This window comes from Streptomyces sp. NPDC051136, assembly GCF_044455745.1.
Lineage (GTDB): Bacteria > Actinomycetota > Actinomycetes > Streptomycetales > Streptomycetaceae > Streptomyces.
Genome location: NZ_JBITFE010000001.1, coordinates 1 through 115,343 on the forward strand (window position 1 = coordinate 1; position 115,343 = coordinate 115,343).

The window sequence follows — 115,343 nt, forward strand, 5'->3', positions numbered from 1 at the left end:
GCGGGGCGGTTGCTGGGTGAGCGGGTGGCGGGTATGTCGCCGGTGGAGCGGGTGCGGGTGCTGACGGATGTGGTGCAGGGTGTGGTCGCGGCGATTCTCGGTCATGAGGATGCGCGGGAGGTGGAGGCCGACCGTGCTTTCCAGGAGCTGGGGTTCGATTCCCTCAACGCGGTGGAGCTGCGTAACCGGCTGAACGCGTTGAGCGGGCTGCGGCTGGCCAACACCGTCGTGTTCGACTATCCCTCGGTCACGGCACTGGCCGGCCACCTCGACGGACAACTCACCGACCAGCACACCCCCACCCCCCACACCCTGCTCACCACACTGGGAGGGCTGGAGGAGCGCATCCGGGACGTCGGCGACGACGACGTGCTGCGACGGCAGATCACCGAACAGCTCCAGCGGCTCTTGGAGCTGACCGGCGCCGGTCCGGACGACGACGACGCCGACGCCACCGACGACCTCGACTCCGCCAGTGACGAGGAGCTCTTCGCGCTGATCGACGGAGCCGAGTAACCGGTACGGCGGCAGTCGGCCGGCCCGGAAGGACGGACCGGCCGACTGCCGCTGAACGCCCGCCGGGTGCGAGGACCCCGCGGAAAGAAGCAACACCACGACAGGAAGAGAGCACGGACCGATGGGCACTGGCCACTGGATACGACGGATGGGGGCGACGGGCCCCGGGGACGTCCGGCTGGTGTGCTTCCCGCACGCGGGCGGCGCCGTCACCTCCTTCGCCGGACTCGCACGGGCGCTGGCCCCGGACATCGAGGTGCTGGGGGTGCAGTATCCGGGCCGTCAGGACCGTCACCGGGAGCAGCCGGTCGAGGAGATCGGCCGGATGGCCGAGGCCGTCGGCGAGGAGCTGGGCGCTCTGCTCTCGGACGGGCGTCCCTGCGCGTTCCTCGGCCACAGCATGGGCGCGCTCGTGGCCTTCGAGGCGGCACAGTCGCTGCGCGGGGCTCGGTCGTCGAAAGACCTCACGCACCTGTTCGCCTCCGGACGTGCCGCCCCGTCGGCGGGACCGCGCCCCGGTGATCTGCTCAGCCGGGACGACGAACTGCTCACCGAGCTGCACCGGCTGGGAGGTGTCGGCGAGGAGATCCTGAACGACCCCGAGATGATCTCGATGATCATGCCGGTGGTACGGGCCGACTACCGGGCCCTGGCGAGTTACCGCATGACCCCGGGCGCCTCGTTGGACTGCCCGGTCACGGTGCTGACCGGAGAGGCGGACCCGATCGTGTCACCGCGAGAGGCGGCACGATGGGAGGAACTCACCTCGGCCGGCTCGCGGCTGCACGTCTTCCCGGGCGGCCACTTCTACCTCCAGGACCAGGTGCCGCGGGTCGCGGCGGTGGTGCGGGAGGCGCTGCTCGCCCGCTGACCCGTCGGCGACGGACCGGGGGAGCGCCGCGGTCGCGGGGCGGAGTCTCACCGCGCCGGGGGCTCGTACGTCAGATTGTGCATGGTGCAGAGCTCGTACAGGTCGTCCTCGAATACCGGTTCGAGGTCGGTGTAGGCGAAGTCGAGCTGGTGGAGGATCTCCATGCAGAGCAGGCCGTAGAGCTTGATCCAGCTCGACAGGAACAGGTGCAGGGCCTCGGGTGGGAGACTGCTGTTGGTGCGGGCCGAGTAGTCGGTCATCTGGCGCTGGATGGACGGTGACAGGTCCGTGAAGGCCGGCACCGGATAGGGGGCCTGCTTCCACACCGCCGCGAGCTGGTCGAGGAAGACGCTCTCGAACTGCTGCCCCGCCCGCTGCCGCGGCGACTCCTCGTCCGCCTTGGCCGCCGACATCACGGGACTCGCGAACATCCAGCTGAATTCGCTGGGGTGGTCGAGGGCCCAGGCGCGCATCGCACGGCAGGTCACCAGCAGCCTCCGGCCGGGATACTCGGGCGGACAGGTGTCGCGCGCCGCCAGCATCGTCGAGGTGAGCTCCTGATAAAAGTCGGTGATGATCGCTTCGACCAAGGCGTCATGACTGACGTAATAGCGGTACACGGCGGGGCCGCTCATGCCCATCTCCCGGGCCACGGCATTGATCGTCACTCCGGTCGGGCCGTGCTTGCGCAGCAACTGGCGGGCCGTGGAGCGGATTTCAAGAAGTGTGGCCTGCCGGCGCCGCTTCACCCAGGAGCTGGACGTTTGCTGGGCCATTGCTTCTTCCTCGCAGTCGTAGCCGTTGACACGGTAGCTGGGCTATGATTTGTTATAGCCCGTAAGTTAAGTCAGTGGTAAGAATATTACTGAGTAGAACTTCTACTGTCCATAGTCGAGCCCCGGGGTTGACGATGCTGAAGAGCTTTGAGGACTGGCGGTTCGCGGCGACGGCTCTGGTGCTCGTCGCGGGCGGCGTCTGGGGCGTCTCCCGCGCGCTCTCCGTGAGGGACGCGCAGATCGCCCGGCTCATCGACGTGCTGGAGGCGGCGGTGAGCGGTGACGCCGTGAGCCAGGAGGTCCTGCGCGAGGCGCGGCAGCGCTGACCCGGCCCCGTCGCGGCGGCCCCCCGAAAGCAGGCGCGCAGCCGTCCCACCCCCGTGCGGCTGCGCGCCCCGTCATCCGCTCCACGCCTGGCCGTCCGGGTCAGTCGGCCGGCCCCGGCTCGTCCGGCGTACCGGGGCGGGTGTCACGTGCGGTGTCCCCGCGGTACAGGGCCGGAGGGTCGAGGGACAGGGCCGTGACGAGCGACATGCCGCGACCCCAGTCGGGCCGCCTCCGGAAGAGTTCCGGCCGGGCCGTCGTGACGAACAGGACCGGGCCGCTGACCGCGCCCGCGCACACGTTGTCCACGTAGTCCAGCAGCGACTCGTCGGTCAGGTGCAGGTCGTCGATGGCGATCACGAGCGGGCGCGGCTCCGCCGGCCCGCCGGACGGCACCCCCGGGTCGAGCAGGTCCGCCAGCCTGGCCATGGGCGCCTCCGTCCCGTGCGGATCGGACGGGGGCTCCTGCCCGCCCGGGAGGGACCGAGGAGCACCCCAGCCCTGTCCCGGTGGCTGGTGGGGCGGGGAGTACGAGAGGAAGCGGGGCGGGATCGCCTGGTTCAGGAGGCGCCGCTCGAACTCCTGGAGCAGTCGGCTCTTTCCGGTGTCCGGGCCGCCGAAGAGGGTGACGACATGGGGCGTGCCGTGATGGCGCACCCGGTGCCACAGGGCTTCCAGGACGTCGAGTTCGACCTCCCGGTCGGCGAGCCCGAGCTGAGCCCCCGGAAAGCGGGTGCGTTCCTCGGTGGCCTTCCACGCGTGCGTGCCGTCGCCCGCCCGGTCGTAGCGGACGGCGGAAGCGGTCATCCGGTGCGTCGTCCCGCAGGCGAGTATCTCGCCGGCCCCGGCGTGCTGAAGCAGGAACTGGCTCTCGTCGAGCGGTTCCCCGTCCACCGTCCATCCGGTCGTGGTGTGTCCCCTCCCGTCGTACCGCAAGCGGGCATCTCCACTGGCCACCGCGGCGTGCAGGGCCGGCCCGCCCCGGCCCCGGGCGGGCCGGGGGAACGGGGCGGGCGAGTGCTTCGCGTGGAGTTCGTCCCTGATCGCCATGGCGGCCCGCACCGCCGACCACGCGTGGTTGCCGCCCGAGTCGCGGGCGTCGAAGACCGCGAGGTGAGTGGAGCCGAGCGAGCCGATGACCACTCCGTCGAACGCGGTGACGAGGCTGCGGACGCGGTCGGCCGGGCCGTCGCGCAGGTGGTCGGTCCCGTCCGGCGCCGAGTCGTCCGGTGTCGGTCCGAAGTCCAGCCTCAGGAGAAGCACGCTCACCACCCGCCGCTCCCCGGCCGGTTGCAGCGGTGAGACGGCCGCGGGAGCCGGGAGAGCCGGAGGCGACGGCTGCGGGGGAGGCACGGCGCCCGCGGACGCCGGTGCGTCGCTCGGCCGTTCCACCGGGACGAGGGGACCTGCCCCCGGTCCGTCAGGCTCGGCAGGGTCCCCGTCCGCCGCCGTGGCTCCGTCCGTGCGGGCGGCTTCGGCGCTCCCGGTGGACGCCGCCGGGCCGGCGGGGGACAGCTCGCTGTCGTGGTTCAGTATGGCCTGCTGGAGGGCCTGCAGTTCACGCCCCGGCTCCAGGCCCAGGTTGTCGATCAGCGCGGCCCGCAGACGGCTGTACACGTCCAAGGCGTCCGCCTGGCGACCGCAGCGGTAGAGCGCCAGCATGAGTTGGCCGCACATGCGTTCCCGCAGCGGCTCCGACTCGACCGCCGGTTCCAGTACACCGAGCGTCGACTGGTGCCGTCCGCAGAGCAGTTCGGCCTCGGCGTAGTCCTCGACGGCGTCGAGCCGCGTGTTCTCCGCGGCGGCGAGCTGGGGCCAGCGGTACCCCGCCTCCGCGAGGTCGGCGAGAGCCTGGCCCCGCCACAGGTCCAACGCGTCCCGCAGGGCCCGCGACGCCTTGTCCGGCGAGCCCGACCGCAGGGCCAGCCTCCCCTCGTCGACCAGCCGGTGGAACACATGGAGGTCGACCTGCGCGGGCTCGACCCGGATCATGTATCCGGGCGCCTTGGTCACCAGTGTGTCGCACAGGTGACCGGCCTGATGGGTGGTGAAAGCGCGACGCAGCCCCCAGACGGAATTCTGCAGTATCTTGCGCGCCGTCGTCGGGGCGTCGCCTTCCGTCCACAACGCATGGAGAAGTTCGGACGTGGTCACCACGCGGTTCGCGTTGAGGAGCAAGTAGGCCAACGTGGCTCTCTGCTTGGTCCCGCCCAGAGGCACGGGCCGGCCGTCCTTGACGACTTCGAGGGGACCGAGCATACGAAACCACATCAGGACTCCCCGCTTGCCTGAGATCGGTACGGACTCAGCTGTGTGAAGGAGGACGCGCACGGCGGCGCGATGATTGGTGGGGGGACGACAAGCCTAATGGCCTCCCGGGCCGCGGACGGGGCCCGCAGACCGCGCGATGAGCGGCCAATGGGCGCCCGGTGTGCCGCCGGTCCCGATTTCCTCCTGGGCGTGAGGACAATGGGCCGGGACGCATGCGTGACGTGTGCCGCGGGACTTCACGGCGCCCCGCGGCACGGCGTTTCACTCGTCCAGGATCCTGGCCACCAGCGCGGCGGCGCGGGCACGCGGCATGCCCGCGGCACACAGCAGCGTGACCGTGGTGGCGCGGCCCGCCTCCTCGGGGCGCACATGCCCGTTGTTGGTGGCCTCCATCACCGAGAACAGCACTCCCTCCAGGACGTAGCGCAACCCCTCCGCCGGCAGCGGAGAGGAGAACTCCCCTTCTTCCAGGGCGCGTTGAATGAGCTGTGTGCCGGCCCCGTGGACAGCGCCGAGACGGTCGCGGATGCCCTCCATCGTGAGGCTCTGCTGGGCGAGGGAGAGCAGCAGGCGGTAACGGTCGACGACCTCCCAGACGGCGAGGAGGGAGCGGGCCAGCGCCTCGGCCGGATCGGTCACCCCCTCGCGGCCCGCGGTGTGGGCCTGCTCCACCGCCTCGATGGCGCCGCCGATGATCGCGGCGATCAGCGCGTCACGGTTGGGGAAGTGCCCGTACACCGTGCGCCGCGACAAGCCGGCCGCGAGGGCGATCTGGTTCATGGAGGCGTCCGGGCTGCGGAGCAGCTCGGCGAGGGCGACGTCGAGGATGTGTCGGCGGTTGGCCTCGGCTCTGAGGCTCGACGCGTGTGGGTGCATGGCTCCTAGTTTTACAGGTGTGTGCAAGTGCGGCTACATTCACACATGTGCGCAACTTGCCGTTGTGCCGTCCTGTGCCTGCCGACCGGCAGCCGCAGGCCGAACTCAGAACGGAGGGGACCCATGCCGTTAATCGTCAACGAGCCGGTCGACCGGACCGGCCGGCCGTACGCCCGACGCTGGTGGGCGCTGCTGGTGCTCTGCCTGAGCCTGATGATCTCGGTCATGGCGAACACCGCCCTGACGGTCGCGGCACCCGACATGACCCGCGATCTCGATCTGTCCAGCTCCGACCTCCAGTGGGTCATCGACGCGTACACCGTTCCCTACGCCGCGCTGATGCTGCTGCTCGGCGCCATCGGGGACAAGTACGGCCGTCGCGGTTCGCTGGCGCTCGGGCTGCTCGTCATGGCCGCGGGCGGTGTGGCCGGCGCCTTCGCCGACACGTCCCTCCAGGTCATCGCCGTCCGCGCGGTCATGGGCTTCGGCGCCGCCATGATCATGCCCGCGACGCTCTCCCTGCTCGCCGCGACGTTCCCGCGCGAGGAGCGGGCCAAGGCCATCACCATCTGGGCGGCCACCTCCGGGCTCTCCATCGCCGCAGGACCGCTGATCGCCGGTGTGCTCCTCAAGAACAACGGCTGGGAGTCCACCTTCCTGATCAACGTCCCGGTGTGCGCCGTGGCGATCCTGGCCGCCTACGTCCTGGTGCCCCCGTCCAAGGCCGGCGACCGCGGCCGGATCGACTACGGCGGCGGTGCGCTCTCGGTGGTCTGGTCCGGCGCCCTGATCTACATGATCATCGACGGCCCGCACTTCGGCTGGGGCGCCTCTGCGTTCACCGCCGCGGGCATCGCCGCGGCCGGCCTGCTGCTGTTCGTCCGGTGGGAGCTGCGTCACCCGCGCCCGATCCTCGACGTGCGCAAGTTCGCCCAGCGCGCCTTCGCCGGGGCGAACCTGGCCATCGCTGCGTTCTTCCTCGCCGTTTTCGGCGTCTTCTACTTCCTCACGCTGCACTTCCAGTTCGTCCTCGACTACGACCCGCTGGAGACCGGCATCCGCATGCTGCCGCTGGCCCTCGGTGTGTTCCTGGGCGCCGCGACCACCGGTGTGCTGACGCCGCGCCTCGGCGCACGGGTCATGGTGACGGTGGGCATGGCGGGCGGTACGACGGCCCTGGCACTGCTCATCGGCGTGGACGCGGGCTCCACCTACGGGGACTTCGTGGCGCCGCTCGCCCTGCTCGGCGTCTCCCTGGGCCTTGCCGTGTCCCCGTGCACGGACACGATCATGGGCGCCTTCCCCGAGTCGGAACTCGGCGTGGGCGGTGCCGTCAACGACACCTCGCTCGAACTCGGCGGATCGCTCGGCATCGCCGTACTCGGTTCGGCGCTCGCCTCCTCGTACGCGGCGAACCTCAGCGACGCGACCGAGGGCAGCAAGGTGCCGCCGGAGGCGCTGGAGGCCGCGAAGGACTCGGTCGCCGCGGGCAACGCCGTGGCGCAGTCCTTCGAGGAGAGGGCGCGGCAGCTGACCGAGCAGGCCGCACAGGCCGGGGCCGGCCAGGACGCCGCCCGGTTGAAGCAGCAGGCGGCGGAACTGGCGCAGGGCTCGGACCGGATGGCGGACGCGGTCGGCTCCGCCTTCTCCGACGCGGTGTCCGCGACCAGCATGCTCGGCGCGATCGTGCTCGGCGCGGCGGCCCTCGTCGTCGCCGTACTGATGCCCCGGAAATCCGCCGCGCCGCAAGCGCCCGTCGCGGTGGACGCACAGCCCGCGACGCCGCCGGCTCCGGTGCCGACGAAGGCCGGCCGGTGAGCCGGCCGTGCGGCCGGTGCGGGCGTCGGCGTCGCTGACCGTCAGGTCGGCCCCGCGCCCGCGCCGATGAGCACCACGGCCGGCGGGCGGAGCGGAAAGCGCGTCCCGCCCGCGACGGCCAGGAAGCGCGTCCCGCCCGCGACGGCCGGGAGGCGTGTCCCGCCCGCGACGACGGCCCGGAGCGAGTTCGCGTCCGGGTCGCCGTCGCGGGCGGGGCCGTTCACCGGTGACGTGCCGTCGGCAGCCGCGGCCGGTACCGGATTCCGAAGTTCACGGGATCGCGTGCAGAGCGCCGCGGTGGAAGACGATCGACGTGGGCGCGGCCGTCGCCGCCGTCCCCAGGCCGACCACCCGCGCCAGCGCGAAGTGGTGGTCCCCCAGCTTGCGTATCTCCTCGACCCGGCAGTCCAGCCAGGCGGCGACGCCGGGCAGCACGGGATTGCCCGACGGAGACGTCCGGAGCGCCAGCCCGGCGAACTTGTCCCCGCCGCTGGTCGCGAACCGGGCGCACAGCTCCTGCTGGCCGCCCGACAGCACGTTGACGGTGAAGGTGGCCGCGTGCATCATCTGCGGCCAGCTCGACGACTTCTCGTCGACGAAGATGCCGATCAGGGGCGGCTCCAGGGACACCGACACGAACGACCCCACGGTGAGACCGGCAGGCCTGCCCCCTGTCGTCGCCGTGACCACGGTGACCGCCGTCGGCACCTCGCGCAGCACACCGCGGAGCGTTTCCGGACTGACCGGCACCTCCGCGTCGGCGTGGTCGCGGGCGGGCGAAGTCGTGCCCATGCTGTCCTCCCGGTCGAGTGGTCCTGCGCCAGAGCCTGGCATCCGGGCCTGGAGAGCCGGTCATCGTCAAATGGAGCGGGGCGCACCGGTGCCGGCGGCGGGCGCCGTGCGCACTCCCGGGGCTTCAGTCATCCTCCAGGGCCGCCCGCCAGGCTCGGCCGGGTACAGCCAGTGTCGGCAGGTCAGGAGGGAGCGTCATGACGGCACAGCCGCAGAACGGTCGGTCTCGGGTCGCGTTGGTCACGGGGGCCACGCGGGGCATCGGCCGCGCGGTGGCCGAGACCCTGGGCAGGTCCGGCATCGAGGTCTTCATCACCGCACGCAGCGCCGAGGACGTGGCGGCGACGGTGAAGGAGCTGACGGAGGCGGGCATCACGGCGGACGGCGTCGCCGCCGACGTACGCGACGGCGCCGACGTCACCCGGTCCGTCGCGGCGGCCGTCGACCGCTTCGGGCCCATCGACATCCTGGTCAACAACGCGGGCCGCAGCGGAGGCGGGGTGACCGCCCAGATCTCCGACGAGCTGTGGAACGACGTCGTCGAGACCAACCTGAACAGCGTCTTCCGCGTCACCCGCGAGGTGCTCAACGCGGGGGGCATGGGCGCCAAGCCGGTGGGGCGGATCATCAACATCGCCTCCACGGGCGGCAAGCAGGGCGTGATGCTGGGAGCGCCGTACAGCGCCTCCAAGCACGCGGTCGTCGGCTTCACCAAGTCGCTCGGGCTGGAACTGGCGAAGACCGGGATCACCGTCAACGCCGTCTGCCCCGGTTATGTGGAGACCCCCATGGCCAGGAGGGTGCGCGAAGGGTACGCGGGCCACTGGGAGGTCGCCGAGGAAGAGGTGCTCAAGCGGTTCGAGGCCAAGATCCCGCTGGGCCGCTACACCGCCCCGGAGGAGGTGGCCGCCCTGGTCGCCTACCTGGTCGCCCCCGCCGCCGCCGCGGTCACCGCCCAGGCCATCAACGTCTGCGGCGGTCTCGGCAGCTACTGATGCGCACGACCCTCGGTCCAGGTGTCCGCACCGAGGACCGCGTTCCGCCCAGACCGACCGAAGGAGAGCCGGACCCATCATGGCAGTGACGCATCACGCTCGGCACACGATCACCGTCGAGGCCCCCGCGCGGACGGTGTACCGAATCATCGCGGACGCCGCCGACTGGCCGCGCGTCTTCCCCCCGTCGGTGCACGTCGAGCAGACGCCGCTCGGCGACGGCGAGGAGACCCTGCGGATCTGGGCCACGGCCAACGACGAGGTGAAGCACTGGCAGTCCCGCCGCCGGCTCGACCCGGAGGGACTCACGGTCGGCTTCCGGCAGGAGCGGACGACGGCACCCGCGACGTCGATGGGCGGACGGTGGCAGATACGCCCGCTGTCCGAGAGCCGCTGCGAGGTCGTCCTCCACCACGACTTCACGGCGCAGGACGACGCCCCCGAGCACGTGGAGTGGATCAACCGGGCACTGGACCGCAACAGCGAGGCCGAACTGAGCCGGACGAAGGCCACCGCGGAATCCGCCGGGGAACTGGGGGAACTGCTGTGCACGTTCGAGGACCGGGTGCGCATCGAGGCGCCCGCTGCCGACGTGCACGCGTTCCTGTGGCGCGGTGAGCAGTGGCAGGACCGGCTCCCGCACGTGGCCCGGGTGAAGCTGACGGAGCCGGACGACGGCATCCAGATCCTCGAGATGGACACCGTCGCCAAGGACGGCTCGCGGCACACCACCGAGTCGGTGCGGGTGAGCCTCGGCCCCTCCCGCATCGTCTACAAGCAGCTGCGGGTGCCCCCGCTGCTGACCGCGCACGTCGGGGCGTGGCTGCTGGAAGAGACGGAGGGAGCGACGACGGCCGTGGCGCGCCACACCGTCGTGATCGACCCCTCCAAGGTCACCCTGCTGGGACCGGAGACCACGGTGGCCGACGCCCGGGCCTTCGTACGGGACGCGCTGGGCACCAACAGCCTCACGACGCTGCGGCACGCCAAGGAGTTCACCGAGCGGAGCACCGTCCGCTGACGAGACGCCCCCGGCCGGCGATCGTGTCACGCCCTAGGCGTGGCAGGCGACGGGGCGGCCGCCGTTGAATTGCGCCATCTCCGCGAAGACCGGGGCCGAACGGATCTCGGCGTTCCCGGGCGGGGACGACTCCTCGGCGTAGGCGCGGTGCAGGTTGGCCACCAGACGCTCGGGGTCACGGAGTCCGGCGTACGGGCCCAGGTCCGCGTCCCGGGCGGCCCGCAGGGGGGACACCCCGGCGGCCAGGCCGGCCCGGGCGATGCCGCGCACCCACAGCAGGTAGTCCCGCGTGGCGTCGAGCACCTCGGGGCCCGAGACCGGACCGTGTCCCCCCACGACGATCGCGGGATCCAGGGAGCGCAGGCGCGAGACCGCCTCCAGGGTGCCGCTCAGCGAGCCCATCAGGACGAAGGGCGTGCACCCGGGCAGCAGCACGTCCCCCGCGAACAGGACGCGCTGCTCGGGGAGCCAGACCACGATGTCGCTGGTGGTGTGTGCGGGGCCGACGTGGATCAACTCGGCGGTGAGGCCGCCGACATGGAGGGTGGCCCGGTCCCGGAACGTCAGGGTCGGCAGGACGAGGCGGATGTCGCCCCACTCCGTGTCCGGCCAGACCTCCCGCATCGCCAGCCCGCGCCGCTCCATCTCGGCCCGGGTCACCGCGTGGGACACCACGGCGGCGTGCGGGGCGACCACCGAGTTGCCGAAGTGGTGGTCTCCGTGATGGTGGGTGGTGACGACCGTGCCCACCTCCAGCGGCGTACGGGAGGCGATGGCGGCGCGCAGGGCGCGGGCCCGCCGTTCGGTGGCGGCGGTGTCCACCACGGCCACCGCGCCGTCCGAGATCAGCACGCCGGCGTTGTTCAGGCACCAGCCCCCGTCCGGCTGGATGTAGGCGTGGACACCCGGTGCGAGGTCCTCCAGGCGGGCGGGGGCCGACGCGGGCGGAGTGTCGGGGCGGGGCGTTGCCGACGGCTGGGTCATCGGAGGAGTTCCTTCCCGGGCTCGGGTGGGTCGGTGGCGCGTGCGGTCCTCACGATCTGCCGTCCCACTGGAGCGGCGCAGGTGGGCGGATGGCCGCGGGCAGGAGGCCCGGCGGAGGCGCGGGTCCGCCGTGTGGAACAACTTGCACCGGACATCACTGCGGGACATACTGTTCCGTAGTTGTGGGGCAAGTTGTTCCGTACCTGGTCGACGAGCCGTCCCGCACATCCCCCTTCCCATCGCTCACCGGCAGGAGATTCTGGTGTCCGAACGATCCCTGGGGCAGGCTCACGCGTCCCCGCCCGCTTCCCCGCAGGCCGGCGCCGCAGCGAAATCCGGTTCCCGCAAGGGGCTGGCCCTGGCCGCCATCGCGGTCGCCCAGCTCATGGTCGTGCTCGACGTCTCGATCGTGAACGTGGCGCTGCCGTCCATCCAGGGAGCCCTCGACTTCTCCGCGACCGACCTGGAGTGGGTGGTCAACGCCTACGCACTCGCCTTCGGCGGACTGCTGCTGCTCGGCGGGCGGATCGCGGACCTGTACGGTCAGCGCCGCACCCTGCTCATCGGCATCGCACTGCTGACGGTGGCCTCGCTGCTCGGCGGCCTGGCGACCAACCAGGGCTGGCTGATCGCCGCCCGGGCCGTGCAGGGCGTGGCCGGAGCCCTGGTCGCCCCCGCCGCGCTGGCGCTGATCGCCAGTACGTTCTCCGAGGGCGGCGAACGCAACAGGGCCATGGGAATCTACGCGGCCATGGGCGGTGCGGGCGGCGCGCTCGGCAACGTCCTGGGCGGCGTCTTCACCGACGCCCTGAGCTGGCGCTGGGTGCTGTTCGTCAACGTCCCCATCGGCGTCCTGCTGCTGCTGGCCGCGGTCAAGGCGTTCCCCGCCGAGCGGGCCACCCGTGCGGGGCGGCGCCTGGACCTGCCCGGTGCCGTCACCTCGACGGCCGGCATGTCCCTGCTGGTGTACGGGCTGATCCACGCGGCCACCGACGACTGGGGCAGCTCGGGCACGGTCCTGCCGCTCGCCGTCGGCGCCGCACTGCTCGCCCTCTTCGTCGTCATCGAGTTCCGCAGCGGCTCCCCGCTCATGCCGCCGAGCATCTTCCGCAACCGCAACCGCACCGGCGCGTACGCGATCATGCTGGCACTCGGCGCCGGGATGATCGTCCTCTTCTACTTCCTCACCCTTTTCATGCAGATCGTGCTCGGCTTCAGCCCGCTCAGGACCGGCTTCGCCTTCCTGCCGTTCGCCGTGGGTGCGGCCGTCTTCGCGACGATCAGCAGCCAGGTGGTGGGGCGGGTGGGCCCGCGGATCCTGCTCGCCACCGGGACCCTGCTGGCGGCCGTGGCCTTCTTCTGGTTCTCGCGGCTCAGCGAGGACGGCGGCTACAGCAGCGACCTGCTCGGCCCGCTGATCCTCTCCGGGTGCAGCGTGGGCCTGTGCTTCGTGCCGCTCACCCTCGCGGCCGTGGCAGGCGTGCGCAAGGCGCAGGCCGGCGTCTCCTCCGCCCTGCTCAACGCCGGACAGCAGGTCGGCGCCGCCCTGGGGCTCGCGGCCCTCGGGACGGTCGCGATCAGCGCCACCAAGGACCGGCTCACCGAGCTGATGGGCGCGGCCGCCGCCGACTCGGCGGAGGGATACGGGCCGGCGGACGCGGCGCACATGCCGCCGGAGGTCCGCAAGGCGGTCTTCGACTCGCTCGCGCACGGGTACGGGACGGCGTTCCTGGCGACCGGCTTCGTCCTGCTCGGTGCGTTCGCCCTCGCCGTCCTGGTGATCCGGGTCTCCGCCAAGGACGCGGAGAACGCCGAGATGGCCGTCGTGGTCTGAGCCCGGACCGTCACCGGGCCCCGGCCCGGCCCCGCACCGACCCCCGATCCGCAGGAGACCGCAGTGAACGCTCGAGCGCAGACCGGCAGCGCACCCCCCGTCGACCTGACGATGATGTACGCGATCCACCGCGCCTTCCGGCGGGATCTGCGGCTGCTGGAGGCGGCGCAGTACGACGACCCCGCCGCCTTCCGGCAGGCCTGGCGGCTCTTCAGGACCTACCTGTCGATCCATCACCTCGCCGAGGACCATTCCCTGTGGCCCGTCCTGCGCACCAGACTGGCCGGGCGGGAGGAGGCACTGGGCATGCTCCAGGCCATGGAGTCCGAACACGCCCAGCTCGACACGGCCGTGGAGAAGGTCGACGCGGTGCTCGGACAGGACGACCGTGCACGGGAGCTGCCGGAACTCATGGCGGGCGTCGCCGCCTGCCTGACCGACCACCTCGACCACGAGGAGGCCCAGGCGCTGCCGCTGCTGGAGAGCGAGCTGACCGGGGCCGAGTGGCAGGCGTTCGTGACGGAGCAGCGCAACCAGGTCGGCATCAAGGGCGCGTCGACCTTCTTCCCGTGGCTGCTCGACGGGGCGTCGGAGGGAGAACGGCGCGACGTGCTGGGCCGGGTGCCGGCGCCGCTGCGCCTGGTGTACCGGGCGGTGTGGCGGCCCAAGTACGAGCGCAGCTCGCCCTGGAGGGGCAAGGCCGCCTCCTGACGCGGTCCGCCCTGCCCGCACTCCGGTGCCGGACGTCGGAATCCCCCGCCGCGTCCGGCACCGGTCAGCCCGTCCCGCCCGGCTCAGAACAGCAGCACGGCCTTGCCGTTGACCTGTCGTTCGCCGACGCCGCGCAGGGCGGGCCCCGGGTCCGTCCAGTCGCCGACGAGCGCGACCTGCGGGTCCAGGGCACCCTTGGCGACGAGCCGCAGCAGCACGCCGAGATCGTTCCCGACGGGTCTGCGCGGCATCTCGTCGAACAGGTGGATGTACCGGAGCCGGACACCCGGCCGGGCGTGTCCCCAGTCGAAGGGCAGGGAGAGGTCGGAGCGGGTCGTGTTGCCGTAGCAGACGACGGTGCCGCCCCGCTCGACCAGTTGGTACGCGCTCCGGAACACCTCGCCGCCGACACTGTCCACGAGGACGTGCACCGGCCCGGTCGCGGCGGGACCCGCGTCGTAGGTGGTCGCCTCGGCGGCGCCCAGCGCGGTCAGCCCCTCAAGCCGCTCCGGCGAACCGGCCCAGGCGACGACCTCGGCCCCGGCGGCCCGGGCGAGCTGGACCGCGATCCGGCCGACCCCGCCGCTGGCGCCCGTGACCAGGACCCGTCGGCCCAGGAGGGACCGCGCGTGCCGCAGGGCGTACAACGCGGTGAGGCCGGCCACGGGGACGGCCGCCGCGTCGGCCCACTCGACGCTGTCCGGAAGCGTGGCGAGCCGGGTGGTCGACAGGGCGACCCGCTCGCCCCAGCCGTCGCGTTCGGCCACGCCGGCCACCCGGCTGCCGACGGGCGGTCCGCTGCCGTCGGCAGCCGGGCGGACCACGGTGCCGGCCACGTCGAAGCCGAGCCGGGAGCCCGGCGGCAGCATGCCGAGCAGTGACAGGTCGCCGCGGTTCACGGAGACCGCCCTGACCTCGATCACGGCCTGGTCGGGGCGGGGTTCGGGCTCCGGGACCGTCACCGGTCCCAGCTGGGTACCGCCGTCCGCGGGAGTGGTGAGTGCTCGCACCTGTCAGTCGCCTCCGTGGCTGTCGTCGCGAGGGAATACCGGGAAGAACGCGAGGGGACCCCGGAAAGAAGAGGCGCCGGTCACCAGCGCACGCCGCCGTCGACCGGCAGCACCGCGCCGTTCACGTAGCTGCTCTCCGGGGAAGCGAGGAACACGGCGGCGCGGGAGACCTCGCTCCCCGTGCCCGGCCGTCCCGTGGCCAGGGTGCCCCTCAGCCGCGGCCAGACCTTCTCGTTGTCCATCAGCGCGCGACCCTGCCCCTCCTCGGTGAAACCGGGAGCCAGGCAGTTGACCGTGATCCCGCTGGGCGCCAGCTCCAGCGCGCAGACCTCCGTGAACCGCTCCACGGCCGCCTTGGCGGCGCAGTACGCCGACGCGCCGGGCATGGCACGCCGCCCGAGCAGCGAGGACACGGTGATGACCCGGCCCGACCCGGCCTCCCGGAGGAACGGCACCGCGGCCCTGACCGTGTGGAACACCCCCGTCAGGTTGGTGTCGACCACGGCGTCCCAGTCGTCGTCGGACAGCACCGACACCGGACCGGGCCTGCTCACTCCCGCGTTGGCGACCACGATATGCGGACCGCCGTACCGCTCGTGGGTCGTGCGCATCAGGTCGGCCATCGACTGGGGCACCGTGACGTCGGCCTTGACGTGCACGACCCGGCCGCCCTTGTCCTGCGGGTCCGGCGGTACGTCCCTGGCCGCGGCGACCACCACGGCGCCCTCGTCGGCCAGTGCCCGTGCGACAGCCCTGCCCAGGCCGCGCGTGCCGCCGGTGACCACGGCGGTTCTGCCCTGCAACTGCATCGCTCCTCCTGAGGTTCCGGCCGGGGAGAGGAGTCCGCGGCGGGTTCCGGGACCTCGATGCTGCTTCGCCGGGATGGCGGGGCGAGGGAGACCGGCTGGAGACGCGGGGCCCGCGGGCCGGGACACCCCTCCAGCACCCCTGGACCCCGGTGCCAGGAGCCGCGGCGATACTCGGGCTCCCGCCCGGAGCGGACATCGCGGTCCGGGCCCCTGCCGACCGCTGAAGGAGTCAGCCGTGCCCGTTCCCGTGCAGCGCGACCACGAACAGACCCGCCTGGCGCTGGCCCACTGGCTCACGGACCGCACACCCCGCGCCGACGAGGTGAGGGTCGGCCCGGTCCGGGTGCCCGGCGCCGCCGGATTCTCCGGCGAGATCCTGCTGTGCGACGCCGAGTGGACCGAGGACGGAACCCGGCGCAGCGAACCGCTGGCCGTGCGGGTGGCTCCCACCGGGCACCGCCTCCACCCCGACGACCGCTGGACGGAGCAGGTCGGGCTGCTGGAGGCCCTCAACCGGACGGACGTTCCCGTGGCGCCCCTGCTGGGGCACGAGCCGGGCTCCTCCGTACTCGGGGCGCCGTTCCTGGTGATGCGCAGGATCCAGGGCCAGGTGCCCGCCGACTTCCCCTCGTACCACCGGGAGGGCTGGCTGGCGGAGCTGGCGCCGCGAAGCCGGCGCGCCGTCTGGTTCGGCGGTGTGGAGATGCTCGCCGCGATCCACCGGCTCGACCCGGACGCGCTCGGCCTCGGCTTCCTCGACCGGCCGGAGTACGGCACCGGTCACCTCACGCAGCAGCTGACCGAGTACACGAGGCTTCTGCCGTACTACGGCGCGGACGGCAACGAGGCCGCGACGGCGGCGCTGGCCTGGCTGCGGGAGAACCGGCCCGGGGAACCCGGCCGGCCCCGCCTGCTGTGGGGCGACGCCCGGCTCGGCAACATCGTCTACGACGGGGAGACACCCGCCGCCGTACTGGACTGGGAGATGGCCGCCCTGGGCCGGCCCGAGTCGGACCTGGCCTGGTTCCTGCACCTGGACCGGCACCTGAGCGAGGGCATCGGCGCGGCACGGCTCACCGGCCTCCCCGACCGCGCCGAGACGGTGCGCCACTACGAGCGGCTCACCGGCCACGTCGTGCGGGACCTGGCGTACTACGAGGTCTTCGCCGCGTTCCGGTTCTGCGTGCTCACCGCGCGGGTGACCCGGCTGCTGGAGGAGAGCGGCATCATGCCGCCCGGGACCGACTTCCCGCTGCACCGCAACGCCACGCGTCTGCTGGCCCGTGTCCTCCGGGAGACGGCCGCCCGGCAGGGCGGCGCGGCGGTGCCCCGCTGACGAAGCAAGGCACCCGGCAGTCTCCGCGACCGCCGGGTGCCGGGTGCCGGGTGCCGGGTGCCGGAGTGCGGCGGCTACGCGGCGGCCAAGCTCCGGTTGACCGCCGTCAGGAGGTCCCGCGGTGTCTCGACACCGTCGAGGACGTCGTCGCCCAGCTCGACACCGTAGTCACGGGATATGCGGGCGACGGTCTCCAGCAGTGCGAGGGAGTCGTAGCCGAGGTCCGCGAAGGCGGAGTCGAGGATGTCGCCGTCGAGGTCGACCGACTCGTCCTCGCCCGCGGACGACCGCATGATGCCGGTGAGGTCCTCCACGGTCAGTTCGGGCACGGTCGCGTGGGCGTCGCTCATGAGTTGTCCTTTCGGCGTGGATGTGGGGCTGGGAGAGGGACAGGAGGGAAGCGGAGACGCCGTGCCGGTCCTCAGGCGTCCCGTCGTACGACGGCGGCGGCGTTGAACCCGCCGCGTCCGCGGGCCACGACCAGCGCGCGGCGCAGGTCCGCTTCGCGCGGCTCCCGGGTGACGAGGTCGATCGGATGCCCGGGGCCGGGGCGCGAGACGTTCACGGTGGGCGGGATCGCCCCGTCCCGCAGGGCGAGCAGCGCGGTCACCAGGTCCAGCGACGCCCCGCCCGCGCAGAGCCGGCCCGTCATGCTCTTGGGCGCCGTCACCGGGACGCCGCCCGGTCCGAACACCTCACCGAGCGCACGGGACTCCGCCCGGTCCAGCTCGGGCACACCGGCGGCGTCCGCGAACACCACGTCCACGTCGCCCGGTGCCGTACGGGCGTCGTCCAGCGCCCGCCGGATCGCGCGCACCAGGCCCGCACCGGCTTGGCCGGACGCCTGCGGGGCGGCGTCGAACGTCGCCGCGTAGCCCGCGAGTTCACCGTAGGAACGGGCACCGCGCCGCCGTGCGCTCGCCATGTCCTCCAGGACCAGGAACGCACCGCCCTCGCCCGGAACCTGTCCCGAGGCGTCCTCGGCGAAGGGCAGGAACGCACGGTCCGGCCGGCTGCCGCCGCTCATCGCACCGGAGCTGAGATGCCCGGCGAGGCCGAGCGGGCACAGGGCGCCGTCGACGCCGCCGGAGAGCATCGCGGTGGTTCCCTTGCGGATCTGCCGCCGGGCGTTCCCGAGGGCGTCCAGACCGCCCGCCGCGTCGGTGACCACGGTGTTGCTGGAGCCGCGCAGGCCGTGCCGGATGGAGATCTGCCCGGTGTTCACGGCGTAGAACCAGGCGAAGGACTGGTAGGCGCTGACGAACCGCCCGCCCTTGCTCCACAGGTTCTGCAGCTCCCGCTGCCCGAACTCGAACCCGCCCATGGACGAGGCCGTGGCCACCCCCATGCCGTACGGGGCGAGCCGGTCCGGATCGAGCGCGCTGTCGCGCAGCGCCTCGTCGGCCGCGTACAGGGAGAGCCGGGTGGCGTGGTCCGTCTGCGGGAGGAGGCGGCTCGGGATGTGCTTCGCGGGCTCGAAGTCCCGCACCTCTCCGGCCAGTCGGAGCGGATACCCGCTCGCGTCGTAGCGGGTGGTCGGGGCGATGCCGCTGCGTCCGGCCAGCGTCGCCGCCCAGTACGCCTCGGTGCCGGTCCCGTTGGGCGCGGCCACCCCGACACCGGTGACCACGGCGCGCACCTCGCCGTCGGCGGTCATGCCGCCGCCCGCTCGGGACGGGCCAGCACGACGGCCGTCTGGAAGCCTCCGAAGCCGCTGCCGACGCTCAGCACGGTGTCGACCCGCGCCTCCCTGGCCCGCAGCGGTACGTAGTCGAGGTCGCAGGCCGGGTCGGGTTCGTGGAGGTTGGCGGTCGGCGGGACGAGCCCGTCGCGCATGGCGAGCACGCACGCGACCAGTTCCAGTGCGCCGATCGCGCCCAGCGAGTGCCCGATCATCGACTTCACCGAACTGACCGGGACGTCGTAGGCGTGCCGCCCCAGTGCCGTCTTGAAGGCGGCCGTCTCGTGCCGGTCGTTCTGCTTGGTGCTCGACCCGTGGGCGTTGACGTAGTCGATCGACTCGGGTGCCAGGCGGGCCTCGGCGAGGGCGTGCGAGATGGCGTCGGCCATCTCCGTGCCGTCGGTCCGCAGCCCGGTCATGTGGTAGGCGTTGCAGCGCGTGCCGATGCCGGCGACCTCGGCGTGGATCCGGGCGCCGCGCCGCCTGGCGTGCTCCAGCTCCTCCAGCACCAGCACGGCGGCCCCCTCGCCCAGGACGAGCCCGTTGCGCGTGGCGTCGAAGGGGCGCGAGGCGTGCTCCGGATCGTCGTTGCGCGGAGTGGTCGCCTTGATGGCGTCGAAGCAGGCCACGGTGATCGGTGAGATCGGGGCGTCGGTGCCCCCGCTGATCACCACGTCGGCGCTGCCTTCGCGGATCAGGTCCGCGGCCTGGCCGATCGCGTCGAGCCCCGAGGTGCAGCCGTCCGAGACGAGCGCCACCGGGCCCTGCGCGCCCACGAGACGGGCCAGTTCCACCGCGATGGAACTCGGCACGAAGTGGTCGTAGAGGTGCGGCACGGCGTAGCGGTGGTCCACCAGCCAGTCGGCCCCCTCGTTGCTGAGGACGGTGTACTCCCGCTCCATGCTCGTCGTGCAGCCGACGGCGTTGCCGAGGGACACCCCGACGGTGGCGGGGTCGTCCGCGGGCAGGTCCAGGCCGCTGTCGGCGACCGCCTCGCGGGCGGCGGCCACGGCGAACTGGGTGGCCCGGTCCATGCGCCGGACCTCCTGCCGGCCCAGTCCGGCGGCGAAGGGGTCGAAGTCGCATTCGGCGGCGACCCGGGACCGGTAGGGCGCGGGATCGAAGGAGGAGATCGTCCGCGTGGCCGTGCGGCCGTTCGAGATCAGCTCCCAGTACTCCTTGGCGCCCGGCTTCCCGGGGGCCACTGCACCGATCCCGGTAATGACGATGCGACGTTCCATGACATCCTCACTCACAGTCGGCGGGGTCCGGTGACCGGCCCCGGCCTGTCACGCTCGCAGCCCTGCCTGGTGGCGGGATGGTGGACCTCTGGTTGCGTGCTGGGCCCGCTCAGGGGGTGCTCGCCGGTGCCGCGAGCGGCAGCGGGTCGTGCGCCAGACACCCGTCGGCCAGCAGCCGTTCCACCGCCGTACGCAGCACGGCCAGGTCCGAGGCGTCGCCCCGGGCCCGTACCGGCAGCAGCGCCCGGGCGGCGGAGCGGCCGGCGCCGACCGCCGCGTGCCGCCTGGCCAGCGCGGTGAGCCCCTGCCCGGGGCCGGCCTCCAGCAGCAGCAGCTCGCCCGTGCCCAGCAGCGCGTCGAGGGCGGGGCCGAACAGCACCGGGGTGGCCGGCTGCGCGGCCCAGAACTCCGGGTTTCTCGCCGTGCCGGGACTCAGCCGCCCTGCCGTGTACGCCGAGTGCAGCGGGAGCCGCGGAGCCCGCAGCGGCAGCCGGGACAGCGCGGGCAGCGCCGCCCGCGCGGCCGGGCCGAGGGCCGGGCTGTGGAACGGGCTGAGGGCGCGGGTCCTGCGACAGGTGAACCCCGCCGCGCGCAGCCTCGCCTCCGACGCGGCCAGGGGCGCCTCGGAACCGGCCAGGATCACCTGGCGCGGTGCGTTGACGGCGCCGACGACCACGTCGTCGTGCAGGTACGGCGCCATGTCGGCGGCGGCCGCGTGCACGGCGAGCATGCCGCCGGCCGGAGCCGACTCGATGTGCGCCACCCGCTCGGCCATCACCCCGGCCGCCTCCTCCAGGGTGAAGACACCGGCCAGGGCGGCCGCCGCCACCTCGCCGACGCTGTGGCCGAGCAGGGCCGCGGGCCGCACCCCCCAGTCGAGCACCATCCGGCCCAGCGCCCAGTCGACCGCGAACAGCAGAGGCTGGGCGCGGCGTACCCCGTCCAGGTCCACGGCAGGGGAGCCGGACAGCCAGTCGGCGCGCAGCGCGGCGCCCTCGGCGCCCCACACGTCGAACACCTCGTCCAGGAGGCGGCGGAACGGCGGGTGGGCGCGGTACAACCCCACGGCCATCAGGTGCTGTTGAGCCCCCTGCCCGGGGAACAGCAGGGCGACACCGCGGGGTGCCGGAGCGGGGGACGAACTGGTGGGACGCACGAGTGTCTCCTCGGGGCCGGGGCCGAACGGCGGGAGCCGCACTCTGGCACCACGCCCTGGAGGATCGGTCTCGGCCCGGCCCGGCCCGGACTCTCCAGCGGGCCCCCATCTGCCTTCCAGCCCTCGTCCCCACACTCGGAAGCACGGCCGACGGAACGTGACCCGTCCCCCTCGGCCGGCGCGCGCCCACCGCACACGGCCGCCGGACCACGGTCACCCACCGTCGTCCGGCGGCCGTTGGGCTTGACGGGTCGGGTGTGTCCGAAGTGTTCAACAGTCCGGGACGAAAGACGCAGGGAGGCCCCTCGGTGGAGAGGCAGCAGCACCGCGCCGACGTGGTGATCGTGGGCAGCGGCTATGGAGGTTCGATCGCCGCCCTCAGGCTGGCGGAGGCGGGGGTCGACGCCGTTGTGCTGGAACGGGGGCGCCGCTGGCCCGTCGACGACGCGGGCGACACCTTCGCGACACAGACCGAGCCGGACGGACGTGCCGCCTGGCTCAGCGAGACGTCACCGCTCACGGACGCGAAGCTCGACGTCTACACGGGCGTCCTGGAGTTCGTCGAGGGCAGCGGCATGAACGTCCTCGCCGGCACCGGCGTGGGCGGGGCGTCCCTGGCCACCAACGGCACGATGTGCGAGCCCTCGGCCGAACTGTTCCGGCGGACCCTGGGCGACGTCCTGGACCACCGGGAGATGCGCGAGCGGTGGTATCCGCAGGCGCGTGAACTGATCGGCTGCACACCGATCCCGGACGACGTCTACGGGTCCGAGTTCTACCGGTCGGCCCGGTCGTTCGCCGACCAGCTCGACAAGGCCGGGATCCCGTGGGACAAGGTCGACCTCGCCGTGGACTGGGACGTGGTCCGCGAGGAGATGGCCGGCACCCGGGTGCGGTCCCAGATCGACGGCCTGAACGTCTTCGGTGTCAACAGCGGCGCCCAGCGCAGCCTCGACCGTACGGTGCTGGCCCGTGCCGAGGCGTCCGGGCACATCGACGTGCGGCCGCTCAGCGTGGTGACCGCGGTGCGCCCGGCCGACGACGATGCGACCGGCTACCACGTCGACTACGAGTCGATCGACGAGCGGGGCGAGGTGCTGTCCCGTCACCGGATCACCACCAAGCGGCTGGTGCTGTCCGCCGGCACCCTGGGCACCAACCGGCTGCTGCTGCGCGCCAGGGAGAGCGGCGTACTGCCCGCCCTGCACGGCGCGCTGGGCACGCGGGTCGGCAACAGCGAGGTCATCACGGCCCGTACCGGCATGGCGGAGAACAACCCCCGGCAGGGCGGCCCCGCGGCGATCTTCGCGCGGGACTGGCAGGACAACCCGCTCGGACCGGTGTCCCTGCTCAACTTCCCCTGGCCGGACGCCCCGGAGGGCGAGGGCTGGACCACCACCATCGGGGCCGTGCCGGCACCCGCGCTGGGCGTCTTCCGCTACGCCCCGGACAAGGACGACGTCGTCCTGCACTGGCCCGCCGAGGACCCGGCCCTGGCCCGCGCGCAGTCGGCCATCGCCCACACCCTGGACCGGCTCAACGACGCGAACCCGGGCAGCCGCACCGCGTTCAGCCGCATCGGCACCACCGGCGGCAACGTCGTCGGCGGCGTGCCGCTCGGCACCGTGACCGACGACGCCGGCCGGGTCGAGGGCTACCGGGGCCTCTACGTGGTGGACGGTTCGCTGCTGCCCGGCACCGGTGTCCCGCCGGCGCTGACCGTGGCCGCCGTCGCGGCCCGCGTGACGTCGCTGCTGGTCCGCGACCTCACCGGCGCCCGCTGACCGCTCCGGCACGTCGTCAGCGCTCCGGAGCCGACGAAGGCGGCGCCTCCCGGTGCACCGGGAGGCGCCGCCTTCGTGCGGTTGCCGCGGTCCGCTCAGCCGGCGGTGGCCGACGGGGTGCGGAAGTGCGGGGCGACCTGCTCGGCGAAGAGCCGCATGCTGCGGACGGACTCCTCGTGGCTGGGATTGCCGGAGATCACCTGAAGGCTGACGGTGATGTCCCCGAACCACTCGCGGATCGTCCGGAGCCGTTCGGTGACCTCCTGCGGGGTGCCGACCAGCACCTTGTTGTCGGCCAGCGAACGGTCGAAGTCGGCCCGGGCGATGTTCTCCACGACCTTCTCGTAGCCCGCGTACACCTCGCTGCGCCGCTCTCCCCAGGCGGCCACCGCGTCCCGCATGACCGCGTTGCTGCGCCGGGAGTACTCCTTGCCCTTGGCCCTGGCCTCGTCGGGGTCCTCGCTGAGGTAGGCGTGGTAACTCATGTGGATCTCGCCCTCCCCGGCATGGCCCGCCTCCGCCCACGCCTTGCGGTACAGGCCGATCATGTCCTGCACGACCTCGCGCTTGTTGATCGAGGGGACCATCATCAGGCCGTGGCCGTCCCGGCCGGCCTGTTCGCAGGAGGACGGCGTCTTCGCCGTCGCCACCAGGATCGGCGGGTGCGGGCGCTGGTAGGGCCGCGGCAGCAGGGTGACCGGGCCGAAGGAGTGGAAGGTGCCGTCCCAGACGACGTCCTCCTCGCTCCACAGCTTCCGGCAGGCTCGGATGCCCTCGTCGAAACGTGCCCGGCTCTCGTCCATGTCGATGCCGAAGGCGTCGAACTCGTCGGGCAGGAAGGCGCGTCCGAAACCGACCTGGAGCCGGCCGCGGGAGATGTTGTCGAGCATGGCCAGCTTGCCGGCCAGCTTCAGCGGGTGCGTGAAGGCGGGGATGACGGCACCCGTCACCAGCTTGACGCGGCTGGTGCGGGCCGCGGCGGCGGTGAGGAACGTGACCGGGTCCGGGCTGTAGCCGCCGTACTTGAAGAAGTAGTGCTCCACCGTCTTGACGTGGTCGAACCCGAGATCCTCGGCGAGGGCGACCAGGTTCAGGCTCTCCTCGAAGTAGTCCGCCGCGTCCTTGTCCTCCGGTCCCACGGTGGGGAAGAAGTTGATGCCGAATTCCATGCTGGCTCCCTTGTGCTGGCAGTCGTGAGGACGGTCAGAAGACGACGCTCGCGCCGCCGTCCACGGGCAGGACCAGGCCGGTGGCGAAGGAGGCCTCGGGGCGGGCCAGGGCCACCATCCACCAGGCCACCTCTTCGGGCCGTCCCACCCGCCCGAGCGGCACCCGCTCGCGCTGCCGCGCGCGCAGCCGGGCGATCCCCTCGGCGTCGAGCCCGGCGTGCTCCGCGATCGGTGTGTCGACCGGACCGGGGGCGATGCCCGCGACCCGGACCCCCCTGGCGGCGAGTTCCAGGGCCCAGGTGCGGGTGAGGAAGTCGAGGGCGGCCTTGGTGGCGCCGTAGACCGAGTGGCCGGGCCAGCCGCGCTGGTTGCCGGCCGTGGTGACGTTGATGACGAGACCCTTGGCGGACTCCAGCGCGGGCAGTGCCTCCTGGGTGAGGAACAGCGGGGCGAGCAGGTTGGTGGCCACCTGGTCACGGGCGTTGGCCGGGTCGACCCGGCCCAGGGGGGCGGACCTCATCGTGACGGCGTTGTTGACCAGGACGTCGATGCCGCCGAGTGCGTCCCGCGCCGCCGTCACCACGGCACTCGCCGCCCCGGGGTCCGAGAGGTCGGCGCTGAAGGACCGGATGCGCTCGTGGCCGCGGGCCGTCTCGGCGAGCACGCCGGCCCTGCGGCCGACCACCAGGACGCGGGCGCCCTCGGCGGCGAAGGCGTGCGCGGCCGCCCGGCCGATTCCCGTACCACCGCCGGTGATCACCACGGCCCGGTCCCGGAGCGGGCCCTGCGCTGGCTGAGTCATGGCTGCACTTCCTCGCTCGAATGCGCGAGGCCGTGCCGGGGGCACGCACCTGGACGGCCTCGCGAAGGGTCAGTACTCGTAGCGCTCGCCGTCGGCGCCCACCGGGGACCACCACAGGTTGCCCTGGGTGACACCGTCGGCGAACAGGGCACTGCGGCCCTCGACGATCCGCCCGTCCTCCCAGCGCAGCATGTGCACGCCCTCGACCTGAAGCCGCTCGTACGGGGAGGTCGCGCCCTCCTTGGCGTGCTCGCGGTAGCCGTCGAGGCGGTAGACGTCGATCGACACACCGGCCTCCTGGTCGACAAGGACGTCGAGCGTCTCGGAGGAGATGCGGCCACCGGTGGCGGCCATCAGCTTGCCCATCTTCTCCAGGTAGTCGTCCAGACCGACAAACCAGCCGGAGTACTGGTGGTTGCCCGGCATCTGGAAGCGCACGTCCTGCGACCAGTACTGGAGGATCTGCTCCCGGTCCCCGGTCACCAGTGACGCGTACGCCGCGGCCACGCGTTCGCGTGTCAGCTCGGTCATGCTCACAACCTTCTTTCCTTCGCTCGACGTCGGCCCGCTCAGGTGCCGTCGTGGGTGATGAGGCGGTGCCTGACCCGCCACTGGCCGTCCTGGAGCACCAGGACGTCCTCGCCGGTGGTGCTGAGGTAGGTGGCGGCCCGACCGCCGCGCGGGGTTTCGAAGACCATCGCGTAGTAGCGGGTCAGCACGGTCCCGGCGTCCTGCCGCTGCGCGGCGACCATGCCGAACCAGTGCCGCCGCTGTACGTCGAGCTGGGCCAGCCGGTCCATTCCGGCGCGCATCCGCTCGGCGATGACGGCGCGGCCCGACCAGGGCTCGGGCTTCACGTTCTGCTCGAAGACGCCGTCCTCGGTGAAGCCGTCGGCCCACTCCTCGGCCGCCCGCTCGTCGAGGAGCTGCATCTGATGGGCGTAGAACTGGGTGATGCGGGAGTACGTCTCCGCGTCGACCGGGCTGGTGATCTTGAGGGGTCCGGACACCGGATCAGGCCTCCCCGACGCCGGACTCGACCAGGTCGGACAGGTGCGGCTCGCCCTTGATCACGGTGCCCAGGGCCTTGAGCCGGCTGCGGAACTCCGGCTCCTTCAGGGCCTGTTCGAACGAGGCCTGGTCCTCCCACTCCGCCACGTTGAAGTACACGGAGGGGTCGCTCTGCGAGCGGACGAGCTGGTAGCGGACGAGACCGGGGCGGGTGCGCATGAACTCGGCGACATGGGCGTAGACGCGTTCCAGGTCCTCGGCCGCTCCGGTGAGCGTCAGCTTGTTGACGAAGACGACCACGGCGACTCCTGTGTCTCGAAGGGTGACGGCGGCGCTCGCGCGGACCGCCCCCGCCACCTTCGGCGCCCCCGCTGATGACCTGTTGGGGCGGCGCTGGAGGAGCGCGTCGCCCACCGGGACCCCATCGGTGCTCCAACGGCCGTCCGCAGACTGGGCGCCCGGCCCGCCGGCCCGGTGCGACGGCGGCGGGACGACCCGAGCCGAGCCAAGCGACCCAAGCGACCCAAGCGACCCGAGGAGTGGCCGTGTCGGACGAGCACGTACCCGTACTCATCGTGGGCGGCGGCCTCGCCGGCCTCACCACCGCGCTGTTCCTGGGGCTCCACGGCGTCGGGTCGCTGGTGGTGGAGAAGCACCCCGGCACCTCGGTCGTCATGAAGGCGCGCGGGCAGTACCCCCACACCATGGAGGCGCTGCGCATCGGCGGCGTCGCCGACCGGATCGCGGCCGCCGGACCGGACGCCGGCACCGGCGAGTTCTACATGGTGGTGGCCGACAGCCTGGCGGGGCCCGTCCTCACGCGGATCATGACCGAGGGCGAGATGGCGATGCGCCACGTCTCCCCCGAGGACTGGGCGATGGCGGGCCAGGAGCGCACCGAGGTGATCCTGGCCGACCGGGCCGCGGAGCTCGGCGCCGAACTCGGCTTCGACACCGAGCTGGTCTCGCTCACCCAGTCGGCGGACGCGGTCACGGCCGTACTGAGGGACGTGCACACCGCCGCCGAGCGGACGGTGACCGCCGACTACGCGGTGGGCGCCGACGGTGCGCACAGCCGCGTGCGGCAGGAGATGGGCATCGGCATGCACGGCCGCGGCAACCTCGGCGAGATCTTCCGGGTCTTCTTCGACGCCGACCTGAGGGAGCCGCTGCGTGAGCTGCCCGGCGTCGCGGACGGCCGCAAGTTCGCGCTCTTCTGGCTCCAGCAGCCCGTGCCCGGGGTCTTCTACACCACCGACGTGCCCGGCCGTTACGGCTACGTGCTCGGCATGTCCGAGGACCCGCCGGACTTCGCCGCCTTCACCGAGGAGCGGTGCGCGGAACTGGTCCGCACCGGCCTCGGCCTGCCCGGTCTGCCGCTGGAGGTCGTCGAGACGGGACGTACCGACATCGTCAGCGAGATCGCCGACCGGTTCAGCAGCGGCCGCGTCCACCTGGTGGGCGACGCGGCCAGGCTGGTGCCCGCGCCGGGCGGTCTCGGCGGCAACACCGCGATCACCGACGGCTTCTACCTGGCGTGGAAACTCGCGATGGTCGTCAAGGGCGAGGCCGGCGGCGGCCTGCTCGACAGCCACGACGCGGAGCGCCGTCCGGTCTCGGAGATGATCGGGGAGCAGCAGCTGCGCAACACCGTGGAGCGCTTGGCGTCCTACCTCGACGACGGAGCGCTCGCGGCGCCGCTCCCGCCCGTCGTCCAGGCCTTCGGCTACCGGTGCGCGAACGGCGCGGTGGTCCGCGAGCCCGGCGACGCCGGGGAACTGCTGGAGGACCCGGCCGCCCCGACCGGCCGCCCCGGATCACGGGCGCCCTACGTGCGGCTGCCCGCCGGCTCGCCGGCCGCGTCCACCACCGCCCTGTTCGGCCGCTCCTTCGTCCTGCTCACCGGGGACGGCACGGGCGGCGCCTGGACGGACGCCGCCGCCGCGACGGCCCGTCGGCTCGGCATCACCCTGCCGGTGCACCGGCTCACCGGTCCCGAGTGGGAGAAGAGCTACGGCGTGAGCGCGGCGGGCGCCGTACTGGTGCGGCCCGACCGTTTCGTCGCCTGGCGCTCCACCGGTCCGGCCGCGGACACCGACGCCGCGCGGCAGGCCCTGGAGCGTGCCCTGCGCACCGTCCTGGACCGCCCGGAGCCCGCCCCCTGAGGAAGGGCGGCCCCACGGCCCTCGGCCCCCACCCACCCCCGACCCTGCAAGGACGAACGAGGAGACGACGATGATTCTGGTGACCGGAGCCACGGGCAACGTGGGCGGAAAGGTCCTGTCGCTGCTGCGCGCGGGCGGGCACAAGGTGCGGGCGCTCACCCGGGACCCGGGGCGGGCGGGGTTCGCCACGGGTACGGACCTGGAGGTGGTCGCCGCCGACCTGGGGCGCCCGGAGACGCTGGCGCCCGCGCTGGACGGCGTGCAGAAGGTCTTCCTGATGTCGCTCGGCGCGAACAAGGCGACCCATGACGCCCACCTGGTGGCCGCGGCGCGTGAGGCGGGAGTCGAGCACATCGTGCAGCTCTCCACCCTCGGTGTGGAGGTGGCCGGGGATCCGAAGACCAATCCGCTCGGCCACTGGCACCGGATCGCGGAGGAGGCGCTGCGGGACTCCGGGGTGCCCTGGACGATCCTGCGGCCCAACGGATTCATGAGCATGAACCTCGGCTGGGCCGCGTCGGTCAAGGCCGAGGGAGTCGCCCGCGGCCCGCTCGCGGACGTGCCCGAGGCGATCGTCGACCCGCGGGACATCGCGGAGGTGGCGGTGCGGGCACTCACCGAGGAGGGCCACGAGGGCCGGGTCTACGAACTGACCGGGCCGCAGGCGCTGACCGGCCGTGAGCAGCTCGCCGTGATCGGTTCGCTGCTCGGACGGGACCTGCGCTTCGAGACCGTCCCGCTCGCCGCACACCGGGAGATGATGCTGCGCCACTTCTCCGAGGAGACCGTGAACGGGGTGATCACGACGTTGCGGGAGGCGATCGAGCACGGCAGCGAACTGCACGGGCGGCTGTCGCCCGACGTACGTGAGGTCCTCGGCCGCGAGCCGCGCTCCTTCGCCGTGTGGGTCCACGACCACCTGGACTTCTACCGCGCGTGAGGGCGCCGCCGCGCCCGGGCGGACCGGCCCGCCCGGGCGGCGAGGAGGAAGAACTGGCACACTCTGTACCGGACAGCGGATCGAGGAACCACCGGGAGTAGTCATGTCCACGCCTGCCGACGCCGCAGGACGCAGCCAGCGGGCGCCGGAGCGCGGCATGGATCCGCGGGCGGCCCGCAGCCGGGCCGCCGCACTCGCGGCGGCCCAGGAACTGCTGGTGGAGCAGGGGTGGGCCGCGGTCACCCACGTCGCCGTCGCCGCCCGCAGCGGCGTGGGCCGCACCACCCTGTACCGTCACTGGCCGGACTCCCCGTCCCTTATCTACGAGGCCATCGCCGAGCGCATCGCGAGCGCCCGCCCGGTGCGGACCGGCATGCTCCGTGACGACCTGATCGCTCAACTCAACGGCCTGCGCGCCCTGCTGCACGACCCGGTGGGGGAGCGCGGAATGCGGGTGGTCATCGAGCGCGCCGGCGTGGACCCGGCGTTCGCCGAGCTGAAGGAGGCGCTGTACCAGGCGGGCTCGGGCGGTTTCCGCGCGATCGTCGAGCAGGCCAAGGAGAGCGGTGAACTCCCCGGCGGCCTGGACACGGAGCTGGCCATCGACCAGCTCGCGGGCCCGCTGATGTTCCACCGGCTCCTCGCGGAACGCACCTTCGGCACGGAGTACGTGCACTCCGTCGTCGACGCCTTCCTCGTGGCCAACGCGGCGTCCCGGCCCGGACCCGTGCGGCGGGCCGGGCGGGGCTGAGACGCCCCCGTGCCGGGGGCCGGGCGCCTCCGGCCAGCGTCGCCGCGGCGTCGGGCGACGCTCAGTGCCGTACGAGCCGCTCCGGACGCCTCGCGGGAGCTCCGGCGGCCACCAGGTCGCCGGCCGCGGACGTGGGCCGTCCGGCCGGCGCGCCGGGTTCGGCGGTGAGTACCGAGTCGGTGCACGCCGGGACGTCGAGGGCCGGGTCGCCCGCCAGGATCGCCTGGTGCAGGCGGCGCACCCGCGCCGAGGGATCGAGGCCCAGCTCCTCGCGCAGCACGGTGCTCAGCTGCCGCAGCACCTCCAGCGCCTGGGTGCGGCGGCCGGTGCGGTGCAGCGCGAGCATGAACTGGGCGTGCAGGCCCTCGTGCATCGGGTACTTGGCCGTGAGCCGGCTCAGCTCACCCAGCAGTTCCTGGTGCCGCCCGAGCCGGAGGTCCGCGGTGATGCGCTGCTCCCGCACGCTCGTGCGCTCCTCCTCCAGGCCCACGAGAAGGGCCCGCAGGACGGGACCGCGCTGTACGTCGGAGAGCGCCGCCCCCTGCCACAGCCGCAGGGCCTCGGAAAGACAGGCCGACGCCCGCACGTCGTCGTGGTGGAGTGCCGAACGGCCTTCGCGCACCAGGGACCAGAAACGGTTGGTGTCGAGTTCGTCGCTGCCTACGGCCAGCAGATAGCCGCCGTCACGGGTTTCCAGGATCAGGCGGGCCGCCTGGAGACTGCCGATCCGCGGCACCCGCCGCAGGCTGCGCCGGAGCTGGAGGATGTACGACTGGAGGGTGGAGAGCGCGCTGTTGGGAGGGGAGTCGTCCCACAGTTCCTCGATGCACGTGCCGGTGGACACGACCTGGTTCGCGTTGAGGAGCAGCAGGGTGAGCAGCTGTCGCTGCTTCGGGGCCGTCGGCGTGTAGGACTTCCCGCCCTCGCTCATGCGCAGGGGTCCCAGTACGGAGAATTCCACGTCGTCTCGCACACCTTCCGGAATAGTGACAGGATTCGAGTTGCCCGCGCTCGGCGGGGTGGTCAGTACCCCCTGATTTGTGCGGCGGGAAATCGCCGAATTGGAACGAAGATTAATCGGGTGTGCACATCTTTCGCCCACCGGCGGTCAACGCCCGCCGGACCTCTCGGTCGCTACCGGCCTTGACCTGCGAGGTCCCGCTCCGGGTAAGTGGGGAACTCCGCGGTAACGATCCGCTCTCCGGCCCGACGGGCGCAGGAGTTACCGGCGCATGACTCGGCCCCGATTAGGGTCTGCGTGAACGTGGCCCTGCTGAAATTCGGTGCGTTCGTCCTCGTGAGGATACTGGCGATGCGGGAAAACAAGCGGTTGGATTCCGATGGCTGACGAGAAAGAACTGCGTGGGTACCTCAGGCGCGCGGTCGCGGACGCGCGCGATGCCCGGCGGCGGCTGCGTGAGGTGGAGGAACGGGCGAGCGAGCCGATCGCGGTCGTCGGGATGGCGTGCCGGTTCCCCGGCGGGGTGAGCAGCCCGCGGGAGTTGTGGGAGCTGGTGCACCGCGGCGCCGACGCGGTCTCCCCGTTCCCCGTCGACCGGGGGTGGGACGAGGACGTCTACGACCCCGATCCGGATCGCGCGGGCAAGTCCTATGTGCGCGAGGGCGGTTTCCTGCGGGACGTCGCCGGATTCGAGCCGGAGTTCTTCGGGATGTCGCCCCGCGAGGCGCTGGCGGCGGATCCGCAGCAGCGGCTGCTGCTGGAGACCGCGTGGGAGGCGATGGAGGACGCCGGCCTGGTGCCGGCCACGTTGCGCGGCAGCCGCACCGGGGTCTTCGCCGGGCTGATGTACCAGGGGTTCGCCGCCGGCATCCTCGACGACATCCCCGTCGACGTCCAGGGCTACGTCGCGGGAGGTGCCTCCAGCAGCATCGCCGTCGGCAGGGTGTCGTACACCTTCGGCTTCGAGGGCCCCGCGGTGGCCGTGGACACGGCCTGTTCGTCGTCGCTGGTGGGGATCCACCTGGCGGCGACGGCCCTGCGCCGGGGGGAGTGCGACCTCGCACTGGCCGGCGGCGTGACGGTGATGGCCACGCCGACCTCGTTCGTGGAGTTCTCCCGGCAGGGGGCGCTGTCCCCGGCGGGACGGTGCAAGTCGTTCGCGGCGGACGCCGACGGCACGGTGTGGGGGGAGGGTGCGGGTCTGGTGCTGCTGGAGCGGTTGTCGGACGCGCGGCGTCTGGGGCACCGGGTGCTGGCGGTGGTGCGGGGTTCGGCGGTGAACCAGGACGGTGCGTCGAACGGTCTGACGGCTCCGAACGGTCCTTCGCAGGAGCGGGTGATCCGGGAGGCGTTGGGCAGTGCGGGGTTGTCGTACGCGGATGTGGACGCGGTGGAGGCGCACGGGACGGGGACGCGGCTGGGCGACCCGATCGAGGCGCAGGCGCTGCTGGCGACGTACGGGCAGCAGCGCCGGGAGGGGCGTCCGCTGTACCTGGGTTCGCTGAAGTCGAACATCGGACACAGCCAGGCCGCCGCCGGAGTGGGCGGTGTGATCAAGATGGTCGAGGCGATGCGGCGCGGGGTGCTGCCGAAGACGCTGCACGTGGACACCCCGTCACCGCGCGTCGACTGGGACTCGGGCGCGGTGGAACTGCTCACCGAGGCCAGGCCCTGGCCGCAGACGGGGGCGCCGCGCCGGGCCGCCGTCTCCTCCTTCGGCATCGGTGGGACGAACGCACACGTGATCGTGGAGGAGGCTTCCGCGGAGCCGGCGGCCGAGCCGGTGGCCGAGCCGGTGAAGTCGGACCCCGCGACCGGACTGCCGGCGGTGCCGTGGGTGGTGTCGGGGCGTTCGGCGGACGGCCTGCGGAGTCAGGCGGCGCGGCTGCTGACGGCCGTGGCGGACGACGCAGGTCCCCACCCCCGGGACGTGGCCTGGACCCTCGTGTCGGAGCGGGCCGTGCTGGACACGGCCGCGGTGGTGGTGGGCGGCACCCGGGCTGAGCTGACGCGCGGTCTGCGGGCCCTGGCATCAGGGGCGCCGGACGCTTCCGTGGTGAGCGGGCCGTCGTCTTCGCGCGGCACACCGCACCTCGCCTTCGTGTTCACGGGGCAGGGGGCGCAGCGGCCGGGAATGGGCCGGGAGCTGTACGAGTCGGTGCCCGAGTTCGCCGCCTTCTTCGACGAGGTGTGCGGGGAGCTGGACGCCCACCTCGCGCAACCGCTGAAGCAGGTGGTGTTCGCCCAGGAGGGCTCGGAGCAGGCCGGGCTGCTGGACCGGACGGAGTACACCCAGCCCGCGTTGTTCGCGCTCGAGGTGGCGCTCTTCCGGCTGCTCGAACGCTTCGGTGTGGTGCCCGAGTTCGTGGCGGGTCACTCGGTGGGCGAGGTGGCCGCGGCCCATGCGGCGGGCGTGCTGTCACTGGCGGACGCGGCCCGGCTGGTGGCGGCGCGGGGCCGGCTGATGGGGGCGGCACGGGAGGGCGGCGCGATGCTCGCCGTCCAGGCCGGCCCGGAGAAGGTCGCGGGCGACCTGGCCGGACTGGAGGACCGGGTGTCCCTGGCGGCGGTCAACGGCCCGGAGAACGTCGTGGTGTCCGGCGACGCCGGCAGCGTCGAGGAACTCGGGGCGCGTTGGCGAGCGGAGGGCAGGAGGGTACGCCGGCTCCGGGTGAGCCACGCCTTCCACTCGCCGCACATGGACGAGGTGCTCGACGAGTTCGAACAGGTCGTCATGGGCCTGTCGCTCCGGGCACCGCGGATCACGCTGGTGTCGACGGTGACGGGCGAGGCGCTGTCCGCGGAGGAGGCGTGCTCGCCGCGCTACTGGGTGCGGCAACTGCGCGAAGCGGTGCGGTTCTACGACGCGGTGCGCGCCCTGGAGCAGGAGGGCGTCGCCCTCTTCGTCGAGCTCGGCCCGGACGCGGTGCTCAGTGCCCTGGTTTCGGCCGGAGCCGAACGGGGTCCCGGTCTGGTGGTACCGGTGCTGCGGGCGAACCGGCCGGAGGGCGAGTCGCTGGCGTCGCTGCTGGGCCTGCTGCACACCCGTGGGCGGCGTGTCGAGTGGCCGCGGGTGCTGCCCGGGGCGCAGCGGGTGGATCTGCCGACGTACGCCTTCCGGCGCACCCGGTACTGGCTGGAGGCGCGCGCCGGGCGCGTGGACGCGGCCGGCCTCGGCCTCACGGGCGCCGGACATCCGCTGCTCGGTGCCTCGCTCCCGGTCGCCGGCCAGGACGAGGTGCTGCTCACGGGGCGCGTCTCCCGCCGTACCCATCCCTGGCTGGCCGACCGCACCGTCCTCGGCGCCGCCGCACTGCCCGCCTCGATGTACGTCGAACTCGCGGTGCGGGCGGGCGACGAGACGGGCTGCACGGTACTGGAGGAACTCACCCTGGCCGCCCCGGTCACGCTGCCCGAGGAGGGGGGACTCCAGATCCAGGTCCGGGTCGGTGCACGCGACCAGGACGGCCGGCGTTCCGTCACCGTCCACGTCCGGCCAGCCCCGGGAGACCTCGGCCACGCCCTCGACGGCTCGTGGCGCGTCGCGGCCCGGGGAGTCCTGCTGGCCGACGGGCCCGCACGAACGCCCGTCCCGGCCGAAGGGCGCACCGGAGCCCCGGCCGGCGAGCGGCACGGCGGTGGGGCGGGCGCGACCGACGTGGGCCTGCCGGACGAACTGCTGTCCGAGGCCCCGCGCTACCGCCTGCACCCCGCGCTGCTGGACGCCGCGCTGGCCGCGTCCCAGGCCCCCCGGGCGGCCGGTGCGGCAGGCATCGCCGTGCCCGCCGTCTGGCGCGACGTACGGCTGCACGCCGTGGGGGCCGGCACCGTCGGAGTACGGACGACCCGCATCGACGACGACACCGTCGGGCTGGACCTCATGGACCCCGAGGGGCGGCCGGTGCTCACGGTCGGTTCGCTCACCTACCGGGTCGTCCCCGAGGACGAGTTGCGCGCGGCCGCCGGACCGCTCGGCGAGGGCCTGTCCGCGATCGAGTGGGTCGCCCACGACACCGCCGCCGAGCCGACGGCCCGCTGGGCTGTGGTCGGCGCCGACGTGCCCGGCGCCACCCGTTTCGAGGACCTCGACGCGGCGGCCCGGGCCGCCGCCTCGGACCGGGAGGCCTTCGACCTGCTGCTCGTGCCGTGGACGTCCACGGGCGACGTGCTCGCGGGAACCCGCCGGGCGCTCTCCTTCGCCCAGGCACTCCAGGCCGCGGACGCGCTCCGCGGCACACCGGTCGTGGTGCTGTCGCGGGGCGCGGTCGCCACGGATCCGGACGACGCGACGCGCCTCGACACGGAAGCCGCGGCCGTACGCGGCCTGCTGCGCAGCGCGGGCGCCGAAGGCGTGGACGGACTCGTACTGGCCGACACCGACACGGACACCCCGCCGCTGGACCTGCTCGCGTCGGCGGCGCGGGCCGGGGAGTCGGAACCGGCGGTGCGCGACGGGCGGGTCCACGTGCCCCGGCTGCGTCCGGTCCCGGCCGGCGATCCGGCCGGGCCGCCGTGGACGACGGACGGCACGGTCCTGGTGACCGGAGGCACCGGGACCCTCGGGGCCGTGCTGGCCCGGCACCTGGTGGCCACGCACGGGGTGCGGCACCTGCTGCTGGTCGGCCGCCATGACGCCGGGACGCCCGGAGCGGACGAACTGGTCACCGAGCTGGAGGAGTTGGGCGCGCGGGTGACGTCCGCCGCGTGCGACGCGGCGGACCCGGAGGCGCTGGCCGGAGTGCTGGCGGCGATACCCGGGGACCGTCCGCTGACGGCGGTGGTGCACGCGGCCGGTGTGCCGGAGGACGGACTGCTGTCCGCGATGACGCCCGGCCAGCTCGACCGGGTCCTGCGCCGGAAGGCCGTCGCCGCCCGCAACCTGCACGAACTCACCCGGCACCTGGACCTCACCGCCTTCGTCGTCTGCTCCTCCCCGGCCGGCACCCTCGGCGGCCCCGGCCGGGCGAACACGGCGGCGGCCGAAGCGTACGCCGAAGCCCTGGTCCGCCACCGCGAGGCGATCGGGCTGCCCGCCACCGCCGTGGCCTGGGCACCGTGGGTACGCGGCGACGCGCACGAGGAACACCCCGACGGCGGCCTCGCGCGGCGGGCCGGTGCCACCCTGCTCAGGCCCCTCACCGCTGACCGGGCGCTCGGTCTCCTGGACCGGGCCGTGGCCCTCGGCAAGGACAAGGGCGGCGCCCGCGCGGTGATCGCGGGTGTCGTGGACCGGGCCGCACTGCGCGGTCACGACGTCGTGCCGGCCGCGTTGCGGGACCTGGCCGAGGGGCCGGCCCGCCGGAGCGCGCGCCCCGCGGCCGGAGCGGGTGACGCCACGCTGACCAACCGGCTCACGGGTCTGGACGGGGCGGAACGCGAGGCACTCGTCCTGGACCTGGTCCGGGCGGAGGCCGCCGGGGTGACGGGCCGGCCCGACCTGCACGCGATCGCCCCGGACCAGGCCTTCCAGGAGGCCGGGTTCGACTCGCTGGCGGCCGTGCAGCTGCGCAACCGCCTCACGGCCGCGACCGGGCTGAACCTGCCGGGCACCCTGGTCTTCGACCACCCGACCCCGCGCGACGTCGCCGGCCACCTGCTGGAACGGCTGGCTCCGACCGGGGCCGACGTGTCCGCGCGTGTCCTGTCCGAACTGGACCGCGTCGACGCCCTGCTGGCGGCGGTCCACGAGGACGAGCGGCACCGGAACATGGTGCGGCGCCGCCTCCAGGCGATGGCGTCCAGGCTCGGCACCCCGGCAGGGGGCACCGACCCCGTGGACGAGCCGGCGCCGACGGCCCGGATCGAGTCCGCGTCGGTGGACGAACTGTTCGCCCTCATCGACACGGAACTCTCCGGCCCGCCGACCGATGACCAGACTTCCTGAAAGGCAGACCGAGTCGATGTCCAACGAAGACAAACTTGTCGACTATCTCAAGCGGGTGACGTCCGACCTCCAGGAGACCCGCAGGCGGCTGGCCGAGCGGGAGGCGGCCGACGAGGAGCCCGTCGCCATCGTGGGCATGGCCTGCCGCTACCCCGGTGACGTCGCCTCGCCTGCCGACCTGTGGAACCTGGTCGCCCAGGAGACCGACGCGGTCACGGAACTGCCCCACGACCGCGGCTGGGACATCGAGAGGATCAAGGAGAAGAGCTACTCGGTCGAGGCCGGCTTCGTGCACACCGCCCCCCTGTTCGACCCGGGGTTCTTCGGCATCTCCCCGCGAGAGGCCGTGGCGATGGACCCGCAGCAGCGGCTGCTGCTGGAGGTCTCCTGGGAGCTGTTCGAGCACGCGCGACTGGACGTCACCACCCTCAAGGGCAGCCGGACCGGTGTCTTCGTGGGCATCGTCGAGGAGAGCTACCTCGGGCTCAACGCCCCCGAGGAGTTCGAGGGCTACCTCATGACCAGCAAGCTCAGCAGCGTGGCCTCGGGCCGGATCTCCTACACGTACGGCTTCGAGGGGCCCGCGGTGTCGCTCGACACGGCGTGTTCCTCGTCCCTCGTCGCGATGCACTCGGCGATCCGGTCGCTGCGGTCCGGCGAGTCCACCCTGGCCGTCGCCGGAGGGGTGACGGTGAGCTGCGACCCCGGCGGCCTCATCGACTTCGCCCGGCAGCGCGGACTCGCCGCCGACGGGCGGTGCAAGTCGTTCGCGGCCGCCGCCGACGGCACCGCCTGGTCGGAGGGTGCGGGTCTGGTGCTGCTGGAGCGGTTGTCGGACGCGCGGCGTCTGGGGCACCGGGTGCTGGCGGTGGTGCGGGGGTCGGCGGTGAACCAGGACGGTGCGTCGAACGGTCTGACGGCTCCGAACGGTCCTTCGCAGGAGCGGGTGATCCGGGAGGCGTTGGGCAGTGCGGGGTTGTCGTACGCGGATGTGGACGCGGTGGAGGCGCACGGGACGGGGACGCGGCTGGGCGACCCGATCGAGGCGCAGGCGCTGCTGGCGACGTACGGGCAGCAGCGCCGGGACGGGCGTCCGCTGTACCTGGGTTCGCTGAAGTCGAACATCGGACACAGCGTCGCCGCCGCCGGAGTCGGCGGTGTGATCAAGATGGTCGAGGCGATGCGGCGCGGAGTGCTGCCGAAGACGCTGCACGTGGACGCGCCCACCCCGGAGGTCGACTGGGACTCGGGCGCGGTGGAACTGCTCACCGAGGCCAGGCCCTGGCCGGAGACGGGGGCGCCGCGCCGGGCCGCCGTCTCGTCCTTCGGCGTGAGCGGGACGAACGCGCACCTGGTGCTGGAGCAGGTTCCCGAGGAGACCGCCGCACAGGCGGAGCCGGACCCCGCGACCGTACCGCCGGCGGTGCCGTGGGTGGTGTCGGGGCGTTCGGCGGACGGCCTGCGGGGCCAGGCGGCGCGGCTGCTGACGGCCGTGGCGGACGACGCAGGGCCGCACCCCCGGGACGTGGCCTGGTCCCTGGTGTCGACCCGCGCGGCCTTCGAGGAGCGCGCGGTCGTCACCGGCGGCTCCCGCGAGGACCTGGTGGCCGGCCTCGGGGCGCTGTCCCGCGGCGAGTCCGCACCGGGAGTCGTGAAGGGCACCGCCTCGGCCGCCGCGGGCCGTGCGGTGTTCGTGCTGCCCGGACAGGGCACGCAGTGGGCGGGCATGGCGGTGGAACTGCTGGACTCGTCGGCGGTGTTCGCCGAACGCATGGGCGCGTGCGGCCGGGAGCTCGCCGGGTTCGTGGACTGGGACCTGGAGGACGTGCTCCGCCGGACCCCGGGCGCGCCGAGGCTGGACCGCGTCGACGTGGTGCAACCGGTGTCCTGGGCGGTCATGGTGTCGCTGGCCGAGCTGTGGCGCTCCCACGGCGTGGAACCGGCCGCGGTGGTCGGCCACTCCCAGGGCGAGATCGCGGCCGCGTGCGTGGCCGGCGCGCTGTCCCTCACGGACGGGGCCCGCGTGGCGGCGCTGCGGTCGCAGGCGATCGCGGCCGGTCTGGCCGGCGGGGGTGGGATGGTGTCCGTGGCCCGGGCTGCGGCGGACGTCGAGGCCCGGCTGGCGCGCTACCCGGGCCGACTGGAGCTCGCCGCCCTGAACGGCCCCGCCTCCGTCGTGGTGGCGGGCGACCCGGACGCGCTGGACGAGTTCCTCGCCGAGTGCGAGGCCGAGGGCGTACGGGCCCGGCGGATCGCGGTGGACTACGCCTCGCACACCCGGCACGTGGAGCGGATCGAGGACGAACTGTCGAGCGTCCTCGCCGGTCTGCGGCCGAGGGCCTGCGACGTGCCGCTCTTCTCGACGACGACCGGGGAGTGGCTGGACACCTCCACGATGGACGCCGGGTACTGGTACCGGAACCTGCGCCGGACGGTGCGCTTCCAGCCCGCCGTCGAGTCGCTGGCCGCAGCGGGCTTCGGGACGTTCATCGAGGTCAGCGCGCATCCCGTGCTGTCCACCAGTATCCAGGAGACGCTGGAGGGCGTCACCCGGCCGCAGGTCCCGGTGGTCGTGGCGGGCACCCTGCGCCGGGACGAGGGCGGCCTCCGCCGGTTCCTGACCTCGCTGGCCGAGGTCTGGGTGCAGGGCGTGGACGTCGACTGGGCCGGCGCCCTCGGCGGCCCGGGCTCCCGCCGGGTGGACCTGCCGACCTACGCCTTCCAGCGCAAGCGGTACTGGCTCGACGAGCAGGCGGTGACGGGGGACGCGGCGACCCTCGGGCTCACCGGCGCCGGGCACGCGCTCCTCGGTGCGGCGGTGCCGGTGGCGGACGGCGACGAGGTCCTGCTCACCGGGCGGATCTCCCGGCTCACCCACCCCTGGATCGCCGGTCACGGCACCCCCGGCTTCGATGTCGTGCCGTCCTCGGTCTTCGTCGAACTCGCCGTCCGGGCGGGCGACGAGACGGGCTGCACCCTGCTGGAGGAACTCACCCTCGCCACCCCGCTGGTGCTGCCCGGGACGGGCGGGCTCCAGATACAGGTACGGGTCGGCGCCCGTGACGACGCCGGCCGCCGCACCGTCACCGTCTCGGCGCGCACCGACGCCCCGGACACGCTCTGGACGGTCCACGCGTCGGGCCTCCTGAGGGACCTCCCCACGGCCGACGGGACGGGCATCCCGGAATGGCCGCCGCCCGGCGCCGAGGAGATCACCCTGGGTGCCGGCTCCACCGGCCCGGCCCCGGCCGGACCGGCGGACAGCACGGCACCCGCGGGCCCCACCTCGGCCTGGCGCCTGGGCGAGAGCCTGTTCGCGGAGGTGTGCCTGCCCGAGCGCCTGCAAGCCGGCTGCCCGTACTTCGGACTGCACCCGGCGCTGCTGGAGATGGCCGCCCGGGTCGTCGAGCTCGCCGACGGGTCCGGCGGCGCCCACTCGCCGATCGCCGACTGGCGGGGGGTGCGTCTGCACGCCACCGGGGCCGCCGCCCTGCGCGTCCGGATCGACCGGGTCGCGGACGGCTACACCCTGCTGGTGGCGGACCGTGCGGGGCACCCGGTGCTCGGCGCCGAGCGGGTCACGCCGCGCGCGGTGACCACGCGGACGCTCGGCACGGCGCTCAAGCACGGCTACGACGCGCTGTTCGAGACGGTCTGGAACCCGCTGGGCGGCAGCCCGGACGACACGGGCACCGCGCGCTGGGGCGTCCTCGGCGACAGCCGGGGCCTCACCGTGCCCGGCGCCCGCCCCTTCGACGACGTACGCGCCGTCGTGAGCGCCGCAGAGCCGGTGGACGCCCTGCTGCTCGACCTCACCGGATCACCGCAGCCGGGGTCCGGGGCGCACGTCCCCGGCGCGGTGCGGGCGGCGGCGCACCAAATGCTGGCGCTGCTTCAGGAATGGCTGGCGCAGGAGGGGCTCGCCGCCCGGCTCGTCGTGGCGACCCGGGGCGCGATGAGCCCGCTGGGGGAGGGGACTACGGACCCGGGGGCCGCCGCGCTGTGGGGGCTGCTGCGCTCGGCGCAGTCGGAGGCACCGGGCCGGATCGCGCTGGTGGACCTCGACGACGACCCGCGTTCCGCGGCCGCGCTGCCGGCCGCCTTCGCGTCGCGGGAGCCGCAGACCGCGATCAGAGAGGGCCGGATCCTCGTCCCGGGGCTGCGCCGGGTCGCTCCGCCGGCCACCGCGCCCGACCCGGGAACGGCGCCCGACCCGGGCACCGACCGCAACCGGTGGCGGCCCGACGGAACGGTCCTGATCACCGGCGGTACCGGCTCCCTGGGTGCCCTGTTCGCCCGTCGGCTCGTCGCCGAGCACGGGGTGGCGCGGCTGCTGCTGGTGAGCCGGCGCGGACCGGACGCGCCCGGGGCGCGGGAGCTGCGCCGGGAACTGACCGCGCTGGGCGCCGAGGTGGACATCGCCGCGTGCGACATCGCCGACCGGCGGGCGCTGGCCGAGCTGCTGGCCGCCGTGCCCGCGGACCGGCCGCTGACCGGGGTCCTGCACACGGCCGGTGTCCTGGACGACGGGCTGCTCCCGGACCAGACGCCCGAGCGGCTCGACACCGTGATGCGTCCCAAGGTCGACGCCGCGTGGCACCTGCACGACCTCACCCGCCACCTCGACCTGACGGCGTTCGTCCTCTTCTCCTCCGTCGCCGGCGTGATCGGCGGCGCCGGACAGTCCAACTACGCGGCGGCCAACGTCTTCCTCGACGCCCTGGCCGAACACCGCGCCGCCGCGGGACTCGCCGCGACCTCCGTGGCCTGGGGCGTGTGGACCCAGGACAGCGGCATGACCGGCCACTTGGACGAGGCGGACCTCAACCGCATCGCCCGAGGCGGTTTCCGGCCCATCGGGCAGGAGCAGGGCCAGGCCATGCTCGACATCGCACTGCGGCTGGGCACACCGGCCCTGGTGGGCATGCCGCTCGACGCGGCGACCCTGCGCGAACGGCCGACACAGGTACCCGCCGTGCTGCGGGGACTGCTGCGCACACCGGTGCGCCGCGCGGCCCAGAACGTCGACAACGGCTTCGACGACCCCCTCGGGCGGCTGACGGTGCTCGAAGAGAAGGAACAACTGCGCCGGGTGCTCGACGTGGTCCTGGCCGAGACCGCCACCGTGCTCGGGCACACGGGCGTCGACGGCATCCGGCCGAAGCAGCGGTTCACGGAGCTGGGCTTCGACTCCCTCACCTCGGTGGAGCTGCGTAACCAGCTGATCGCCACCACCGGCTGCCGGCTCCCGGCCACGGTGGTCTTCGACCGGCCGACACCGGAGGAACTCGCGGCCTTCCTGCGCAACGTCCTGCTGGAGCGGCTGGGGGAGCAGGTCGTCGCCGCGCACGACGAGGTCGACTTCGCGGCCGAGATCGAGCTGCCCGCCGACATCGTCCCCGCGTCGGAGGTGTCATACGAGGTCACGGACCCGCAGGAGGTGCTGCTGACGGGCGCCACCGGCTTTCTCGGCGCCTTCCTGCTCCGCGACCTGATGCGCGCGGGCCACGGCAGGGTGCACTGCCTCGTCCGCGGCGCCGACGAGCAGGCGGCGCGGGAGCGGCTGAGGACGAGCCTGGAGTGGTTCCAGGTGTGGGACGAGATCGACCCCGCGCGCCTGTGCGTGGTCGTGGGCGACCTCGCAGCGCCGCGCCTGGGCCTGGGCGAGGAGGTCTTCGACACCCTGGCCAGGCGCGTGGACGCCGTCTACCACGCCGGTGCCACCGTCAACTGGCTCTATCCCTACGCCGAGTTGAAGGCGGCCAACGTGTCCGGCACCGTCGAGGTGCTGCGACTGGCCGCACGCCACCGCTCGGTGCCCGTCCACTACGTGTCCACGACCGGCGTCTTCGCGGGCGGCGAACCCGGCGGCGCACCCCGCTCCCCCCAGGACCCCACCGCGCCCGTCGAGTCGCAGCCCACCGGTTACGTGCAGAGCAAGTGGGTGGCGGAGCGGATCGCGGGCCTCGCCGTGGAACGAGGGCTGCCCGTCACCGTCCACCGGGCGGACGTCATCTCGGGCGACCGGGTCCGGGGCGCCTGCCAGACCAGCGACTTCGTGTGGCTCAGTCTCAAGGGCCTGGTCCAGGCGGGCGCGGCCCCCGAAGGCCTCGGTGGGAGCGTGCACTTCGTGCCGGTCGACTACGTGAGCGCGGCCGTCGTGGCCCTTTCCCGCAAGAAGGAGGCGGCCGGCCAGACCTTCCACCTCTTCAACCAGAGCGGGGTGACCTTCCGCGGGTGCGTGGAGTACCTGCGGGAGTACGGCTACCCGATCGACGAGGTGGACCAGGCCGCCTGGCGCGCGCGGGTGCGGGCGGACCGCGACAACGCCATGCTGCCGCTCTTCGACGCGTTCGAGGCGATCGCCCTGGCCGGCGGCGACACCGCGGCGGGCATCGACACGGCCTCCACCGAAGCGGCCCTGGTCGGCACCGGCGTCGAGTGCCCGCCGCTCACCGAGGAACTCTTCCGCAAGTACGTCGACTTCTTCGTGCGTGTGGGCCATTTCCCGGCACCCGGGCGGAGTTGAGCCCCGGCGGCGGTCCGGACGGCGCCGGCCGGGCCGCCGCTACGACGCCCGCGGTGGGTCGTACTCCAGATGGTGCATGGCACACAGCTCCCGCAGGTTCTCCTCGAAGACCGGCTCCAGGTCCGAGTAGGCGAAGTCCAGTTGATGGAGGACCTCCATGCACAACAGGCCGTAGAGCCGGATCCAGCCGGTCAGGAACTGGTGCAGCGCCTCGGGCGGGAGCGGACTGTCGACCCGGGCCGCGTACGCGAGGACCTGCCGCTGCAAGGAGGGGTCCAGGTCCTTGAACGGCCGTACCGGGGTGGGGTGGCGCTTCCATATGTCGACGAACTGGTCGAGGAAGACCTTCTCGAACTGCCGCCCGGCGCGCAGCCGCGGCGACTCGGCGTCGGTGTCCGGCACAGCGACGACCGGACTGGCGAACATCCAGCTGAACTCGCCGGGATGCCGGATCGCCCAGTCCCGCATCGAGCGGCAGGTGGCGGTGAGCCGTCTGCCGGGCTGCTCGGGCGGGCAGGCGTCCCGCGCCGCGTGCATCGTCGTCGTCAACTCCTGGTAGAAGTCCGCGATCACTGCTTCGACCAGCGCGTCATGGCTGGGGTAGTAGCGGTACACGGCGGGGCCGCTCATGCCCATCTCGCGGGCGACGGCATTGACCGTGACACCCGTCGGTCCGTGCTCGTGCAGGAGTTGGCGGGCCGTGCTGCGGATCTCCAGCAGGGTGGCTTGCCGCCGCTTCTGCACGCGGCTTGACGTCTGCTGCGGCATCTTCTGTCCTCACTTCCGGTCGTTGACATGATAGGCAAGCTATGATTGGTTAGTGGCAGTAACCTAAGTCACGGCGACAAACATTAATGAGTAATCGACGCATAGTCCACCGTCGCGGTGCGCAAAGGCCGGGTGCAAGAGACTGAGCGGCTGATCGACGCGCCGGGGAGAAGGAGTCCTCATGTCGGACGGAACGGTGAAGCCCGCGCGGCGCCCGTCACTCAATCCCCTCGAACACATCTTCGCCAAGCAGCGGACGGAGGGGGTGATCACCGAGACGGGACTGGTGACCCCGACGATGAAGAGCATCAGGATCGCCGCCGACGGCCTGAAGGGGACGGCCGTTCCACCGGGTCGGCACCTCCGGATCCAGATCAACGACCCCCTGTCGCTGTACGGGATCCTGCGTCCGGGCGAGACCCTGCGCACCTACTCGGTCTGGGACCGGTCGGCCGACGGGCGAGAGGTGGAGATCCGGGCGCATCTCTACGACGGCGAGGGTATCGGACTGCGCTGGGTCCGCGACGTGGCGGCCGGTCAAGAGGTGTCGTTCTGGGGCCCGTTGGGTGACTTCGACCTCCGGACGGATGCTCCGTACCATGTGTTCGTCGGCGAGGAGACCGCGTCCGCCGCGTTCGGTCCCATGATCAGGGCCCTCGGACCCGAGGCGCGGGTGTACGGGGTGCTGGAGAGCGAGTCCCCCGAGGACGAGGTGCCCGTGCCCGGACCGCACGTGCTGAGGCGCGCGCACCGCAAGGGCGCGTCCGCCGTCTCCTCGAAGGCACTGCTCGGCGCGGTGTCGGACCTGGACCTCCCGCAAGAGGCCGGCATGGCGTACGTGGCGGGCGAGGCGCGTACGTGCCAGGCGGTCCGGGACCACCTCGTCCATGTGCGCAAGTGGCCCCGCACGCAGATCAAGGTCAAGCCGTTCTGGACACCCGGGAAGAAGGGGTTGCACCACTGAGCCGGAGGACAGGGTCCGTGGACGGTGCCCGGCCCCTCCTCGACGCGTGGGGGAGCGGCGGTCAGGGGGTGCAGTCGGCGAGACCGGGGAGGGGCCGGTTCGCCGGTGCGGCCGCGGGATCGGCCGGCGTCCGCCAGGGCGCCACCGGCGGATCGACGGACAGGGTGGTGAACTGGGGCGTCCCGCCGCCCCAGCCCGGGCACCGGTCGAAGAGCTGGGGCCGCGCCGCGGCCACGATGAACAACGGCACCTGGGTCATCTCACTGCTCATCCTGCCGACGAAGTCCAGCACGGTGTTGTCCGCGTCGTGCAGGTCGTCGAGGAACATGACCAGCGGGCATTCCCGCGCGACCCTTTCCAGGAGGTTCTCGCCGGACGCCAGTGACCGCGTCAGATCGAACTCCAGCGTCTCGTTCCCGTACGGATCGAAGAGCGGGCTCTTGCGCAGCTGGAACGGCTGAGCCGCACCGGCCGGCCGCGGGACCCGCTGCGGGCCGGAGGGCACCAGGAACCACGTGGCGACCGGCTGCCCCATCGTGCGGCGCTCGAACTCCTTGAGCAGCCTGCTCTTTCCCGTGCCGGGTTCTCCGACGATCGTGACGACGTGTGGTGTCTCGCGGCGCCGGACGCGCTCCAGCATCCCGCGCAGGACGCCGAGTTCGATCTCGCTGTCCATCACACCCGCCGACGGCAGCGGTCGCTCGGTGCCGGCGTGCGCCTGGTTCACCTTCCACGCCTGCGGTGAGTCGCCGACGGAGACGAAGCAGTGTTCCGACGCGGTCAGCTGCCGGGTGTTCCCGCAGACCAGCACCTCCCCCGCCGAGGCCTGGGACAGCAGGGCCTGGCACTCGTCGAGCAGCGCACCGTCCGCCGACCGGACGCCGCCCGCGCTCTCGTAGCGCAGCAGTGCCTCGCCCGTGGACACCGCGGCGTACACCGCCGCCTCCCCGGCGCGCCGGGCGGAGCGGTCGAAGGGCGTGACCGTGGGAGCGGTGTGGAACTCGTTGCGGACGGCCAGGGCCGCGCGCACGGCCCGTTCCGCATGGCGGTCGCCGTCGTGCCCGGGGCCGAACACGGCGAGCTGGGTGGCGCCTATCGAGCTGATCACCGATCCCCCCAGGTCGTCCACCAGGTCCCGGATGCGGCCCGTCAGGCGGTCGTGCAGTTCGTCGGTGCCCGTCGCACGCCTGCTCCCCGCGGGCGACCGCAGCCCGGTCCTGATCAACAGGACACTCACCGGGCGGCGTTGGCTGGCCGAGGCGGTGCGCTGGGCCGGTGCCCGTACCCGGGTCGTGAGCGCGTGCAGGTCGGGGGAGAGGCCCTTGCCGTGCTCCACCGGCTCCTGGACCGAGGGCTCGCGGACCCACGCGGGCTCCGGGGGCGCGGTCGCCCAGGGCTGCCGCGCGGACCGTACGGGCGTCGGTGCCTCCGTGGGCCCCGCACCCGTCCGTACCAGCTTCAGCACCGGTGACGGGACCTCGGGCGGTGACAGTGCGGCGTCCTGGGTCAGGATCGCCTGCTGGAGCGACTTCAGCTCGCGCCGCGGCTCCAGGCCGAGGTCCTCGATCAGGGACGCGCGCACGCGGGTGTAGACGTTCAGCGCGTCCGCCTGCCGGCCGCACCGGTACAGGGCCAGCATCAACTGCCCGCACAGCCGCTCGCGAAGGGGCTGTGCGTCGACCATCGACTCCAGTGCGCCGAGCGCGGACTGGTGCCTTCCGCAGCGCAGTTCGGCCTCGAACCAGTCCTCCATCGCGTCCAGGCGGGCGCTCTCCGCCGCCTCGATCTCCGGCCAGTTGATCCCGCTCTCGACGAGGTCGGACATGGCCGGTCCCTGCCACAGCGACAGCGCGTCGTGCAGGACGGCCGCGGCCTGGGCCGGGGAGCCGGACTCCAGGGCGGTCCGCCCCTCCCGTATCCGGCGGTGGAAGAGGTGCAGGTCGACCTGGTCGCGTTCCACCTGCATGACGTAGCCGGGAGCCTTGGTGAGCAGCAGCCCGCTGCGGCTGTCGGTGCCGCGCGCCGAGAGGGAACCGCGAAGGCCCCACACCGCGTTCTGAAGGATCTTGCGTGCCGTGGTGGGCGGTGTTCCCTCCGGCCACAGGGCGCTGAGGAGTTCCCGGGTCGAGACCACACGGTTGGCGTTCAGGAGCAGGTAGCCGAGTGTGGCGCGCTGTTTCGTCCCGCCCAGGGCGAGGGGCCGATTGCCGTCGAGGACTTCCAATGGTCCGAGAATTCGAAACCACATGACTGCTCCTCAATTGACTGAATCAGGATCAGCAGGTTGGTGTCGGTGGAGAATTCAATTGAGCGTGTCGATCTTCTCCCGGGCGCCACGGCAGGCCGAAGAAGCGCGTTCGGGATGTCAGAGCCGGGCTGGTGCCGGGCGCGGAGAGGGCCGCCCTCGCGAACGGGCGGAGCCGGTGGGGGCTAGAGGGCGGAATTACCGTTTCCGCAGGATGTTCCCCGTAGGCTCCCGGCGCCGTGGAAGCGCGGAGCGGACCGCGGGCAGCCGAATGGCCCTGAGAAGATCCGTGAGCAGGCCTGATCCATCGCGGTGTCCCCCTGTGTGTGTCACCCGCTGACGCCCGAAGGCGCGAGCGGACCCCGTGTGTGACGTTGCCGGCCCCCCGGAGTGGTCGGTCCGGGCGAGCTGGTAGGGCAACCCTAACCACCGTGATGCCCTAAAACAAGTGTTACTGACAATGCTGGTAGGGCCGTTACGCACGCTCCGTACAGGGCTCGCCCGCTTCCTCGTCGAGGTGGAGAAGGAGTACTACGTCATTTCCGTGAGGCGTGGCTGATGCACCTCGACGAGCCGTCCGCGGTGGGCCGCCGGCCGTCGGAACCGGCGGATCTCCGCGCTCCGGACACGCGGACCGCGGCGACGGGCCGGTGCCGCCTGCGGTGCCCGTTCTCATCGTCCTCTCTCCGGTCGCACTCTTCGTGGCAACTGCCCGTTCAAGACGGGCAGTCGATGAGTTCTGGCTGAATACCGAATGATCGGGCCGGGATAGCCTCCGCAGGGTCAGGCCGCGTCCGGCCCAGGGCTCCCGTGTGTACGCGTCGCCCGGGGAGCGGGTGGGACGCGGCGGTCCAGGGCCCGGCCCGGTGCGTACGGAGCGCCGCGGTCCCGTCGTGCCGCCGGAGCCCGCACTTCGTCGTCAACCCCTTAACAACGGGAGCAGTCATGACGTCCACGGATGCCAAGAGCGTCGTCCTCGCCTATCTCAAAGCCATCGACGAGCGGGACGCCGAGGCCATTCAGGCCACCCTCTGGGAGGACGCGGAGTTCCGTGTCCCCGGCACGCACGCGCTGGCCGGGAGCTGGGTCGGCATGGACGAGATACTCAACAAGTTCATGCTGCCGCTGATGGAGCTGTTCTCCACCGAGGTGCCGTACACCATCGAGATCTCGCAGGTCGTGGCCGAGGGCGACACGGTCGTGCTCGACTGCGTGGCGCGAGCCGCGTCCCGTTCCGGCCTGCCCTACGAGGCGAACATCGTCTCGGTGTTCACCGTCCGGGACGGGCGGATCAAGGCCATGCGCGAGTTCTTCGACACCCAGTACTTCGTCCGGACCCTGTTCGGCAGCGACTGAACGGGCCCCGCTCGGGGCGGGGCCACCACCCGGTGACCCCGCCCGCCCGGCCCCGGTGACCGGGGAGGGCTAGGTGTGCGCGCGGGGGCACCCGGCCGTGCCATGATCGGCGCCGTACGCAAGTGCGGCCGCGGGCGGCGGAAGGGTGCGGGACGTGAGGCTGACGATGCTGGGCGGCGGCGGGTTCCGGGTGCCGCTCGTGTACGGGGCGCTCCTCGGGGACCGCGCCGAGGGGCGCGTGACCGACGTCGTCCTGCACGACCTGGACCCGGCCCGGCTGACCGCGGTGACCCGGGTGCTCGCGGAGCAGGCGGCCGGGGTGCCCGACGCGCCGACGGTCACCGCCACGACCGACCTCGACGAGGCGCTGCGCGGCGCCGACTTCGTGTTCTCCGCGATCCGCGTCGGCGGCCTCCAGGGACGCGCCGACGACGAACGGGTGGCGCTCGCCGAGGGCGTCCTCGGCCAGGAGACGGTCGGTGCGGGCGGCATCGCGTACGGACTGCGGACCGTCCCGGTCGCCGTCGACATCGCCCGCCGGGTGGCCCGGCTGGCGCCGGACGCCTGGGTCATCAACTTCACCAACCCGGCGGGACTGGTCACCGAGGCCATGTCCCGGCACCTCGGCGACCGGGTCATCGGCATCTGCGACTCACCGGTGGGCCTCGGTCGGCGGGTGGCCCGGGTGCTGGGCGCCGACCCGGACCGCGCCTTCGTCGACTACGTCGGCCTCAACCACCTCGGCTGGCTGCGCGGCCTGCGCGTCGACGGACGCGACGAGCTGCCCCGGCTGCTCGCCGACCCGGAGCTGCTCGGCTCCTTCGAGGAGGGCCGGCTCTTCGGCCCCGAGTGGCTGCGCTCCCTCGGCGCGATCCCCAACGAGTACCTGCACTACTACTACTTCAACCGGGAGACCGTCCGCGCCTACCGGGAGGCCGACCGCACCCGCGGCGCGTTCCTGCGCGACCAGCAGGACCGCTTCTACGACGCGATGCGCCGACCCGGCACTCCGGCCCTGGCGACCTGGGACCGCACCCGCGCCGAACGCGAGGCCACCTACATGGCCGAGAACCGCGAGACGGCGGGCGCGGGCGAGCGCGAGGCCGAGGACCTGTCCGGCGGCTACGAGAAGGTGGCGCTGGCACTGATGCGCGCCGTCGCCCGTGACGAACGCGCCACCCTCGTCCTCAACGTCCGCAACCGCGGCACGCTGTCCGTCCTCGACCGCGACGCGGTGATCGAGGTCCCCTGCCTGGTCGACGCCAACGGCGCCCACCCGATGGCCGTCGACCCGCTGCCGGACCACGCCACCGGCCTGGTCTGCGCGGTCAAGACCGTGGAGCGCGAGATCCTGACGGCGGCCGGGACCGGCTCCCGCGCGGCCGCGGTGCGGGCCTTCGCCCTGCACCCCCTGGTCGACTCGGTCGGGGTGGCCGAGCGCCTCGTCGACGGCTACCGGGCGGTGCACCCGGGTCTGGCGTACCTCAGCTGAGTCCCGCCGGCGCCGACGACGCCGGTGCCGGTGCAGGGGCCGGTGGCGCTGCCGGGGCGGGTGCCGGTGCGGCCGCCGGGGCCGGCACGACGGGCGGCGCGGACAGGTCGGCGCGCTGGTGCGGCAGGGACACGGGGCGCAGGGGGCGAGGCCCGGACACCACCGCGTAGTCCTGGCCCAGGAACGGCGGCTCCAGCTCGCCCGGGTCGTCGCCGAGGGCCAGCCGGAGCGCCGCCCACGGCACGTTGACGCCGCACAGTGCCAGCTGGTGCAGCCCGCCGGCCGGGCGGGTGTTGACGTCCATCAGGACGGGCCGGTCGCCGTACATCCGGAACTGCACGTTGGACAGGTGGTGCAGTCCGAACTCCTCGGCGATCCGTCGCGCCGGGGCAAGCCACCGCTCGTGCAGGGTGAAGCCGCGACGGCGGCCGTTCTTGGTGCGCCCCACCGCCAGCCGGACCCGGTCGTCGGGGCCCGTGAGGCAGTCCACCGAGACCTCCGGCTGCTCCAGGCGCGGCATCACCAGCCAGTCCACGGGCTCCTCGGCCGCCCGCAGCGCCTCCACGACCAGGGGAAGCGGCACGGACGGGCTCGGGAAGCCGGTCAGGTGCGCAAGTGAGAAGGAGTCCCGGGTGACCATCCGGAAGCCCACACCACCGGCGCCGGACGCCGGTTTGAAGCACGCCCGGTGGCCGCCCGCCTCCAGCTCCTCCACCGCGAGGACGAGCTCGTCGGCCGTACGCACCCGCCAGTACGGCGGCACCGGAACGCCGACCGTCCGGACCGCCTCGTAGGCGACCACCTTGTCCTCGAACAGGGCCACGGCCCGCGCCGACGGCGCGAGCAGCGCCGTCCCGGCCGCCTCGAACTCGGCGCGGTGCGCCACGACGGCCGACTGGTGCAGCCGGGGCACGAACACGTCGATGCCGCGCCGCGCGCACTGGTCCAGCGCGTACTCGACGTACCCGGCCGGGGACAGGCCCTCCGGCTCCAGGTCGGCGGTGTCCGCGGCGGCCAGCACGGGGGAGTCCGGGTCGCCGTGGGTGGCATGGATCTCGACGGCCCGGTCGGCGGGATTTCTGCGCAGCTGATCCATGAAGAAGACGTTCTCCGCGTACGTGCGGTTGAGCCAGACGCGTACGGGAGAAGCCATGCGAGCCGCCTTCCAGGGTTCGCGGGCAGGGCGAAGCGGGCCGTGCCCGGCCAGGGGTGGGGAGGGTCACCGAGCCGCTCTGCGCGAAGAAGGGGGCGTGGCGGTGGTGTTGGGGCGATCATAGGGGTACGCCCGGCCCCGAGCACAACGCGCGTCACACGGATGCGCCGGCCGGCCGCGCGCCGGTCCTCGGGACCCGCCCGGGCGGTGGCACCGGGCCGCCTTGTGACCGGCGTGGTGATGTGATCTCGTGGCGTCGAACGCATGTCTGGGAGGGGGAAGGGATGACGTCGAGGCGCGGTGTTCCGGGGCAGCTGTGGGCCATCAGCGATCTGCACATCGGCTACGAGGAGAACCGGGCCCTGGTCGAGGAGATGCGCCCCGAGTCCGGTGACGACTGGCTCCTGGTGGCCGGGGACGTGGCCGAGACGGTCGCCGACATCCGCTGGGCACTCGCCACGCTGGCGAAGCGCTTCCGCCGGGTCGTCTGGGTCCCGGGCAACCACGAACTGTGGACGCACCCCAAGGACCCGGTCACCCTGCGCGGCGTCGCCCGCTACGAGCACCTCGTCGAGATGTGCCGCGAGCTGGGCGTGACCACTCCCGAGGACCCGTACCCGGTGTGGGAGGGCGCGGGCGGCCCGGCCGTCGTCGCGCCGCTCTTCCTGCTCTACGACTACTCGTTCCTGCCCCAGGGGTGCGCGACCAAGGCCGAGGGGCTGGAGTACGCCCAGGGCACCGGCGTGGTGTGCAGCGACGAGTACCTGCTGCACCCCGACCCGTATCCCAGCCGGGAGGCCTGGTGCCGGGCCCGGGTCGCCGAGACCGAGCGCAGGCTCGCCGGGACACCCGCGGACCTGCCGGTGATCCCCGTCAACCACTATCCGCTGGACCGGCACCCCACCGACGTCCTGTGGTACCCCGAGTTCGCCATGTGGTGCGGCACCTCCCTGACGGCCGACTGGCACCGCAGGTTCCGGGTCGACACCATGGTCTACGGACATCTGCACATTCCCCGCACCACCTGGCACGAGGGGGTCCGCTTCGAGGAGGTGTCGGTGGGCTACCCCCGCGAGTGGCGCAAGCGGCCCGGGCCGCCGGGACGGCTGCGCCGTATCCTGCCGTTCACGTCGGCGTCCCCGTCCCCGTCGCGCCAGGAGGCGACCCGTTGATCGAGGAACTGCTGCCCGACACCGTCGTGTCCGTGGAGGCGTTCGGCCACGACGACGCCGGGCACCTGCCGCTGTACCCGGAGGAGGAGGCGATCGTCGCGCGCGCGGTCGCCAAGCGGCGCCGGGAGTTCACCGTCGTACGGTCCTGCGCCCGCCGGGCCATGGAGAAGCTCGGCGTGCCCCCGCAGGCCGTGCTCACCGGCGAACGCGGCGCCCCGCGCTGGCCGGACGGTCTCACCGGCAGCATGACCCACTGCGACGCCTACTGCGCCGCCGCCCTGGTCCGGCTGACCGACCTGGCCTCGCTCGGCATCGACGCCGAACCCGACGGGCCGCTCCCCGACGGTGTCCTGGAGAGCATCGCCCTGCCCGCCGAGACGGCGCGCCTGCGCGGGCTGGACGAGGCGCGGCCCGGCCTGCACTGGGACCGGCTGCTGTTCAGCGCCAAGGAGTCGGTCTACAAGGCGTGGTTCCCCCTCACCGGGAAGTGGCTGGACTTCTCGGAGGCGGACATCGAGATCTCCGTCGACCCGGCCGACGCCCGCCGGGGCACCCTGCGCGCCGCCCTCCTGGTGGCGGGACCGACCGTGGGCGGCCGGCGCCTGACCCACTTCGCCGGCCAGTGGTCCGCCCGCAACGGTCTGGTCACCACGGCGATCACGGTCCCGCACACCTGACGGCCCACCAAGCCCCCTCCCGTTCAGGCAGGCGGACACCAGTCGCGCAGCAGCCGGAAGAACGCCTCCTCGTTCCCCGTCAGGCCCGCCGCCTCCAGGGCCTGCTCCGCCTCGGCCAGCACGGAGGGCGGGACGACGGGGGGCCGGGGAGGACCGCCGGGGCCCGCCCCGGTGTCGAAACCGGCCCGCACGGTGTGCAGGAGCCGCAAGTAGGCCTGGACGGCCATGCGTTCGTGATCGGTCAGCACGGCGGTGGTCATCGGTCGGCTCTCCCCACAACGACGTCGGCGGTCACGCGCCCCCGCACGGCGGCGGCACCCTCCCAGCTTGCCGCCCGCCACTGACAATCCCCTCCGGCCGCGCCCGCGCCCCGGCCCCCGCGCACCGATCGGGCCCATCGGCGCGGCCCGGCGCGCCACAGGCTCACTACTCGGGCCGCTGCACGCTCTCCAGGAGCATGTCCAGCCACTCGGCGACCTTGTCGCGGTGCTGGTCGGTGGGCAGTTGCGCGGCCCGCCAGGCGATGCCGCGCACGCCGTGGTCCTGCAGCAGCCGCTCCAGCGGGTCGGACTCGGCGGCCGCCGCCTCCCGCTCCCGGTCGGCCAGCTGCTGCAGCAGTTCCTGCTCGGTGCGCTGGAGGGCGCCCGAAAGCGCCTCGGGATCCTCGGCGGTGAGGAATCCGGCGTGCACCCGGAAGAAGCGCTGGATGGCGTCGCAGTGCTCCATGGTGGGGCGCCGGTCGCCGTTGATGAGCGCACCGGCCTGCTGCCGCGACATCCCGGCGCCGTCGGCTATCTCCTGCTGGGTGTACCTGCGGCCGTTCGGTTTCAGCCGGGTGCGGCGCAGCAGGTCCAGCCGCTGCACGAACCTGGTCTGGACATCGGGTTCGCCGGCCGGCCGGCCGCCGAGCAGCGCCCCGACGACGGGCTCGGGTACCCCGGAGGCGGCGCTCAGCCGGCCCACGTCGAAGACCTCGCCGTGCGCCACGCCGAGCCGGTCCGCGAGCGTGCCGACCCGGGCGACCACGGCGGCCAACGTGGTGGTCGGCAGGGCACCCGGACCTTCGAAGCCACCCGTCACCGACAGCTCTCCTACGTCTCTCACGAGCCTCACAGGCTTCTCACAAGCAGTTGCCGTGAACTTCCCGGAGATTAGCCTGCCGCTCGAACCCACATCCAGGTATCGCCACAACTGTGGCCTATTTCAGCCGTCAACAGGCAGGAAATGCCACGATAGTTGACACGCAGCAGGTCAGGGCACCAGGATGCGGGACGCCGCGAGAAGGCCGCATAGGCAAGAGGGGTGACCTCCCGATGGCATTTCAGGCAGGAGGGCAGCGGTCGGTGCCGCGGCCCACCCCCACGACCCCCGAGGCCCAGGCCTATCTCCAGGACTACGCCGCGCTCCTGGAGGCCGTCCCCTTCCCTTCCTTCGTCGTCGACCACCGCTGGGACGTGGTGCTGGCCAACGGCGCCTTCCGGACACTCTTCCAGGGGGCCGGACCGCACCCGACGGCCATGCCCGACGACAACTTCCTCCGGTTCGTCCTCTTCCACCCGGACGCCTCCACCGTCCTCGGCGAGCACGAGTCGAGCTGGTGCCTGCCCATGCTGGCGCACTTCGCCGCGACCCTGGAGCGGTACGGCCACGACCCCGGTCTGCAGGCCGTGCGGCGCGACATCGCCCAGGACCCGATCATGGAGGCCGCCTACCGCCAGGGCCTGCCGCACTGGGTGCGTGCCGTGGGCGCGCGGGCCGTCGAACACGACGGTGCCGTACGGCCGCTGCACCACCCCGACCCGCGCCGGGGCACCACCGAATGCCGCGTCGTCATGGAGTCCTCCGGGACCCTCCAGGAGCTGGAGTGCACCCGGGTGACGCTGGTCCTGCGCGAACCGCGCCGCACCGCGCACCGGTCACCGCGGGCCGGCCGGGCCACCGCCCACCTGAGGGTGGTCCCCACCGCCGAGTGAACGGCGCGTCGCACGCCCACCGACCGGTCACCGGCCGTCCTCGCGATCTCCGGCGAGGCCGGCGATCCCGCGCGGTTCCCCTGCCGGCGTCTGCCGTTCGTCACGGCGGGGACAGCGGGCCGGGAGCAGACACCTGGACACCGAACCGCTCGACTCGCGGGCTCCGGGCGCGCTCCCCCCCCCGTGGGCTCCGGGCGCGCTCCCCCCCGTGGGCTCCGGGCGCGCTCCCCCCCGCGGGCTCCGGGCGCGCGCCCCCTCCCGCGAAGTTACCCATGCGTTCCGCACGCCGGAGTCATGACAGCGGCAACTGTGCGGCGCGGTACGCCGCGTGACAGCGTCTTCTCCGTCAGCGACCGGTGGGAGGGAGAAGGCGTGAACAAGGGCTACGCCGTGTACTGCGACGCGGACCCGCACTTCTACGACGCCCCGCACCGCACGACTCCCCGGACCGGCGCCTCGCGCTCCCGGTACGCTCTGGCCTCCTCGCCCGTACCGGAGGGGTGGCAGCGCCACGAGAGCGGTGACTGGCTCGCGCTGCGCCCGGTCGACACCGACCTGCCCGCCCAGGGCTGGAAGATCCACGTCTCCGCCTGCCTCGACAACGCGGAGTCCGTGCTCGACCGCGTGTGGCGGCACTGCGTCGCGGGCCGTGTCGCCTTCAAGTTCGTGCCCAGCCGCTACCTGCTGCACCAGCGCAACGCCAAGTACGCGGACCGGGCCGGCAGCGGCAAGTTCGTCACCGTGTACCCGGCGGACGAGGCGGAGTTCGAACGGCTCGTGGGCGAGCTGTCCGACCTGCTGGCCGGCGAGCCCGGGCCGCACATCCTGAGCGACTTGCGCATCGGCGAGGGCCCGGTGCACGTCCGGTACGGAGGCTTCACCCGCCGCGACTGCTACGACGCGGACGGGGAACTGCGGCCGGCCGTGGCCCGCCCCGACGGCGTGCTGGTGCCCGACCCGCGCGGCCCGGTCTTCCGCGTCCCGGACTGGATCGACCCGCCCGCCTTCCTGCGACCGCACCTCGACGCCCGCTCCGCGGTGACCGTGACCGACATGCCGTACACCGTCGAGTCGGCACTGCACTTCTCCAACGGCGGGGGCGTCTACCTCGCCCGCGACACCCGCACCGGTGAGCAGGTCGTCCTCAAGGAGGCCCGTCCGCACGCCGGGCTGGCGGCCGACGGCGCCGACGCCGTGGCCCGGCTGCACCGCGAACGCCGGGCGCTGGAGCAGCTGTCCGGCCTCGACTGCACGCCCGAGGTGCTCGACCACCTCACGGTCGGCGACCACCACTTCCTGGTCCTGGAGCACATCGACGGCAAGCCGCTCAACACCTTCTTCGCCCGCCGCCACCCGCTGATCGAAGCAGAGCCCGGCGAACGAAGACTGGCCGAGTACACCGCCTGGGCGCTCGACGTCCACGCGCGGGTGGAGCGCGCCGTCGAGGACGTCCACGCCCGGGGCGTGGTCTTCAACGACCTGCATCTGTTCAACATCATGATCCGGGACGACGACAGCGTCGCCCTGCTGGACTTCGAGGCCGCCCACCACGTCGACGAACCCGGCCGGCAGACCGTGGCGAACCCCGGGTTCGTGGCACCGCCCGACCGGCGTGGTGTGGCAGTGGACCGGTACGCCCTGGCGTGCCTGCGGCTCGCGCTCTTCCTCCCGCTCACCAGTCTGCTGGCGATCGACCGGCGCAAGGCGGCCCACCTCGCCGAGGTGGTGGCGGAGCACTTCCCGGTGGACCGGGCCTTCCTGGACGCGGCGGTCGACGAGATCACGCGGTCCGGCGAGGTCGCCCGGGACGACGAGGTCGCCCGGGACGACCGGGGCACGCGTGCCGGGGCGGCCCCGGCGGCGCGGCGTCCCTCGCCGCAGGCCGGGCCGCGGCCCGCGGGACCGGTGGCGCCGGTCCGGCCGGACGACTGGCCGCGCAGCCGGGACTCCATGGCGGAGGCGATCCTCGCCTCCGCCACCCCGGCCCGCACCGACCGTCTCTTCCCCGGTGACATCGCGCAGTTCGCCACGGCCGGCGGCGGGCTGTCGTTCGCCCACGGCGCGGCGGGCGTGCTGTACGCCCTGGCCGAGAGCGGGGCAGGACGGGACGAGGACGGCGAGCAGTGGCTGCTGGAACGCACCAAGCAGCCGCCGTCGGGCATGCCGCTCGGTTTCCACGACGGGCTCGCCGGCGTCGCCTGGACGCTGGAGCGCCTCGGCCACCGCGACCGAGCCCTCGACCTCACCGAACTCCTCCTGGAGCAGTCCTTCGACCACCTGGGTCCGGACCTGCACGGCGGTGCCGCCGGTCTCGGCCTCGCCCTGGACTCGCTGGCCGCGACCACCGGCCAGAGCGCGCCGCACTCGGCGGCCCTGCGCTGCGCCGAGCTGGCCGCCGAAGGCGGATCCCCGGGACGCGTGAGCCGAGGCCGAGCCCGCGCCGGACTGCTGCACGGCGGCGCGGGGCGTGCGCTGCTCTTCCTGCGCCTGTTCGAACGTACCCGGGACTCCGCGTTCCTCGACCTCGCCCACGACGCGCTGCGCCAGGACCTCGACCGCTGCGTCGTCGGCGCGGGCGGCGCCCTGCAAGTCGACGAGGGCTGGCGCACCATGCCCTATCTGGGCGCCGGCAGCGTGGGCATCGGCATGGTCCTCGACGACTACCTGGCACACCGGCCGGACGAGGAGTTCGCGCGGGCCCGCACCGAGATCGTGGCCGCGGCCCAGGCGATGTTCTACGCCCAGCCGGGCCTCTACCGGGGCGTGGCCGGCATGGTCCTGTACCTGGGCCGCACCACGGCCGCGGTGCCCGGTACCGGCCCCGAGGCCGTACGGCGCCAACTCGACGCCCTGTCCTGGCACGCGATGTCCTACCGCGACCGGCTGGCCTTCCCCGGCGAGCAGATGATGCGCCTGTCCATGGACCTCTCCACCGGAACGGCCGGATGCCTGCTGGCCGTCGCCTCCGTACTCGGCGACACGCGGGCCACGCTGCCGTTCCTTCCGCCGCCGCGCCCAGCGGCGGCCCCCCTGACTCGGCCCCACCCGGGGTCGTGAGAAGAACACCGTTGCCGGACGAAAGGAAGATGACATGAACCTGTTTGACCTGCAGTCGATGGAGACCCCGAAGGAAGAGGCCATGGGCGACGTCGAGACCGGGAGCCGCGCGAGCCTCCTGCTCTGCGGCGACAGCAGCCTGAGCATCACCACCTGTAACTGACGCACGAGTTCCAGACCGCGGCGACGTGCTGAGCCATGTCGCCGGGCGCGGGCGCCCCGGGTTCCGGCCCGGGGCGCCGACGCCTGCCCGCGCGGCACGTACGGAGGTGTTTCACCGGTGCGCACGAGCACGCCCGTGGCGCGGCACGCGCCCGGTACGCGGAACGGGACCGACGGTTCGCCGCCCGGACGCGCCCTGGCGGCACTGGTGCTGCTGTGCTCGGTCGGAGCGGCCGCGGCCGCCGTGGCCCAGCCCTTCGTCCTCGGCCGCACCCTGGACCTGCTGCTGCGCGACGGCGACGCGGGCCGGTGGCTCCCGCTGAGCGCCGGGCTGCTCCTGGGCGAACTGCTGCTGGACGGCGCGACCTCCCTGTTCACCGGCCGCTGCAACGCCACCTGGACGGCGTCCGTCCGCTCCCGTTCCCTGCTCGGACTGCTGCGCGCCGTACCCGAACACGCCCGCCCGCATCCGCCGGGGGACGTCGGGACCCGCGTGACCCTCAACGCCGCGGACGCGGGCGGCGCCCCGGCGGCCCGGGCGGCGCTGGCGGCCTCGCTGATCACCCCGCTGGGCGCGCTCGTGGCGCTGTTCCTCGTCGACGTGTGGGTGGCCCTGTGCGTCCTGGCCGGCCTGCCCGCGCTGGCGCTGGTGCTGCGCTCCTTCGCCCGCGACACGGGCGCCACCGTCGCCGCCTACCAGCGCACCCAGTCCCTGATCGCCTCGCGGCTCCTCGAAGCCCTGGAGGGCACCGCCACCATCACCGCGGCCGGAACCGGCGACCGGGAGCGCGCCCGCATCCTGGCGCCACTGACGGAACTGGCCGCCCAGGGACGGCACATGTGGGCCCTGCACGGGCGGGCCCTCGGCAGGAGCGGTGTCCTGGTCCCGCTGCTGACGCTGGTCGCCACCGCCGTCGGTGGGCTGCGCCTCGCGGCCGGCGCCCTGAGCGTCGGGGATCTGCTCGCCGTCGGCCGGTACGCCCAGCTCACCGCCGGCGTCGGCGCGGCCGCGTCCCTGCTCGGGGCGATCGTGCGGGCCCGCGAGGCCCGGCACCGGACCCTGGAGCTGGAACGGCTGCCCGCGCCGGAGTACGGCGCCCTGGGCCTGCCCCCGGGCGGACCCGGAGAGCTGGTCCTGCGCTCCGTGCGCGTGCTGCGCGACGGCAGACAGGTGCTGCGCGCCGACCACGTGCGGGTGCCCGGCGGCAGCACGGTCGCGGTCGTCGGCCGCAGCGGTGCGGGCAAGTCCGTCCTGGCCGCCCTGGCGGGGCGGCTGATCGACCCCGACGAGGGACACGTGCTGCTGGACGGCGTCCGGCTCGACCACCTGACCCGCGAAGCGCTGCGCGCGGAGGTGGCGTACGCCTTCGAACGCCCCGTCCTGGGGGAGGGCACCGTCGCCGAAGCGGTCGCCGCGGGACCGCGGCGGCTGTCGCGCGAGGACGTACGCCGCGCGGCCCGCGCGGCGGGCGCCGACGGTTTCGTACGCCGGCTGCCGGGCGGTTACGACACCCCGCTGCCGCAGGCGCCTCTCTCGGGCGGCGAACACCAGCGGCTGGGGCTGGCGCGGGCGTTCGCGCACGCCGGGCGGCTGCTGGTGATGGACGACGCCACCTCCAGTCTGGACACCGCCACGGAGCACGAGGTGAACCTGGCACTGCGCCGCTCGGTGCGGCCGGGCACCAGGCTCGTGGTCGCGCACCGCCCGTCGGTCGCGGACCGGGCCGACCTGGTGCTCTGGCTGGAGGACGGGGAGGTGCGTGCCGCCGGGACCCACCGCGAACTGTGGCACACGGCCGGCTACCGGGCGGTCTTCGGAGCCGGCGCCGGTGCCGGTGCCCACGCCGATGCCGGCACCGACGCCGACACCGGCACCGACACCGGCACCGGTGCCAACGCCGGCACCGACGCCGACGCGGACGGGACGGGGGGCACGAGGGTGGACGCGGGGCCCGGTCGCCGTCACGAGCCCGAGGAGGTGCGTCCGTGACGTCCGCCCGGCACCTCCGCGCCCCGGCACCGGACGACGCGGCGACCCGGGAAGCCGGGGCCGGGGCACTGCGCCGCCTCGCGCCACCGGCACGGCGTTTCCTCGCGCACCGCAAGGGCGTACTGGTGCGGCTCGGGCTCTTCTCGCTGGCCGAGTCGGCGCAGGCCTTCCTGGTGGGCCACGCCGTCGCCCGCTCCGTCGACGAGGGGTTCCTGGCGGGTGAACCGCGCCGGGGGATGTTGTGGCTCGGCGTCGCCCTGGTCGCCGTGGTGTCCGGCGCCCCGGTCGTCCGGGGCGTGTTCGCGCAGCTGGCCGGGCTGACGGAGCCGCTGCGGGACGGACTGGTGCGGCGCGCGGTCGACCGGTCCCTGGCCCCGGCGGCGCCGGCCGCACCCGGTGGGACGGACCGGGCGGCCGTCTCGCGGCTGACCAACCAGGTCGAGATCGCCCGGGACAGCTTCGCCGGCCTCGTCCTCACCCTGCGTTCCTTCGTCTTCACCGCGGCCGGCGCGCTGCTCGGCCTGCTGTCCCTGCATCCGGCTCTCCTCGTGGTGGTGCTGCCGCCGCTCGTGGCCGGTCTCGCGCTGTTCCTGGTGACGCTGCGGCCCATGGCGGCCGCCCAGCGCCGTGCCCTGGCCGCCGACGAGGCCCTGGGCGACCACGCGGCGCGCGCCCGCGCGGCGTTGCGGGACCTCGCCGCCTGCGGGACCGGCCCCCGGGCCGAGCGGCACGGCGCGGACCTGGTCGCCGAGGCCGCCGCCCAGGCCCGGACGCTGGCCGGATGGGCGGCGGTGCGCACCGTGGCGCTCGGCGTCGCGGGCCACCTGCCGGTGCTCGCGCTGCTGGTGGCGGTGCCGTGGCTGCGCGGGCGCGGGGTGAGCGCCGGGGCGCTGCTGGGCGCGTTCACCTATCTCGCGCAGTCCCTGCTGCCCGCCCTGCACACGCTGATGACCGCGCTGGGCGCGGCCGGGTCCCGGCTGCTGGTCGTCCTCGACCGGATCCTCGGCCCGGAGCCGGACACCACCGACGCCCCGGGGACGCCGGGCCCCCGAGCGGACACCGCAGCCGCGGGCCGTGCCCGCGACGGCGGCGCCCGGTCACCGGCCCACCGCGTCCACCCGCTGCCACGCCAGGCGAAGCCGCCGGCCGCGGCGGCTCCTGCGGTGGAACTGCGGTCCGTCACCCTGGCCTACGGGGTCCGCGCCGAGCCCGTGCTCGACTCGCTCGACCTGTGCGTCGCCCCGGGCGAACACCTCGCCGTCGTCGGCCCGAGCGGCATCGGCAAGTCGACCCTGACCCGCCTGGTCGCCGGAACCCTCGCACCGAGCGGCGGCGAGGTGAGGGTGGCCGGAGACGTGGTGACGGGGCGCCCCGCCGGCGAGCTGGCCGCCCTGCGGACCCTGGTCCCGCAGGAGGCCTACGTGTTCACCGGCACCGTCGGCGACAACCTCGCGTACCTGAGGACCGACGCGCGCCGGGAGGAACTCGACGCGGCGGTGGCGGCGTTCGGTCTGCGGCCCCTGGTCGAACGGCTGGGCGGGCTGGACGGCCCGGTGCGGCCCGCCGAGCTCTCGCCGGGGGAGCGGCAACTGCTCGCGCTGGTCCGCGCGTACCTGTCGCCGGCCCCCCTGCTGCTGCTCGACGAGGCCACCTGCCATCTCGACCCGGCGTCCGAGGCCCGCGCCGAGGAGGCCCTCGCGCGGCGGCCAGGGACACTGCTCGTGGTGGCACACCGCCTGTCCTCGGCGGTCCGCGCCGACCGGACGCTGGTCCTGGACGGCGTGGGGGCGCAGTGCGGCACGCACGACGAACTGCTGGGCCGGTCGCCGCTCTACCGGGACCTGGCGGGCCACTGGAACGGGGCGCAGCCCCGGCCGATGTGACGGCGGCCCGCCGTCCGGTGCCGCGAGCGGGGCGGCGGTCGCCTCACGTCCAGCCGGCGCTCTGGAGGATGCGGATCGCGTCGACCCGGTTGCGGGCGCCCACCTTGCGGATCGCCGTGGCCATGTAGTTGCGGACCGTTCCCCGGGACAGGTGCAGGCGCGCCGCTATCTCGGCGATCGGCGACCCCTGGGAGGCCAGGGTCAGCACGCCCAGCTCCCGCGTGGTCAGCGGCATCGCCGCGCCCTCCAGCAGCGCCACGGTGAGCGTCTCGTCCAGGAAGCGCTCGCCCTTGGCGACCGTGTGCACCGCGGTGATCAGCCGGTGGGCCGGGGCGTTCTTGTCGACCAGCCCCAGGGCGCCCCCGTCGAACGCCCGCCGCAGTACGCCCGGCCGCTTGGCGGTCGCCAGGACCACGAGCCGGTCCCCGCAGCGGGCCCGTAAGCGCGCGGACCGTGCGTCGCCCGGCCCCGTCAGGCACTCCCCGTCCACGACGCAGACGTCCGCAGGCAAGGTCTCGCCCTGCGGACCGTCCGCGTCGGGACACTGCGCGGACACCTCCAGCGTGTCGTCTGATCTGAGCAGTTGCACCAGCGCCGACCGCAGCAGCTCCTCGTCGTGCACCACGACCGTACGAACCATCTGCCCCACCCCATGTCGAAGGCGGTCCCGTTCGGACCGCCGGCTTCGCGCGCCCCCGCGCCACGGGCCATGTGCCCACGTGCGGGACGGTGGAACACGACACGTACGCCCGTGCGAACCGCAACGAAACCAATTCGCCGTCGTCACAGCCCTGTCGGGGGACGGGAGAGGCGGGTGTGCGAGTGAAGAAGGGCGGATAACACACCAGTCCGGGGCCGGCGCCGTCCGTTCGGGAGCCGGTGGGTGGCCGTCGTGTCCGCTTACCGGGCCCGGGCGGCCTGGCCAGGGCGGTGTCCCGCCCGCCGGGGGTGGGCCCCGCTCGCCGGCCCGGCCGGAACGGAACGGGGTGCGACCGGGGCGGGCCCGGCCGAAAATCGTCGCTCTGCAATCTGGCGCGAAAGGACCGCGCCCGGCACCGTCCGGCACTGTCGGTGGGCGCCCCTAGTCTTTGGCCAACGTTGCAGCGGAGCGTGCCGATCGGGGCACGCCGCACCCGCTGTGCCGCGAGTCCTAGTGGTCGGGAGAGGCGAAGAGCTGATGGGTTGGCTGGCAGCGGGGGACGCGTACGAAGTGGCCCTGGTCAAGGGGCGCGTGGTGGCACGGTCCACGTCGGCACGGTCCCCGGAGCAGGGAACGCGGGAGCGCGACCTGCCCGCGGAGATACGGGACCGGCCCGAGGTGCTCGAACTCCAGCGTTTCGCCGAGTGGCTCGACCGGCACGCCGCCGAGTGCGCGGCGCGGGTCGACCGGTGGATGGTGTCCTCGCTGCCGGTGCCGACGGGGCTCCTCGCCCGGGTCTGGCCCGACGAGGCCTGGCAGACGGCACTGCGGGACATCGTGGTGGTCGGCGACGGCGCCGAGCAGGTCGGCTTCCTGCGCGACGCCGACGAGGCGGACGGACTGCGGGTGGTGAACCTGGACGGCGAGACCGTCCGTGTCAGTGCCCCCACGGTGACCATGCCCCACCCGGTCCTCCTGCCCGGCCTGGAGGAACTCCGCGCCTTCGCGGCCGAACTGGGGGTGATCCAGGGCGTGGAGCAGATCCACCGCGCCACCTGGCGCCGGCCCGCCGGGGCGGACGGCGCCGCCGGGTCCGTCTCCGAGTTCGCGGGCGCCGAGTACCGCTCGTGGTTCCACCTGTCCGCCCGGGCCACGTCCCTCGGCTACCGGATATCCGGCAGCAGTGTCGTGGACCGGATCCGGGACGCCGGACGCATCGTCACCGCCTCCGTCGGCATGAGCGACCCCTACACCGAGGAGAGGGCCTGGACCGGCAGCCTGAGCTGGCACGACGAGGGCGGGCAACGGCGTCTGACGGGGCCCGAAATCGGACCCGTCGCCTGGTCCGAGGGCATGCGCATGGCCGCGGCCCTGCACGCCGGCCGCACCGTGCCCGCGGACGACGCCCGGTGAACGGCACGGCAGCGGACCGCACACCCACGAAAGGCACACGGACCATGAGTGACGGCACCACCCGGGACACGGCGACGGCAGAGGTGGAGGAGCTGCTGCGGGCCGGTGCGGTGCTCCCGCCGGGCACCACCGGGGGAGGCGACCGGGCGGTGCCCGTGTTCGCCCGGGCCTACCGGCATCCGGGGCTCGACGGCCGGATCGTCGTACGCCTGACGCCCGCAGACCCGGACCCGGCGGATCCGTCCGCCGCGGAGAGCGCGGGAGGGGCGTTCCTCGGAATGCGGCCCGAGGGCGAGCCGGCCGAGGTCGGTGTCGGCCATCACCGGGCCATGGGCTTCCCCGAGTGGGTGCTGGTCCGCCACCCCTCCGACGGCCATCTCGCGATGTCACTGGTCGAGGAGATGACCAAGGTCGCCCGGGCCGTGCGCTCCCGGCCGAAGCGGGCCCGCGCCGCCTACGAGTCGATCGGCGAGCGCCTCGCCGGCTCCGTGCCGCACTTCCTGCCGACCTTCTTCGAGGAGGCCGGCCGGGTGTTCCTGACCGCCCACCAGCAGGCGTACGCCTCCCAGATGTTCGTCAACGCCCGCAAGGCCGAGACGGCGCACGCCCTGCCGTTCGACGAGGCCCGCATGGACGCGGTGTTCCTGGAGTTCGCCCTCGCCGACGCCATGCCCACCAAGGTCCTCTCCGGTTACGCCAAGGGCCTTTCCTCCCGGGTGCCGGCCGCCACCGCCTTCCGGCACCTGCGTGGGCTCTTCGTCCGGCTCGCCGCGCACGGGGTGGCACCGTCGAGCCCCGGCGCCGCCGATCTGCGCAGGCTGGCGAAGGCCGCCGCGGGCAGGGACGCGCTCGCCGAGGAGACGGCCTACCTGCGCGAGGTGCTGCCGCTGCCCGGCACCCGCAAGGCGCCGCCCGGCTGGTGGAAGGCCCACCGCGCCGCGCTGCTCGAACTGACCCGGCGCGACCCCGCCGCCCGCGGCATCCTTCTGGGACTGCTGCCCGCGGGGTGGGAGCAGGACGAGCTGGGACAGTGGCTCGACCTGCTGGAGAGGACCGGGGCCACCGAAGGTCTGTGCGACGGCACGCTGCCCGCCGAGGAGCGTTCCCCCGACGGCACCGCGGGCTGGACGCGCAGGTTCCTCGCCCTGTGCCGCACCGACGAGCGGCGCCTGGCACCGCCGGAGCTCTACCCGCTCGTCGACCGGCTGGCCGACACCCTCCGCGCCGAACTCGACACCGAGGGCGGCACGTTGCGGCCGCCCGTCGGCGACGTCGACCTCCTCGACCAGCTCCTCGCCCTGCGCGTCCCGGTCGCGGACCCCGAGCCGACGCCCGGCCTGAACCTGGAGCACTGGGCGGCCCGCGACCAGCGGCGCGACCTCGTCGCCCTGGCCGCCGACACCCGTTTCCGCGCGGCCTTCCGGCGCGGCTGCCCCGGCTACGAACGCGAGGACATCGACCGGCGCACCGTGACCCGGCTGGCGCGGTCGCCGGGCGGACGGCCGATGCTCGCCGAGTGGGTCGTGGAGGTGAGCCGCAGGTATCTCACCGCTCCGCTGGGCGAGTTCGCCCTCCACGACGGCCCCTTCCAGACGCTGGGATGGCTGCCGGGCGAGGTCCTGGCCACCGCCGGGCAGGAGGTGCGCGACGCCCTCGGCGTCGGCATGGCCCCCGGGCTCGCCCGCACCCTGCGGGGCGGGATACTCGACGAACTGGGCTGGCCCGCCTGGGAGGAGGCGGTCGGCTCGCCCGCGTCACCCGAGAACGCGCGGAGCACGCGGGTGGGCGAGGCCTGGCCGTATCTGATCGTCCTGCGCGGCGGCAGCGCCCGGGTGATCGGCGCGCAGGACACGGTGCTCAGTCACGAGCTGCGCCTCCCCGACACGCCGGAACGCTGGGGCAGCGACGCGCGGTACGTGGACGGCGGGCTGCTCGTCGTCTGGCGCGAGCGCTCGAAGGACGGCTCGTACGGCTACTGGTACGACGCCGGCACCGGCGCCTCGGAACCGGTCGAGGTCGACGGCGACGTCCGCTCCCCCTACGCCTGCCACGCGGACGGGAGCGGGGGGAACGACAACGGCATGCCGCCCGCCTCCCTCCCGCTCCCCGGAGGCGGCCGGACCACCGGCTGGGGCGCGTTCCGCCGGGGGGACGTCCACGTACCGCACCGCAGGCCGGTGATCAGCGACGGCGGGAAGTACTGGGTCTGGATCAGGGACTGGGCCGACGCCGGGAACAGCGCCTGGTTCGCGTACGACCCGGCCGACGGCACGGTGGGGGAGCGCGACGAGCCGGACTGGTTCGCGCAGGGGCTGCGGACCGCGCCGGAGGGCAGCACCCTCGACACCGCCTGGCTGCTGCCCGCCCCCTCGACCGCGACGGGACCGGTGGCCGCCCCGGTGGACGGGGTCCTCGGCTGGCGGGTCCTCACGCTGCCCGACGGCTCGCGACGGGGCGAGGACCTGTCGGGTCGCTCGGTCGTCGTGCCGCCGCGCGTCGGCGGAAGCCCGGAGCACGCACTCGTCTTCCCCGGCACCGACCGGACGCTGACCGTGATGCGGTGGTCGAGCAGTCTCCAGCTGCGGGACGCCGAAGGCGCGGTCCTCGCCCACGTCGGCGACCGCCAGACGGCCGGCCCCTTCTCCGCCGGCACCCCGTTGCTGCCGCCCCTGCGGTACTGGCCCCTGCTCCGGACCCGTGACCCGCAGGGCTCCGCCGCCCTGCGCCGGCTCGGCGACGACGTGGCGGCGGCCCTGCTCGCGGCGGCCGGGACCGAGCCGCCCGAGGAAGGAACCGAGGACCGGGACGCGGTGCTCGGCGCCGTCCGCACCCTGCTGCCGGAGGTCGGCCACGAGGCGCTGCGCAAGGGCATCGGCGGCGTGGCCCGGTACGCCGCCGAGCAGCAGCGCACCCTGGACGCCGTACTCGCGCGGCTGGACGCGGAGGTCCGGGGCGCCGCCCCGCGGGAACGGGAACCCCGGCCCGCTCTCGGTGACAGCGCGCTCGCCTCCGCGCTGAACGGCGCCGGCCTGACCGAACGGGACAAGCGCTGGTACTTCGACTTCCACCACAACCTCTTCGGGCTGCCGCACCTCCTCGCCTCGTCGATGAGAGGCCCGGCCGAGCCGGCGGCCACGGGCACCACGCCCCTGTCGCTCGACCGGCACGGGCCGCTGGGGCACCTGAACGCGGTGGCCCTGCCCGAACTCCCCGCCGTACTCGCGCTGAGGGCGGCCTCGGAGGCCACCGTGGCCGAACACCGGCAGGCACTCGACACCTTCCTCGCCGAACTGGACGCACAGGGACTGACGGAGCCGGACCCCGCCCACTGGCGCCGGGTCCGGCTGGCCTTCGACCCGGCCGCGTCCGGCGGTCCGGGTGCCGCGCCCGGGCACACCAACGGGTCCGTGCTGGAGCTGGGCGGCGGCGCGTTCCTCGTCTTCCCCGCCGCCTGGTACCAGTTCGTCCGCGAGTACGGCCCCCACGAGGTCAAGGGCAGGCACTTCGGCGCGGTGTACCACGATCCGTCCGGCCGCTTCGAGACACCCGCCCCCTACACACCGGTGTCCGAGGAGCCGTTCCTGCCGGAGCCCACCCGGGCGCCCGGCTGGGTCGCCGCCTTCCGCGCCGAACTGGCCGCACGCGGCCCGGCCCCCTGGCGTCCGGCCGCCGCCGAGGAGTTCGCCCGGCTCACCGGGGTCACCCCGACCACGGCCCGGCTGGTGCTCGCCGGAATGCCGCAGATCGACGACAGGCGCCAGGCCGTGCCCTCCGCCACCCTGAAGGTCATCGGCGTGAAGACGGCCGACGCCCGCGTGTCCAAGGACGAGCTGAGGTCACTCGACAGCGGAGCCCTGCGCGCCGTCCTCGCCGCGCTGCTGCCCACCGAGCCGTCACGGCTGTGGACCCACGGCCCCGACGCCGCCGGCGCGGCCGAGGTCTGGAACGAGCGTCTCGGCCGGCGCACCCCGCTGCCCGAAGACGTGCTGCACGACGCCGTCCGCACCGTCGAACCCGTGGGCTGGGCCCCCGCCGACGCCCTGCGCGGCTTCGCCGACCTGGCCACCGAGCCCCGGCTGACGACTGACCTGACCTGGAGCTTCGGCCGCTACTACCTGGAAACCGCCGAGCAAACGCCCCGCTTCGACAGCGCGGTCCTCAAGGGATCGGTGGCCGTGGCCGCCTGGCTGGCCCACCGGCTCCCGTCCGGCGACCCGCTCCGGGCCGTCCTGCCCGGCGTCCTGACGGCGCTGCGCGAGCGCCTGGCCCACCCCGGTCTGCTGCTCGCCCTCGACCGGCGGGGCATCGACTGGCAGGCGTTCCGACGGACCGCCGGGGACCCCGTGGAGACCGGCGACGGCTTCGAACGGTACGGGGCGGTCGTCCTGGGCACCGAGCGCACGGAGCCGCTTCCCGCCATCCGGCCCGCGCTGCTGGACGCGGCCGGCCACGACCCCCACCTGGCGGCACTGCACACCGGTGAGCGGCTGAACGCCCAGGAGACCGCACTGCGCCTGGTCCACGACAGGCCGTTCGCCGAGCTGCTCGCCGACCCGGGCGACCCGATGGCCGGCCGGCGCGACGCGGACGGGCAGTGGTGGCCCCAGGACCCCGCCCGCTCGGTGCCCGACCTGGTCGACGAGGCGGCGAAGCGGTACGGCATCGGCGAGGACGCCGCCGTCCTGTACCTGATGCTGCTCGCCATGCCGGACCCCACCGACCGCAACACCGCCCGCTGGACCGGCTGGGGCGGACGACGCGGCGGCACGGCCAGACTCCGCGCCGCCCGCGCCGAACTCGCCGCCACCGACCTCGTGGTGGAGGGCAGCCGCGCCAAGGCCGGACGCACGCTGTTCCTGCCCGGCGGCTGGACCCGGTTGCCGAACCCGCACACACCGCTGGAGCGTTGGAAGCTGCCGCTGTACGGCCTGCTGGAGGACGAGACGCCCGTCCTGGGCGTCGTCGTGCCCACCAGGCCCGTCGCCGGACTGTACCGCGAGGCCTGGCAACGCCTCCGGGACGGGGACGGGCCGCGCCTGGAGCAGCTGGAGGTGCCGCGACCGCGCACGCGCACGCGCCGGCGCTGACGCTGACGCGCGGGGATGTGCGGGGACGGCCGCGCGCGACCGTCCCCGCACATCCCCCCTTCTTCGGTCCCTCGGGGCCGTCAGCGCTCCAGTTCCCTGTGTGCCGTCTCCGGCAGCCGCAGGTACACCAGCGAGGACAGCAGACACAGGACGGCGACGTACCAGGGGAAGAGCCCGGAATGCCCCAGGTCCTTGAAGAGCGTGCCCACGTAGGGCGCCGTGCCGCCGAACAGCGCCACCGTGAGCGAATAGGGGAAGCCGATGCCGGCCGCCCGCACCCGGGGCGGGAAGACCTCGGCGTTGACGGCGGCGCTGATGGAGGTGAAGCCGGTCAGCAGGACCATGCCGGCGCACTGCACGAGCAGCAGCACGGCGAAGGAGTCGCGCAGCGAGTGCAGCAGCGGCACGCTCAGCAGCGCGAACCCCACGCCGAAGAAGAGCAGCAGGGGGCGGCGCCCGAACCGGTCGGAGAGCATGCCGCCGAGCGGCTGGAGCAGCCCGAAGAAGGCCAGCGAGATCGTCCCCGCGAGCAGCGCGTCCGACTTGGCGACGCCCGCTTCGAGTTCGGCGTACGTCGGCAGGTACGACGTCCACGTGTAGTAGGCGATGGTGCCGCCCGCCGTGATGCCGCAGATCAGCAGCGACTCGCGCGGATGACGGCGCAGTGCCTCGAACAGGGCGGGCCGCGGCGCCCGCTGCTGCTCGGTGCTGCGGGTCTCCTGGGCACCCTGCCGGATCCAGAAGCCGACCAGGCTGAGGACGGCGCCGCACACGAACGGGACCCGCCATCCCCAGCCGTTCATCCGGTCCTCGCTCAGCGTGTCCACCAGCAGCGTCGCTAGCCCGGAGGCCACCAGCTGCCCCGCCGTGGTCGACACGTACTGGAAGCTGGAGAACAGACCGCGCCGGCCGGGCCCCGCCGACTCCACCAGGAAGGTCGTCGACGCCGCGAACTCACCGCCCACCGAAAGCCCCTGGAGCAGCCGTGCCAGGACCAGGACCACCGGCGCCAGCACCCCGGCCGCCGCGTACGTCGGGGTCAGCCCGACCAGCAGACTGCTGCCGCCCATCAGCAGGATCGTGACGGTCAGCGCGGCGCGCGCCGCCCCCGCCGGTCCGCGATCGCGCCCATCAGCAGCCCGCCGACCGGCCGCATGAAGAAGCCCACCGCGAACACGGCGAACGTCGACAGCAGCGGCACCAGCGAGTTGTCCGCGCTCCCGGGGAAGACCTGGTCCGCGATGTAGGTGGCCAGGAAGGTGTAGGCGTACCAGTCGTACCACTCGACGGCGTTGCCCACCGAGGCGGCGAGGAGCTGGCGTACGGGCCGGCGGGCAGCCGGGGAGGGCGGAGCGTCCGTGTGCATGCCTGTCATGATCGCGACCATCCCCGGGCGGCGGGCCCGGCACACCTCGCGTACCGGTGACTTTCACATGAGCGCCACCGGACCCTTCCCTGACGTTTGCTGCTCCTGGAACACTCCTTTCGCGCGCATTACGTCATCTTCCGGCACCGTCCGGCCGGTTGAACCCCCCCAAGGCGAGAGGTCCCTCACCCCATGGCCGAAGTCAACCGGCGCAGATTCCTCCAACTCGCGGGCGCCACCACGGCGTTCAGCGCCCTGTCCGCGAGCATCGACCGGGCGGCCGCCCTCCCGGCGAACCACCGTTCGGGATCGATCGAGGACGTCGAGCACATCGTCGTCCTGATGCAGGAGAACCGTTCGTTCGACCACTACTTCGGCAGGCTGCGCGGTGTCCGCGGCTTCGGCGACCCGCACCCGGTGACGCTCGACGACGGCAGGTCGGTGTGGCACCAGCGCAAGGGCGACGGCACGGAGGTGCTGCCCTTCCACCCGGAGGCCGACGACCTCGGCATGCAGTTCCTCGAAGGGCTGCCGCACGGCTGGTCCGACGGCCAGGACGCCTTCCACAACGGCAAGTACGACCGCTGGCTGCCCGCCAAGGGCACCACCACGATGGCGTACCTGACCCGTGAGGACATCCCCTTCCACTACGCGCTCGCCGACACCTTCACCGTCTGCGACGCCTACCACTGCTCCTTCATCGGCTCCACCGACCCCAACCGCTACTACCTGTGGTCGGGGCACACCGGCAACGACGGGCAGGGCGGCGGCCCGGTCCTCGGCAACGACGAACGCGGTTACGACTGGACGACGTACCCCGAGCGGCTGGAGGCGGCCGGGGTCTCCTGGAAGATCTACCAGGACACCGGCGACGGCCTCGACGCGGCCGGCGGCTGGGGCTGGATCGACGACCCCTACCGCGGCAACTACGGCGACAACTCCCTGCTGTACTTCAACACCTACCGCAACGCGAAGCCCGGCGACCCCCTGTACGACAAGGCCCGCACCGGCACCGACGCCAAGAGCGGCGAGGGCTACTTCGACCGGCTCCGCGCCGACGTGAAGGCGGGCCGGCTGCCGAAGATCTCCTGGATAGCCTCCCCGGAGGCGTTCTCCGAGCACTCCAACTGGCCGTCGAACTACGGCGCCTGGTACATCTCCCAGGTCCTGGACGCCCTCACCTCCAACCCGGCGGTGTGGGCGAAGACGGCCCTGTTCATCACGTACGACGAGAACGACGGCTTCTTCGACCACGTGGTGCCGCCGCTGCCGCCGAAGTCCGCCGCACAGGGCCGCTCCACCGTCGACGTCTCCCTGGACGTCTTCGCGGGCGGCGGGACCCAGCGCGAGGGCTTCTACGGGCTGGGCCCGCGCGTGCCCATGCTGGTCGTCTCCCCGTGGAGCAAGGGCGGCTTCGTCTGCTCCGAGACCTTCGACCACACCTCGGTGATCCGCTTCATGGAGCGCCGCTTCGGCGTCCGCGAGCCGAACATCTCACCGTGGCGCCGTGCCATCTGCGGCGACCTGACCTCGGCCTTCGACTTCTCCCGCACGGACAGCCGCCCGGCCCGCCTGCCGGACACCGACGCCTACGAGCCGCCGGACCGCGAACGCCACCCGACCTACCGGCCGACGCCGCCCGCCGAACCCGGCATGCCCCGTCAGGAGCGTGGGACGCGTCCCTCCCGGCCGCTGCGCTACGACCCGTACGTGGACGGTGCCCCCGACACCGCGGCCGGGAAGTTCACGCTGACCTTCGCCTCCGGCACCCGGGCCGGCGCCGCCTTCCTCGTCACCTCGGGCAACCGCACCGACGGTCCCTGGACGTACACCACCGAGGCCGGCAAGACCCTCGCTGACACCTGGAACTCGGCGTACTCCGGCGGTGCCTACGACCTGACCGTGCACGGCCCGGCCGGCTTCCTCAGGGTCTTCCGCGGCGCCAACCGGGTCGCCGGGCCCGCCGGACCCGAGGTCACCGCACGGCACCACGGCGACGACCTCCGGCTCACCGTCACCCACACCGGGACCGGCACGGCCCGGCTCCGGATCGCGAGCGCCTACGGCGGCCGCCCCCGGACCCTCACCGTGCGCCCGGGTGCCACCGTGCACCACACCGTCGACCTCGCGGACAGCCTGCGCTGGTACGACGTGACGGTCACCGCGGAGGCCGACCCGGCCTTCCTGCGGCGCTTCGCCGGTCACGTGGAGAACGGCCGGCCGGGGGTGAGCGACCCGGCGTTGATCACCGACTGAGGCCGGGGCCGAGGGAGGACCGCGACTACAGCCGTGTGAGGTGCCCCGGCCCCGGCTGCCGGGGCACCAGCACGGCCCCCGCCTGCCCCGGCCCGTCGGCCTCCGGCCCGGGTGATGCCGGGAAACCGGAGACCGCGGGCGGGAGCGCCGAAGGTTCGGACAGAGCGGCCTCGGGCAGAGCGGGCGCGGGCACGGATCCGGCGGGCCCGGGTCCGGGTCCGCCCGAGGCCGGGGTCGCCCGGCTCAGCTGGAGCACACCCCAGGCGGCCAGCGCCGCGCCGGTCAGGGCGAGGAGCACGCCACCCGCGCCGCCCCTGAGCCGCTCCCCGAGCAGGGCGAGCCCGATCACCGCGGCGGCCACCGGATTGGCCAGGGTCACCACCGCCAGCGGGGCGCCGAGGCCACCCCGGTAGGCGGTCTGGGACAGCAGCAGGCCACCCGTCGCGAAGGCCGCCACCAGCACGGCCACGCCGATCACCTGGACGCTGAGCAGCGGCCCCGACCGGTCGGTGACGGCGACGGTCACGGTCTGGGTGAGCGCCGAGGCGACGCCGGAAGCGATGCCGGACGCCGTCGCGTGCCGGAGCCCCGGCCGGGTGCCGGGCCGCGAGAGCATCCCGATCAGCGCCGCCGTCGCAGCGGAGACCGTCAGCGCCTCGGGCACGCTCAGCACGTCGTCCGGCGCGGGCCCGGACGCGGTGAGCAGCAGCGCGCCGAGCCCCAGCAGCGTCAGGCCGGTGCCCCGCCACTCGATCGCGCTCACCCGCCGGCCCGCCAGCCGTGCCCCCAGGGGCACCGCCGCGACCAGGGTGAGCGCCCCCAGCGGCTGGACCACGGTGAGAGGACCGTACTTGAGCGCCACGACGTGCAGCAGCGCGGCCGAGGCGTTCAGTGCCACCGCCCACCACCAGGCACCGGAGGCCAGCATCCGCAGCGGACCGGCGCCGGAGGCGCGCGAGGCCAGCCGCTCCTGCGCGACGGCCGCGGCGGCGTAGGCGCAGGCGGAGACGAGCGAGAGCAGTACGGCGACGAGCGCGGCGTTCATCGGCCCGCTCCGACCAGCTCGGGCCGGTCGGCCGACGACCGGGGCCGGACCTCGGCCCGCCGGTGGGGCAGGACGCACCGCGACCGCTGCGACGGCCGCGGCAGCCGGAGCACCGTCAGCGCGAGACCGAGCAGGGCGGTCGCCACGATCACGTCGAGCCAGTAGTGGTTCGCGGTGCCCACGATCACCAGCAGCGTCGCCAGCGGATGCAGCAGCCACAGCCACCGCCACCGCGTCCGCGTCGCGACGATCAGCCCGATCGCCAGCATCAGGGCCCAGCCGAAGTGCAGCGAGGGCATCGCCGCGAACTGGTTCGACAACGCGTCGGTGCGCGGTGGCCCGTACACCGAGGGACCGAAGACCCCGGCCGTGTCGATCAGGCCGGTCGCGCCCAGCATGCGCGGCGGCGCGAGCGGGAACAGCAGGTGCAGCACCAGCGCGGCGCCGGTCACGGCGGCCAGGACGCGGCGGGCCCAGACGTAGTGCGCGGGCCGGCGCAGGTAGAGCCAGACCAGGAAGGCCAGGGTCGCCGGGAAGTGCACGGCGGCGTAATACGTGTTCGCCCCGTGGATCAGCGTGTCGCCGTGCAGGAGCAGGGACTGCACCGAGCCCTCGTCGGGCAGCCGGAGCACGCGCTCCCAGTCCCAGACGCGGTGGGCGTTGCGGAAGGCCTCGGCGGTGTGCCCCGTCGCCAACTGCCGTCCGAACTTGTACACGAGGAAGAGTCCGGCCACGAGCAGCAGCTCGCGGACGAGTGGTGGGCGCGCGGGCGCGTCCGGCCCCGCTGGTGCAGGCTCGCTGCGGGCATTCATCCCCCGGCCCCTTCGCTGACGGTGGTGCGTGTGGCTCGTCGGGTACGGGGGCGTGTGACGGTTGTCATCGATACGACCTCGTTCCGATACGCCAGTGTACCGATACGGTGGTGTACCGGTACACTGGCGTATCGATAGACATACGACACACTGGGCGCGGGGCCGGGCACGGCTTCGGGAGCGAGCGAGAAGGAGCAGGGGCGATGACGTCGCAGGACGCGGACCGGCCGGAAACGGTGGGCACCTCGCGCCGCTCCAAGATCACGCCGGAGCGTGAGCAGGAGTTCTTCGACGCCGTCCTCGAACAGCTCCGCTCCTGCGGCTACGACGCCGTCACCATGGAGGGCATCGCCGCCAGCACCCGGTGCAGCAAGTCCACGCTCTACCGGCAGTGGAAGACCAAACCCCAGTTCGTGGCCGCCGCGCTGCGCTCCAGCCGCCGCATGCGCTTCACCGACATCGACACCGGGTCGCTCGCCGAGGACCTGCGCCAGGCGGCCGCGGCCGCGGGGGAGGGGACGGGCAAGGACACCGGCCTGCTCCAGGCGCTCGGCCACGCGGTCATGGAGGACCCGGAGCTGAAGGGCGCCCTGCGCGAGGCGCTCGTCGAGCCGGAGATCGCCGCGCTTCGGGCGATTCTCGCGCGCGGGGTGGCCCGCGGAGAGGTCCCGGCCGGCCACCCGGCGCTGGAGTACGTGCCCGCGCAGCTCTTCGGCATGCTGCGGATGCGTCCCGTCCTGGAGGGCGAGCAGGCCGACGCGGCGTACCTCGTCCGGTTCGTGGAGGCCGTCGTGCTGCCGGCGCTCGGCCTCCCCTGAAGACCCAGGCCGCCGTCCACGGGATGACTGGACGGTGGCCTGCCCGCGCCGCACCGTGGGGACGGGGGCGGCGCGCACCCACGGCCGGGTGGGGCACCCTCTGAGCGGAAGGGTGCCCCACCCGGCCGACCGATGTCCGGCCCCTTCGGCCGGACCGTTCCCCGGCCGTGCCCCGAGGGCGCCGGCGGGCCGGGCCGGACCGGGTCAGACGTCCTGGCCGCTGCCACCGCCGCCGGAGGCGTCCACCTCGATGCCCCGGGTGATCTCGTCGATGACCTTCTGCTCCTGGTCGACGTCGACACCGAAGCGGACGACGACGATCCGCGAGTCGTCGGCGGGCGAGGGGAACGCCAGCGACTCGACGAAACCGTCGGAGCCCTTGGCGGTGACCACCTTCCAGCGGACCAGGTAGCCCTTCTGCCCGGCGACCGTGACCGCCTCGGCGGCCAGTTCGTCGTGCGAGGTGATCTTGCCGTAGGACTCGGCGCCGTAGGACTCCTCGGCGTTCGCCGCGATGTCGGCCTTCGCGACCTTCTCCGCGGTGTCGCCCTTGGTCCGCAGCAGCTCCGCCGGGGCCGAGTAGGCGCCGCCCTTGGTGCAGGTCTTGGAGGTGTCGCCGGGGCACTTGTAGGAGTCGTCCGACGTCACCTGCGCGCCGACCTGCAACTCCTGTCCGGACCAGCCGTCCGGGATGGGCAGGCTGATCCCGCTGAGCGCGTCCGTCACCGAGCCGCTGTCGACCGTGGGCGGTTCCGACGGGTCCGGGGACTCCGGAGCGGGCCGTTCGCCGTCGTCGCCGCCGCTGCCGCCGCCGGAGTCCCCGAAGGGGCCGTTCCGGTCGCCGGGTCCGCGCCGGTCCTGCTCCGAACCGCCCGCGCTGCTGCCGCCCGAGCCGTCGTCGGTCAGCGCGTACACGCCGACGCCGATGCCGGCCAGCACCGCCACGGCCGCCGCGACGGCTATGCCGGTCCGCAGCCGCCGGCGGCGCGCGGACGGCGGCTGCACCGGGTGGCCCGGGTAACCGGGGTGCACGGGATAGGACCCGGGCACGGCGTTGTGCGCCGGCGGCTGAACCGGTGGTTGCCCCGGCGGCTGGACGGCCGGCTGTATCGGAGGCTGAACCGGCGGCTGCGCGGGCGGAGTCCATGCGGCGGGCGCTCCCGCCGGGCGCACCTGGCCGGTCCACGCCGTTCCGTCCCACCAGCGCTCGGTGGCGGGACCGTCATTCTTCTGTCCGGGGTCCGGGTACCACCCGGGAGGAGTCGCCTGCGTCATGTGCCCACCGTATGAGGCGTCGGTGAAAGCCGGATGAGAGGCCCGCCCGTACCCCTCGCCCCGGCCGCCGGCGCCCGCGCCGCGAGACGCCGGCGGCCGGACGTTGACGGACGCCCGACCGCACCGCCGCTGATGACGGGCCATGGGCGTCGTTCACGCTTTACCGCATGTCACCCGTCACGGCAACTGGTGGACGGAGCGCCCACCACTGGCGCGTTCGGAGGGCTAGGCTCAGGCTCTGTACGTCATTCGGGCGACTCGGGGAGGTAGCGGGATGACGGAGGTACGGCGGACGGGCGCCGCCTCGGCCTCCCTCTGGGAGCGCGACGAGGAAGTCGCCACGATCACGCGCGCGGTCGACGTCCTGTGCGCGGACCGCTCGTCCCCCGGCACACTGCTGGAGGCCCGAGGCGAGGCCGGGGTCGGCAAGACGGCGCTGCTCGCCGAGACCCGCCGCATCGCCGAGGCCCGCAACTGCACGGTCTGGTCGGCACGCGGCGGCGAGACCCTCAGGTCCGTCCCCTTCAACGTGGTGCGCCAACTGCTCCAGCCCGCCCTGGTGTCCATGCTCCCCGAGGAGGCCCGCGAGTACCTCGGCGACTGGTACGACATCGCCGGCCCGGCCCTCGGCATAGCCGACCCCGGTGAGCGCCAGGCCGACCCGCAGGGCGTGTGCGACGGGCTGGTCGCCGCCGTCCGCCGCCTCGCCCGCCGGGAGTGGCCGCTGGTGCTGCTGATCGACGACGCGCACTGGGCCGACCAGGAGACCCTGCGCTGGCTCGCCGCGCTCGCCGAACGGCTCGACGAGACCTCCGTCCTGATCGTGATAGCCCGCCGCCCCGGCGACGTCAGCGGTGACAGCGCCCGCCACCTGGAGGCGGCCACCGCCATGGGCCGGCCCCTCGGCCCGCTGAACGCCCTCACCCCCGACGCCACCGCCGGACTCACCCGCGCCACCCTGGGCCGGCACGCCGAGGCCGCCTTCTGCCGCGAGGTGTGGGCCGTCACCGGCGGCAACCCCTACGAAACCGTCGAACTCCTCGCCAAGGTGCAGGACAGCGAGCTGCAACCCGTCGAGGCCGAGGCCGCCGAGCTGCGCGCCCTGAACCGCTCCGCCCGCGGCGGCGGCCTCGTCGCCCGCCTGGAGCAACTCGGCGTCGACTCCACCCGGTTCGCCTGGGCCGCGGCCATCCTGGGCGGCGGCATCACCGTCGACATGGTGGCCAGGCTCGCCACCCTGGACCGCGCCGACGCCGCCCGTTGCGCCGAACTGCTCCGGGGCGCCCGGATCCTGTCCGTACCGGACGCCTCCTCCGGGCAACAGGGCGCCGACGAGCTGGAGTTCGTCCACCCGCTGATCGCCACCGCCGTCTACAACTCCATCCCCGACGCGCTGCGCACCGCCATGCACGGCATAGCGGCCCAGCTGGTCACCGACTCCGGACTCGGCGCCGCGGCCGCCTCCCGCCATCTGCTCAAGGTGCACCCGGACGACGACCAGGAGGTCGTGGCCCAGTTGCGCGAGGCCGCCCGCGAACACCTCGCCGTCGGAGCGCCCGACGCGGCCCGCCGCTGCCTCGAACGCGCCCTTCAGGAGCCGCCGCTGCCCGAAGCCCACGCGCGCGTGCTCTTCGAACTGGGCTGCGCCACGCTGCTCACCGCGCCCGCCACCACCATCGGGCACCTGCGCACCGCGCTCGCCATGCCGGGACTGGACGGCGAGCAGCGCGTCGACGCCGTCTTCCGGCTCTCCCAGGCCCTGCTCCACAACGACCAGCTGGAGGAGGCCGTGCGCACCGTCGAGGCGGAGGCCGCACGCAATCCCGATCCCTCCGCGCGACTGCGGTTGCAGGCGGCCCAGTACATGTGGGAGGGCATCCACGCGGGCGAGACCTCCTCACCCCGCCGCTCCGCGCGCCTGGCCGAACTCGCCGCCACCTGCACCGGCCGCGACAACGCCGAGCGCGCCCTGCTCATCCTGCGCGGCTTCGACGCCATGACTCACGGCGAGAGCGCCGAAGAGGTCGTCGAACTGTGCGACCGCGCCCTCGTCAACGGCCGCCTGGCCCCCGGACTGGGCTGGACCGACGCCGAGTGGGGCCTGGAACTGCCCATGATGCTGGCCAGTTCCTACGCCTACAGCGACCGTCTCGACCGCGCCGAGGCACTGTTCACCGAAGCTCTGCGCGCCTACGAGAGTGCCGGCTGGAGCGGCGGACACCTCGCCCTCGCGCACGCCTACGTCGGCCTCGGCCACCGCAGGAGGGGCCGTCTCAGGGAGGCCGAGCAGTCCCTGCGCGCCTCCCTGCGCATCGCCGAACGCGTGGGCCGCGGACTGCCGCTGTACTGGTCCGCGACCTGCAACCTGGTCGACACCCTCCTCGCCCGCGGCCACGTCGAGGAAGCCCGCACGGTGGCCGACCAGTACGGATTCGCGCCGCCGTACCCGTCGACGATCGTGCTGCCCGACCCGCGCCCGGTCCGCGCACGCCTGCTGATCGCCACCGGCCGCACCAAGGAAGGCGTCAACGAACTGGAGGCCGCCGAGAAGGCCGCGGCCGCACGGGGCCGGCACAACCCGGTGGTGGTCCCCTGGGCGACCGAACTGGCCCGGGCGCTGGCCGCCGAGGACCCCGGCCGGGCCGCCCGGCTGGCCACCGACGCCCGCCGCCAGGCCGAGCGCTTCGGCACGGACACGGCGATAGGAGAGGCCCTGCGCTGCGCCTCCGCCCTGGAGACCGGGCAGCGCGCGGTCCGGCTCGCCGCCCAGGCCGTCACCTACCTGGAGGCCTCGCCCTGCCAGTACGAGCACGCCGCCGCCCGCGTGGAGTACGGCATCGCGGCCCGCTCGGCGGCCGAGCTGGAACGGGGCCTGGCACTCGCCGACTCGTGCGGCGCCGACGGACTCGTGGCGCGCGCCCGCGAAGCCCTGGCGGTGGGACGCGCCGGCTGAGGCGCCGTCAGGGCGGGCGGTGGGGCGTCACCCCTCGGCGGCGCCGGACTCCTCGGCGGCGCCTGACTCCTCGGCCAGCACCCGCTGGGCGGTGGCGAACGCGGAGTTCGCGGCCGGGACCCCGCAGTACACCGCCGTCTGGAGCAGCACCGCGCCGATCTCGTCCGCCGACAGCCCGTTGCGCCGCGCCGCCCGCACGTGCATGGCCAGCTCCTCGTAGTGGCCGTGCGCGACCAGCGCCGTCAGCGTGACCATGCTGCGCTCGCGCCGCGAGAGCGTCTCGTCGGTCCAGATCTCACCCCAGGCGTAGCGCGAGATGAAGTCCTGGAAGCGGGCGGTGAACGGCGTCTGCCGCCCCTGTGCGCGGTCCACGTGCGCGTCGCCCAGCACCTCGCGCCGCACCGCCATGCCCCGCCGGGCACCGCCGTCGAACTGGGCCCGCAGCGCCGTCAGCACCGCCTCGGGCCGCTCGGCCGGTGCCAGGTGCGAGGCGCCCGGGATCTCGGTCAGCGCCGCGCCCGGCACCGCGTCGGCCAGCTCGCGCAGGTGGGCCGGCGGCGTCGCCGGGTCCTCGCGCCCGGCGACCAGCAGCGTCGGCGCGGCGATCTCCCCGACCCGGTCCCGCAGGTCGAAGGCGGCCAGCGCGTCGCAGCAGGCGGCGTACGCCTCCGGGTCGGCACCCCGGTGGTCCCGCACCAGCCGCGGCACGGTGAATCCCGGGGTGAACCACCGCGCGTCGGCACTCTCGGCGAGCCGTGCCAGGCCCTCCGCACGCACCTGCGCGGCCCGCTCCCGCCACGGCTTCGCGCCGCCGAAGTGCGCCGACGAGCAGACCACCGCCAGCGACGACACGCGCTCGGGGTGGTGCACGGCCAGGTGCAGGCCCACCGCACCGCCCAGGGACACCCCGGCGTACCCGAACCGCTCCACCCCGAGCGAGTCGGCGAGCGCGAGCACCAGAGCGGCCAGGTCGCCGACGGTGGCGCCGGGTCCGACGAGGCCCGCCGGTGAACCGCCGTGCCCCGGCAGGTCCCAGCGGATCACCCGGTGCCCCGTGGACAGTTCGGGCGCCACCGCGTCCCACAGCGCGTACGAGGTGCCCAGCGACGGCCCGAGCAGCAGCGGGGGAGCGGAGGCGGGGCCTTCGGACAGGTGGTTGAGCAGGGTCGTCAACGTCGCTCCAGAGCACGGTCGGTGAGGGTGGCAGCGGCACCCGTGTAACGGGCGGGGTCGGTCAGCGAGGCCAGGTCCAGGCCCCGCAATTCCGGTACCTCGGCGAGCAGTTCGCCCAGGTCCCGGTCCTCGGCGTAGGTGCGCGCCGCCAGTTCGGTCAGCAGCTCCTTGGCGCGAGCCCGCCCGAGCACCGGGGCCAGTGCGGCCGACAGCCGCTCCGACACGATCAGCCCGTGCGTGAGGCCGAGGTGCGTCCGCATCACGTCCGGACGCACCCGCAGCCCCTCGGCCAGTTCGGCGGTGTCCCGCACCGCGCCACCGGCGAGGCGCAGCAGGTCCCGCAGCGGCTCCCACTCGGCGTGCCAGGCCCCGGCCGGGCGCTCGTCGTCGGCCGCCAGCGAGCCGTACAGCGTGGCCGCGAGCTGCGGCGCGCGCCGGGCGGCCGCCGCGATCAGCGTGGAGCGCACCGGGTTGGCCTTGTGCGGCATCGCCGAGGAACCGCCCCCGCTGCCCTCGGCGACCTCGCCGATCTCGGTGCGGGACAGCGTGAGCACATCCGCGGCGATCTTCCCGAGCGCCCCGGCGGTGAAGGCCAGGGCGCCGCCCAGGTCGGCGACCGGGGTGCGCAGCGTGTGCCAGGGCAACTCGGGTGCCCGCAGGCCCAGTTCGCGGGCATAGGCGGCCGGCAGGGCGGCCGGGTCGGTCGCGCCGTACGCCTCGAAGGCGGCCAGGGTGCCCGCCGCGCCGCCGAGTTGAGCGGGCAGCGCGGAGCGCACCGCCGCGAGCCGGTCCCGCGCGTCCAGCACCAGCGACCGCCAGCCGGCGGCCTTCAGCCCGAAGGCGGTCGGCACCGCGTGCTGGGTGAGCGTCCGGCCCGGCATCGGCGTGTCCCGGTGCTCGGCGGCCAGCCGGGCCAGCGCCCGTTCCGTGCGTGCCAGATCGGGCCGCAGCAGGTCCAGGGTGCGGGCGGCGACCAGCATGGTCGCCGTGTCCAGGATGTCCTGGCTGGTCGCGCCCCGGTGCACGTAGGACCCGTACGGTTCACCGACCGCCTTCGTCAGGTCGGCCACCAGGGGGATGACCGGGTTCCCGCCGGCCCGGGCCCGTGCCGCCAGGGAGCACGCGTCGAAGGCGTCCGGGTCCGCGGCGGCGTCCACCGCCCCGGCCGCCTCGGCCGGGGCGAGCCCCAGTGCGGCCTGGGCGCGGGTCAGCGCCGCCTCCGCGTCGAGCAGCGCCCGCAGATACGCGCGGTCACCGGTCGCGGACGCGGCCGGCGAGCCCGTCCACCCGGGGGCCAACAGGCTCGTGCCGACGGCGGCGTCCGGCTCGGCGGGGTCGGCAGGTGATGTCACTGGAACTCCAGGAAGACCGTCTCGCCCTCGCCCTGAAGGCGGATGTCGAAACGGTACGTCCCGCGGCCCTCGTCCGCGGCGATCAGCGTGTCGCGGCGCTCGCCCGGAACCCGCGACAGCAGCGGGTCGGCGGAGAGCACCGCCTCGTCGCCCGGCAGGTAGAGCCGGGTGTACAGGTGCACGAGCAGCCCCCGCGCGAACACGCACACGCTCACGTACGGGGCGCTGTGCCCCCGCGCCCCCGGACGCAGCGTCCGCGCGTACCAGTGGCCGTTCGCGTCGGTCTGGATGCGGCCGAAACCGGTGAACTCCACGCCGTTGCGCCCCAGGAAGCCGCCGGAGGCCGGGTCGCGCCGCATCGAGCCGTCGGCGGTGGGGACCCGGCCCTCGGGGTCGGGACCCCACAGCTCGACGAGGGCGTCCGGCAGCGGGCTGCCCGCGCCGTCGTACACGTACCCGTGCACGGTGATCGTGTCCGGGTGACCGGCGGGCGCGATGTCCTCGCCGCCGCGGAAGGGCAGCGCGTACCCGTAGAAGGGGCCGACCGTGTGCGACGGGGTGGGCGGCACCTGCTCGGGGCCGCTGCTGTCGGTCTTCGTCATGGCGGGTCAGCGTCCTTCTTCGATCCAGGTGGCGTGCGGGCCGTCGAGCACGATGTCCCAGTGGTAGCCGAGCGAGAACTCCGGCACCGACAGGCTGTGGTCGTACGTCGCGATCAGCCGCTGCCGCGCCGCGTCGTCCGTCACCGACTGGAGGATCGGGTCGTACGGGAACAGCGGGTCGTTCGGGAAGTACATCTGCGTCACCAGGCGCTGGGTGAACGCCGAGCCGAACACCGAGAAGTGGATGTGTGCCGGGCGCCAGGCGTTGACGTGGTTGCGCCACGGGTAGGGGCCGGGCTGGACGGTGGTGAAGCGGTAGAAGCCGTCGTCGTCGGAGAGGGTGCGGCCCACGCCGGTGAAGTTGGGGTCAAGCGGTGCGTCGTGCTGCTCGCGCTGGTGCGCGTAGCGCCCGGCCGAGTTGGCCTGCCAGATCTCCACGAGCTGGCCGCGCACCGGCCTGCCGTCGCGGTCGAGCAGGCGGCCGGAGACGGTGATGCGCTCGCCGACCGGCTCCCCGGTGTGCTGCCGGGTCAGATCGTTGTCGATCTCCGTGATGTCCCGCTCCCCGAAGGCGGGCGAGGACAGCTCGACCAGCTCGGGGTCCTTGGAGACGTCGATGGCGACCGGCGGCTGCTTCGGGTGGCGCAGCACCGAGGAGCGGTACGGGGCGTAGTCGCGGCGCGGGTGGTGCTCGACGGGCGCGCCGCCGGCCACCCGCTTCTCGTAGGCGGAGTGCTCGGCCGCGATCTCCGCGTCGATGTCGTGCTGGGTGAGAGTCATGGGGATTCCCTGGGGTGACTAGCGGTCGAGGACCAGGGCGAGACCCTGGCCGACACCGATGCAGAGGGTGGCGACACCGGTGCCGCCGCCCCTGCGGGCGAGCTGGTGGGCGACGGTGCCGGCGAGACGCGCGCCCGACGCGCCGAGGGGGTGGCCGAGGGCGACGGCCCCGCCCTGCGGGTTGAGGATCGCGGGGTCGAACTCGGGCCACTCGGCCACGCAGCCCAGTACCTGGGCGGCGAAGGCCTCGTTGAGTTCGAGCACGTCCAGGTCGGCGAAGGTCCGGCCGGCCCTGGTGAGTGCGCGGTTCACGGCCTCGACGGGGGCGAGGCCGAAGTACCGCGGGTCGGTCGCCGAGACGCCGGCCGCCGAGACCCGGGCGAGCGGCTCGCGTCCGACGGCCTTCAGCCCCTCCTCGTCGGCCAGGAGCAGCGCCGCGGCGCCGTCGTTGAGCGGGGAGGCGTTCCCGGCGGTCACCGTGCCTCCCCCAGCCTCCGGCCGGGGGGACCCCCAGCTCGCTACGCTCGTCGTGCGGAAGGACGGCCTGAGCTTCGCCATCGCCTCCAGGGAGGCGTCCGGGCGTACGCACTCGTCGGCGGCGAAGTCCACCGGGTCGCCCTTGCGGCGCGGCACGGGCACGGGCGCCAGCTCGGCGTCGAAGAGGCCCTCGGCCTGCGCACGGGCGGCCTTGCGGTGCGAGGCGAGGGCGTACGCGTCCTGCTGCTCGCGGGTGATCCCGTGCTTGTCGGCGATCAGCTCCGCCGACTCGCCGAGCGGGATCGTCCACTGCGGGTCCATCGCCGGGTTGACCATCCGCCAGCCCAGGGTGGTCGAGTACATCTCGGCGTGCCCGGCGGGGAACGGCCGGTCCGCCTTGGGCAGCACGTACGGCGCCCGGGTCATCGACTCCACGCCGCCCGCGAGCACGACCGAGGCGTCGCCCACGGCGATGGCGCGGGCCGCCTGGATCACCGCTTCCAGACCGGACGCGCACAGCCGGTTCACCGTGACGCCGGGCACGGTGGTCGGCAGGCCGGCCAGGAGGGCGGCCATGCGGGCGACGTTGCGGTTCTCCTCGCCGGCGCCGTTGGCGTTGCCGACGTACACGTCGTCGATCCGGGACGGGTCCAGGTCCGGAGTACGGCCGAGCAGCCGGCGGATCGCGTGCGCGGCCAGGTCGTCGGGGCGTACGCCCGCCAGACCCCCGCCGTACTTGCCGAACGGGGTGCGCACCGCGTCGACGATGTAGACGTCCCTCACTTCAGTCCCTCCGCGACGAGGAGTCCGGCGTCGGTCCTGTCGGCGACCTCGTCGACGGTCACGCCCGGGGCGGTCTCCACCAGGACCAGGCCGTCGGCGGTGACGTCGAGGACGCCCAGGTCGGTGATGACGCGGTCGACGCAGGCCTTGCCGGTGAGCGGCAGGGCGCACTCTTTCAGGATCTTGGGAGAGCCGTCCTTGGCGGTGTGGGTCATGACCACGATGACGGTCCGTGCGCCGTGGACGAGGTCCATCGCGCCGCCGATGCCGGTGATCATCTTCCCCGGGACGGCCCAGTTGGCCAGGTCGCCGCCGGCGGAGACCTGCATCGCGCCGAGCACCGCCACGTCGATGTGCCCGCCCCGGATCATGCCGAAGGACAGGGCCGAGTCGAAGAACGCGGCGCCCGGCCGGACCGTGACCGTCTCCTTGCCCGCGTTGATCAGGTCGGGGTCCACCTCGGCCTCGGTGGGGTACCGGCCGGTGCCGAGGATGCCGTTCTCCGACTCCAGGGTGACCTCGACGCCCTCGGGCAGGTGGTTCGGGATCAGGGTGGGCAGGCCGATGCCGAGGTTGACGTACTGGCCGTCCCGCAGCTCCAGCGCGGCCCGCGCGGCCATCTGTTCACGTGTCCAGGCCATCAGGAGGTCACCGTCCCTCGTGCGGGAGGCACGGAAACCGTGCGTCGCTCGATCTTCTTGTCGGCGGCCTGCTCGGCCGTCAGGGCCACCACCCGCTGGACGAAGATCCCCGGCAGGTGCACGGCGTCCGGGTCGATCCCGCCCGGCTCGACCAGTTCCTCCACCTCGGCGATCGTCACCCGTCCGGCCATCGCGGCCAGCGGATTGAAGTTCCGGGACGACTTCGCGAAGACCAGGTTGCCGTGCCGGTCGCCCTTCGCTGCGCGGACCAGCGCGAAGTCCGTGCGGATGCCGCGCTCCAGGACGTACGGGGTCCCGTCGAACTCGCGGACCTCCTTCGGCGGCGAGGCCAGCGCGACCCCGCCGGACCCGTCGTACCGCCACGGCAGCCCGCCGTCGGCGACCTGGGTGCCCACCCCGGCGGGGGTGTAGAAGGCGGGGATGCCCGCTCCGCCGGCCCGCAGCCGCTCGGCCAGGGTGCCCTGCGGGATCATCTCGACCTCCAGCTCGCCACCGAGGTACTGACGGGCGAACTCCTTGTTGGCGCCGATGTAGGACCCGGTCACCCGGGCGATGCGTCCGGCGGCCAGCAGGACGGCCAGCCCGGTGTCCATCGCCCCGCAGTTGTTGGAGACCACCGACAGCCCACCGGTCCCGCGCTCGTACAGCGCCTGGATCAGCACGTTCGGCACACCGCTCAGCCCGAAACCGCCCACTGCGAGCGACGCGCCGTCGGGCACGTCGGCCACCGCCTCACCGGCTGTGGCCACCACCTTGTCCATCCGAGAAGCCCCATCCCTTGCACGTGCCCCGGCACCAGATAGTCAGGGCACTGACTATTTCAGCGAGGTCGTCCACACGCTGCCATCGGGCGAGCGAGGCGTCAAGACCTGAAAAAGAGGAGGTAGATCGTGTGAGGCGTTCTCCGTCGGTCGCCCTCGCCGCCGTGTATCGTCAGTGCACCGATGAAAGTCACCCACGGGAGCGCGCGCATGGCAGCGGTCGATCTGGCCACTCACCCCGGCCACCTGGCCCGGCGGCTGCAGCAGGCGCACTACCTGCTGTGGAACACGATGGTCTCCGAGGAGACCACCTCACCGCAGTACGCCGTCCTCAACGCCCTGGTCGCCGAGCCGGGGCTCGATCAGCGCAGTGTGGGGGAGCGGGTGGGTCTGGACCGCTCCACCATCGCGGAGGTGGTCAGCCGGCTCGGCCGCCGCGGGCTGCTCGACAAGGTCCGCGACCCGCAGGACGGCCGGCGGTCCCTGCTCCGGCTCACCGGCGAGGGGGTACGCGTCCACCGCAGGCTGGGCGTGCGCATCGCCCGGATGAACCAGGTGTTCCTCGCGCCGCTCGCCGCCGACGAGCAGGCGGTGTTCATCGACCTCATCCGCCGGGTCTCGGACGCCGCGGAAGGGCTGCGCAACCCGGCGGAGCCGACGGCCGCACCGGGCTGACGAGGGCCCGCCGGGTCAGGACGCACCCGCGAAGACCACCCACACCTGGCCCCGGGCGAACTTCAGCGGCTTGCCGTCCCCGGTGGTGAACGTCGTGCCGTCCCCGGCCGCCCCACGCTTCCAGGTGGCCTCGTAGGCGCGCCCGTCGCGCAGCACCTCCGCCGCTCCGGAGCCCACGGACTCGACGTAGGGCGAGTTGCTGCCGCGGAAGTCGCGGAAGTCGGACTCGCGCACCGTCACGTGCTGCACGACGACCGTGGCGGGGGCCAGCCGCCCGCCGTCGGCCGTGCGGGCCGGGGTGCCGTCCAGGGAGACCAGCCACCGGTTCTCGCCGCCGGACCAGGTGAAGGTGAAGCTCGCCGAGGGGTAGCGCACGGTGTGCGTGGACTCCGCGCGGCCGCCCGCGGGGGCCTTGCCGTAGGCGAACCCGGTCGTGAGGGCCGCCGGACCCGACGGCTTCCCGAGCAGCTTGCGAGGGTGCAGGTAGAGGTTGTGCGGGGCCTGCCGGTCGTCGGCGCGGACGTAGGCGTCGGAGTCCTCGCGGGCCGGCTCCGCGCGCAGCGGAGCCTGGTCGATGAGCGGCAGCAGCTTGCTCTGCGCGCCGGAGAAGGCCAGCACCGGCCGGTCGAACTGGCCGAGCAGCTCCAGGTCGGACTCGCGGGCGCTGCGCACCGGCCCGACCGACGGGGGCAGCTCGGAGGCGTAGACGGCCATCAGCCGGCTCAGTCCCGCCTCCACCGGCTCGGCGTAGACCACGTCCGCGTCCTCCAGGCCCGACTGCGGGCGGGCCGCGGGCACGTTGTCGACCTTCACGGCGAGCACCGGCCCGGCAGCGGGGGCCGCACTGGGCGACCGCGCGTGGTCCGGCGTCCGCGTCCGTCCGTCGTCCTCGGCCCCGGGCCCCGCCGTGCAGCCCGCCGCGGCCAGCGAGACCGCCACCGCCGCCGTCAGCAGGGCGGCGCACCGCCCCCTGCGCTGTCCTCTTCGCGTTCCGGCCATGCGACCACCCATCCCGTGTCATCGATTGTGCGCTTCTGCAAGCATTCAGGGCCATACCTGACTGATTCGGATGCGGCACACGGAACCGGGCGGATAATCCGCTGTTCGGCCGAAAAGGCCACCGGGTTCGACGGCCGGAGCCCCGGGGTACCCGGCCGCCACGCGGAACCGACCCGCACGGCGACGGAGGGAGCACGGGGCGATGAAGGCAGTGACATGGCAGGGCAAGCGGGATGTGCGGGTCGAGGAGGTGCCGGACCCCAGGATCGAGCAGCCGACCGACGCGGTCATCCGCGTCACCTCGTCCGGACTGTGCGGCTCCGACCTGCACCTTTACGAGGTGCTCACGCCGTTCATGACACCGGGCGACATCCTCGGCCACGAGCCGATGGGCATCGTCGAGGAGGTCGGCGCGGAGGTGACCAACCTGAAGCCCGGCGACCGGGTCGTGGTGCCGTTCCAGATAGCGTGCGGCCACTGCCACATGTGCGGCACCGGACTTCCCACCCAGTGCGAGACCACCCAGGTCACGGGCGAGGGCATGGGTGCCCCGCTGTTCGGCTACACCCGCCTGTACGGCGCGGTGCCCGGCGGCCAGGCCGAGTACCTGCGTGTGCCGCAGGCACAGTTCGGTCCGATCAAGGTGCCCGAGGGGCCGGCCGACGACCGCTTCGTCTACCTCTCCGACGTGCTGCCCACCGCCTGGCAGGCGGTCGAGTACGCGGCCGTCCCGAAGGGCGGCAGCCTCGCCGTGCTGGGCCTCGGCCCGATCGGCGACATGGCGTGCCGGATCGCCCGGCTCAAGGGCGTCGAGAAGGTCTTCGGCGTCGACCTCGTGCCGGAGCGGCTGGAGCGGGCCAGGGCACGCGGCGTGGAGACGTTCGACCTGCGCTCCTTCGACAAGGAGAAGGACCTCGTCGCCGCGATCCAGGACCGGACGGACGGGCGCGGCCCCGACGCCGTGATCGACGCGGTCGGCACCGAGGCGCACGGCGGCGCCGTCGCCAAGCTGGTGCAGCAGGCCGCCGCGGTGATGCCCAGGGCCCTCAGCGGGCCCCTCGCGGAGCGGATGAGCGTCGACCGGCTCTCGGCCCTCTACACCGCGATCGACCTGGTGCGCCGCGGCGGCACCATCTCGCTGTCCGGCGTGTACGGCGGCATGGCCGACCCGATGCCGCTGCTCACGATGTTCGACAAGCAGATCCAGCTGCGCATGGGCCAGGCGAACGTACGCCGCTGGAGCGACGACATCGTCCCGTACCTGACCGACGACGACCCGCTCGGCGTCGACGACTTCGCCACCCACCGGGTGCCGCTGGCCGAGGCGCCGCACGCGTACGAGATGTTCCAGAAGAAGCAGGACGGCGCGGTCAAGGTGCTGATGAAGCCGTAGCGCCCACGGACGTCACGGCCCGCCGAGGATCTCCGCCAGGTCGTACCGGACCGGCTCCTCCAACTGCGCGTACGTGCAGCTCTCGGGAGTCCGGTCCGGGCGCCACCGGCGGAAGCGGGCCGTGTGCCGAAAGCGCGCCCCGTTCTCCATGTGGTCGTACGCCACCTCGGCGACGCGCTCCGGCCGCAGCGGCACCCAGGACAGGTCCTTTTTGCCGGACCACCGGCTGGGCGCGCCCGGCAGGCGGGCCGACTCGTGCGCCGCCTCCTCGGCCCACGCCGCCCACGGATGGTCCCCGGCGTCGTCCATGCGCAGCGGCTCCAGCTCCTCCACCAGCTCTGCCCGGCGCTTCATCGTGAAGGCCGCGCTCACCCCCACGTGCTGGAGGACGCCCCGGTCGTCGTTGAGGCCGAGCAGCAGCGAGCCGACCACGGGGCCGCTCTTGTGGAAGCGGTACCCGGCGACGACCACGTCGGCCGTGCGCTCGTGCTTGATCTTGAACATGGCCCGCTCGTCCTGCCGGTACCGCAGGTCCAGCGGCTTGGCGACGACTCCGTCGAGCCCGGCGCCCTCGTACTGCTCGAACCATCGCCGGGCCACCTCGATGTCGTCCGTCGCCGGAGCCACGTGCACCGGCGGCGTCACCCCGGCCAGCGCCCGCACCAGCAGCGCCCGCCGGTCGGCCAGCCCCACGCCGAGCAGGGACTCGTCGTCCAGGGCCAGCAGGTCGAAGGCGACCAGCGAGGCCGGCGTACGCTCCGCCAGCGTCCGTACCCGGGACTCCGCCGGGTGGATCCGCTCGGTCAGCGCGTCGAAGTCCAGATGCCCCTCCCGCGCGATCACGATCTCCCCGTCCACCACGCACCGCTCGGGCAGCCGCTCCCGCACCGCCGCCACCAGCTCGGGGAAGTACCTGGTCAGCGGCTTGCCTGTCCGGCTGCCCAGCTCCACCTCGTCGCCGTCCCGGAACACGATCGCGCGGAACCCGTCCCACTTCGCCTCGTAGTGCATACCCGGCGGGATCCTCGCCACGGACTTGGCGAGCATCGGCTTCACGGGCGGCATGACGGGGAGATCCATGGTCCGATTCTGTACGTCCTCGCCCCGAGGCGCCTGATATGCGAAGCGGGAGCGCTGCGCCTACCGTGGCTCGCATGGCGGAAGCGGTGGAACTGGAGGCGGGCGGGCGGAGCGTGCGGCTGTCCAGCCCCGGCAAGGTGTTCTTCCCGGAGCGCGGCTACACCAAGCTCGACGTGGCCCGGTACTACCAGGCCGTCGCCCCCGGCATCCTGCGCGCCCTGCGGGACCGGCCCACCACCCTGCAGCGCTACCCCGACGGGGTCACCGGCGAGTGGTTCTACCAGAAGCGCGCACCCAAGGGGATGCCCGACTGGATCCCGACCGCGCACATCACCTTCCCCAGCGGACGCAGCGCCGACGAGATGTGCCCGACCGAGGAGGCGGCCGTGCTGTGGGCCGCGCAGTACGGCACGCTCACCTTCCACCCCTGGCCGGTGCGCCGCGACGACGTCGACCACCCCGACGAGCTGCGCATCGACCTCGACCCGCAGCCCGGCACCGACTACGACGACGCCGCCCGCGCCGCCCACGAACTGCGGGCGGTGCTGGACGAGTTCGGGGGGCTGCGCGGCTGGCCCAAGACCTCGGGCGGACGGGGCATCCACGTCTTCGTGCCGATCGAACCCCGTTGGACCTTCACCCAGGTGCGGCGCGCCGCGATCGCCGTCGGCCGCGAGATGGAACGGCGGATGCCCGACCGGGTCACCATCAAGTGGTGGAAGGAGGAGCGCGGCGAGCGCATCTTCATCGACTACAACCAGACCGCCCGCGACCGCACCATCGCCTCCGCCTACTCCGTGCGCCCCCGCCCCCATGCCCCGGTATCGGCGCCGCTGACCTGGGACGAGGTGGGGGTCGCCCACCCGCAGGACTTCGACATCACGACGATGCCCGCGCGCTTCGCCGAACTCGGCGACGTGCACGCGGGCATGGACGAGGTGCGGTACTCCCTCGACGCCCTGCTGGAGCTGGCGACGAAGGACGAGCACGAGCACGGGCTCGGCGACCTGCCCTACCCGCCCGAGTATCCGAAGATGCCGGGCGAGCCGAGCCGGGTGCAGCCCAGCCGGGCCAGGAAGAAGGCTCCCGGCCCGGACTGAGCCACGACGCCGGGGCCGGCTACAGCTCCTTGATCCGGACGTCCCGGTACGAGACGACGTCCGACGTGCTGTGCACCTGCAGTCCGACGTAGCCGGAGGCGAACCGGCGTCCGTCGGTGCCCGGGTCGTCCGAGCGCTCGGGGTAGAAGGTCTGGCCGCCGATGTTGTCGAACTCGTTGATCAGCACGCCGTTGCGGTAGACCGAGTAGTGCTGGTCCACCACCCGGATCTCGTAGTCGTTCCAGGTGCCCTTCTCCGTCACGCCCGCGCCGGCCAGGCCGACCCGGTCGAAGCCGTAGAGGGAGCCCGTCTTGTACATGTCGCCGGTCGGGCTGTCGAACACCTGCACCTCGTGCCCGTACTTGATGGCGACCCACTCGGGGCGCGACTCCTCCGGGTGGTCGTGCACCTGCGGGAAGCGCACGAAGACGCCGCCGTTGGTGTTCGCGGCGCCCGCCGCGTCGTCCCGCCACTGCAGCTTCAGCGAGAAGTCGCCGTACGTGCGCTCGGGGAACCACAGCATGCCCATGCCGGGCGTGCTGGTGCTGGAGGTGATCGACCCGTCCGCGTTCAGCCCGAACGAACCGCCGCCCACCTGCTCCCACTTGGCGAAGGACTCCTGGCTGCCGTCCATGATGGTGCGGTAGCCCTCGGTCTGGCCGGGCAGACCGATCTTCGACTGCTTGGCGGCCTTGTTGACCGCCTTGACCTCACGCTTGTCGACGACGCCCTGGGCGCGCAGCGCGTCCAGGACGTTCCCGACGTGCTTGAGGAAGAGCGCCTGGGACGTCCACTCCTTCTCGTCCTCGATCAGCTCGTTGATCCGGCACCGGTTGTCGGTGACCCGGTTCGGCACCCCCGAGTCGACCGTGCCGACGATCACCGTGAGGCGTTCGTCGTACTCCGGGCAGGGCGGCGCCGGCACCCCGCCGGCCACCACCGTGAAGCTCACGGTCAGCGGCTCGGAGGTGTTGCCCGCCTTGTCGCTCGCCCGGTAGGCCACGGTGTGCCGGCCCACCCGGTCGACGACCACCGGGGCCGAGTACGCCAGGTAGGGCCCGGCGTCCAGCGAGTACTCCACCGCGGCGACGCCGGAGCCGCCCTCGTCCGCGGCGTTCACGGTCACCTTCGCGCTGCCGACGTAGGCGCCGTCGGAGTTCCTGGTGCCGTCCACGGTCGCGCCGGTCACCGGCGCGGTGGTGTCCTGCGGGGGAGCGGCGGCCACGGTGAAGGCGACGCTCTTCTCCGCCGCGACGTTGCCCGCCTTGTCGGTGGCCCGGTAGCGCACGGTGTGCTCGCCGGTCTCGTGCACCATGACCGGCGCCGTGTACGCCGTCCAGGCGCCGTCGCCGACCGCGTACTCGATGGTGTTGACGCCGGAACCGGTGTCGGAGGCGGTGACGGTCACCGTCGCCATGTCTATGTAGGCCCCGTCGGGGTTCTTCTCGCCGCTGACCGTCGCCGAGGTCTCCGGCGCGGTCGTGTCGTCGGTGTCCGGCGCGGCCACCGCGAACGTGACGCTCTTCTCCTCGGCGGCGTTGCCGGCCTTGTCGAAGGCGCGGTAGCGCACGGTGTGCTCGCCGACCTGGTCGACGACGACCGGCGTGGTGTACGGCTGCCAGGCGCCGTCGGCACCGACGGCGTACTCGATCCGCTCGACGCCGGAGCCGCCCTCGTCGGTGGCGGCGAGCGTCACGGTCGCGGAACCGACGTACGCGCCGTCGGCGTTCTGCGTGCCGCCCACCTCTGCCGAGGTCGCCGGCGCCGTGGTGTCCTCGCCGCCGCCCTCGGTGACCACGAGCACGCCCGTCATCTGGCCGTGGCCCGGGATCGTGCAGTGGTACATGTACTTGCCGGGCGTGAGGGTGACCTCGGCGGTGTGCTTGCCGCCCTCGGAGTCGTTCGGGTTGGCCAGGATGTTCAGCTGGACGTCCTGGTTGTACGCGGGATCGCTGGTCATGAAGGTCAGCGTGTGCGGCATGCCGGTGGTGTTGCCGGTGGCCTCACTGTTCTCGAAGACGATCGTGGCCGGTCCGGCCACCGCCGTCTCGGGCGCCGACACGTACTTGGTGATGTCGTCGCCCGCCGTCCAGGTCAGTACCTGGTCGGCCGCCGCCGCGGCGGGCGCCGCCGCGGGCTGTCCGGAGGCGGACGTCGCCTGCAGACCGAGCACCATCAGCAGGCCGGCCAACAACGCGGCCCACATTCTTCGTCGGCGTATCACTCGGACCCCCTCGCCAGCTGTCCGGCGGCGGGCGTCGGCCCACCGCCCTTGTAGGTGACCCGCCACAGGGCGGACTTGGAGTCCGAGGTGAAGAAGCCGCGGCCGTAGTCCAGGACGTACAGCGCGCCGTCCGGGCCGAACTTCCAGCCCATCAGGTTCTTGATGCCGTCGTTGCCGATCGGCACGATCTTCTTCAGGGACTCCGAGTGCACCGGCAGTCCGCCGTCGCCCTGCGTCTTCGGGTCCATCAGCACCGCGTTGCGCGGCTGGTCGGCGTCGTAGAAGTCACCGACGAACCACTTGCCGTCCCAGTACGCCGGCCACTTGGTGTCGCTGGCGTTGCCGGCGTCGTAGCGGTAGACCGGGCCGTTCATCGCGGCCTGGCCGCCGCCCTTGAGCCAGGGCAGCCGGTAGACGGCCTCGTCCTGCTTGTACGACGGGACACCGTTCTCGTCGCGCGGGAAGTCGGGGCCGCCGCCCTGCGGCGAGTACCAGATGTTGTTGCCGGTCACCGGCGGCAGGTTGACCAGGCCGTCGTTGTTCGGCGACTCGTTCTTCGGGTGGTCGCAGTCGTACCAGCCCAGCGGCTTCGACGGGTCCGGCAGGTTCCGGTCCCGGTACGGCTGCTTGTTGCCCATGCAGTACGGCCAGCCCCGGTTGCTCGCCTTGGTGATGGTGGCGAACGTGTCGTACTTGGCCGGACCCCACGTCGTCGACGGGGCGCCGGCGTCCGGGCCGACCCAGCCCGCGTACAGCGTGTCGGTCTTCTTGTCGACCGAGATGCGCGCCGGGTTGCGGACGCCCATCACGTAGATCTCGCCCCGCGTCTTGCCCCCGCCCTCGGCGGTCTCCTTGCCGGTGAAGAGGTTGCCCTCGGGGAGCGTGTAGGTCCCGTCCGGCTCCGGGTGGATGCGCAGGATCTTGCCGTTGAGGTTGTTGGTGTTGCCGGCGGTGCGGCGCGCGTCGGCGAAGGACACGCCCTTGAAGTTGGGCTCCGGGTTGTTGCCGGAGTAACCGTCGCTGAAGCCGCTGGAGTTGTTGTCACCGGTGGCGATGTACAGGTTCCCCTTGGAGTCCCAGGCCATCCCGCCGCCCGCGTGGCAGCAGCTGTGGATCTGCACCGGCCACTTCAGCAGCACTTTCTCGCTGCCCAGGTCCAGCTTGTTCGTCGCCCGGTCGAGGGTGAAGCGGGAGACCCGCCGCTCGGCCATGTGGGTGTCCCGGTTGATCTGCGCGTGCGGGGTGTAGTGCAGGTACACCCACCCGTTCTCCTCGAACCGCGGGTCCAGCTCGATGCCGAGCAGGCCCTCCTCGACCTTGGTCAGCTCGTCGCCGCCGCCCTTGTTGCCGAAGACGGTCAGCGCGCCGGCGAGGGTGACCTTGTCGGTCTTCGGGTCCCAGACGTGGATCTCGCCGGTGCCCTTGCCGACGTTCGGGTCGTTCCAGTCGGTCACCACGGGGTGGGAGGAGTCCGTGCCGCCGCGGCCGATGTAGAACACCCGGCCGTCGGGCGCGGTGACCAGGCCGTGCGGTTCGCCGATCTGGTCGTTCTGCCCGGGCTGGTTCGGGTCGGTGAGCCGCTCGGCCTTGTAGTTGGCGGTGATGGTCGCCTTGCAGTCGGCCTGCGAGAGGCGGGTCGTCCACAGCAGGGCGCCGCGCAGGTGGTTGCGGAAGTCGGTCTCGTCGTACGACGACACCGTGCCGCCCATACCGGTGTAGAAGGACCGGCCGCCGTCGTAGTCGCGGCACCAGCTGACCGGGTGGTCCGCCCCGTTGGCGCCCGCTCCCGGCGAGTACGTCGACTCGCGCACCCGGGCCACGGTGTGGACCTCGCCGGACGGGTTCTTCTGCCAGTTCAGCCACTCGTCGGGCCGCTTCCACTCCAGCGGCAGGTCCTTGGTGGCCGGATGACGCCGGTCACCGACCTCGACCGTGGCCCGCTGGACCTTGGCCGGAGCACCGGCGGCGGGGCGGGCGCCGACCAGACCGGTGAACCAGTCCGAGTACGGCTCCGCGCGGGCCGCGTCGTGGATGCCGACGAAGCCGCCGCCGGCCTCCATGTACGCCTCGAGCCCCGCCTCCTGAGCGGCCGTCAGCACGTCGCCGCCGCCGGTCAGGAACACGATCGCGTTGAAGCGGCCGAGCCTCTTCTCGTTGGTGAAGACGTTGGCGTTGTCCGTGGCCTCGACCTGGAACTGCTCCCCGGCCGGGCCGGAGAGGCCGATCCGTTCGACGGCCGCGATCCCGGCGTTGACGACCGGTGACTCGTCCCCGGCCGCGGCGGACCCGTAGAAGATCAGCACCTTCACGTTGGAGCCGCCCGGTGGCGACTTGATCGACATCGTTGTCAGAGATGGATCCGGCGCCGGACGTGCGCTGGCGGCAGGGCCGGCCAGCAGTCCCGCGGCGACGAAGGCCGCGGTGGCGCACGCCGCCCAGCCTTTTCTTCTCGCGCTCAACCCTCTCAAGGGCATGGGCACCTCCTCGGTCACGGCAGCAGCGCCAAGGAAGCTAGACCTCTTTGCTCGATTCGCCAATAGGTATGACCGGGATCGAACGAACTTTGTCCTGAGTGTGGATAAACCCGTCGGCAACCGGTACGGTCCCACAGGTTCGTCACAGCCAATCAGACCCTGAGACTGCGCACATTCCTTATCGGCGTGGGGAGTTCGGCATGGACAGGCGAGGCTTCAACCGACGCGTGCTGCTGGGCGGTGCGGCCGCCGCGACATCGTTGTCCATCGCTCCGGAGGTCGCGGGCGCGGCCAACGGGGCCCAGGCCGTCACCGCGCGGACGGCGCCGGCCGGAGGCGAGGTGAGACACCTCAGGATGTACGCCGAGAAGCTGGCGGACGGTCAGATGGGCTACGGCTTCGAGAAGGGCAAGGCGACCGTACCGGGCCCGCTGATCGAGCTCAACGAGGGCGACACGGTGCACATCGAGTTCACCAACACCATGGACGTGCGGGCGAGCCTGCACGTCCACGGCCTGGACTACGAGATCTCCAGCGACGGCACCGCGATGAACAAGAGCGACGTCGAGCCCGGCGGGACCCGCACCTACACCTGGCGCACCCACAAGCCGGGCCGCCGCGACGACGGCACCTGGCGGCCGGGCAGTGCGGGCTACTGGCACTACCACGACCACGTGGTCGGCACCGAGCACGGCACCGGGGGCATCCGCAACGGCCTGTACGGCCCGGTGATCGTGCGCCGCAAGGGGGACGTGCTGCCGGACGCCACGCACACGATCGTCTTCAACGACATGACCATCAACAACCGCAAGCCGCACACCGGGCCCGACTTCGGGGCCACCGTGGGCGACCGCGTCGAGATCGTCATGATCACGCACGGCGAGTACTACCACACCTTCCACATGCACGGTCACCGCTGGGCGGACAACCGCACCGGCATACTCACCGGCCCCGACGACCCGTCCCGTGTCATCGACAACAAGATCACGGGCCCGGCCGACTCCTTCGGCTTCCAGATCGTCGCGGGGGAGGGGGTGGGGGCCGGGGCGTGGATGTACCACTGCCACGTGCAGAGCCACTCCGACATGGGGATGGTGGGCCTGTTCCTGGTGAAGAAGCCGGACGGCACGATCCCCGGGTACGAACCGCACGAGCACGGCGCGGTGGCCGAAGGGACCGGGGAGGCGACGACCGGGGAGGCACCGGCCCACGAGCACGGCGCGGTGGCCGAAGGGACCGGGGAGGCGACGACCGGGGAGGCACCGGCCCACGAGCACGAGCACTGAACCGGCCCCGGCGCCGCCCCGGCGCCGGTCCGGCGTCGGACCGGCTTCGCGCCGGCGGCCTGGCCTCGACCGGTTCCGCGGCGACGGTCCGGCTTCGGCCGGTTCCGTGCGGGCGGTCCGGCTTCGACCGTCTCCGCGCCGGTGGCCCGGCGTCGGACCGGTTCCGCGCCGGCGGTCCCGCCTCCACCGGCCCGCACACGAAGGTTCGGCGTCGGAGGGCCCAGGCGACCCCTCCGCGCAGGGCGTCCCCCGCCCCGACGGCCCGCTTCCGCCCGACGGCCTGCCGCTATCCTGAGCCGCAGCCGCCGAGGAGGAGCCGCCCGTGACCGAGACCGCGCCGCGCCCCACGCTGGAGGCCGTCGCCGAACGCGCCGGGGTCTCACGAGCCACCGTGTCCCGCGTCGTCAACGGATCGCACGGGGTACGGGAGGCACTGGCCGAGCGGGTCCGGCGCGCGGTGGAGGAACTCGGGTACGTGCCCAACCAGGCCGCCCGCTCCCTGGTGACCCGGCGGCACCGGGCCGTCGCCGTCGTCGCCGCCGAACCGGAGACCCGGGTCTTCGCCGACCCCTACTTCGCCCAGCAACTGCGCGGCATCAGCAAGGAACTGACGGCCCACGACAACCAGCTCGTGCTGCTGCTCACCGAGGGCCGCGAGGACCACGCCCGCGTCGGCCGCTACCTGGCCGGCGGGCACGTCGACGGCGCCCTCGTCTTCTCCCTGCACCTCGACGACCCGCTGCCCGGTCTGGTACGCAGCGCCGGTGTGCCGACCGTCTTCGGCGGGCGCCCCGACTGGGACGACGGACGCGGCGGCGTGGTCTACGTCGACAGCGACAACCGCGGCGGGGCCCGCTCGGCCGTCCACCACCTGGCCGGACTCGGCCGCACCCGCATCGCGCACATCACCGGCCCCCTCGACCAGACCTCCGCGGCCGACCGCCTCGCTGGCTTCCGCGACGTCCGGGCGGGCGCCGACCCGGGGCTGATCGCACAGGGGGACTTCACCCCGGGCGGCGGGGAGCGGGCGATGCGGGAGCTGCTCGACCGGTGCCCCGGCCTCGACGCCGTGTTCGCCGCCAACGACCTCACCGCGGCGGGAGCGCTGCGGGTGCTGCGCGAGCGCGGACGACGGGTGCCGCAGGACGTGGCCGTCGTCGGCTTCGACGACATGCTGCCCGTCGCCGAACAGACCGACCCGCCGCTGACCACCGTCCGCCAGGACATCGAGGGCATGGGCCGGCTGATGGCCCGCCTGCTGCTGCGCGGCCTGGACGGCACCGCGGCCGACGACGACACGGAGATCCCGGCGGCCACCGCGCCCGGTGTCGTCCTGCCGACCACCCTGGTCCACCGCGCCACCGCGTGAGCCCGGGCGGTGCGGGGCGGCGCGGAAGGACCCCGCACCCTGGGCCCGGCACCCTTGACCCGGCGCGGGAGGGGCCGGCGCCCTACGCCCCGCGCGGCATCGGCTTGAGCACCGCGAAGCGGGCACCGTACGGGTCGGCGAGCCGGGCGACGCGGCCGACGCCCTCGATGTCCGCCGCGGGCATCAGCACCGTGCCGCCCAGCTCCGTGGTCCGGGCGACCACGGCGTCCGCGTCGTCGACCGCGAAGTAGGGCAGCCATCCGGCGTCGGTGTCCGCCGGGTCCTCGGCGAGCGGGACGACGCCGCCGAACATGGCCTCCTCGCCCTCCCCGACCGGATTGACGCAGGTGTAGGAGCCCCCGGGGAAGGAAACGGCGGAGGTCTCCAGACCCAGCACCTCCCGGTAGTACGCGGCCGCGGCCGCGATGTCCGCCGTGTGCAGCTCGACCCAGCAGAGCGTGCCGGTCTCGCCGGCCACGTCCAGCCCGGCGCGCTGCCCCGGCTGCCAGATGCCGAACGGCACCCCCGCTCGGTCGGCGAGGATCGCCACGGTGCCCTGGCCCATGACGTCCACCGGCTGCAGCAGGACGCCGCCGCGGGCCTGCTCGGAGTTCTCGGCGGCGGCCCCGGCGTCCGGCACCTGGAAGTACACCGTCCAGGACGGCGGACCCTGATCCTGAGGCGTCTGCATGCCGCCGGCCGCGATCCTGCCGTCCAGTTCGAAGAAGCCGTAGCCCCCGGCGTCCGGCCCCGCCGACCTGAACCGCCAGCCGAAGAGGCCGCCGTAGAAGCGCGTGGCGCCGTCGAGATCGGAGGTGCCGACGTCGAGCCAGTTCGGAGCGCCGGTGACGAAACGGGTGGTGAGCATGATCGCCCTCCTCGGAAGGGTCCCGTTGCCTGCACTGACGAGTCTTCCACCGACCACTGACACGCGCTTCCGCGCGCCGCCGTGCACCGCGTCGCGCGGCAGAGGAGCATCCGTACGGGCGGGGGTGCGCAGGCGCGGCGTTGATGCCGCGTTGATCGAACGTTTTTCGCCCCCCGGCACGCTGCTGCCCATGCACATCGAGACGACCGCGGCGCCCGACCTCAGCTGGCAGGAGCAGGCGTTGTGCGCACAGACCGGGGGCGACTTCTTCTTCCCCGAGCCAGGCAGCTCCGTACGCGACGCGAAGCGCATCTGCGCCCTGTGCCCGATCCGCTCGACCTGCCTGGAGTTCGCGCTCAGCAACGACGAGCGCTTCGGCGTCTGGGGCGGGCTGTCGGAGAAGGAACGGATGGCCCTGCGGCGCACCGCGCCCTGAGCTGCCCCGGCCGGAGCGCGACCCGGCCGGAGCGCCGATCCGTCCGTCCCGAGCGCGATCCGCCCCGAGCGCGATCCACCCCGAGCGCGCGGAGCGCCCGGGGCGGGGTTCGGAGCGGGGGGCAGGGGCCGGACCGCTGCCGGGGCCGGGCCGCTGCCGCGGGTCGGGCCTGGTGCGGTCAGCCGGCCGCCCGGGCCGCCATCCGGGCCTTGCGCGCCGCCAGCTTCTCGTCGAACTTGGCGGCCTCGGCGTCCAGGCCGCCCATGTACAGCCCGAGTTCCTCCTGCGCCTGCTGCCCCTCGGGACCGAGGCCGTCGATCTCCATGATCTTCAGGAAGCGCAGGACCGGCTGGATCACGTCGTCGTGGTGGATGCGCAGGTTGTAGACCTCGCCGATCGCCATCTGCGCGGCGGCCCGCTCGAAGCCGGGCATGCCGTGACCGGGCATCCGGAAGTTGACGACCACGTCCCGGACCGCCTGCATCGTCAGGTCGGGCGCCAGCTCGAAGGCCGCCTTCAGCAGGTTCCGGTAGAACACCATGTGCAGGTTCTCGTCGGTCGCGATGCGGGCCAGCATCCGGTCGCAGACCGGGTCGCCGGACTGGTGGCCCGCGTTGCGGTGCGAGATGCGGGTGGCCAGCTCCTGGAAGGCCACGTACGCCACCGAGTGCAGCATCGAGTGCCGGTTGTCCGACTCGAAGCCCTCGCTCATGTGGGCCATGCGGAACTGCTCCAGCTTGTCCGGGTCGACCGCGCGCGAGGCGAGCAGGTAGTCGCGCATCACGATGCCGTGCCGGCCCTCCTCCGCGGTCCAGCGGTGCACCCAGGTGCCCCAGGCGCCGTCGCGGCCGAAGAGGCTGGCGATCTCATGGTGGTAGCTGGGCAGGTTGTCCTCCGTCAGCAGGTTCACCACGAGGGCGATCCGGCCGATCTCGGTGACCTTGGACTGCTCCTTCTCCCAGGGCTCGCCGTCCTCGAACAACCCCGGGAAGTTCCGCGCGTCGGTCCAGGGAACGTACTCGTGCGGCATCCAGTCCTTGGCGACCTGCAGATGCCGGTTGAGTTCCTTCTCGACCACTTCTTCAAGCGCGTACAGCAGCCGGGCGTCGGTCCATTCGGCGGAAGTGCCGAGGTGCGGGGAGACGATCGTCACGGAGAACTCCAGGGGACGTGCGACAGAGCGGAGCAGCCGGCGAGCGGTGCCGGGAACCTACGGGATCGTAGGCTACGAAACCGTAGGTTACGAGGGCGTAGGTTAAACGCACTGTAAAGGTCGCTGATCAGCAGGCGTCCGGCGTGATGCGACACGGCCCCCGAGAGCCGCAGGTCCGAGGCCGTGAGGACACCTCGCCCGCCGTCTTCAGGCGTACAGCTCCCGCGGCCGGACCGAGAGGCACGTCACACGGCCCCCGGGCTTCTCGGAACTCTCCGATGCCGGCCGGCACCGGCTCGCGGCCGAGGTCTGCCCTTCGGTGAGCCGGGAGCCGGGGCGGTGGACGAGGGCCTTCCTGCCGAGCACGCGGGACCTTCCTCGGGGCGGGGGACCGGCGCGGGTCGACGCCGGCGGTCCGGCGCCGCGTCACGGGCGCCGGTCCGTCATCATGCAGCGGGGACCCGCGTCGACGGAACCCCCGTCAGTCGCCCGTGGTCCTCCTGAGATGCTCGGCGGTGCCGGTCTCCCCGAGCGCCTCCGGCGTGGTCTCCCTCAGTTCTCCTTCCTCGAACAGCAGCCAGCGGGTGATGCCCAGCGACTCCAGGAACGGCATGTCGTGACCGGCCACGATCAGCGCACCCTCGTACGCCTCCAGCGCCGTGGTGAGCTGCCGCACACTCGCCATGTCCAGGTTGTTGGTGGGCTCGTCCAGCATCAGCAGCTGCGGCGCGGGCTCGGCCAGCATCAGCGCGGCCAGCGCCGCCCGGAACCGCTCGCCGCCGGACAGCGTCGCCGCCCGCTGGTCGGCACGGGCCCCCCGGAACAGGAAGCGCGCCAGCCGCGCCCGGATCCGGTTGTCGGTGGCGCCCGGCGCGAACCGTGCGACGTTCTGCGCGACGCTCAGGTCGCCGTCGAGGACGTCGAGGCGCTGCGGCAGGAAGCGCAGCGGCACGTGGGCCGTCGCCTCGCCCGCCACCGGCGCCAGCTCCCCGGCGACGGTGCGCAGCAGCGTGGTCTTGCCCGCGCCGTTGCGCCCCACCAGCGCGATCCGCTCGGGACCGTGCAGGTCGAGGCCGCCCGTCACCCGGGCGCCGTGGGCCAGTTCCAGGTCCCGCAGGGTGAGCACGGTCCGGCCCGGGGGCACGGCCGTGTACGGCAGGTCGACGCGGATCTCGTCGTCGTCCCGCACGGCCTCCGCCGCGTCGTCCAGCCGCTCCCTGGCCTCGGCGAGCTTCTCCTCGTGCATGATGCGGTACTTGCCGGCCGACTGCTGGGCCGTGCGGGCGCGCAGCTTCATCACCGCACGGGGTTCGCGCTTCGTGTCGTACATCTTCTGCCCGTAGCGCCTTCGGCGGGCGAGGACGACCTGGGCGTCGGCCAGTTCGCGCTTCTGCTTGCGCAGGTCCGACTCGGCGACCCGCACCATCCGCTCGGCCGCCTCCCGCTCCACGGCCAGCGCCTCCTCGTACGCCGAGAGGTTCCCGCCGTACCAGGTGACCGAGCCGGACCGCAGGTCGGCGATCTGGTCGACCAGTTCGAGCAGCTCCCGGTCGTGGCTGACCACGACGAGTACGCCGGGCCAGGACCGGACGGCCGCGTACAGCCGCCGGCGCGCGTAGAGGTCGAGGTTGTTGGTGGGCTCGTCCAGGAGCAGGACGTCCGGCCGGTCCAGCAGCAGCGCGGCCAGCCGCAGCAGCACCGATTCGCCGCCCGAGACCTCGCCGACGGTGCGGTCGAGGCCGACGTGGCCGAGACCCAGCGCGCCGAGTGTCGCGAGAGCGCGTTCCTCGACGTCCCAGTCGTCGCCGACGGTCTCGAAGTGCTCCTCGTCCACGTCGCCCGCCTCGATGGCGTGCAGTGCGTCCCGCCGTGCGCGGATGCCGAGCGCCTCGTCGACGCGCAGGCCGGTGTCGAGCGTGACGTTCTGCGGCAGATAGCCCACCTCGCCGGTCACCCGGACGGTGCCGCCCGCCGGAGCGAGCTGCCCGGCGATCAGTTTCAACAACGTCGACTTGCCCGCCCCGTTGACGCCGACGAGGCCGGTCCTGCCGGGGCCGAAGGAGACGTCGAGGTTCTCGAAGACGCCGGTGCCGTCGGGCCAGGCGAAGGACAGGGACGTACAGGTGAGGGAAACGGGGGAAGCAGAGTAGGTAGACATACGGGGTCTCCGCGGTTGCTCGAAGCGGTCAGGGGCAAACGCGTATCGAGACACCGAAGCGGGCGGCCGCCGTCGGACGAGAGGAGGAGGGGGGCCCTGCTCCGCAAGGGACGGGTCGGACGGCTCGAACGCCGAGGTCGCACGCGGCGCACACACGTGGAACACGTGTGACGCGGTGTCTCAGGACCTCAGACGAGCAACGTCCTTCTCCAATCGGCGGCAACAGAAGCGATGTCGAACCTAGAAAAGACCGGTCGGCCTGTCAACGCATTTACGCGGGACCCGGGCAGGGCGCCGGTCAGGACCCGCTCGGACCCCGGACCGGGCTCCCGTCCACGGCCCCGAGGAGGCCCCCGTGCCCAACGGCTCGCTCTCACTGCCGGCCCGGCTCTGCCTGCTGGCCTGGGACCCCGCGCGGTCCACGGCCGCCGACACCGCCCGGGTCCACCACCTGGTGCGGGCCGGCGCGCTGACCGAACTGGCCCAGCGCGGTCTGCTCACCGACGACGAGGGCATCGCCACCCCCGCCGACCTGGACTCCCGCACCGGGGACGCCGTCCTCGACGGGCTGCTGGAGCTCGTCCGCGAGTCGCTGCCGCGCCGGTGGCGCACCTGGGTCAGGTTGCACGCCCGGGTCACCTACGACGCCGTACGGGAGCAGTTGGTGGCCGAGGGACATCTGAGGGCCGAGAAGAAGCGCGTGCTCGGCGTGTTCCCGTCGGTGGAGCACGTGCTCGCGCGGACGGCCGTGCCGGGGGCGCTCCGCGACGAGGTGCGCCGCACTCTGGAGGGACCGCTGCCGGCCGGGGAGGTCGCCGAGCGGGACGCGGCCCTGGCCGTGCTGGCGGCCGCCGCCGGGCTGGGCGTCCCGGCGGGCGCCACGAGCGGGGCGCGCGGCCGGGCACGCATCACCGAGCTGACCGGACGGTGCGGGAGGGCGGAACCCGGTATGCGGAGGATCGTGGGCGAGGTGTGGGGCGCGGTGAGCGACGAGGCCGCCCGGACACCGGCGTCGGCGCGCGGCTGAGCGGCGGCCGGCGCCGCGGAACCCGGACCGGCGGGGCCCGGGGGAGTGACCGGCCCACCTGACCGGCCCTGGCTGGCCCACCTGACCGGCCGTCAGGGAGCGGTCAGTAGCTCCCCCGCATCAGCTCGGCCAGGTCGTGGTCGAGGTCCAGCTGGAGGTGCTCGAGACCCACCGGCACCAGCTCGCCGGCGGCCTGCAGGAAGCGGCGCAACTCGCCCGAGCGCACGTGGATCACGGCGGTGCCCTCGGGCGCGTGGAACTCCAGGACCGTGCGGTCGTATCCGTACGGGCGCACCCGGACGTCGCCGTGACCGTTCGGCTCCTGCATCCCGGCGATGAGCAGCTCGCGGGAGAAGGTCCAGCAGACCTCCACGCCTTCGAGGGTGGCCGGCGCGGGGAACGTCATGCGGACGGCGAACGGGTCGTCCCGGTCGTAGTGCAGGGTGGCGGGAATGCTCGGCATGCGCGGTGCGGCGGCGACGAGACGCGCCTCGACGGGCTGCTCGATGACGGTGGACAACGCCTTGCTCCCTCGTGACGGCTGGACGGGCTTCGGGGATGGTGCGGGCCGGGCATGGAGAGAGACGTCGGAATCAGCCCATCCGTGCACACGACGAGCGAGTGACCTCTGTCACCGCGTTCATGCCAGGAGGGGTCCGGGAGTGACCGGGCTCTCCTCGCGTGCTCCGCAGCGGCACGTGCGGCACGTGCGGCACTCGTGCACCACGCGCGCGGGGCGGCGGGGGCCCTCTGGACGGCGCGGGGGACGTGGGCTAGCTTCGCCCGCCATGAGGCGCTTGGGAAGCACGCGACGCACGGCACGGCCGGTTCGGACCGGCGGGAGGCGCACGGGGCGGGCGGTGCTCGCGGGGGCCGTCTGCGCGGCGGCGGTGGCCGCGCTGACCGCCGTACCCGCCCGGGCGCACCAAGGGCCGCACTGGGACGTGCGGGACACCGGGGTCTTCGACGTCCGGTTCCGTGGGCTCGCCGCCGTCAGCCGGCACACCGCCTGGGTGGCCGGCACCCGGGGCACCGTGCTGCGGACCACCGACGGCGGCGGCACCTGGCGCGACGTCTCCCCGGCGGGGGCGGGCGCACTGGAGTTCCGGGACATCGAGGCCTTCGACGCCCGCCGGGCCGTGGCCCTGTCCATCGGAGAGGGCGAGGCGTCCCGGGTGTACCGCACCGACGACGGCGGCGCGACCTGGACCGAGTCCTTCCGCAACACCGACGCACGTGCCTTCTACGACTGCCTCACCTTCTTCGACCGGCGCCACGGCCTGGCCATGAGCGACCCGGTGGACGGCAGGTTCCGCATCCTGTCGACCAGCGACGGCGGCCGCTCCTGGACGGTGCTCCCGAACCGGGGGATGCCCGCCGCGCAGGACGGCGAGGCCGGGTTCGCGGCCAGTGGCCAGTGCCTGGTCTCGGCCGGGCCGAGGGACGTGTGGCTGGCCACCGGCGGTGCGGCACGCGCGCGTGTCCTGCACTCCGCCGACCGCGGACGCACGTGGACGGCCACCGACGCGCCGATCCCGGCCGGTGACCCCGCCCGAGGCGTCTTCGCCCTCGCCTTCCGCGACCGTGCCCACGGACTCGCCGTCGGCGGCGACTTCCGCCCCGAGCAGGACTCCCCGAAGGCCGCCGCCCGGACCGCGGACGCCGGCCGCACCTGGCACCCCGCCGACCGGCCCCCGCCCGCCTACCGCTCCGGCGTCGCGTGGCTCCCGCACAGCCGCACCGCCGCCCTCGCCGTCGGCCCCTCGGGCACCGACCTCACCACGGACGGCGGACGCACCTGGCGGACGGTCGACACCGGGTCGTACGACACCGTGGACTGCACCCCGGACCTGGGCTGTTGGGCCGCGGGAGAGCAGGGCCGGGTGGCCCGGCTGGAGCACTGACGCCGGGCGGGGCGGGGTGAGTGTCCGTAACGTGGGTAACCGTTCGCTGAACGTGAGAGGAAGTGAGCGGACATGCCGAGCGGTTCGAGCCCCAAACGGGAACGGCAGTACGAGCACATCAAGAAGAGCGCGAAGGACCGCGGCGAGAGCACCGGCCGGGCCGAGGAGATCGCGGCCCGTACGGTGAACAAGGAGCGCGCGCAGTCCGGCGAGTCGAAGACCGCCAGCCGTACCTCGACGCAGGACAAGTCGCCGAGCAAGCGCGGCGGCCAGCGGTCCGGGAACCGCCAGGGACCCCAGGGCCCCACCTACGACCAGCTGTACGAGGAGGCAAAGCGCCGAGGCGTCCACGGCCGGTCGAGCATGAACAAGGGCGAACTGCGCCAGGCCCTGGGCAAGTGAGCGGCGCCCCCTAGCCGCGCGTCTCCCGGTACCTCTCCGGTCCGGACGCCGTCTTCGAGGCGGCGAACTCGGTGACGCGGGACGCGCACACGCCGGCCCTGACGAACCGGTCGCCCGGGGTGATCTCCTCGATCCGCGTGCGGTCCTCCGCGAGGGCGAGGATCACCCCGCCGCCGCGGGGCGCCTTGGGGCCGGACGCCAGGTGCACGCCCTGCTCGTAGAGTCCGTCCAGCCAGGCCACGTGGTCCGCCAGTACGGCGTCGACGGCTTCGAGCGAGGCGGTGAGTGGGGCAGCTCCGGTACGAACATGATCGCGAGACTGCTCCGGGCTCCCGTAGGGTGGCGGCCACCATGACGACCGTGCCCGTGCAGATCCCCGACGACTGGCCCGCGACCGAGGAGCAGGCCCGCGCCGTGCAGGACGAACTGCGCGCACGCGTGGTGCTCGACGAAGACGGCCCGCCGCCCGGCACCGGCCTGGTGACCGGTGTGGACGTCGCCTACGACGACGCCCGCGACGCCGTCGCGGCCGCCGCCGTCGTGCTGGACGCCGCGACCCTCGCCGTCGTCGCCGAGGCCACGGCCGTCGGGCGCGTCTCCTTCCCCTACGTGCCCGGTCTGCTCGCCTTCCGGGAGGTCCCGACCGTCCTGGCCGCCCTGGAGGCGCTGCCCTGCCCGCCCGGCCTCGTCGTGTGCGACGGCTACGGCCTGGCCCACCCGCGCCGCTTCGGCCTCGCGAGTCACCTGGGCGTCCTCACGGACCTGCCCACGATCGGCGTCGCCAAGAACCCGTTCGCCTTCACCCACGACGACCCGGACGCGCCGCGCGGCAGCACGTCCCCGCTGTTCGACGGCCCCGAGGAGGTCGGGCGCGCGGTGCGCACCCGTGACGGGGTGAAGCCGGTCTTCGTCTCCGTCGGGCACCGGGTGAGCCTCGGCAACGCCTGCGCGCACACGCTCGCCCTGGCACCCGTCTACCGGCTGCCGGAGACCACCCGCAGGGCCGACGCCCTGTGCCGCGCTGCCCTGCGGCGCCTGCAACAGCCCCGTTGACCACTCTCCGGCACGGTGCCGGGCGCGCCGCCCGCTCCCCTGGAGCGGGGTGGCGTGAAGGGCTGCCCCGGTGGACGGAAGCTCAGGCGGCCTGAGTATCCGTACGGATGTGCCGCCGCCGCCCGCCCCGGCAGGGTGGACGGCATGACGGCACCCCGCGCACCCAAGTACTCGGCCCAGCCCGCCCGGCCCGCCGATCGGGCCGTGGCCGCGGGCCTCGTGCTGGCGCTGATCGCGGGGCTGGCCTGGATCGGCGGGATGATCTACACGATCGCCGGATGGTCCGGCTAGCCCCCACCGGGCCCCTTCCCCACCGACCCGGGCCCACGGACCCCGGCCCACTGGAACTTTTGCCGGCCGCCCCGGGCCCGCGGGCGCCCGCCGGACCGGATCCCGGCCCGCGGGAGCCCGGCGCACGGGACCCCGACCCACGGGAGCCCGGCCGACCGGAGCCGGGCCCACCGCACTTCGGTCCACGGGAAGCCGGGTCCGCCGACCAGGGCCGTTACGTGCCTGTCCAGGACCCGGGCTCAGGGGATCCGGGGCCTGCCCCGGCCTGCGACCTCCCGGACCTGGACCCGCCCATCGAGCCGCGGCCCGTGGGACCGGGGCCCGCCGGACCCGTTCCGCGCCCTGCGGGACCTGGATCCGAGCCCGCCGGACCCGTTCCGCGACGAACCGGGCCTGGACTTGGGCCTGCCGCCCCCTTCCGCACCCCGCCGGACCCGGACCCCGAGCCTGCCGGACCCGTTCCGCGAAGTGCGGACCTGGATCCCAGCCCCACCGCACCCGGCCCGCCGGACCCGTTGCCGCGACGTGCCGGACCCGAGCCCGGCCCCCGCCGGACGCGGACGCGGACGCGGACGCGGACGCGGACTTGGACCGCCGGCCCGGCCGGGGCCCGCGCCCCGTGGCCTGCCGAATCCGGGCCCGGGCCCGCCAGACCGGCTCCGGACCCGACCCCCCGCCCGCCAGACCCGACCCATCGGCCCGGCCGAACTCCTCGCGGGGCTCAGCGGGTCGTGGCCACCCGGAAGTCGATGCCCGCCGCCCGCAGCCGTTCGGTCAGCGCGTCGCCCATCGCCACGGCCGTGGTGACCTGGCCGGCCGTGGGCGGCAGGGTGTCCAGCGCGAGACAGAGTGCCGCCTCGGCGAGCATCTTGGCGGTCTCGTCGTACCCGGGGTCGCCGCCCGCGACCTCGGTGAACACCTTCCGGCCACCGCCCTCGCCCACGAAGCGGACCGAGAACCAGCTCCTCGCCCGCCGCTCGGCGCTCGGTCCGTCACCCGGCGCCAGCCGGCCGGACAGCCAGCGCCGCGCGGGCGGCACCTGGGCCGCCGCCAGCAGGGCGCCCACGGCCGCCACCCCGCCCACCGCGACGGGCAGGTGCCGTACGGCCGCGTAGTGGCGGTAGCGGAAGTCGGGGCCGTAGCGCTCCAGGGCCTTCGCCGACCTGCGCACGATCTGCGCGTCGACGGTAGGCAGCGGCAGCGCCCACGCCCCCACCTCCCCGGCGAACCGCGGCGCCCCCGTCGGCGTCACCACGCGGCGCCCCACCAGGCGGGGTTCGTGCCGGCGGCGTTCCAGCGCGGCGGCCCGCAGCCGGCGGCCCCGCGCGAACTGGCCCAGCGCGGAGGCGAACGTACCGCCCGAGAACGCGGCGCCGACCCGCACGTAGCCGTCCACGCTCAGCGGCACGCCCTCCGGCAGCTGCCGCACGGTGAAGTACACGCCGAGGTCGTGCGGGACGGAGTCGAAGCCGCAGGCGTGCACCAGCCGGGCGCCGGTCTCCCGCGCGCGGGCGTCGTGCCGGACGTAGGTCAGGTCCACGAACTCGGGCTCACCGGTGAGGTCCAGGTAGTCCGTGCCGGCCTCCGCACAGGCGGCGACCAGCGCGTCGCCGTACCGGACGTAGGGACCGACCGTCGTGGCCACCACGCGCGCGTGCTCGGCGAGTTCCCGCAGCGAGGCCGGATCGGAGACGTCCGCGCGGAGCACGCCGATCTCCGCCCCGCCGGGCAGCCGGTCACGCAGCCGGCGCAGCTTCTCCTCGCTGCGGCCCGCGATCGCCCAACGCAGCCCCTCGGGCGTGTGCTCGGCGAGGTACCGCGCCGTGAGTTCGCCGACGAACCCCGTCGCCCCGAACAGCACGATGTCGTACGGCCGGTCGGCCGCATTCAGCCTGCTCATGACATCCCTTCGTCACCCGTCGGCGGTTCCCCGGCCCGCAGCACGCGCCGTCGCCGGTGGCTGAGGCTAGCGTGAGGAGCGCGCGGCCCGAAGAGGAGCCTGCACCATAATTGGCTAAGCGCTTGCTCGCTCGGGTCTTGTGCCGAGTGGAACACGTTCTTAGCATCATCGGTGTTACATCGGTTGTGTCACAGAGCTGGGGGCTGGATGTCGGAGGCGAGGACGCCGACGCGGACGCCGGGCGCCGAGGGCCCGCTCGCCGGTGTGCGCGTGGTCGAGCTGGCCGGCATCGGCCCCGGCCCGTTCGCCGCCATGCTCCTGGCCGACCTGGGCGCCGACGTCGTCCGCGTCGACCGTCCGGGCGGGCCCGGTCTCGGGATCGACCCCGGCCGCGACGTCACCAACCGCAACAAGCGCTCCGTGGTCGTCGACCTCAAGGCGCCCGACGGGCCGGCCTGCGTCCTCGACCTCGCCGAACGCGCCGACGTCCTGATCGAGGGCTACCGCCCCGGCGTCGCCGAACGGCTCGGCGTCGGCCCCGCCGACTGCCACGCCCGCAACCCGCGCCTGGTCTACGGCCGCATGACCGGCTGGGGCCAGGAAGGCCCGCTCGCCCAACGCGCCGGGCACGACATCGGGTACATCGCGCTCACCGGCACCCTCGGCATGATCGGCGCCCCCGACGAGCCGCCGGCCGTCCCCGCCAACCTCCTCGGCGACTACGCGGGCGGCTCCCTGTACCTGGTCGTCGGCGTCCTCGCCGCCCTGCACCACGCACGGGCGACCGGCGCCGGGCAGGTCGTGGACGCCGCCATCGTCGACGGCACCGCCCACCTCTCCGCGATGATCCACGGCATGCTCGCCGCAGGCGCCTGGCAGGACCGGCGCGGCGCCAACCTCCTCGACGGCGGCTGCCCCTTCTACGGCACCTACGAGACCGCCGACGGCCGGTACATGGCGGTCGGCGCGCTGGAGCCGCGGTTCTACGCCGAGTTCACGCGCCTCCTCGGCCTGCCCGACCAGGCACCGGCCCGCGACGACCCGGCCCGCTGGCCCGAACTGCGCGCGGCCGTCGCCGCCCGGTTCAGGTCCCGTACCCGCGACGAATGGACGGCGGTCTTCGAGGGCTCCGACGCCTGCGCGGCCCCCGTCCTGTCGCTGCGCGAGGCCCCGCACCACCCGCACCTCGCCGCCCGTTCCACGTTCACCGACCACGACGGCATCACCCAGCCGGCCCCCGCGCCCCGCTTCTCCGCGACCCCCACCGCCGTACGCACCGGGCCCGCCCTGCCCGGCGCCGACGGCGCGTCCGTGGCCCGCGACTGGGACCTGCCCCGCGACCCCGGCCCCTGCCCGGCGTCACCCCACCCGAATCCCTCAGCGCACCACCCTCAGTGAAAGGCCTGCCAGTGAGCACCGAAGCGTACGTGTACGACGCGATCCGCACCCCGCGCGGACGCGGCAAGGCGAACGGCGCCCTGCACGGCACCAAGCCCGTCGACCTGGTCGTCGGCCTCATCCACGAGATCCGCGCCCGCTTCCCCGGCCTGGACCCGGCCGCCGTCGACGACATCGTGCTCGGCGTCGTCGGTCCGGTCGGCGACCAGGGCTCCGACATCGCCCGCATCGCGGCGATCGCGGCGGGACTGCCGGACACGGTGGCCGGTGTCCAGGAGAACCGCTTCTGCGCCTCGGGCCTGGAGGCCGTCAACATGGCGGCCATGAAGGTGCGCTCCGGCTGGGAGGACCTGGTCCTCGCGGGCGGCGTCGAGTCCATGTCCCGCGTCCCGATGGCCTCGGACGGCGGCGCCTGGTTCAACGACCCGATGACCAACCTCGCCACCAACTTCGTCCCGCAGGGCATCGGCGCCGACCTCATCGCCACCATCGAGGGCTTCTCCCGCCGCGACGTGGACGAGTACGCGGCCCTGTCCCAGGAGCGCGCGGCCACCGCCTGGAAGGAGGGCCGTTTCGACCGCTCCGTCGTGCCGGTGCGGGACCGCGCCGGCCTCACGGTCCTGGACCACGACGAGCACCCGCGGCCCGGCACGACCGCCGACTCGCTGGGGAAGCTCAAGCCGTCCTTCGCGGACATCGGCGAGCTGGGCGGCTTCGACGCCGTCGCGCTGCAGAAGTACCACTGGGTGGAGAAGATCGACCACGTTCACCACGCCGGGAACTCCTCCGGCATCGTCGACGGCGCCTCCCTGGTCGCCATCGGCTCCAAGGAGGTCGGCGACCGCCACGGCCTCGCCCCGCGCGCCCGGATCGTGTCCGCAGCCGTCTCCGGCTCCGAGCCCACCATCATGCTCACCGGCCCCGCCCCGGCCACCCGCAAGGCCCTCGCCAAGGCCGGGCTGACCATCGACGACATCGACCTGGTCGAGATCAACGAGGCCTTCGCGGCGGTCGTCCTGCGCTTCGTCAAGGACATGGGCCTGTCCCTGGACAAGGTCAACGTCAACGGCGGCGCGATCGCGCTGGGCCACCCGCTGGGCGCCACCGGCGCGATGATCCTCGGCACCCTCGTCGACGAACTGGAGCGCCAGGACAAGCGCTACGGCCTCGCCACCCTGTGCGTGGGCGGCGGCATGGGCATCGCCACGATCGTCGAGCGCATCTGACCCCCTCCCGACGGATACGACGGCCGCGACGGCCTCGACGGATCACCTGGAGCACACCCTCATGAGCACCGAGCCCACCACCATCCGCTGGGAGCAGGACGACACCGGCGTCGTCACCCTCGTCCTCGACGACCCCGACCAGTCCGCGAACACCATGAACCAGGCGTTCCGCGACTCCCTCGCAGCGGTCACCGACCGCCTGGAGGCCGAGAAGGACTCCGTCCGCGGCGTCATCGTCACCTCCGCCAAGAAGACCTTCTTCGCCGGCGGCGACCTGCGCGACCTGATCCGCGTCACCCCCGAGACCGCCCAGGACCTCTTCGACGGCGGCATGGCCATCAAGCGGAACCTGCGCCGCATCGAGACCCTCGGCAAGCCCGTCGTCGCCGCCCTGAACGGCGCGGCCCTCGGCGGCGGCTACGAGATCGCGCTGGCCTGCCACCACCGCGTCGCCCTGGACGCGCCCGGCTCCAAGATCGGCTGCCCCGAGGTCACCCTCGGCCTGCTCCCCGGAGGCGGCGGCGTCGTCCGCACCGTCCGGATGCTCGGCATCACCGACGCCCTCCTGAAGGTCCTCCTCCAGGGCACCCAGTACAACCCGCGCCGCGCTCAGGAGAACGGCCTGGTCGACGAGGTCGCCGACAGCCGCGAGGACATGCTCGCCAAGGCCCGCGCCTTCATCGACGCCCACCCGGAGTCCGCCCAGCCCTGGGACAGGCCCGGCTACCGCATCCCCGGCGGCACGCCCGCCCACCCGAAGTTCGCGGCCAACCTGCCCGCCTTCCCGGCCAACCTGCGCAAGCAGACGAACGGCGCCCCCTACCCGGCGCCGCGCAACATCATGGCCGCCGCCGTCGAGGGCTCCCAGGTCGACTTCGAGACCGCACAGGTCATCGAGGCCCGTTACTTCGTCGAACTGGCCGCCGGGCAGACCTCGAAGAACATGATTCAGGCGTTCTTCTTCGACCTCCAGGCGGTGAACTCGGGCGCGAACCGCCCCAAGGGCGTCGAGCCCCGGCAGGTGACCCGGGTGGCGGTGCTGGGCGCGGGGATGATGGGCGCGGGTATCGCCTACTCGTGCGCCCGCGCCGGTATCGACGTGGTGCTGAAGGACGTCTCCCTGGAAGCGGCGCTCAAGGGCAAGGCGTACTCGGAGAAGCTGTGCGCGAAGGCGGTGGCCAAGGGCCGTACCAGTCAGGAGAAGGCGGACGCGCTGCTGGCCAGGATCACACCGACGGCCGAGGCGGCCGACCTGGCGGGCTGCGACGCGGTGATCGAGGCGGTGTTCGAGGACACCTCGCTCAAGCACAAGGTCTTCCAGGAGATCGAGCACGGCGTCGCCCCCGACGCGCTGCTGTGCTCCAATACCTCCACCCTCCCCATCACGGCGCTGGCCGAGGGCGTGGAGCGGCAGGGCGACTTCATCGGGCTGCACTTCTTCTCGCCGGTGGACAAGATGCCGCTGGTGGAGATCATCAAGGGGGAGCGGACCGGGGACGAGGCGCTGGCCCGCGCCTTCGACCTGGTCCGGCAGATCAACAAGACGCCGATCGTGGTCAACGACTCGCGCGGCTTCTTCACCTCCCGGGTCATCGGCCACTTCATCAACGAGGGCGTCGCCATGGTCGGCGAGGGCATCGAGCCCGCGTCGGTGGAGCAGGCGGCGGCGCAGGCCGGCTACCCGGCCAAGGTCCTGTCCCTGATGGACGAGCTGACCCTCACCCTCCCGCGGAAGATCCGCAACGAGACGAAGCGGGCCGTGGAGGAGGCCGGCGGCACCTGGACCGCGCATCCCGCCGAGGCGGTCATCGACCGCATGGTCGACGAGTTCGGCCGTCCCGGACGCTCGGGCGCCGCGGGCTTCTACGAGTACGGCGAGGACGGCAGGCGCGCCGGACTCTGGCCGGGACTGCGCGAGCACTTCACCAAGGCCGGGTACGAGATCCCGTTCCGGGACATGCAGGAGCGGATGCTCTTCTCGGAGGCGCTCGACACCGTCAGGCTCCTGGAGGAGGGCGTGCTGACCTCCGTCGCCGACGCCAACATCGGCTCGATCTTCGGCATCGGCTTCCCCGGCTGGACCGGCGGTGTCCTGCAGTACGTCAACGGTTACGAGGGAGGCCTGCCCGGCTTCGTGGCCCGCGCCCGGGAACTGGCCGACCGCTACGGCGAGCGCTTCACCCCGCCCGCGCTGCTGGTGGAGAAGGCGGAGCGGGGCGAGGTCTTCTCGGACGGCCGCTGAGCCGGCCGCGGCGGGGACCGGGGTGCCGCCTCAGTCCTCGCCGCCCTGACCGTCCCCGCCGCTCTCGCCGTCCCGGTCGAGCCACTCCCGCAGTTCCTCGCGCAGCGACCGCTGGAACGTGGTCAGCAGCGCCTGCACCACCAGCGGGTGCATGTGCGCCGACAGGGACCTCACGTCCGGCGCGTTCCGTTCGGCCACCGCGTCGCGCAGCAGCAGCGACAGGTCGCGCGCGGCGGCGCGGGAGTGCTCCAGCAGCGCGGTACGGGCGGCGAGCACCGTCTCGGTGGAGAAGGGCACGTCGAGCAGCTCGACGCCGAGCCGGAGCAGCCCGGCGTCGACCCGGTACCCGTCGCCGTCGGGCACCACGACGTCCATCGCCCCCAGCCGGTCCACCTCCTCGTCGGTGAGCGGCCGCCCCGCCCGCCTGCCCAGCTCCTCACGGGTGACCCGCTCCACCGTCTCCGGCGCCCAGGAGGCCACCACCGCGCGGTGCAGCGCCAGGTCGTGGGCGCTCAGGTCC

Annotated in this window: 87 protein-coding genes and 3 pseudogenes (1 of these 90 running past the window's edge); 44 read left to right on the forward strand and 46 right to left on the reverse strand. The window is 73.5% G+C overall.

Going from position 1 to position 115,343, the window contains the following annotated elements; translation table 11 throughout:
* On the forward strand, positions 1-516 hold a 516-nt coding region (locus ACIBCJ_RS00005; protein WP_399281476.1), incomplete at its 5' end, for an acyl carrier protein.
* A gap of 148 nt (positions 517-664) precedes the next feature.
* Complete coding sequence (locus ACIBCJ_RS00010; protein WP_362090931.1) at positions 665-1,387, forward strand: alpha/beta fold hydrolase; 723 nt, start codon at positions 665-667, stop codon at positions 1,385-1,387.
* A gap of 47 nt (positions 1,388-1,434) precedes the next feature.
* Here ACIBCJ_RS00010 and ACIBCJ_RS00015 read toward each other — a convergent pair whose 3' ends face one another.
* Positions 1,435-2,163: a TetR/AcrR family transcriptional regulator gene (locus ACIBCJ_RS00015; RefSeq protein WP_362090934.1), complete on the reverse strand. Its 729-nt coding sequence runs from the start codon at positions 2,161-2,163 to the stop codon at positions 1,435-1,437.
* Between the two features lie 134 nt (positions 2,164-2,297).
* Here ACIBCJ_RS00015 and ACIBCJ_RS00020 point away from each other — a divergent pair, with 134 nt between their 5' ends.
* A complete protein-coding gene (locus ACIBCJ_RS00020) occupies positions 2,298-2,489 on the forward strand; it encodes a hypothetical protein (RefSeq protein WP_362090937.1) in 192 nt (63 codons plus the stop codon).
* A 100-nt stretch (positions 2,490-2,589) separates the two neighbouring features.
* Here the strand turns inward: ACIBCJ_RS00020 and ACIBCJ_RS00025 are convergent, their stop codons facing one another.
* On the reverse strand, positions 2,590-4,758 hold the full coding sequence (locus tag ACIBCJ_RS00025) for a BTAD domain-containing putative transcriptional regulator (RefSeq protein WP_365981401.1): 2,169 nt from the start codon (positions 4,756-4,758) through the stop codon (positions 2,590-2,592).
* Positions 4,759-5,019: 261 nt separating this feature from the next.
* The gene (locus tag ACIBCJ_RS00030) at positions 5,020-5,634 is read right to left on the reverse strand and encodes a TetR/AcrR family transcriptional regulator (RefSeq protein ID WP_362090943.1); all 615 of its coding nucleotides are present in this window, start codon (positions 5,632-5,634) and stop codon (positions 5,020-5,022) included.
* Between the two features lie 123 nt (positions 5,635-5,757).
* On the opposite strand from ACIBCJ_RS00030, the gene ACIBCJ_RS00035 reads away from it, so the two are divergent.
* Positions 5,758-7,452, forward strand: coding sequence for an MFS transporter (locus ACIBCJ_RS00035; RefSeq protein WP_365981402.1), 1,695 nt, complete (start codon positions 5,758-5,760; stop codon positions 7,450-7,452).
* A 41-nt stretch (positions 7,453-7,493) separates the two neighbouring features.
* On the opposite strand, the gene ACIBCJ_RS00040 is transcribed toward ACIBCJ_RS00035, so the two are convergent.
* Both ACIBCJ_RS00040 and ACIBCJ_RS00045 read right to left on the reverse strand, forming a co-directional pair.
* Positions 7,494-7,676: a hypothetical protein gene (locus tag ACIBCJ_RS00040; RefSeq protein WP_365981403.1), complete on the reverse strand. Its 183-nt coding sequence runs from the start codon at positions 7,674-7,676 to the stop codon at positions 7,494-7,496.
* Between the two features lie 46 nt (positions 7,677-7,722).
* Positions 7,723-8,244, reverse strand: coding sequence for a flavin reductase family protein (locus tag ACIBCJ_RS00045; protein WP_365981404.1), 522 nt, complete (start codon positions 8,242-8,244; stop codon positions 7,723-7,725).
* A gap of 197 nt (positions 8,245-8,441) precedes the next feature.
* Here ACIBCJ_RS00045 and ACIBCJ_RS00050 point away from each other — a divergent pair, with 197 nt between their 5' ends.
* Both ACIBCJ_RS00050 and ACIBCJ_RS00055 read left to right on the forward strand, forming a co-directional pair.
* On the forward strand, positions 8,442-9,239 hold the full coding sequence (locus tag ACIBCJ_RS00050) for an SDR family NAD(P)-dependent oxidoreductase (RefSeq protein ID WP_365981405.1): 798 nt from the start codon (positions 8,442-8,444) through the stop codon (positions 9,237-9,239).
* A gap of 79 nt (positions 9,240-9,318) precedes the next feature.
* Positions 9,319-10,260 carry an aromatase/cyclase gene (locus tag ACIBCJ_RS00055; protein WP_362090955.1) on the forward strand — a complete coding sequence of 314 codons (942 nt, stop codon included), beginning with the start codon at positions 9,319-9,321 and terminating at the stop codon, positions 10,258-10,260.
* Positions 10,261-10,293: 33 nt separating this feature from the next.
* Here the strand turns inward: ACIBCJ_RS00055 and ACIBCJ_RS00060 are convergent, their stop codons facing one another.
* Positions 10,294-11,244 carry an MBL fold metallo-hydrolase gene (locus tag ACIBCJ_RS00060; RefSeq protein WP_365981406.1) on the reverse strand — a complete coding sequence of 317 codons (951 nt, stop codon included), beginning with the start codon at positions 11,242-11,244 and terminating at the stop codon, positions 10,294-10,296.
* A 262-nt stretch (positions 11,245-11,506) separates the two neighbouring features.
* On the opposite strand from ACIBCJ_RS00060, the gene ACIBCJ_RS00065 reads away from it, so the two are divergent.
* Together ACIBCJ_RS00065 and ACIBCJ_RS00070 are read left to right on the forward strand one after the other, a co-directional pair.
* Complete coding sequence (locus tag ACIBCJ_RS00065; protein WP_365981407.1) at positions 11,507-13,078, forward strand: DHA2 family efflux MFS transporter permease subunit; 1,572 nt, start codon at positions 11,507-11,509, stop codon at positions 13,076-13,078.
* Positions 13,079-13,141: 63 nt separating this feature from the next.
* Positions 13,142-13,789 (forward strand): hemerythrin domain-containing protein, encoded by a 648-nt coding sequence (locus ACIBCJ_RS00070; RefSeq protein WP_365981408.1) that lies wholly within the window; start codon positions 13,142-13,144, stop codon positions 13,787-13,789.
* Positions 13,790-13,872: 83 nt separating this feature from the next.
* Here the strand turns inward: ACIBCJ_RS00070 and ACIBCJ_RS00075 are convergent, their stop codons facing one another.
* Both ACIBCJ_RS00075 and ACIBCJ_RS00080 read right to left on the reverse strand, forming a co-directional pair.
* Positions 13,873-14,799: a zinc-binding dehydrogenase gene (locus ACIBCJ_RS00075; RefSeq protein ID WP_365981409.1), complete on the reverse strand. Its 927-nt coding sequence runs from the start codon at positions 14,797-14,799 to the stop codon at positions 13,873-13,875.
* Between the two features lie 80 nt (positions 14,800-14,879).
* Positions 14,880-15,608, reverse strand: a complete 729-nt coding sequence (locus tag ACIBCJ_RS00080) for an SDR family NAD(P)-dependent oxidoreductase (protein ID WP_362090968.1) — start codon at positions 15,606-15,608, stop codon at positions 14,880-14,882.
* A 235-nt stretch (positions 15,609-15,843) separates the two neighbouring features.
* Here ACIBCJ_RS00080 and ACIBCJ_RS00085 point away from each other — a divergent pair, with 235 nt between their 5' ends.
* Entirely contained in the window at positions 15,844-16,944 is a 1,101-nt protein-coding gene (locus ACIBCJ_RS00085; protein WP_362090971.1) for a phosphotransferase family protein, read from the forward strand.
* Positions 16,945-17,018: 74 nt separating this feature from the next.
* Here the strand turns inward: ACIBCJ_RS00085 and ACIBCJ_RS00090 are convergent, their stop codons facing one another.
* From ACIBCJ_RS00090 to ACIBCJ_RS00105, 4 genes are all read right to left on the reverse strand, one after another.
* On the reverse strand, positions 17,019-17,294 hold the full coding sequence (locus ACIBCJ_RS00090) for an acyl carrier protein (protein ID WP_362090975.1): 276 nt from the start codon (positions 17,292-17,294) through the stop codon (positions 17,019-17,021).
* Positions 17,295-17,365: 71 nt separating this feature from the next.
* Positions 17,366-18,601, reverse strand: a complete 1,236-nt coding sequence (locus ACIBCJ_RS00095; protein ID WP_365981410.1) for a ketosynthase chain-length factor — start codon at positions 18,599-18,601, stop codon at positions 17,366-17,368.
* Entirely contained in the window at positions 18,598-19,866 is a 1,269-nt protein-coding gene (locus tag ACIBCJ_RS00100; protein ID WP_365981411.1) for a beta-ketoacyl-[acyl-carrier-protein] synthase family protein, read from the reverse strand. Before ACIBCJ_RS00100 ends, ACIBCJ_RS00095 begins: the two co-directional genes overlap by 4 nt.
* 109 nt (positions 19,867-19,975) lie before the next feature.
* Positions 19,976-21,022: an acyltransferase domain-containing protein gene (locus ACIBCJ_RS00105; protein WP_365981412.1), complete on the reverse strand. Its 1,047-nt coding sequence runs from the start codon at positions 21,020-21,022 to the stop codon at positions 19,976-19,978.
* A 308-nt stretch (positions 21,023-21,330) separates the two neighbouring features.
* Here ACIBCJ_RS00105 and ACIBCJ_RS00110 point away from each other — a divergent pair, with 308 nt between their 5' ends.
* Positions 21,331-22,806, forward strand: a complete 1,476-nt coding sequence (locus tag ACIBCJ_RS00110) for a GMC oxidoreductase (protein WP_365981413.1) — start codon at positions 21,331-21,333, stop codon at positions 22,804-22,806.
* 95 nt (positions 22,807-22,901) lie between these two features.
* Here ACIBCJ_RS00110 and ACIBCJ_RS00115 read toward each other — a convergent pair whose 3' ends face one another.
* The 5 genes from ACIBCJ_RS00115 to ACIBCJ_RS00135 all read right to left on the reverse strand — a co-directional run bounded on the left by ACIBCJ_RS00115 (position 22,902) and on the right by ACIBCJ_RS00135 (position 26,088).
* Positions 22,902-23,975 carry an LLM class flavin-dependent oxidoreductase gene (locus ACIBCJ_RS00115; RefSeq protein WP_362090990.1) on the reverse strand — a complete coding sequence of 358 codons (1,074 nt, stop codon included), beginning with the start codon at positions 23,973-23,975 and terminating at the stop codon, positions 22,902-22,904.
* Positions 23,976-24,009: 34 nt separating this feature from the next.
* Positions 24,010-24,777, reverse strand: a complete 768-nt coding sequence (locus ACIBCJ_RS00120; RefSeq protein WP_362513907.1) for an SDR family oxidoreductase — start codon at positions 24,775-24,777, stop codon at positions 24,010-24,012.
* Between the two features lie 69 nt (positions 24,778-24,846).
* Positions 24,847-25,308: a nuclear transport factor 2 family protein gene (locus tag ACIBCJ_RS00125; protein WP_362090996.1), complete on the reverse strand. Its 462-nt coding sequence runs from the start codon at positions 25,306-25,308 to the stop codon at positions 24,847-24,849.
* 38 nt (positions 25,309-25,346) lie between these two features.
* Entirely contained in the window at positions 25,347-25,787 is a 441-nt protein-coding gene (locus ACIBCJ_RS00130; protein WP_362513905.1) for a nuclear transport factor 2 family protein, read from the reverse strand.
* 4 nt (positions 25,788-25,791) lie between these two features.
* Positions 25,792-26,088: an antibiotic biosynthesis monooxygenase family protein gene (locus tag ACIBCJ_RS00135; RefSeq protein WP_365981414.1), complete on the reverse strand. Its 297-nt coding sequence runs from the start codon at positions 26,086-26,088 to the stop codon at positions 25,792-25,794.
* 245 nt (positions 26,089-26,333) lie between these two features.
* On the opposite strand from ACIBCJ_RS00135, the gene ACIBCJ_RS00140 reads away from it, so the two are divergent.
* The 3 genes from ACIBCJ_RS00140 to ACIBCJ_RS00150 all read left to right on the forward strand — a co-directional run bounded on the left by ACIBCJ_RS00140 (position 26,334) and on the right by ACIBCJ_RS00150 (position 29,644).
* Entirely contained in the window at positions 26,334-27,953 is a 1,620-nt protein-coding gene (locus tag ACIBCJ_RS00140; protein ID WP_365981415.1) for an FAD-dependent monooxygenase, read from the forward strand.
* Between the two features lie 70 nt (positions 27,954-28,023).
* The gene (locus ACIBCJ_RS00145) at positions 28,024-28,893 is read left to right on the forward strand and encodes an SDR family oxidoreductase (RefSeq protein WP_365981416.1); all 870 of its coding nucleotides are present in this window, start codon (positions 28,024-28,026) and stop codon (positions 28,891-28,893) included.
* A 103-nt stretch (positions 28,894-28,996) separates the two neighbouring features.
* Positions 28,997-29,644, forward strand: coding sequence for a TetR-like C-terminal domain-containing protein (locus ACIBCJ_RS00150; RefSeq protein WP_365981417.1), 648 nt, complete (start codon positions 28,997-28,999; stop codon positions 29,642-29,644).
* 61 nt (positions 29,645-29,705) lie between these two features.
* Here the strand turns inward: ACIBCJ_RS00150 and ACIBCJ_RS00155 are convergent, their stop codons facing one another.
* Positions 29,706-30,605 (reverse strand): AfsR/SARP family transcriptional regulator, encoded by a 900-nt coding sequence (locus ACIBCJ_RS00155; protein WP_362091012.1) that lies wholly within the window; start codon positions 30,603-30,605, stop codon positions 29,706-29,708.
* Positions 30,606-30,999: 394 nt separating this feature from the next.
* Here ACIBCJ_RS00155 and ACIBCJ_RS00160 point away from each other — a divergent pair.
* Positions 31,000-36,489 (forward strand): annotated as a pseudogene (locus ACIBCJ_RS00160) (SDR family NAD(P)-dependent oxidoreductase); the annotation flags it as partial.
* A gap of 16 nt (positions 36,490-36,505) precedes the next feature.
* A complete protein-coding gene (locus ACIBCJ_RS00165; RefSeq protein WP_365981419.1) occupies positions 36,506-43,018 on the forward strand; it encodes a thioester reductase domain-containing protein in 6,513 nt (2,170 codons plus the stop codon).
* Between the two features lie 39 nt (positions 43,019-43,057).
* Here ACIBCJ_RS00165 and ACIBCJ_RS00170 read toward each other — a convergent pair whose 3' ends face one another.
* The gene (locus ACIBCJ_RS00170) at positions 43,058-43,786 is read right to left on the reverse strand and encodes a TetR/AcrR family transcriptional regulator (RefSeq protein WP_362091021.1); all 729 of its coding nucleotides are present in this window, start codon (positions 43,784-43,786) and stop codon (positions 43,058-43,060) included.
* Positions 43,787-43,967: 181 nt separating this feature from the next.
* Between ACIBCJ_RS00170 and ACIBCJ_RS00175 the strand changes: the two genes are divergently transcribed.
* Positions 43,968-44,750, forward strand: coding sequence for a siderophore-interacting protein (locus ACIBCJ_RS00175; RefSeq protein WP_362511665.1), 783 nt, complete (start codon positions 43,968-43,970; stop codon positions 44,748-44,750).
* 61 nt (positions 44,751-44,811) lie between these two features.
* Here ACIBCJ_RS00175 and ACIBCJ_RS00180 read toward each other — a convergent pair whose 3' ends face one another.
* Entirely contained in the window at positions 44,812-46,998 is a 2,187-nt protein-coding gene (locus ACIBCJ_RS00180; protein WP_365981420.1) for a BTAD domain-containing putative transcriptional regulator, read from the reverse strand.
* Between the two features lie 942 nt (positions 46,999-47,940).
* Between ACIBCJ_RS00180 and ACIBCJ_RS00185 the strand changes: the two genes are divergently transcribed.
* Together ACIBCJ_RS00185 and ACIBCJ_RS00190 are read left to right on the forward strand one after the other, a co-directional pair.
* Entirely contained in the window at positions 47,941-48,351 is a 411-nt protein-coding gene (locus ACIBCJ_RS00185) for a nuclear transport factor 2 family protein (protein WP_362091030.1), read from the forward strand.
* Positions 48,352-48,505: 154 nt separating this feature from the next.
* Positions 48,506-49,843: a 6-phospho-beta-glucosidase gene (locus tag ACIBCJ_RS00190; protein ID WP_362511659.1), complete on the forward strand. Its 1,338-nt coding sequence runs from the start codon at positions 48,506-48,508 to the stop codon at positions 49,841-49,843.
* Here the strand turns inward: ACIBCJ_RS00190 and ACIBCJ_RS00195 are convergent.
* Entirely contained in the window at positions 49,836-50,996 is a 1,161-nt protein-coding gene (locus ACIBCJ_RS00195; protein ID WP_365981421.1) for an ATP-grasp domain-containing protein, read from the reverse strand. The two genes, ACIBCJ_RS00190 and ACIBCJ_RS00195, sit on opposite strands and share 8 nt — an antisense overlap.
* A gap of 284 nt (positions 50,997-51,280) precedes the next feature.
* Between ACIBCJ_RS00195 and ACIBCJ_RS00200 the strand changes: the two genes are divergently transcribed.
* Both ACIBCJ_RS00200 and ACIBCJ_RS00205 read left to right on the forward strand, forming a co-directional pair.
* The gene (locus tag ACIBCJ_RS00200) at positions 51,281-52,168 is read left to right on the forward strand and encodes a metallophosphoesterase (RefSeq protein WP_362091038.1); all 888 of its coding nucleotides are present in this window, start codon (positions 51,281-51,283) and stop codon (positions 52,166-52,168) included.
* Positions 52,165-52,845 (forward strand): 4'-phosphopantetheinyl transferase superfamily protein, encoded by a 681-nt coding sequence (locus ACIBCJ_RS00205; RefSeq protein ID WP_362511650.1) that lies wholly within the window; start codon positions 52,165-52,167, stop codon positions 52,843-52,845. The genes ACIBCJ_RS00200 and ACIBCJ_RS00205 overlap by 4 nt, the downstream gene beginning before the upstream one ends.
* Before the next feature lie 23 nt (positions 52,846-52,868).
* Here the strand turns inward: ACIBCJ_RS00205 and ACIBCJ_RS00210 are convergent, their stop codons facing one another.
* Together ACIBCJ_RS00210 and ACIBCJ_RS00215 are read right to left on the reverse strand one after the other, a co-directional pair.
* Positions 52,869-53,105 (reverse strand): hypothetical protein, encoded by a 237-nt coding sequence (locus ACIBCJ_RS00210; protein ID WP_362091043.1) that lies wholly within the window; start codon positions 53,103-53,105, stop codon positions 52,869-52,871.
* A 166-nt stretch (positions 53,106-53,271) separates the two neighbouring features.
* Entirely contained in the window at positions 53,272-53,925 is a 654-nt protein-coding gene (locus ACIBCJ_RS00215) for a helix-turn-helix transcriptional regulator (protein ID WP_365981455.1), read from the reverse strand.
* A gap of 233 nt (positions 53,926-54,158) precedes the next feature.
* On the opposite strand from ACIBCJ_RS00215, the gene ACIBCJ_RS00220 reads away from it, so the two are divergent.
* The 5 genes from ACIBCJ_RS00220 (at position 54,159) to ACIBCJ_RS00240 (ending at position 61,910) form a co-directional block, all read left to right on the forward strand.
* On the forward strand, positions 54,159-54,818 hold the full coding sequence (locus ACIBCJ_RS00220) for a hypothetical protein (protein ID WP_365981422.1): 660 nt from the start codon (positions 54,159-54,161) through the stop codon (positions 54,816-54,818).
* Positions 54,819-55,190: 372 nt separating this feature from the next.
* Positions 55,191-57,875 (forward strand): class III lanthionine synthetase LanKC, encoded by a 2,685-nt coding sequence (gene lanKC, locus ACIBCJ_RS00225; RefSeq protein WP_365981456.1) that lies wholly within the window; start codon positions 55,191-55,193, stop codon positions 57,873-57,875.
* Between the two features lie 34 nt (positions 57,876-57,909).
* Positions 57,910-58,038, forward strand: coding sequence for a SapB/AmfS family lanthipeptide (locus tag ACIBCJ_RS00230; RefSeq protein WP_003972313.1), 129 nt, complete (start codon positions 57,910-57,912; stop codon positions 58,036-58,038).
* 117 nt (positions 58,039-58,155) lie between these two features.
* Complete coding sequence (locus ACIBCJ_RS00235; RefSeq protein WP_365981423.1) at positions 58,156-60,027, forward strand: ABC transporter ATP-binding protein; 1,872 nt, start codon at positions 58,156-58,158, stop codon at positions 60,025-60,027.
* Between the two features lie 68 nt (positions 60,028-60,095).
* On the forward strand, positions 60,096-61,910 hold the full coding sequence (locus tag ACIBCJ_RS00240; protein ID WP_365981457.1) for an ABC transporter ATP-binding protein: 1,815 nt from the start codon (positions 60,096-60,098) through the stop codon (positions 61,908-61,910).
* Between the two features lie 43 nt (positions 61,911-61,953).
* Here the strand turns inward: ACIBCJ_RS00240 and ACIBCJ_RS00245 are convergent, their stop codons facing one another.
* Complete coding sequence (locus ACIBCJ_RS00245; RefSeq protein ID WP_362091052.1) at positions 61,954-62,559, reverse strand: response regulator transcription factor; 606 nt, start codon at positions 62,557-62,559, stop codon at positions 61,954-61,956.
* Positions 62,560-63,087: 528 nt separating this feature from the next.
* Between ACIBCJ_RS00245 and ACIBCJ_RS00250 the strand changes: the two genes are divergently transcribed.
* Both ACIBCJ_RS00250 and ACIBCJ_RS00255 read left to right on the forward strand, forming a co-directional pair.
* Positions 63,088-63,963, forward strand: a complete 876-nt coding sequence (locus tag ACIBCJ_RS00250; RefSeq protein ID WP_365981424.1) for a DUF4132 domain-containing protein — start codon at positions 63,088-63,090, stop codon at positions 63,961-63,963.
* 44 nt (positions 63,964-64,007) lie between these two features.
* Positions 64,008-69,050 (forward strand): DNA-binding protein, encoded by a 5,043-nt coding sequence (locus ACIBCJ_RS00255; protein WP_365981425.1) that lies wholly within the window; start codon positions 64,008-64,010, stop codon positions 69,048-69,050.
* A gap of 80 nt (positions 69,051-69,130) precedes the next feature.
* Here the strand turns inward: ACIBCJ_RS00255 and ACIBCJ_RS00260 are convergent.
* Positions 69,131-70,437, reverse strand: a pseudogene (locus ACIBCJ_RS00260) (MFS transporter).
* 171 nt (positions 70,438-70,608) lie between these two features.
* Between ACIBCJ_RS00260 and ACIBCJ_RS00265 the strand changes: the two are divergent.
* On the forward strand, positions 70,609-72,672 hold the full coding sequence (locus ACIBCJ_RS00265; RefSeq protein ID WP_362511632.1) for a phosphocholine-specific phospholipase C: 2,064 nt from the start codon (positions 70,609-70,611) through the stop codon (positions 72,670-72,672).
* A gap of 25 nt (positions 72,673-72,697) precedes the next feature.
* Here the strand turns inward: ACIBCJ_RS00265 and ACIBCJ_RS00270 are convergent, their stop codons facing one another.
* Together ACIBCJ_RS00270 and ACIBCJ_RS00275 are read right to left on the reverse strand one after the other, a co-directional pair.
* Positions 72,698-73,717, reverse strand: a complete 1,020-nt coding sequence (locus ACIBCJ_RS00270; protein WP_365981426.1) for a hypothetical protein — start codon at positions 73,715-73,717, stop codon at positions 72,698-72,700.
* Positions 73,714-74,529, reverse strand: coding sequence for a phosphatase PAP2 family protein (locus tag ACIBCJ_RS00275; RefSeq protein WP_362091067.1), 816 nt, complete (start codon positions 74,527-74,529; stop codon positions 73,714-73,716). The genes ACIBCJ_RS00270 and ACIBCJ_RS00275 overlap by 4 nt, the downstream gene beginning before the upstream one ends.
* A 203-nt stretch (positions 74,530-74,732) precedes the next feature.
* On the opposite strand from ACIBCJ_RS00275, the gene ACIBCJ_RS00280 reads away from it, so the two are divergent.
* Positions 74,733-75,347: a TetR/AcrR family transcriptional regulator gene (locus tag ACIBCJ_RS00280; protein WP_133885297.1), complete on the forward strand. Its 615-nt coding sequence runs from the start codon at positions 74,733-74,735 to the stop codon at positions 75,345-75,347.
* A 204-nt stretch (positions 75,348-75,551) separates the two neighbouring features.
* On the opposite strand, the gene ACIBCJ_RS00285 is transcribed toward ACIBCJ_RS00280, so the two are convergent.
* The gene (locus ACIBCJ_RS00285; RefSeq protein WP_365981427.1) at positions 75,552-76,622 is read right to left on the reverse strand and encodes a DUF2510 domain-containing protein; all 1,071 of its coding nucleotides are present in this window, start codon (positions 76,620-76,622) and stop codon (positions 75,552-75,554) included.
* Between the two features lie 274 nt (positions 76,623-76,896).
* Here ACIBCJ_RS00285 and ACIBCJ_RS00290 point away from each other — a divergent pair, with 274 nt between their 5' ends.
* Positions 76,897-79,575, forward strand: a complete 2,679-nt coding sequence (locus ACIBCJ_RS00290; RefSeq protein WP_365981428.1) for an AAA family ATPase — start codon at positions 76,897-76,899, stop codon at positions 79,573-79,575.
* Positions 79,576-79,602: 27 nt separating this feature from the next.
* Here the strand turns inward: ACIBCJ_RS00290 and pcaD are convergent, their stop codons facing one another.
* The 7 genes from pcaD to ACIBCJ_RS00325 are packed head-to-tail and all read right to left on the reverse strand — an operon-like array spanning position 79,603 to position 86,165.
* Positions 79,603-80,748 (reverse strand): 3-oxoadipate enol-lactonase, encoded by a 1,146-nt coding sequence (gene pcaD / locus ACIBCJ_RS00295; RefSeq protein ID WP_365981429.1) that lies wholly within the window; start codon positions 80,746-80,748, stop codon positions 79,603-79,605.
* On the reverse strand, positions 80,745-82,100 hold the full coding sequence (pcaB, locus tag ACIBCJ_RS00300; protein WP_362091079.1) for a 3-carboxy-cis,cis-muconate cycloisomerase: 1,356 nt from the start codon (positions 82,098-82,100) through the stop codon (positions 80,745-80,747). The genes pcaD and pcaB overlap by 4 nt, the downstream gene beginning before the upstream one ends.
* Entirely contained in the window at positions 82,097-82,702 is a 606-nt protein-coding gene (pcaG, locus tag ACIBCJ_RS00305; protein WP_362510241.1) for a protocatechuate 3,4-dioxygenase subunit alpha, read from the reverse strand. The genes pcaB and pcaG overlap by 4 nt, the downstream gene beginning before the upstream one ends.
* 6 nt (positions 82,703-82,708) lie before the next feature.
* Positions 82,709-83,482: a protocatechuate 3,4-dioxygenase subunit beta gene (gene pcaH / locus ACIBCJ_RS00310; RefSeq protein WP_365981430.1), complete on the reverse strand. Its 774-nt coding sequence runs from the start codon at positions 83,480-83,482 to the stop codon at positions 82,709-82,711.
* Positions 83,483-83,500: 18 nt separating this feature from the next.
* Positions 83,501-84,742 carry a thiolase family protein gene (locus ACIBCJ_RS00315; RefSeq protein ID WP_362091088.1) on the reverse strand — a complete coding sequence of 414 codons (1,242 nt, stop codon included), beginning with the start codon at positions 84,740-84,742 and terminating at the stop codon, positions 83,501-83,503.
* Positions 84,739-85,383: a CoA transferase subunit B gene (locus tag ACIBCJ_RS00320; RefSeq protein ID WP_362091091.1), complete on the reverse strand. Its 645-nt coding sequence runs from the start codon at positions 85,381-85,383 to the stop codon at positions 84,739-84,741. Before ACIBCJ_RS00320 ends, ACIBCJ_RS00315 begins: the two co-directional genes overlap by 4 nt.
* Positions 85,383-86,165 (reverse strand): CoA transferase subunit A, encoded by a 783-nt coding sequence (locus ACIBCJ_RS00325; protein ID WP_362091094.1) that lies wholly within the window; start codon positions 86,163-86,165, stop codon positions 85,383-85,385. Before ACIBCJ_RS00325 ends, ACIBCJ_RS00320 begins: the two co-directional genes overlap by 1 nt.
* 210 nt (positions 86,166-86,375) lie before the next feature.
* On the opposite strand from ACIBCJ_RS00325, the gene ACIBCJ_RS00330 reads away from it, so the two are divergent.
* Positions 86,376-86,840 carry a MarR family transcriptional regulator gene (locus tag ACIBCJ_RS00330; RefSeq protein WP_362091097.1) on the forward strand — a complete coding sequence of 155 codons (465 nt, stop codon included), beginning with the start codon at positions 86,376-86,378 and terminating at the stop codon, positions 86,838-86,840.
* Positions 86,841-86,855: 15 nt separating this feature from the next.
* Here the strand turns inward: ACIBCJ_RS00330 and ACIBCJ_RS00335 are convergent, their stop codons facing one another.
* A complete protein-coding gene (locus tag ACIBCJ_RS00335; protein ID WP_365981431.1) occupies positions 86,856-87,839 on the reverse strand; it encodes a DUF3048 domain-containing protein in 984 nt (327 codons plus the stop codon).
* Between the two features lie 202 nt (positions 87,840-88,041).
* Between ACIBCJ_RS00335 and ACIBCJ_RS00340 the strand changes: the two genes are divergently transcribed.
* Positions 88,042-89,232, forward strand: coding sequence for a zinc-dependent alcohol dehydrogenase (locus ACIBCJ_RS00340; protein ID WP_362091103.1), 1,191 nt, complete (start codon positions 88,042-88,044; stop codon positions 89,230-89,232).
* 12 nt (positions 89,233-89,244) lie between these two features.
* Here the strand turns inward: ACIBCJ_RS00340 and ACIBCJ_RS00345 are convergent, their stop codons facing one another.
* Entirely contained in the window at positions 89,245-90,312 is a 1,068-nt protein-coding gene (locus ACIBCJ_RS00345) for an ATP-dependent DNA ligase (protein WP_362091106.1), read from the reverse strand.
* Positions 90,313-90,386: 74 nt separating this feature from the next.
* Between ACIBCJ_RS00345 and ligD the strand changes: the two genes are divergently transcribed.
* Entirely contained in the window at positions 90,387-91,412 is a 1,026-nt protein-coding gene (ligD, locus tag ACIBCJ_RS00350) for a non-homologous end-joining DNA ligase (RefSeq protein ID WP_362091109.1), read from the forward strand.
* Positions 91,413-91,431: 19 nt separating this feature from the next.
* Here ligD and ACIBCJ_RS00355 read toward each other — a convergent pair whose 3' ends face one another.
* Together ACIBCJ_RS00355 and ACIBCJ_RS00360 are read right to left on the reverse strand one after the other, a co-directional pair.
* On the reverse strand, positions 91,432-93,618 hold the full coding sequence (locus tag ACIBCJ_RS00355) for an OmpL47-type beta-barrel domain-containing protein (protein WP_365981432.1): 2,187 nt from the start codon (positions 93,616-93,618) through the stop codon (positions 91,432-91,434).
* Positions 93,619-93,632: 14 nt separating this feature from the next.
* Positions 93,633-96,110 (reverse strand): ThuA domain-containing protein, encoded by a 2,478-nt coding sequence (locus ACIBCJ_RS00360; protein WP_399281499.1) that lies wholly within the window; start codon positions 96,108-96,110, stop codon positions 93,633-93,635.
* Between the two features lie 200 nt (positions 96,111-96,310).
* Here ACIBCJ_RS00360 and ACIBCJ_RS00365 point away from each other — a divergent pair, with 200 nt between their 5' ends.
* Together ACIBCJ_RS00365 and ACIBCJ_RS00370 are read left to right on the forward strand one after the other, a co-directional pair.
* Positions 96,311-97,396 (forward strand): multicopper oxidase domain-containing protein, encoded by a 1,086-nt coding sequence (locus ACIBCJ_RS00365; RefSeq protein ID WP_365981433.1) that lies wholly within the window; start codon positions 96,311-96,313, stop codon positions 97,394-97,396.
* A 322-nt stretch (positions 97,397-97,718) separates the two neighbouring features.
* Complete coding sequence (locus ACIBCJ_RS00370; RefSeq protein WP_365981434.1) at positions 97,719-98,765, forward strand: LacI family DNA-binding transcriptional regulator; 1,047 nt, start codon at positions 97,719-97,721, stop codon at positions 98,763-98,765.
* Between the two features lie 82 nt (positions 98,766-98,847).
* Here ACIBCJ_RS00370 and ACIBCJ_RS00375 read toward each other — a convergent pair whose 3' ends face one another.
* A complete protein-coding gene (locus tag ACIBCJ_RS00375) occupies positions 98,848-99,633 on the reverse strand; it encodes a VOC family protein (RefSeq protein ID WP_365981435.1) in 786 nt (261 codons plus the stop codon).
* Between the two features lie 190 nt (positions 99,634-99,823).
* On the opposite strand from ACIBCJ_RS00375, the gene ACIBCJ_RS00380 reads away from it, so the two are divergent.
* A complete protein-coding gene (locus ACIBCJ_RS00380; protein ID WP_362091126.1) occupies positions 99,824-100,069 on the forward strand; it encodes a WhiB family transcriptional regulator in 246 nt (81 codons plus the stop codon).
* A gap of 178 nt (positions 100,070-100,247) precedes the next feature.
* Here ACIBCJ_RS00380 and ACIBCJ_RS00385 read toward each other — a convergent pair whose 3' ends face one another.
* Together ACIBCJ_RS00385 and ACIBCJ_RS00390 are read right to left on the reverse strand one after the other, a co-directional pair.
* Positions 100,248-101,222 carry an acyl-ACP desaturase gene (locus ACIBCJ_RS00385; protein ID WP_365981436.1) on the reverse strand — a complete coding sequence of 325 codons (975 nt, stop codon included), beginning with the start codon at positions 101,220-101,222 and terminating at the stop codon, positions 100,248-100,250.
* Positions 101,223-101,703: 481 nt separating this feature from the next.
* The gene (locus tag ACIBCJ_RS00390) at positions 101,704-103,380 is read right to left on the reverse strand and encodes an ABC-F family ATP-binding cassette domain-containing protein (RefSeq protein WP_365981437.1); all 1,677 of its coding nucleotides are present in this window, start codon (positions 103,378-103,380) and stop codon (positions 101,704-101,706) included.
* 355 nt (positions 103,381-103,735) lie between these two features.
* On the opposite strand from ACIBCJ_RS00390, the gene ACIBCJ_RS00395 reads away from it, so the two are divergent.
* Entirely contained in the window at positions 103,736-104,407 is a 672-nt protein-coding gene (locus ACIBCJ_RS00395; protein ID WP_365981438.1) for a GPP34 family phosphoprotein, read from the forward strand.
* Between the two features lie 103 nt (positions 104,408-104,510).
* On the opposite strand, the gene ACIBCJ_RS00400 is transcribed toward ACIBCJ_RS00395, so the two are convergent.
* Positions 104,511-104,927: an SsgA family sporulation/cell division regulator gene (locus ACIBCJ_RS00400; RefSeq protein ID WP_362091137.1), complete on the reverse strand. Its 417-nt coding sequence runs from the start codon at positions 104,925-104,927 to the stop codon at positions 104,511-104,513.
* Positions 104,928-105,267: 340 nt separating this feature from the next.
* Between ACIBCJ_RS00400 and ACIBCJ_RS00405 the strand changes: the two genes are divergently transcribed.
* Positions 105,268-106,311 (forward strand): oxidoreductase, encoded by a 1,044-nt coding sequence (locus tag ACIBCJ_RS00405; RefSeq protein WP_365981439.1) that lies wholly within the window; start codon positions 105,268-105,270, stop codon positions 106,309-106,311.
* Between the two features lie 72 nt (positions 106,312-106,383).
* Entirely contained in the window at positions 106,384-106,713 is a 330-nt protein-coding gene (locus ACIBCJ_RS00410) for a plasmid stabilization protein (protein WP_362091142.1), read from the forward strand.
* Between the two features lie 10 nt (positions 106,714-106,723).
* Here ACIBCJ_RS00410 and ACIBCJ_RS00415 read toward each other — a convergent pair.
* A pseudogene (locus ACIBCJ_RS00415) lies at positions 106,724-107,022 on the reverse strand (YciI family protein).
* A gap of 42 nt (positions 107,023-107,064) precedes the next feature.
* Here ACIBCJ_RS00415 and ACIBCJ_RS00420 point away from each other — a divergent pair.
* Both ACIBCJ_RS00420 and mmpA read left to right on the forward strand, forming a co-directional pair.
* A complete protein-coding gene (locus ACIBCJ_RS00420; protein WP_365981440.1) occupies positions 107,065-107,766 on the forward strand; it encodes an endonuclease V in 702 nt (233 codons plus the stop codon).
* 144 nt (positions 107,767-107,910) lie between these two features.
* A complete protein-coding gene (gene mmpA / locus ACIBCJ_RS00425) occupies positions 107,911-108,057 on the forward strand; it encodes a morphogenic membrane protein MmpA (protein WP_365981441.1) in 147 nt (48 codons plus the stop codon).
* Positions 108,058-108,778: 721 nt separating this feature from the next.
* Here the strand turns inward: mmpA and ACIBCJ_RS00430 are convergent.
* A complete protein-coding gene (locus ACIBCJ_RS00430; RefSeq protein WP_362091150.1) occupies positions 108,779-109,957 on the reverse strand; it encodes a saccharopine dehydrogenase NADP-binding domain-containing protein in 1,179 nt (392 codons plus the stop codon).
* 207 nt (positions 109,958-110,164) lie between these two features.
* Here ACIBCJ_RS00430 and ACIBCJ_RS00435 point away from each other — a divergent pair, with 207 nt between their 5' ends.
* The 3 genes from ACIBCJ_RS00435 to ACIBCJ_RS00445 all read left to right on the forward strand — a co-directional run bounded on the left by ACIBCJ_RS00435 (position 110,165) and on the right by ACIBCJ_RS00445 (position 114,823).
* Entirely contained in the window at positions 110,165-111,355 is a 1,191-nt protein-coding gene (locus ACIBCJ_RS00435) for a CaiB/BaiF CoA-transferase family protein (RefSeq protein ID WP_365981442.1), read from the forward strand.
* A gap of 11 nt (positions 111,356-111,366) precedes the next feature.
* Positions 111,367-112,581 (forward strand): acetyl-CoA C-acetyltransferase, encoded by a 1,215-nt coding sequence (locus ACIBCJ_RS00440; RefSeq protein ID WP_365981443.1) that lies wholly within the window; start codon positions 111,367-111,369, stop codon positions 112,579-112,581.
* 61 nt (positions 112,582-112,642) lie between these two features.
* Entirely contained in the window at positions 112,643-114,823 is a 2,181-nt protein-coding gene (locus ACIBCJ_RS00445) for a 3-hydroxyacyl-CoA dehydrogenase NAD-binding domain-containing protein (RefSeq protein ID WP_365981444.1), read from the forward strand.
* Positions 114,824-114,853: 30 nt separating this feature from the next.
* Here ACIBCJ_RS00445 and ACIBCJ_RS00450 read toward each other — a convergent pair whose 3' ends face one another.
* Positions 114,854-115,343: the 3' portion of a MerR family transcriptional regulator gene (locus ACIBCJ_RS00450; protein ID WP_362091162.1), read on the reverse strand. It continues 260 nt past the right edge of the window; the window shows 490 of its 750 coding nt (coding positions 261-750); the start codon falls outside the window, past its right edge; the stop codon is at positions 114,854-114,856.

Coding starts and splice junctions, on each gene's coding strand:
- ACIBCJ_RS00100 (WP_365981411.1), bottom strand. CDS start 19,866: ATGGAACGTCGCATCGTCATTACCGGGATCGGTGCAGTGGCCCCCGGG.
- ACIBCJ_RS00195 (WP_365981421.1), bottom strand. CDS start 50,996: ATGGCTTCTCCCGTACGCGTCTGGCTCAACCGCACGTACGCGGAGAAC.
- ACIBCJ_RS00020 (WP_362090937.1), top strand. CDS start 2,298: ATGCTGAAGAGCTTTGAGGACTGGCGGTTCGCGGCGACGGCTCTGGTG.
- ACIBCJ_RS00055 (WP_362090955.1), top strand. CDS start 9,319: ATGGCAGTGACGCATCACGCTCGGCACACGATCACCGTCGAGGCCCCC.
- ACIBCJ_RS00435 (WP_365981442.1), top strand. CDS start 110,165: ATGTCGGAGGCGAGGACGCCGACGCGGACGCCGGGCGCCGAGGGCCCG.
- ACIBCJ_RS00365 (WP_365981433.1), top strand. CDS start 96,311: ATGGACAGGCGAGGCTTCAACCGACGCGTGCTGCTGGGCGGTGCGGCC.
- ACIBCJ_RS00210 (WP_362091043.1), bottom strand. CDS start 53,105: ATGACCACCGCCGTGCTGACCGATCACGAACGCATGGCCGTCCAGGCC.
- ACIBCJ_RS00375 (WP_365981435.1), bottom strand. CDS start 99,633: ATGCTCACCACCCGTTTCGTCACCGGCGCTCCGAACTGGCTCGACGTC.
- ACIBCJ_RS00150 (WP_365981417.1), top strand. CDS start 28,997: ATGTCCACGCCTGCCGACGCCGCAGGACGCAGCCAGCGGGCGCCGGAG.
- ACIBCJ_RS00165 (WP_365981419.1), top strand. CDS start 36,506: ATGTCCAACGAAGACAAACTTGTCGACTATCTCAAGCGGGTGACGTCC.
- ACIBCJ_RS00015 (WP_362090934.1), bottom strand. CDS start 2,163: ATGGCCCAGCAAACGTCCAGCTCCTGGGTGAAGCGGCGCCGGCAGGCC.
- ACIBCJ_RS00125 (WP_362090996.1), bottom strand. CDS start 25,308: ATGACCGAGCTGACACGCGAACGCGTGGCCGCGGCGTACGCGTCACTG.
- ACIBCJ_RS00270 (WP_365981426.1), bottom strand. CDS start 73,717: ATGAACGCCGCGCTCGTCGCCGTACTGCTCTCGCTCGTCTCCGCCTGC.
- ACIBCJ_RS00030 (WP_362090943.1), bottom strand. CDS start 5,634: ATGCACCCACACGCGTCGAGCCTCAGAGCCGAGGCCAACCGCCGACAC.
- ACIBCJ_RS00340 (WP_362091103.1), top strand. CDS start 88,042: ATGAAGGCAGTGACATGGCAGGGCAAGCGGGATGTGCGGGTCGAGGAG.
- ACIBCJ_RS00090 (WP_362090975.1), bottom strand. CDS start 17,294: ATGAGCGACGCCCACGCGACCGTGCCCGAACTGACCGTGGAGGACCTC.
- ACIBCJ_RS00120 (WP_362513907.1), bottom strand. CDS start 24,777: ATGACTCAGCCAGCGCAGGGCCCGCTCCGGGACCGGGCCGTGGTGATC.
- ACIBCJ_RS00285 (WP_365981427.1), bottom strand. CDS start 76,622: ATGACGCAGGCGACTCCTCCCGGGTGGTACCCGGACCCCGGACAGAAG.
- ACIBCJ_RS00230 (WP_003972313.1), top strand. CDS start 57,910: ATGAACCTGTTTGACCTGCAGTCGATGGAGACCCCGAAGGAAGAGGCC.
- ACIBCJ_RS00035 (WP_365981402.1), top strand. CDS start 5,758: ATGCCGTTAATCGTCAACGAGCCGGTCGACCGGACCGGCCGGCCGTAC.
- ACIBCJ_RS00390 (WP_365981437.1), bottom strand. CDS start 103,380: ATGTCTACCTACTCTGCTTCCCCCGTTTCCCTCACCTGTACGTCCCTG.
- ACIBCJ_RS00175 (WP_362511665.1), top strand. CDS start 43,968: ATGTCGGACGGAACGGTGAAGCCCGCGCGGCGCCCGTCACTCAATCCC.
- ACIBCJ_RS00250 (WP_365981424.1), top strand. CDS start 63,088: ATGGGTTGGCTGGCAGCGGGGGACGCGTACGAAGTGGCCCTGGTCAAG.
- ACIBCJ_RS00360 (WP_399281499.1), bottom strand. CDS start 96,110: ATGCCCTTGAGAGGGTTGAGCGCGAGAAGAAAAGGCTGGGCGGCGTGC.
- ACIBCJ_RS00265 (WP_362511632.1), top strand. CDS start 70,609: ATGGCCGAAGTCAACCGGCGCAGATTCCTCCAACTCGCGGGCGCCACC.
- ACIBCJ_RS00420 (WP_365981440.1), top strand. CDS start 107,065: ATGACGACCGTGCCCGTGCAGATCCCCGACGACTGGCCCGCGACCGAG.
- ACIBCJ_RS00335 (WP_365981431.1), bottom strand. CDS start 87,839: ATGGCCGGAACGCGAAGAGGACAGCGCAGGGGGCGGTGCGCCGCCCTG.
- pcaH (WP_365981430.1), bottom strand. CDS start 83,482: ATGACTCTCACCCAGCACGACATCGACGCGGAGATCGCGGCCGAGCAC.
- ACIBCJ_RS00200 (WP_362091038.1), top strand. CDS start 51,281: ATGACGTCGAGGCGCGGTGTTCCGGGGCAGCTGTGGGCCATCAGCGAT.
- ACIBCJ_RS00170 (WP_362091021.1), bottom strand. CDS start 43,786: ATGCCGCAGCAGACGTCAAGCCGCGTGCAGAAGCGGCGGCAAGCCACC.
- ACIBCJ_RS00010 (WP_362090931.1), top strand. CDS start 665: ATGGGGGCGACGGGCCCCGGGGACGTCCGGCTGGTGTGCTTCCCGCAC.
- ACIBCJ_RS00145 (WP_365981416.1), top strand. CDS start 28,024: ATGATTCTGGTGACCGGAGCCACGGGCAACGTGGGCGGAAAGGTCCTG.
- ACIBCJ_RS00115 (WP_362090990.1), bottom strand. CDS start 23,975: ATGGAATTCGGCATCAACTTCTTCCCCACCGTGGGACCGGAGGACAAG.
- ACIBCJ_RS00060 (WP_365981406.1), bottom strand. CDS start 11,244: ATGACCCAGCCGTCGGCAACGCCCCGCCCCGACACTCCGCCCGCGTCG.
- ligD (WP_362091109.1), top strand. CDS start 90,387: ATGGCGGAAGCGGTGGAACTGGAGGCGGGCGGGCGGAGCGTGCGGCTG.
- ACIBCJ_RS00320 (WP_362091091.1), bottom strand. CDS start 85,383: ATGGCCTGGACACGTGAACAGATGGCCGCGCGGGCCGCGCTGGAGCTG.
- ACIBCJ_RS00095 (WP_365981410.1), bottom strand. CDS start 18,601: ATGACCGCCGACGGCGAGGTGCGCGCCGTGGTCACCGGTGTCGGGGTG.
- ACIBCJ_RS00355 (WP_365981432.1), bottom strand. CDS start 93,618: ATGTGGGCCGCGTTGTTGGCCGGCCTGCTGATGGTGCTCGGTCTGCAG.
- ACIBCJ_RS00275 (WP_362091067.1), bottom strand. CDS start 74,529: ATGAATGCCCGCAGCGAGCCTGCACCAGCGGGGCCGGACGCGCCCGCG.
- ACIBCJ_RS00220 (WP_365981422.1), top strand. CDS start 54,159: ATGGCATTTCAGGCAGGAGGGCAGCGGTCGGTGCCGCGGCCCACCCCC.
- ACIBCJ_RS00380 (WP_362091126.1), top strand. CDS start 99,824: ATGCACATCGAGACGACCGCGGCGCCCGACCTCAGCTGGCAGGAGCAG.
- ACIBCJ_RS00410 (WP_362091142.1), top strand. CDS start 106,384: ATGCCGAGCGGTTCGAGCCCCAAACGGGAACGGCAGTACGAGCACATC.
- ACIBCJ_RS00325 (WP_362091094.1), bottom strand. CDS start 86,165: ATGGACAAGGTGGTGGCCACAGCCGGTGAGGCGGTGGCCGACGTGCCC.
- mmpA (WP_365981441.1), top strand. CDS start 107,911: ATGACGGCACCCCGCGCACCCAAGTACTCGGCCCAGCCCGCCCGGCCC.
- ACIBCJ_RS00255 (WP_365981425.1), top strand. CDS start 64,008: ATGAGTGACGGCACCACCCGGGACACGGCGACGGCAGAGGTGGAGGAG.
- ACIBCJ_RS00180 (WP_365981420.1), bottom strand. CDS start 46,998: ATGTGGTTTCGAATTCTCGGACCATTGGAAGTCCTCGACGGCAATCGG.
- ACIBCJ_RS00430 (WP_362091150.1), bottom strand. CDS start 109,957: ATGAGCAGGCTGAATGCGGCCGACCGGCCGTACGACATCGTGCTGTTC.
- ACIBCJ_RS00445 (WP_365981444.1), top strand. CDS start 112,643: ATGAGCACCGAGCCCACCACCATCCGCTGGGAGCAGGACGACACCGGC.
- ACIBCJ_RS00290 (WP_365981428.1), top strand. CDS start 76,897: ATGACGGAGGTACGGCGGACGGGCGCCGCCTCGGCCTCCCTCTGGGAG.
- ACIBCJ_RS00280 (WP_133885297.1), top strand. CDS start 74,733: ATGACGTCGCAGGACGCGGACCGGCCGGAAACGGTGGGCACCTCGCGC.
- ACIBCJ_RS00050 (WP_365981405.1), top strand. CDS start 8,442: ATGACGGCACAGCCGCAGAACGGTCGGTCTCGGGTCGCGTTGGTCACG.
- ACIBCJ_RS00345 (WP_362091106.1), bottom strand. CDS start 90,312: ATGGATCTCCCCGTCATGCCGCCCGTGAAGCCGATGCTCGCCAAGTCC.
- ACIBCJ_RS00080 (WP_362090968.1), bottom strand. CDS start 15,608: ATGCAGTTGCAGGGCAGAACCGCCGTGGTCACCGGCGGCACGCGCGGC.
- ACIBCJ_RS00330 (WP_362091097.1), top strand. CDS start 86,376: ATGGCAGCGGTCGATCTGGCCACTCACCCCGGCCACCTGGCCCGGCGG.
- ACIBCJ_RS00025 (WP_365981401.1), bottom strand. CDS start 4,758: ATGTGGTTTCGTATGCTCGGTCCCCTCGAAGTCGTCAAGGACGGCCGG.
- ACIBCJ_RS00185 (WP_362091030.1), top strand. CDS start 47,941: ATGACGTCCACGGATGCCAAGAGCGTCGTCCTCGCCTATCTCAAAGCC.
- ACIBCJ_RS00045 (WP_365981404.1), bottom strand. CDS start 8,244: ATGGGCACGACTTCGCCCGCCCGCGACCACGCCGACGCGGAGGTGCCG.
- pcaG (WP_362510241.1), bottom strand. CDS start 82,702: ATGACGAAGACCGACAGCAGCGGCCCCGAGCAGGTGCCGCCCACCCCG.